Genomic DNA, 115343 nt, shown 5'->3' with positions numbered 1-115343 from the left:
GTTTGCCAGTGGTAAGTATTTTTTGTGTCGCTGATCTGTTGATCCAATAACACACCATTAGACACCGCCATCAGTGGCGCTGGTACTGTGATATAAATATCTGCAACCTCTGGCTCGCCAAATGGATGATCGATACAAGGCCAGAATAAATCACAGCCTTCGCCCTGGTCGGCAGTGGCTATCCAGTCCGCCCCTTCTGGTGTTTTGCTCCACACAAAACCGCCATCCCAGGGGGCTTTAACCGCTTCGCGTGGTATGCCCTGATATTCAACGGTGACTGTAAAGTCATCGGATACCGGCTGGTTTACCAATACCATGCCTTCGGGATTGGAATAATTTGCTTTATCGACAGGCTTGCCGTTTACCGCAACAGATTTGATTGTGAAAACACGGTCTAAATCAAATGAGAAGTTTTTGCGCTGAGTGTCACTGTGCAGTGTTAATGTACTTTTGCCGATCAGCGTTTTACTGGCAGGCACAACTTCAAAGTGCAAATCGGCATGCTTCACGCTAAGCCCTTGCTGAGAAGGAGGCACGATGCCACCACTTTTCATGGTATAAGCACTGGATTTTATGTCGGAAGAAAAGGGCATGGAAAGCGTGGTCTCAGTGGAAGCGCAACTGACAAGTGCCAGTGATATAAGACTAAGACAAACTGATTTTAGCAAGGTGGACTCCTGATACTTACGAAAACAGCGTTAAGCAACAAGCTGATTATTTTGATTTTTTAGATGAGATTATCTTAAAACAAGGATTTATCTTATCACATGCAAAACAAGTCCAGCGGTCTGAATTTACCGCTGGACGACAATTGAGCGTTAATGAACCTAATTGGGACTATTTTAACCAGTGCAGAATTTGTTGCTTAAGCTGAGTGGCGTTAATCAGCTTAAAGTTTTGTGGCTGGGTTGGCATTACATTGCGCCCATCCTGTACCACTAATAAACCATCAGGATAATGACTACCGATAGCGATGGAGGTAATATCCAGCCCATCGGTTTCTGATGTGCCATCGATACCGGCTGCAATATTGGCCTCAATGGTAAAACTGCCTATATGTTGGTTGTTTTTATCCAGTGCAAACACAGCGTAGCTGTCATTACCCTGGCTGGAGGCGATTAAATAGCGTTGGCCGTCCAGCAGATAGATCCCCAGTCCCTCTACATCCGCCACAAAGGTGTCATTGGTTTTAATGATGAGCTGTGGATCTGTTTGTACAGGTTCTGCATTGATTTGCCAGATACCCATGGCTTCCTCACCCATGTATAACAGTTGATGTTGATCATCTGCCACACAACCTTCCGGCTGACTCGGCAACGAGAACTCTCGCACCTTTTTAGCTGTGATTTTCTTATTTAAATCAAGTTGATATTGCTGATAACGGCCATTGGTATCATTAACAAAAACATATGTTTGCTGCTGACTTTGGTACATGCACAAACCATAAATATCGCTTAAATCCGTGGCAATTTCGCTAAGTAAAGCCACCTGTGCGGTTTGCGGGTTAATGCTAAAAATACTGATATGTTGATTACTACGATTGCTGGCCGTGGCGATATCCATTAGCTGGCCATTGACGCTTACGCCATAACGCACATCCACATTATTAACCCGGCCAATATCCAGCGATTGCTTAAGCTCGCCGGCAAGGTTGTAAACCATTAAACCTTGTTTTTTGTTGGTGCCTAAAATCAGACTTTGCTGGGTGTTGTGTTTGTTGATCCAGATTGCCGGATCATCTGCCGCATCGCCGAAGCGTGAAACTGGGGTTGTTTGTTTATCAGCTAAAAACACAGCATTTTTTGTTTTAGAACTATTGTTCTTAATTGGATTTAACGGGATATTTGCCTGATAACTATTGCCCGTTTCATCGTCATATACACCTGCGAGTAACTTGCCATTTAATGCAGTGGTGACTGCATTTTCGATTTTAGGCGTTGAGCCATCAGGTAAAACAAAAGAATAGGCTTTGGCAGCGTCTGGATTTGTGGGATTGATAAGCCAAAGCTGGTTATGTTCAGGCGCACTAATCAATAAGTTGCCATTAGCTAACAAATTGGCATGTTTTACTTCACCTTTTATGTTGCCAAAAGGCGAAACTGCGCTGATTAAAGTACGACTGGCATCACGTTCCGGGTTGGCTGAGTATTGCCATACTCCGATATTTTCTTCCACCAGATACAGTGTTTGTTGGTTATCGTCTGCCACGCAGCTTTGTATATTGGGGGCTCCAATAAAATGGCGTACTGCCACATCAGTAAATTGCTGCTGTTGCTGGTTAAACACCACGCGTTGTTGTACATCACCCAGCGTATCGACACTGAACAGTTGAATATTGTGTTGTTGATCCTGATACAAACATAAGGCTTCAACTTCAGCGAGTGGATTACGGATGCGTTTTACCAGGGTTAATTCGCCTTGTGGCAAGGCAAGCTCTAACAACAGGGTGTCGCCGGATTCGCGCTCAACTGTGCTAATGACATAATGTTGATTAGCCAGTACACGTATGTCGCTGTTTTCGGTGTTACCTGCAAACTGCCCGAGTAATGTGCCTGTTTGATCCCACACTTGCAGGCCACTTTGCTCGCTGGCAGTTAACCAGTACAGCTGATGATTATGTTCGATGGGGGGGGCTTGTCGCCATGTGCCCATTAGCATGGGTAACGTGTTAAGCTGAATTGTTTGCGGTGCCTGATTGGTCTGAGTGGTGTTTGCACAGCCACTTACAGATAAAACCAGCAACGCTAAAATTGATGTGATGTGTTTCATAAAAAGTCTTGCTCCCAACGGGCTAACCTTGAAACAGGGTTCACCCGTTGTCATAAAAATTACAGGCCAGCGAGGCTGGCCTTAAAGCCGTTTACTTATAATTGCCAGTTAATGCCCAGCTCAATGGTGCGACCATATTCTTCGTATTGAGCGTTAATGCTGGGGTTATCGAAATAGTGATAATAGGGTTCGTTATTCAGATTAACCGCGTTCAGGTACAGATAAACGTTGTTATTGACGAAGTATTTGCCCATAAAGTCGAGTTGCTGATGCGATTGTTCCATGCGAATTAAATCGCCGTCGATTTCCTCTAAGTTTTCACTTTTATACGACATGCTTAAACGCAGGCTTAGCAGGTTGCTCTCGTAACCTATGGTTAAATTGCCGACTTTGTCTGACTGGTTGGGTAATGACGTTTTGTATTCTTCGCCATCCAGTAACGTAGTGGCATCTGAACTGGATAGGGTGGTGTTGGCGCTCAGCAATAACCCATTTTCGAAGGTTTTTACCCATGACAATTCCACACCGATGACTTTGGCATCTTCACCATTTTGCGCCTGAATCACTTCGTCGTAGCCCTGCCAGTCGCTGCTGCCTGCAACATCTGCAAAAATGACGAAGTTCTTAATGTCTTTGTAGAAATAACCCGCCGACAATACGCCGATATCGCCAGGATAATATTCCAGTGAGATATCAATGTTGTTTGACTCGTAGGGTTTTAGCTGTGGGTTACCCACTTCGGCTTCACGTTCGGTTACAAACTCGCCATCATCTTCTTCGGTTTTTGATTCAATAATCTGGAAGGCTGCTACATCCTCGAATTTAGGACGTGAAATGGTTTCGCTGTAGGCAAAACGACCTATCAGTTTATCGCTGAATTCATAACGTGCAGAAAAACTTGGTAGCAAATAATCGTAACTGCGCTTTGCAGACCAGTCGGTATTAACGACGTCTTCGGTATCGGTTTGTTCGTTTTCAATCAACTCTACACGCATACCCTGGGTGCTGAAGTCAGTATCTTCATAACGTAAACCAGCAACGATATGCAGTTTGTCGAATTCAAATTTACCCATCAGATACAAGGCTGTAATGTCTTCCTTGTTCACATAAGACGCGCCGTTAGATTCTAACTCTGAGTCGAGTTCGGCCAGCTCTAATGCGCTGCGATGCTGATTAAAATAGTCGCGCATAACGCCTCGGTTTAAACCCTGACCAAAATCACCCAGTCCCCAGTCAGGCGTGTCTGCAGCGAAATCTCCGGCGGCAATATCGTCAAAATCACCATCGTAAATAAAGATATTGGCATCGGTTTGTTTTTCTCTTGAGCGGTATTTGCCACCAAATTTCAGTTCAACTGGAGTGCCTGCCCAGTCAAACTGACGACTAATATCGGTTTTAAAACTGGTTTCTGTATCTTTTGAATAGTTATCCTCGAAACTGATTTCATCCAGTTCGTAGTTTTGTAATTGAGTGGCAGCGGTATCCTGAGTAATTTGTGGGATCTGGCCCTGCATAGAGGAATCAATCGCCATGCCTTCACCTACAAAGGTGTAATACAAAGAATCGGGCTCATCTTCATCGGCTTTTGAGTAAGCCAGCTGGTAATCAATAGTCCAGTTACCACGCTGGTGTTCGGCACCGGCGGTTACCGATAAAATCTGCTGGCTTTCATATCTGTCTTTGCTGCCACGTTCGATTTCAGAGTCATCACCGTCAAAGGTAAAGGTATTGGCCTGACGGTATTCATCATCCGCGAATTTGCTGTACAAAGTGCGTAAATAATACTGGTTGTTAAAGTCAGGGCGATAATCGAAGTTAACCGCTGCACCAATGCGCTCACGGTTGATCGTGTAATAACGCTGTTCGATTTCGTCATCACCATTGGATTCAATATTGTCCGAGCCAAAATCGCGATCAAAGTACGAAATGGCCGCTGCCACACCAAAATCATCATTAAATACTTTGGTCATACTGGCCGACATTTTAGGGCTGATTTCACCACGCAAATCGTTATAGCTGCTTTGCAGTGTTACGCTGGCAGTGGTGTCGCTTTTATCAAACGCGCTGACACTTTTTACTTCGATGGAGCCACCAATGGCATCGGCGTCCATATCAGCACTAACCGACTTTGATACTTCCAGAGCCTGAATCAGTTCTGAGGGAATAACATCCAGCGCAACAGAACGCACGCCGGCTTCCGGCGATGGTACGTTCACACCATTAATGGTGACGTTGTTGAGGTTAGGGTCGATACCACGAATACCCACAAAACGGCCTTCGCCCTGATCACGCTCAATCGATAAACCAGGTAAACGCTGCAAGGCCTCTGCAGCATTTTGATCGGGGAACTGACCAATGGCGTCAGCCGACACAATTGATTTAATTTGTTCTGACACGCGTTGCTGGTTGATAGCGCTTGCTTGCCCGGCGCGTTGCCCAAAAACCACAATATTTTCCAGCTCGGTACTGGCAACGTCTAACAATACGTCTTTACTGATAATTTTACCGGCGCTAATGGTTACCGGGATACTCATTTCCGGCGCACCCAGATACTGTACTAACAGGGTGTAGTCGCCCTCTGGTAACTGTGAGAAGCGGAATGAACCATCGCGACGTGACACGGTGCTTTGATTCAGCTCTTTGATTTTAATCTGTGCGCCTTCGAAATAAGTTTGATGTGAAGGATCGCTTAATACACCTTGTAAACCGCCGGTTTGCTGTTGGGCTAAAGCGGGGGCGCCGTACAAGGCTGCGATACATGCCAGCGCGATAGAAGTTTTAAACGTTTTCATGTGCGTCTCTCGTTTGTGTTGTGCCAAATGAATGCTGCACGCACGCTAAAAATTTCTGATGACGCTTTTATGACGAATTAAATTTAGTTTTACTCACTTACCTTATATTTCACTGATTTTAAGCACTTTTACGCACATGATGAGCCGATTTGACCCCCGGTATAAGACCCGGTTTTCAAGCCTGTTGCGTTAACACAGGTTAATTCAATGTGGTGTTTGGTCACTTCGTTGTCATATTGCTGAGCCAAAATGACCCTGTCGCGTGGAACAGGCTGTGCGAGCATTAGCGTTAGTTAAATAATCAGAGTGTGAGTAATGAACTATTCACTTTTGTTGAGGCATCAAACCTTAATTTCAATTTTTGGCGGATTTTTGTGTCTGGCCATTAGTCTTAGTTTTGGCCTTGGTCAGTTAAAAACATGGGCGGAAATTGCCTGGCTGGACGTACTGGGTGAGGGCAGTGTGGCGCTGTTGTCCTTTGTGTGGATTTTCTTTTTGCTGGTCAGTCGTCCGCCAGGAAAAGTCACCAGTGCTTTGGTGCTGGGTTTGTGCTTTTTTATGTTTTCAGCACTACTGGATTTTTTTGATAAATTTGAGCATTACAACAATGCAGCGGCGTTTCTAAGCCTGATAGAGTCAATTCCCGCTGGTATTGGTATGTTTATCATGACTTATGCCTTGTATCAGTGGCATCAGGAACAATTAACCTTAAACCGCCAGTTACAAAGACGCGAAGCGCACCAGCGAGAACATCAGCAGGTGGATTTTATTACCTCTTTGTACCGCGCGGATTATATGCGTGATCAAATCGATTTGCAGTTGCGGACCAAACAAGACAGCGCCTTCTCGGTGGTGATCATGGATATTGATAATTTCGACCAGTTTAACCGCACCTATGGTCATCACGATGGTGACAGAGTACTACGTGAAGTAGCAGAGCTGATTTTAATTAATCTGCGTAAAACCGATTTATTGTGCCGTTATGCAGGAGATCGTTTTATTTTGTTATTGCCTGATACCGGGCTGGACAAGGCGCGAGAGCTGGCTGATGAAATCTGTCAGGCGGTGCGTCACTGGTCATTTAAAACCAGTGACAATGGTGATGCGGTTTTTCATAAGCTCACTTTTGCTGCAGATGAATCACGTAATAACGATGACGTAGAGCCGCTGATCAACCGGGTTAATCGTCAGTTGGATTTGGTCAAGCAGGCCTGATATGCAACGGGCTGCGCTAAAACAAAGTTTGTTTAGTGACGATAAGTTTTTACCGGCACATCAGTTGGTTGCCAGCTTGCTGGATATTGCAATAAGTCGCGGCGCTAACAAACAACGCTTAATGCGCGGAACCGGTATTTTTTATGAGGATATTGTTACCGGGCAGGGCAAAATCAGCCCGCTGCAGTTTTTTAAATTTGTGGCTAATGTGCAGGCACAAACCAACGGCAAGGATAATGCTTTTTTACTGGGGAGACGGTTATTTCCCGGCAACTACGGACATGTATCCAACGCTTTGATGCACAGTCGCAATTTATCCGACGCGTTGCGTTTAGCGCAGCGTTTTCAGATGATTTTGTGTCCCTTTGTGGATATTCGCCGTTATCAGGATCAACACTTTTGCCATTTTATTGTGCGGGACGCTCTGGGCTGCGGGGAACACTGGCCCTTTATTATTGAAACCTACAGTACCGCGTTAATTGCAGCCAGTAAGTTGTTAGCTGGAAAGCGTATTCCGTTTTATGTGGATTTCCCTTTTGCGCGTCCGCGCCATATTCAGGAGTATGAGGAAAATATTGGTTTGCGACTGCGCTTTTCGCAGCCATTTTGGCGAATTCGTGTGGAAAAACAGTGGTTAAACCAACCTTTCCTACAACCCAGCCACAGCTTAAAACAGCATGCCATGCAGCAAGCTTTGCAGGATTTACCGGATGGTGTGAGCTTTTTGAAACAGATACGTCAGTTAATTCAGTGCCTGCCAGCAAGTAAGCTGGATACTATTGCACACCGACTTAATATGAGTCCGGCAACGTTTAAACGCAAATTAAAAAGCCATGGTATGCGTTTTCAGCAGTTGCAGGATGAACTGGGTACAGAGCAAGCGCTTTATTTGCTGCAAGTGCAGGGGCTAAATAATGAAGATAGTGCGTTGGCGATGCAGTTTAGCGATGTAACTAACTTTCGCCGTGCAGTGAAGCGATGGACCGGCCTGACTCCCAGTGAACTGAGGCTGGGAGCCGAATAAACCAGCAAATGCAGGTTAAGCTGGTTTGTTGAGCAGGTAATTTACCAGTTCAATATATTCACCCACCGATTTTACCTTTTTGGTTTCAACCTTGTATTTACCGTTAATGACAACCGTCGGTACTGAACTATAGCCCTGTTTGCGCAGTATCTGGGTATTATCGTTGAGGTGCTGCATTTGTTTTTCTACGGCATCGCTGTTAAAGGTTTTATCAAATTTATCGGTATCTACACCTGCTAACACCAACAGATTATGGATATCTTTGGCTTCGCTGAAATCAGCATGGCTGCGATGAATGTAGTTGAAGATAACCGGGATAACCTCATCTACCATATCCAGTTTTTCCGCAGTAATGGCTGCTTTGGTTAGTAAATTTTCTATTTCGATATTGCGACGTGGCATACCGGTAACATGATTTTTGGTAAAGGTAACATCAGCAGCGAGCTTTTGTTTAAGGGCGTTCATTAAAGGTTCTTTGGCATAACAATGTGGGCAGTAGAATGAAAAATACTCGCGCACTTCTTTGTTGTTGGTCGCCGGGCCCGTAAGCACCTGGTAATAATCACCCTCAGTAAAGTCTGTGGCGAAAGCAAAAACGCTGAAAAGCAACGTTGCGAATAAAACCAGACTTCTTTTAATCATTGTTACGTCCTTTTTTACCAGTTTATTGAATAGTACCCATCTGAATTAGCGCGGCCAAACAGCGCGGCAGCCTGATGTACTTCAGCAGGTAAACTGGCATCAGGCTTAAATTTGCCGTTTATTGAGAACTGGCCGTTGGGGGTGATAAATGCGTTAGCGTCAAATGCCAGGCGGTTATTCGGATCAACGGTGATCCTTATATTTTTTTGCTGGCATGCAAGTCTGGCGCTAAAGGTTCCCATATCAATGGGGCCTTGTGTTCCGGCCACTTTGGCATTTAACCACTGACCACTACCACTTAACGTCTGGCAACCTTGTTGATAATCCAGTTCAGCAATTTGCACTTTAAAGCGCCCATCGGCATTGACCGGTAATGGAATGGGTAGCTGACCAAGCACCATATTGACTGGTACATATAGCTGCAGATTTTCAGCCTGAATGCGATCACTGGATAAGCTAAGTGCGGATTTTAGTGAGATAATGTCAGCATCTCTTATATTACCGGCCGTTAGATTTAAACTGGCTGTACCCCATAAAAGTGGCAGGGTATCTAATGTCCAGTTTATGTCATCTAATGGAATGCCCTGATAGGCGACCTGTTGAATATTCCCCTGCCATAAGGTGCCACTTACTCCATTAATCTGTAAGTTGGCTGGTAAATCAACCAGACCCAATGCCTGACGTGCAGGAAAATGGGCAACTAAAAATACACAATACACCAGCAAACAAAGCAAGCTGGTAAGCACCACACGCTTCATGATTTTCCTAATAATAATCGACGGATTTTAATCTGACCGGATTGTGTCGTTTCAGCAATATCAACATCAAGAATATCAATTCCTTTATCTTCAATCGCTTTTAACCAATCCACTGTCTGGGCGAAATCGGCCTGATCCACCCACAATTGTAAGGTACTGCCGTTAGGCTGCATGCGTGCTATTGGAATTTGATAGCGTTGAGCAAGCTGATTGACCGCTTGAGGTAATGAGCCACTAAACCGGTTGTTTTGGTTGCTACCGCGTCTTAGTTGTTGGGCTTTATTTGCATTGGCTGATACCCAGGATAAAAGCTTTTGCTGGGCGGCAACGTTTTTACGTCCTTGTTCGACACTTTGTGAAAGTGGCGACCAGATCAGGCTGTAAAACAAAAATAAAATTAAAACGATAGAACCGACCAGTACAATACGCTGTTCCCGCTCGGTCAGCTGCTGATAACGGGCTAATAGTGCTTTCATGGTTAACTCCTTATCACCAGTGAACTGACCACACTGCTACCGTTATTGTTAATTGCGCCTTGCTGCACTTCAAAACCAGCTGCTTCGGCTTTGGATTTGAATTGTTCAATGGCATTAAAATTCCTGGCTTCGGCCTGAATTCGCAGTTCGGAACGATTCTGGTTAAAGCGCATTGCCTGTGGGTGTAATTCGCTGACAGCGAAGGCATCAGATAACTGAGATAACATCGCCAGCATGGATACACCACCACCACCTTGTTGCAGGTTTTGCATTAATTCGGTGATTTTGGATTTAATGTTGCGGTAACGCCCTCCATTAGGGAAACCACGCTGATATTCTTTGGTAATTTGCGCTTGTAGTTCTGTTTGTTGTTGATTGAGCAGATGTGCCTCTACACCTTTATCCACCAAACTGGTGGTTAATGCGATAGCGCCAAGTACGGCCGCGACCCGCCATTTTTTCCATTGCTGGTTAGATTGTTTGCGTAACTTGTAGTCGCCTTGTAATAAATTAAATTTATGCTGCAGTGCGCCTTTGGCCAGAATTTGCATCGCCATATCGGCAGGTGCCTGTTCCAGTTCAATATTGGCTAAATTGCCTGGTAAGTTCAGTTCACTGTAAAGGGTTAAATGTACGGGTTGGGGTTGCTGTTTTGCCATATGTTCTATGGCCGGAAGTACCCATAAGGATTCCCCTTGCAACCCTTGCCAGTTGTCTTGTTTTACTAATAAATCATCACCTAAAGACAATAAAGACCAGCTATTCTCGTTATCAGGAAGTGCCAATACGTCGGGTAGCATTTTTTCGCATTGCATTCCCGCATCAGCGACCACTTGTTGCCATTGTTGAATTTTATCGTGGCTAACAATGGCAACGGCTTGCAGCTCACCTTGTTTGGGGCCTGCGGCAAAGAACAGGTTGTCGATATCACTGGATAATTCATCCTCCAGCATAAAAGGAATCGCCGCTAATGCTTTACGGCTGGCTTTAGACGGTAGTGTGACGTTTTTCAGTAACACATCGCTCGATGGTACCAATAACGTAATTGGACGGTTAGCCGCGCGTTGTTGCAACGTGCTGAGCGAGCCGGCGTTATCCAGGGTGCCCGAAGCGATTATTTCCTGATCGCTGTCAGACCACACCAGCCAGTGCAGTTTATCCTCTAATGTCGAACCTAAACGAACGACTAATTGTTCACTCAAAGTAAACCTCCAAATTCGCGTCGTATGACACTGACCTGCCCATTGTTCTCAATTTTGAATACTGACGTCAGGTAAAAGCTGGCGTCATTGTAACGGGTCTTAGTGTGTAAAATAAAATAACTGGTGGTGATATCGAACCATTTTTTGCGTTCGCTATTTAACTTGAGTGCAGAAATTTCTGGTTGACTAAAAAAGTCTTCAATTTTGCTCCAGCCTTTATCAGGGCGACTGGCAATCAGGTTTTGCAGGGTTTGTGGATCAATTTGTCCTAACAGCCCTCGCAGAATTGCACTGTGTTCGGTATCTACCGTATTGACATTAATTTTTAACTGGTTGTCGCCCGGTACGGCACAAACATAATCCATCAGGTTGCTGAGCCATGGCAATTCCGCACCATTTACCAATCTCAGTTCGGATTTGTTTAACATCAGGCTATTGGCCGCCAGATAAGGATGCTCACGCGATTCATATTCGGAGTCTTCTGCGCCGTAATAACCTGTTAACTGTTCATCGGCATCCAGCCAGTCAACCAGACTATCTGCCAATGTTTCGGCATTTAATTGCGGGATTAGCGGCTCTGTTTCAATCGCTTTCATCATGTTGAGAAAGGCGTCTTTTTCACTGTAAGGGACATTACCGGGTGTGGTTGAAACCTGTGCTAACGAATTAAGATTAAAGCAGCTTTGCATATCAGTTAGTTGCGCTTCTATGCCCCCGTTTTGCAGAGGATATTGTAACTTGGTGGTGGCCCAGGGCTGATTTAAATGAATAACACCATCGCTGCTTTTAAATAATTCTTCCAAGGCAATCATTGCATATTGTTCAGCGCCCATGGCATACCAATAAGCCTGATTATTATCTTTAATATTAGCTGAGCGTCTAACCTGAAGTTGTAGCCGTTGACCCATTTCCATGGCCAAAACTGTGACGATGGCAACCACTAAAAGTACAATAATTAAGGCGACGCCTTGTTGCTTGATGCGCATGTTACTGCGCTCCTGCTGTTAATAGCAGTAATCTTGTTAATTCGCCAAAGTCCTGACTTTGGATGGTGATTTCAACTGCTTTGGGCAGCTTGGTGCCGGTGTAGGTTTCCTGTGGTTGTTCTTCGGAGGTATAAAAACGTACTTGAAAGTCATCAATATTGTCCAGTAAATCGCGGACTTTAGGTTCATATCCGATCACGTTGTCTACATAGTTACTGTAAACCCGCTGTAATTTACCTTCTCTTAAACGGTAAGCCACAGGTTGCAGTGTGCTTCTGGGTAACATCAGTTGAGGGTTATGCCAGCCACTGTGCACCAGGCCTAAACCATCAGCGTCACTTTCAAACTCACCATTTCCTCCTTTAATACACCAGCCGGAGCTTTCACCCTGAATGCGGATGGATCTGGGCACAGCCTGTTCAATATCGCGCTCTAGTGTCAGCATGGCACGTTGCAGTTTTTCCAGTTTGTCGAAACGTTCACCAGAAAGCTGATTGCTGTCGAGTACCGAAGTTAATATGGCGTTGGATGCTAACCCGATAACTGCAAAAATCGCCATGGCAATTAGCACTTCCAGCAAGGTAAATCCGCGGGTTCGCATTATTTTTTCACCCGGGTAACAAAGGTTTGAACACTGGTAATGATTTGTTCGGGTTGCGCTGAATCAGAGACTTCAACTTCTACCATGCGCATATTGTCGTCGCTAGTCTTACTGACAAGTTGTTTCCATTGCCATTTGCGCGAGGCCATTTCCACTTCGCCTTTATCGTTGTTTTTGGGTGGCCATTGTTTGCTAAGTTGTACTTCGGCCAGTTTATTATTGGCAACCCAGGTTGCATAAGTGGTTTCTTCTAATACGCCGATACTGTGCAAATGTTCACTGGCTGCTTTCATTATGGCTGTGCCTGCCAGTGCAAAAATGGCCAGCGCCACCATAACTTCAAGTAAGGTCATGCCTTTGATCTTCATGGACGCTCCAGTGCCTCTGTCATAGTCAGTGGCAGGGCATCCGGCGCTTCAACCTTAAAGTAGGCAGGTATCTCGGTATTATTTAATGGATCGAAGGTAAAGGTGAGACTAAAGGGGGTAATGTCACCGCTGGAAAATAGCCATACCTGAGGCGGAGGTAATGGTTTTTCTTCTTCGTCGCCTATGCTGGTTTCATCATCACTAACAGACAATGTTTCATCAAACACACCCTGATCAAACAGGTTATCATCCTGTTGCCAGGGTAAGTCATCCAGATTCAGTTCCAGCGTGAAATCGTCAGCTAATTTGTGTTCGGCAAACAGTTTGTTGTTTTCAATCAGCTGCCATTTTTGTTCGTCATCTAACACTACAAAATAGTAGCTGTTCGGCTCCACGCGCAATCCTAACTGACGCTGATTGAGAATAGCGTATTCCGATGCCATGGTGCACAGGGCTTTAAAACGCTCGGCCTGTTGTTTTAGCTGGTCTTTGCGCTCGGGACCATTGACATTAAGCAGTACCACTGTCACCGAAATACCAATGATGAGAAGTACCACCATAATTTCCAGCAGGGTAAAACCTGCGGTGCGCCGACGCAGCATAACCGGATCAGCGTTTAGTTAAGGAACTCATCCAGATTCCAGTTACCGATATCGTCATCGGTACCTGGCTGACCATCAGGACCGTTACTGTATAAATCTATGGTGCCCATTTCGCCTGGGCTTAACAGTTGGTAATCATTGCCCCACGGATCTTTGGGCAGACTTTTAATAAAACCGTCCTGCGGATAGTTGCGTGGGATCGGTTCAATGGTTGGAAGGCTGACTAATGCTTCCAGACCCTGTTCGCTGGTTGGAAAGGTACTGTTACGTAATTTATACATTTCCAGTGCGTTTTCCAGCTGGCGGATATCTACTGCGGCTTTTTTCAGTTGCGCGGTTTCCTGATTGCCCAAAATGTTGGGTGCGACAATAGCGGTTAACAGGCCGATGATTAAAATCACCACCATAATTTCCAGTAAGCTGAATCCTGATTGTTTCATAGGGTATTGCCTCGTTAAATTAATGAATTCATTGAAATAATGGGTAACAAAATGGCAATAACGATAAAAAAGACGATCGCTGCCATCGACAGGATAAGCACCGGGCCCATAATGCTTAGCGCGATGCCCACCTGTGCTTCAAATTCTCTGTCCTGATTCTGTGCCGCTCTGGCTAACATGGATTGCAATTCACCACTGCGCTCCCCTGATGCAATCATATGCATCATCATGGGTGGGAAAATACGGGTTTGCTCCAGTGAGCCACGTAAACTGGCGCCTTCTTTTACTTTGACCGATGCATCATCCAGTAAATCCCGGATATAGACATTTTGCAGGACGCCACTGGCGATACGCATACCTTCGAGTAAAGGAACCGCGCTGGAAGTTAAAATACTTAAGGTACTGGCGTAACGCGCGGTATTTAAGCCTTTGGTTACCTTACCCAGTACGGGAACTTTTAATAATGAACGATGGAATCGTTTTTTAAATAAAGGCTGCTGCAGCAGGCGATTTAAAGTGAATAGCCCAATAACAATTAGTATTACTGCGTAGATTAAATAATCCTGCACCCATTCGCTGATGGCGATCAGGATTTTGGTAATATTGGGAAGCTCTTGTCCCAGATTATCAAACTGTCCGACAATTTGTGGCACAACGTAGGTCAATAACAAGGTTACTATGCCAATTGCTACCGTCATCATTAATGCCGGGTAAATCAAAGCTTGTGTGACTTTGCTGCGGATTTGCTGACGATTTTCGGTGTAGTCGGCCAGCTTTAATAACACAGTGTCCAGGTGACCGGATTTTTCGCCCGCAGCGACCATCGCCCGATAAAGCTGGTCAAAAACATGCGGAAATTCGGCCATGGCATCGGCTAATGAATGGCCTTCTATGACTTTGGCTCGCACCGCCATCATCATATTTTTATGTCGAGGTTTTTCACTTTGTTCTGCCACTGCCTGCAAGGCTTCTTCAATAGGTAATGACGCTTCTATCAAAGTCGACATTTGACGCGTGAGCAAGGCTAAATCGGTGGCTGAGATACCTTGCTTGAACAAAGTAATGCCACCGGTACTTTTGCTGGCCTTTTCCACAACCGCTTCGACCTCTAACGGAATAAGCTGTTTTTCACGTAGTTGCTGACGCACCTGTCGTGCGTTATCCGCTTCCACAACACCATTTTTATTACGGCCTGTTTTGTCCATGGCCTTATAGGAAAATGCAGGCATTATTCTTCCCGGGTAACGCGCAATACTTCTTCGAGAGAGGTTTTGCCTTCCAGCACTTTACGACAACCATCTTCACGAATACTTGGGGTATCCTGGCGGATATAACGCTCAATCGCTTGTTCACCATGGCCGTTGTGCACCAGATCACGAATGGTTTCATCCACGAGCAATAATTCGTGAATGCCTGTTCTTCCACGATAACCTGTTTGATTACAAGCGGCACAACCTTTGGGATGATAAATTTCAAGATTAGTTTCTGTGGCAGATACACCCAATAACTGACGCTCCTGTTCTGATGCCGGTCGCGCTTCCTTACAATCCGGACACAGGGTTCTCACCAGTCGTTGTGACAAAACCGCTAATAAACTTGAGGATAATAAAAAAGGTTCGATGCCCATATCTTCAAGTCGGGTAATGGCACCTGCTGCTGTATTGGTGTGCAGCGTGGATAAAACCAGGTGACCGGTTAAACTGGCTTGCACGCCAATTTGTGCGGTTTCGAGGTCGCGTATCTCTCCAATCATCACCACATCCGGATCCTGACGCAAAATGGCGCGTAATCCACGGGCGAATGTCATATCCACTCTTGGGTTAACCTGAGTCTGGCCTATACCTTCAAGATCAAATTCAATCGGATCTTCAACGGTCAGGATATTGCGATCTTTGGAATTGATCTCGCTTAATCCGGCATACAAGGTGGTACTTTTACCTGAGCCGGTAGGGCCGGTAACCAGAATGATACCGTGTGGTTTGCGGATTAATGATGAAAAATGCTGACGATTTTCCGCTGTCATGCCCAAATCACTTAAATTCAGGCGCGCATTGTTCTTATCCAGCAAACGTAAAACCACGCGCTCACCATGGCTGGACGGCATAGTACTTACCCGTACATCCACCGCTCGGCCCGCGATACGTAAAGTGATACGTCCATCCTGTGGCACACGCTTTTCAGCGATGTCCAGTTTGGCCATTACTTTGATACGCGATACCAGCATCGAGGCCATTTTGCGGTTGGGACGCAGTATTTCGCGTAAAACGCCGTCCACCCTGAAACGCACGGTAAGTTGCTTCTCAAAGGTTTCAACGTGAATATCAGAGGCGCCTTCCTTGATCGCTTCACCTAACATGGCGTTGATCAACTTGATAATAGGTGCATCATCTTCACTGTCCAGCAGATCTTCTGCTTCGGGCAGTTCTTCGGCCAGCGTGAATAAATCACTTTCATTACCGATATCTTCCATCAACTGCTTGGCTTGAGAAGAATCACGCTGGAATGCTTTGGTTAACAGGCTTTCAAATTCATCTGAGGGAATTTCTTTAAGCTGAAATGCGGCACCATAAAAGCGACGCACTTCGGCAAATACGTCAAATTCTGTTTCGCCGGTGTGATACAGTAAGGCTGGTTCACTACCAGTATCCAACAGTACTTTATGACGCTTGGCAAAGCTGAAACTCACTTGTTTGTGTTCAGCTTCCTGCTCCTGAGGCAGCGCTTCAGCATCAATGTGTTGCTCAAGCTCCTGCATTAGTTATCCTTTTGCTGCGTTTTTTTATCGTCGGCTTTTTGTTTAATATATTCGTTATAGCTCGGAGGAAGCGCCATTCTGTCATCCCATTCCGGCAGTACCGGCGTCTCGGTACGAGGCATCAGATTCACACCATCTGCACGCTGAATTAATTGCTCTGCACGAATATAGTTGTATTTTTTATTACTGATTTTGTCCATGGTTACACCATCACGTACGATGGTGGGTCGGATAAATACCATTAAATTACGTTTACGTTTGCTGGACGCTGACGATTTAAACAAATTACCAATTATCGGAATATCACCTAATAATGGCACTTTGGATACACTTTCCTGCACGTCTTCATCAATTAAACCACCCAAAACCACAGTGCCGCCATCATCCACAATGACTGAGGTTTTAATTTCACGTTTATTAATGGAAATATCCACAGCAGTGGCACCGCTTACGCTGGATACTTCCTGCTCAATTAATAACTGAACCGCGTTACCTTCGTTAATTTGCGGGGTGACCTTTAATTTAATACCGACTTCTTTACGGTCCACCGTCTGGAATGGGTTGGTATTATTTGAACCCGTGGTCTGGCCGGTAATTACTGGCACCTCTTCCCCCACAATAAAGAAGGCTTCTTCATTATCCATGGTGGTTATATGCGGTGTAGCCAGAATATTCGAATTAGTATCGGTACTTACTGCCTGAACCACTGCACCCCAGTCATTTTTGATAATGCCAAACAGGGTTCCATTTACACTACCTAATGCTTGCGCTAACAAAGACTTATCACCGGGTGTAGTTTTGGTGATGGGGGTCGCGTTGCCTGATTCTGACCCGACAATATAATCAGTGGTGGTTACATCGCGTGCCTGATAAGCCGCAGCAGCCATGGCGCTGATTGGTACGCCGCTATTGGTAAACTGCTGCATTGCGCCGTCTTTATGCGCCCACTGAACACCTAAACTGGTGCCGTCACCGTCAAATACTTCAACAATAATTGCTTCAACCTGAACTTGTGCCCGGCGTACGTCTAACTGGCGGATAACCTCTTCAAGGTTACGTAACATATCCGGTTGGGCAGTAATCACCAGACTATTGGAATCTTCATGCGCTTCAATGCTCACGGCATTTTGACCGGTGCGGCGCTGGGTTGTTGTTTTCTGACCGCCTTTTTCTTCAGCCTGAATACCTGCGCTTACGCCGTTTAAAACCTCTACCAGATCTTCGGCTTTGGCATATTTAAGGAAAATAACCCGGGTATTACCGCTGGTTTCCAGTTCTAAATCCAGACGTTTTACCAGATTTTCCAGACGTTGACGGGCTTTAATATCACCACTAATAATGACACTGTTTGTGCGTTCATCGGCGACTAATTTAGGGGTCAGGGGAGAGTTAGTATTTTTGCCACCCTGTTCTTTATTGATATCTTCAACAATACGCACTAATTCAGTTGCGGAAGCGTATTTTAACTTAACAATATCAACTTCCTGATCGCCAGCCTTGTCTACACGTTCGATAATTTTAACCAGTTGGTTAATCACTGAAGCACGGCCTGTCATGATCATCACATTAGATGGATCGTAGTTAACCACGTTACCGCCACCGGCCTGATCATTTAGCTGACGTAACAAAGGCGATAGTTCACGTACGTTGACGTTATAAACCGGCACGACTCGGGTGATCATTTCGTCGCCGTTGTACTGATCATCTTCAACCACAGGCAAAGCTGCGGTTTTGGCACTTTTATCACGCACAATTTTGATAATACCGTTTGGCATTTCAACCGCGGCGAATCCATATACCTGAAGCACATTCATAAAGAACTGGTAGTACTGTTCTTCATTCATTAAGTCGTAACTACGTACAGTTATTTTTCCGCGCACGTTAGGGTCGACAATAATGGTGCGTTTTAGGTTTTTGCCCACTATGTTGATAAATTCACTGATATCTGTGCCTTTAAAATTAGGCGAATATTCCGCCGCCGATACCAGGGTACTGGCCGTCAGGGTGGCTGAAAAAACAAGTGATACAAGTCCCTTCATCAGGGATTGGCTGGTTAGCCTCATAATTTGTCCTTTAATCTCTTTGACATCGCGTTATGAACTGGGCAAATCCAGATACAAAGTCAGAAGTTCACCGTCACGGTTAACGGTAATTTGCAGGGAATCTGCTTCGTTTAAACTCGATAAGGCTTCCATCGCCTGTTGTGGATCGGTCAGATCCAGTCCATTAAGTTCGGTAATAATATCGTTACTTTTTAATCCGGCTTCATTGAACAGCTCAGGAGATTTCCCCGGGTTAACACGGTAACCAATAGGACCGCCGTTATTGATCGCTGGTGTAATACTGATGTATTCACTAAACGTGGCTGGTCTCTCGGCGATTTCTTGTCTTAAATCACGCACACGTGGCGTTAATGTCCGGTGCTGAATGGAATCCTGATCCTGTTCGTTTTCGAGCATCTCAGGTTGGTCATTAGCACCAACTAATAAGGTTGGCTGTTTATTGTAATCAATGCCATCAAGCATCAGGGTCTCCATTCGACCGCCATTTTGGATAGTAATTCGATCTGCATATACTTCACTGACTGTGGCACTGGTACCATCAATCTTATCGCCAATGCCGTAGGTATTTTGCTGGCCGCGACTTTCAACAATGGCGGCGCCCGCTGTTTCTGCAGTACTGGCTACTACACCGGTTAAAGTTAATTTTAATTTCGTTTCAGGCGCATCAGTGGTTGTAACGATTGGTTTGCTTGTCGTTTGTGTTGAGGTTTTACCAAATAAATCCAGTGCTTTGATTTTGCTGATATTGACAGCCACACCTTTGCTGGATGAGTTGCTAACAGGTGTATTGAGCGCAATCGCATCATTTTGTTGCGGTGCTGGTATCAGCTTCCAGGTCATCATGGCTGCGTAATTGAGCAAATAAATAGCTAACAGCACCACCAGCACTCTGGGAGCATAGGGCTCCAGGCGTGTTAGTTGGTCGCTCAGTTGCTTAAGGTTATAATTCGTTTTTATCATGATGGATTAATGTTGTTAGTTGGCTCCATGATATAATTTCTCGACAGCTTGTCACAACCGCCAGCAAAATAATATGTGCAAATTGTTACCGTTTGAGGAGGTTTGACCGTTGAATCGGCCAAAAGTCACTGAAAATAAGTCAAAAAGTGAGCAGTCAGTACCAGTTAGACTGGATAAATGGCTTTGGGCTGCACGTTTTTATAAAAATCGTTCACTAGCGCGTGAAATGATAGAAGGCGGAAAAGTGCAGTACAACGGTCAGCGTAGTAAACCGGGAAAAACCGTCGAAATAGGTGCTTTACTGACAATTCGTCAGGGAACAGATGATAAGCAGGTGATTGTCACTAAACTGGCAGATAAACGTGGTAACGCGACTATGGCAGCCGAGTTATACACTGAAACCGAGCAAAGCATTAAAAAACGGCAATTCAACGCTGAGGCACGCAAAGTGAATGCGTTATACAGCCCGCGGCCGGATAGTAAACCCGATAAAAAACAACGGCGAGAACTTATTCGCGCCAAACACCAGTAATTTTTAATTAAGAGATTTCATATAGCGATGGATCAGTTACACCGATATTTGTTCCGTGATGCCGATGTACGCGGCGAACTTGTGCAGTTACAGCAAAGCTTTGACGAGATGATCAAAGATCATGATTATCCGCAGATAATTAAACAACTGTTAGGAGAGCTTGTTGCTGCTACCACATTAATGACGGCCACATTAAAATTTGAAGGCGATATTGCTGTGCAGTTGCAAAGTGAAGGTCAGATTAAATATGTGGTGGTAAATGGCACTGAAAAACAAAAAGTAAGGGGTATTGCGCGCTGGGATGGTGAGATTACCGAAACTGCTTTTGATAAGCTGTTTGCCAACGGTATTTTAGTGATCACCATTACTCCTAAGCAGGGAGAGCGTTATCAGGGCATAGTGGCACTGGATAAATCTACGCTGGCTGAATGTCTGGAAGCCTATTTCCAGCAATCAGAGCAGTTACCTACCAAAGTGGTACTACATACCCAAATTACCCAAAACTCTGTATTTGCCGGTGGTATGTTGTTACAGGCTTTGCCTGCCAGTGATAAAGACCAGCAGTTGCTTCAGTTTGAACATTTATCACAGTTGACTGACACCATCAGTGCGCAGGAACTGGCGGAGTTGTCTGCAGAAGATGTGCTTTATCGTTTGTACCATCAGGAAGATGTTGAACTGTATCCAGCACAGGATGTTGAATATAACTGCGGTTGTAGCAAACAGCGAAGCGCCAATGCTTTAACCAGTGTTGATAAAAGTGAACTGCTGGATATTGTTGCAACCCAGGGGGCAGTTGTGATGAATTGTCAGTATTGTAATGCACGTTATGAATTTGATGCAGTTGATATTGAAGCGATTCATAGTGGTCAGTATCAGGAGCCAGGTCAGCCTCAGTAATTTCTCTTTTTAAGAGCAGGCAGTTTTGCCTGTTCTTAACTTCCTACATTCCTCACTAATTCTGCTCTGAATTGTTGTTTATGTAATTTTTGGATCAATAAAAATGAAAGTTTTATTCATTTAGTACTTTTTTGATTTGTGTGCTTTTTATTCAGTGCTTGTCTGCTATATGATGGATGGGTAAACGATATTTGGTAAGTCGTTTTGTAAGTTTTCATAAATAAAGAGTGCGCCCTATGAACTGTGACCCGCAAATACTGTACACTGATTTAAATTCAGCTGAATTAATTGAACACGCAATACGTCGAAACGAGGGGAAGTTAGCAGCTAACGGGGCTTTGGTAACCCAAACAGGAGCCCGTACCGGCCGTTCTCCTAAAGATAGATTTATTGTTAAAGAAGCACAAACCGAAAATGATATCGACTGGGGGGAGGTAAATCGTGCTTTCAGCCCGGTCAAATTCGACGCATTATGGGAAAAAGTGGAAAGTTACTTAAACAGTAAAAGTCACTTTATGTCGCACTGCCATGTGGGACAAGATCCAAATCACTATCTGCCTATTCAGGTTTCAACTGAGCGAGCCTGGCATCAGTTGTTTGCTCAAAACTTGTTTATACAACCTGAACAGTGGAATCCTGCAGACAAACCTGTATGGCAAGTCATGAACGTGCCCAGTTTTATGTGTGTACCTGAACGTGATGGCACAAACAGTGATGGTGCGGTCATTATTAACTTTGCCCAACGCAAAGTCTTGCTAGCTGGTATGAATTACGCAGGCGAAATGAAAAAGGCAATGTTTTCGGTACAGAACTTCCTGTTACCACAATTTGATGTATTGCCTATGCACTGTTCCGCCAATGTGGGTGAAGAAGGGGACGTTACTCTGTTCTTTGGGCTATCTGGTACAGGTAAAACAACGTTATCTGCCGATCCAAGTCGTTACCTGATTGGTGACGATGAGCATGGCTGGGGCACGGGTGCCGTATTTAATATTGAAGGGGGGTGTTATGCCAAGTGCATCGACCTGTCGCAGAAAAATGAGCCGGTAATCTGGGATGCAATTAAATTTGGTACGGTACTGGAAAATGTGGTTTTAGATGCCAATGCACAACCAGATTATTTTGATGATAGCCTGACTCAAAACAGTCGTGCAGCTTATCCGCTTGATCATATCGCTAAACGCGAGGTAGCCAATCGTGCGGGCGAGCCAAGAGCGATCGTGTTTTTAACCTGTGATGTGAGTGGGGTGTTACCACCTGTTTCTGTGTTATCAGAACAAGCGGCGGCTTATCACTTTCTGTCAGGTTACACCGCCAAAGTCGGCTCTACTGAAATGGGTTCCAGTGCAGCTATTGAATCGACTTTCTCCACCTGCTTTGGGGCACCTTTTTTCCCAAGACCCGCGGCAGTGTATGCCGAATTACTGAAAAAACGCATACGTGAGTTTGGTGCAAAGGTTTATCTGGTTAATACCGGTTGGACCGGCGGCCCTTATGGTGAAGGTCGCCGTTTTGAGATCCCGGTTACCCGTGCCGTGATCGACGCCATTGTTCAGGATAAGTTAGCCGATGTGCCAACCATGCATATTGAAAAACTAAATCTGGAGGTGCCATTAAGTGTGCCGGGGATGGACAGTCAGTTACTCAATCCACGTAATACCTGGGCCGATCCGGCGCGTTATGATGAATATGCAGAGCATCTGGCGACAGAGTTTCAGCAGAACTTTGCAAAATATGATGTAAGTGAGGCGATACGCGCAGCCGGACCACGCGCAAACACTTTAAAAGAAGCGGTTTAACGCGAAGGTTTAAAAAAGGACTGGCTTACGGGTAATGAGACTTGTGCCTGTAAGCCACCTTCTTCGTGATTGCTTAACGTTATCTCACCACTGTGCATATCAACAATACGCTTAATTATTGCCAGACCTAATCCAGAACCCAGGCTACCACGGGCTTTATCACCCTGAGTAAAAGGCTGGAATAAATTGTCTATCAGGTTTTCTTCAATGCCTGGTCCAAAATCCCGCAATATAAAAAATACTTCACGTCGCTTTTTATTAAAACCGGAGTGGATTTGTACCTTGTTGCTACCGTAACGGAAGGCGTTTTCCAGTAAATTGTCGATAACCCGTTTTATCGCAACCTTGCGTACCTGCACATCGGGCACTTCTTCCAGATTCAGTTCAATATGGTGATCATCCTCACGATCGCGCGATTTGACCACATCTTCCAGTAACTTATTAATATTGGCTGTCTCAACTTTTTCCTGTTGATCCTGACGCACGTAATTAATGAACTGATCGATAATTTCGTTCATGTCTTCAATATCGCTATTAATACCGTCACGGATCCACTGCTGGTCATCGGGCAGCATTTCGGTGGATAACCTGATCCTGGTTAGTGGAGTGCGTAAATCATGGGAGATGCCGGCGGTTAATAATGCTCTGTCGTCTTCAAGCTGTTTTATCCCCTTGGACATTTGATTAAAAGCACGGGTAACAGAGCGAATTTCACTGGAGCCTTCTTCTTTTAAAGGCTGGGGGAAAGTGCCACGTCCCACATCTAATGCAGCCTGTTGCAAAGCTCTTAATGGGCGATTTAACCGCCGCACAAATATCCAGCCACCCGCTACACTGAGTATGCCGATCACCATCAAATAAATGGTTAAAGGCGAGATATCAAAATTACGTACCCCAATCATGGGCACCATAATCCAGATATAGGGATTTTGTGGGCCACGGATCCAGAACACATAAGGGTCACCAGAAGCCACCCTGACTTCAGCTTCACCGCCAAGCAGCCGACTCATTTCATTGGACAAAACCCTGTAATAAATTGAGTCTCCAATACCGTTTAATTCAGCCTGGCGTTGATCAAATACTTTGATACCGGTGGCACGAAATAGCCGGTTACGGCCATCGATACTGCGTAATTGTTGAGGGTTGAGGTAAACCAGATTCACCTGTTTAGCCAGCAAACTGTTAATTTGCTGGTAGCTGGGATGAATAAAATAATAAGTGACCGAAATATAGGAAACGACCTGATTAATTAGCAACAGCATGCCAATCAGCAAGACTGTCTGGCCAAAGGCACTTCTTGGCAGAATATGCATCAGGCGGCTGATTCACCATCTGGGACAAAAACGTAACCCAATCCCCAAACGGTTTGAATATAACGGGGATTGGCTGGATCCACTTCCAGCATGCGACGTAAACGTGATACCTGCACATCGATACTGCGTTCCAGCGCACTGTAATCGCGCCCACGCGCTAAATTCATCAATTTGTCGCGCGACAAGGGTTCACGAGGATGGGTGACCAGTGATTTAAGCACCGCAAATTCACCGCTGGTTAAAACCATGGGTTCACCATTTTTACTCATCTCGCGGGTGGCCAGATTCAGTTTGTAATGTCCAAACTCAATAATCTGCTCTTCCATCGAAGGGGCGCCGGGCGCCTCATTCACTTTACGGCGTAATACCGCTTTAATGCGTGCCAGTAATTCCCGCGGATTAAAGGGTTTGGGTAAATAATCATCTGCACCCATTTCCAGACCGATAATACGATCCACTTCGTCACCTTTGGCGGTTAGCATTACAATTGGAATGGCATGTTCTTTTTGGCGCAGACGACGGCAGATAGATAGCCCATCCTCTCCGGGTAACATTAAGTCCAGCACCATCAGGTGAAAGTTTTCACGCTCCAGCATGCGGTCCATTTGCTCTGAATTAGCGGCGGCACGCACTTGAAAGCCTTGTTCTACCAGATAACGTTCCAACAGGCTGCGCAGGCGCATATCGTCATCAACAACCAGAATTTTTGTTGTTTCCTGCCCCATAATTATTTCCTATGCCATTGTTTTATTTACGCTTAGCCAATGTTCTCACTATAAAACAAGCGATTGCAATTCAAAAGCAGCAACATTTTTTAAAGCGCTGTTGATTGTTACAAAGTTTGTCTGATGCAGAGATTTAGCACACCACGGGTGGATATATGGCAAAATATCCGGGTATTGAATAACAGCTTTATTTGAGGGAAAAACATGAAAGTAAATGTGCAGTGGCAGGGTGATCTGCTGTTTAAAGGCGTCACCGAACAAGGGCATGAGCTTAAGCTTGATGGCAACAAACAAACTGCAGCAACACCGATGGAGGCTATTTTGGTTGCGGCAGCCAGTTGTTCTTCGGTTGATGTTGTGAGCATTTTACAAAAGTCACGTCAGCAATTTAGCGATGTTCAGGTGGAGGTGACGGGAGAGCGTGCAGATGCCGTACCAGCGGTATTTACCGATATTCATTTGCATTTTAAAGTGACTGGCAGTGATGTAAGCGAAAAACAGGTTGAGCGGGCCGTGAATCTGTCAGCCGACAAATATTGCTCTGTTGCGATTATGTTGAGTAGCAGCGTCAATATTACTCATAGCTTTGAAGTGATCGCTGAATAATCTTTAATAACCAGTGCAGAGGTTGTTATGCAGGACTGCATTGACCCGACTAAAAGGAATCAATGATGAAATTAGGTGCATTTTCAGTCAGCCTTGCGGTAAAAGATATAACAATCTCTAAATTGTTTTATGAAAAGCTTGGCTTTAGTGTTTTTGGTTGATCAAAGCCAAAATTGGTTAATTATGAAAAATGGTGACACCGTGCTGGGTTTATTTCAGGGAATGTTTGAGCAAAATATCCTGACCTTTAATCCGGGCTGGGACCAAAATGCTGCTGGTTTAAGTGAATTTGATGATGTGCGCGAGATCCAGCAACAACTTAAACAAGCGGGTGTCGTACTGGATAACGAAACCGATCCTTGCGGTTCAGGACCTGCCAATATTGTACTGACTGACCCGGATGGTAATCATATTTTGATTGATCAACATTGTTAAACCTATCGCCACTTGCTAACAGTGGCGACTATTTTTCTACTACCCAATCCATTTGCATTGAAGACTTACGTTTCTTTTCCAGTAGCTCTTCTATTAACGGGGTAAGTACTAACTCCATTGCTAAACCAATTTTACCGCCGGGTACAACAATGGTGTTGATGCGCGACATAAAGGCGCCATCAATCATTTGTAATAAATAAGGGTAATTTACATTGGTCATTTCGCGGCGAAAACGTACTACAACAAAACTTTCATCATGGGATGGAATATCACGTGCACTAAATGGGTTTGATGTATCTACTGTGGGGACACGCTGAAAGTTAACATGGGTTTTGGAAAATTGCGGGGTGATATACTGAAAATAATCATCCATACCACGCACTATGCTGCTCATTACGGCTTCACGTGAGTGACCTCGTTCGGAGGTATCGCGCACGATTTTCTGGATCCATTCCAGATTCACTATTGGTACCATGCCAACCAGCAAATCCACATGTTTGGCGACGTTAGCCTCATCGGTAACCACCCCGCCGTGTAATCCTTCATAAAACAGCAAATCGGTATTTTCCGGCAGTTGCTGCCAGGGGGTAAAGGTACCGGGCATCTGGTTAAAAGGCACGGCGTCATCAAAGGTGTGCAGATAACGGCGATACTGACCATTGCCGGTTTCACCGTATTGCGCAAACAGTTTTTCCAGCAATACAAAGTCATTCGCGCGAGGACCAAAATAACTGATATGTTTACCCTGCTCCTGAGCCTTGCGGATTTCCACGTCCATTTCGGGGCGGGTAAAACGATGAAAACTGTCACCTTCAATTTCAGCTGAATTCACCCCAAGGTTACGAAAAATATGACGAATAGCGCTGGTGGTCGTGGTCGTTCCAGCGCCGGATGAACCGGTTATAGCGACAATTGGGTGTTTGATCGACATAAATTTTTCGTATAAAAGTGATGAGCGCGAACAGCCAGCATACCACTATTTTTTTTAAGATGCCTGTTGGGGTCACTAATTTAAACCAAAGCAATGTTCTTTCTTTGATTGTTTAAGCGTTTGAATATGCTGACTAAAAAACATACTGTTAGTAAAGCAATATAAAAACAAGGAGTAGTTATGATTCAGCTTGCAGCCCACAGCGGTATGAATAATGGCGGATTTTATCGGCTTGATAGTGTGTGGCTTTGTTTAAAACAACACATTGAAGCATGTTTTATTTTAGCTGTGATTACTGTTTCAGGTATCGTTTCAGCGCAACATGATTTTTTAACTGAGCGCATTGTTGCTCATCCGCGTAAAAGCGATTTTTTCTATGTAGATTACCGTGCGATTAACCCCGATTCTGATTTTTATTTTCGTTATATACCAATGAAGGTGTTACGGGTGAAACAGGATAGTGTGATTTTCAAAGTGGGAAATATCGCTCATTCGACACCGGTTACTCCACGTAAACATGCGATGTACGACTCGGCGATGCAGCGTAATTACTACCGCGATAAAACATTGGAATTAAGCCGGGCACAAATAGATGATTTGTTTAAATCCGGAGCGATATATCAGGCCCGACGTCCGGATAATATTTATATTGATGGTTGGGTGGTGATACCACGCCATGAAGCTTATATTGAATAATTTCAGATGGTTGTTACGGTAGGTTTAAAAAAACGGGGTGTTTACCCCGTTTTTATTGCAGTTAATGCAGATTATTGCTCGCGGGCAATCGCACGCCAGGCAATGTCATCACGATGGAACATGCCTTCCCAGCTAATTTTCTTACATAATTCGTAGGCTTTTTGTTGGGCTTCTGTAACCGTATTACCTAATGCCGTTGCACATAAAACACGTCCGCCATTGGTAGTGACCAAGCCATTTTGCAATTTGGTACCTGCGTGAAAGACTTTTTGCTGATTGGATTCTTCGATATCCAGACCGCTGATAACATCACCTTTGTTGTAACTGTCAGGATAACCACCCGCAGCTAAAACCACACCTACAGCAGCTTGGGGCGTGAAATCAATTTTCGTTGAGTCTAACTTGCCTTGTACCGCCAGCTGACACAATTCAACCAAGTCTGATTGCAGGCGTAACATAATGGGTTGCGTTTCCGGATCACCAAAACGGCAATTGTATTCAATTACTTTAGGTGTGCCATCGGCCATAATCATTAAACCAGCATATAAAAAGCCGGTGTATGGGTGGCCTTCAGCTGCCATACCTTCAACAGTTGGTTCAATCACTTCCTGCATAATGCGCTGATGAATGTCCGGGGTAACCACAGGCGCAGGTGAATATGCACCCATTCCACCTGTGTTTGGACCGCTATCACCATTACCTACACGTTTGTGATCCTGACTAGTGGCGAAGGGCAGAATGTTTTTACCATCAACCATCACAATAAAGCTGGCTTCTTCACCATCAAGGAATTCTTCGATTACCACGCGGCTACCAGCTTCACCAAAGGCATTGCCAGCTAACATATCGCGAATGGCATCTTCGGCTTCCTGTAACGTCATGGCAACGATTACACCTTTACCTGCCGCTAAACCGTCAGCCTTAACCACAATGGGCGCACCTTTTTCGCGCACATAATCGATAGCAGGTTCAATTTGAGTAAAGTTTTGGTATTCCGCAGTAGGAATATTGTGGCGTGCCAAAAAGTCTTTAGTGAATGCTTTAGAGCCTTCTAATTGCGCAGCACCTTTACTCGGACCAAAAATGGCTAAACCCTGTTGCTGGAACGCATCAACCACACCTAAAACCAGGGGGACTTCCGGACCCACTATGGTGAGATCAATTTGATTATTCTTGGCAAAACTCACCAATGCATGCAAATCTTCCACTGCGATAGGCACGTTTTCTAACTTGGGCTCCAGTTCGGTGCCAGCATTGCCTGGTGCTACATAAACTTTTTCAACACCCGCAGATTGCGCGGCTTTCCAGCCAAGAGCGTGCTCACGACCACCACTACCAATGATTAGAATTTTCATAACATTAATCCTTGTTGAATATTAGTGGCGGAAATGCCGCATACCGGTAAATACCATCGCCATGCCATGTTCATCTGCTGCATCAATCACTTCCTGATCGCGCATTGAACCACCTGGCTGAATTACCGCAGTAATGCCAGCGGCGGCAGCAGCATCGATACCATCACGGAACGGGAAGAAAGCATCAGATGCCATAACAGAACCCGCAACCTGCAGATTTTCGTCCGCAGCTTTGATGCCTGCGATTTTCGCTGAATACACACGGCTCATCTGGCCTGCACCCACACCAATAGTCATGCTGTCTTTGCAATAAACAATCGCATTAGATTTCACGTATTTGGCGACTTTCCAGCAGAACAATAAGTCCTGCATTTGTTCGGCGGTTGGTTTAACCTTGGTCACAACTTCCAGGTCTTCCATTTCAACCATGCCAAAGTCGCGCTCCTGAACTAACAGACCACCGTTAACCCGTTTGATGTCGTATTCGTCGGTTAACTGACCTTGCCAGTCACCGCACACTAATACACGTACGTTTTGTTTGGCCGCCAATACCTCTTGCGCATCTTTAGCAACACCAGGTGCAATAATGACTTCAACAAACTGACGGTCGATAATGGCTTGTGCAGTAGCGGCATCCAGTTCACGGTTAAAGGCGATGATGCCACCAAATGCAGATGTTGGATCGGTCTGATATGCACGGTTGTAAGCTTCCAGAATATCGGCACCTAAGGCAACACCACAAGGATTAGCATGTTTAACGATAACACAGGCAGGTTGTTCGAATTCTTTTACGCATTCTAAAGCTGCATCAGTATCGGCAATATTGTTATAGGACAGCTCTTTACCTTGCAGTTGCTCTGCCGTTGAAACAGACGCTTCCTGAATACGGTTTTCTACATAAAAGGCAGCAGATTGATGGCTGTTTTCGCCGTATCGCAAATCCTGTTTTTTGCTGAATTGCATATTGTAAGTGCGTGGGAACTGGCTATGATCATGCTCACAGTCATCTTCGCAATCGACAGAATCGATCATGGCACCAAAGTAGTTGGCGATCATGCCATCATATTCTGCGGTATGTTCGAAAGCGGCAATCGCTAAATCAAAACGGGTTTGATCGCTAACGCTGCCATTGTTTTGATTCATTTCTTCCAGCACGCGTGAGTAATCGCTGGCATTGACAATAATTGTCACATCTTTATGGTTTTTGGCCGCAGCACGTACCATAGTTGGACCACCAATATCGATATTCTCAACTGCATCTTCAAAACTGCAGTCGTCTTTGGCGACCGTTTCCGCAAAAGGATAAAGATTCACCACCACCATATCGATAGGGGCAATTTTATGTTCGTCCATTACTGCTTCATCCTGACCACGTCGACCTAAAATGCCACCATGTACTTTAGGATGCAGAGTTTTAACCCGACCCGCCATGATTTCGGGATGACCTGTGTAGTCCGATACTTCGGTAACTTTAATGCCATTTTCTGCCAGCAATTTAGCAGTACCACCAGTAGAAAGAATATCGACATCCATTGCGCTCAGAGCCTGAGCAAATTCTACAATGCCGGTTTTATCAGAAACGCTTAACAAGGCGCGACGAACAGGGTTTGCGGTTGCCATTTTATTTGCAATTCCTTATCGAGGGAGTGAATCGTTTTACCAAAGTGAAATATTATACTGTGCCAGATACGTAAAGAGCACCGTCAGGTGCTCTTTATTTGGAGTGTTGATGTTAGCTCATGCCGTACTGCTTTAATTTTTTGCGCAGCGTTCCACGGTTGATGCCCATCATGATCGAGGCACGAGTTTGGTTGCCGCGAGTGTGAGTCATTACTTCTTCTAACAACGGAGCTTCAATTTCAGCCAATACCATTTCGTACAGATTGTCGATATTGTTGTTGTCTAATTGCTTAAGATACTTGTTTACAGCTTGTTTTACTGAATCGCGCAATGGCTTCTGTGCCTGAGTTTGTGAAGGCGTAGTAACAATAGTAGTAAAAGGTGAACTAGTGTTTTGTTCAAACATATCGATATTGCTCTTTAGTTAATAAAAGTACATCAAAAGTCGCTAGCCATAATTGACTAGGCGGCTATCTCTTCAAAATATTGCTGTAACGCATCAATTTGCGCTTCAGCTTGCTCGAGCCCGTTAAAGTGACGACAAAAACTGCGATCACTGTCCTGTTCCGCTAAATACCAGCTAACGTGCTTGCGAGCGATTCGTGGCCCCAGATGACAGCCGTAAAACTGATGCACATTTTGAATGTGTTCCAGCATTACCTGCTTCACTTCTTCCATCGCCGGAGCGGCTAAAAACGTTCCTGTTTGCAAATAATGGTGAATTTCACGAAAAATCCAGGGATTACCCTGTGCACCTCGTCCCACCATTACTGCATCGGCACCGGTGTAATCCAGCACCGCCTTGGCTTTAGCAGCCGAATCGATATCTCCGTTCGCTACTACGGGAATATCCACTGCCTGCTTTATTGCTTTGATGGTGTCGTATTCGGCTTGTCCCTTATACATACAAGCGCGGGTGCGCCCGTGTACTGCAAGAGACTGAATGCCGTTTCGCTGAGCGATTTCGGCAATATCAACACCATTTTTGTTGTCGGGATCCCAACCGGTACGAATTTTTAACGTAACCGGCACATCAACTGCATTTACCACCGCCTGGATAATTTCTTCCACCAGTTTGGGGTATTGCAGCAACGCGGAACCCGCCAGCTTTTTATTCACTTTTTTTGCCGGGCAACCCATATTGATATCCACAATCTGGGCGCCATTTTTAACATTAAACTGCGCAGCTTCTGCCATTAAATCCGGATCAGCACCGGCAATTTGCACCGAACGAATGCCTGATTCACCATCGTGATTCATACGCTGCTGTGATTTTGCTGATTTCCAAACCTGAGGATTGGATGACAACATTTCTGATACCACCAGACCGGCACCCAATCTGGAACACATCTGTCTAAAAGGACGATCTGTGACTCCAGCCATCGGCGCTAACATAATGTTATTCGGCAACCGATACGGACCAATTGTTACTGGTGAGTAGTTCAAAAAACGCACAGCCTGTCAAAAAGGGGGGGCAAGTTTACGGTTTTTTGGGAAGCTTGAAAAGGCTATAAATTAAACAATTTTTAAGTTTTTTTGCAGTTTGGCTATTGACAAAATAAAACCCAATTAAAATTGCCCAACTCATGACCGTTGGCCGAATAAAATTCCGACCGCCCTGATTTAAAAAGGTTCAGCGCTGCTGGCATGTTATGCAAATTACCGGTTTTATAAACAATAAAAGTTGTTTATTTAAGCTGGCCTGAAACGCGCGCCCATTCACCCTGAATCGCAATAGGCTGCATGTTGAAATCGTTACTATATAGCTGGTCTATTTCTGCGGCCTGATGATCCAGAATACCAGACATAACCAGATATCCACCGGGCGCACAGTTGGAAGTGATCACAGCTTTGAGCTCTTTAAGTGTCGCAGCAAGAATGTTAGCCAATACTATGTCACCTTTTACATCGGGTGCTTCATGCGGCAAATACAGTTCAATTTTATCCGCCACACCATTGCGTTCTGCGTTGTCACGGCTGGCAATGATCGCCTGCTGATCGATATCCAAACCAATAACCCGTTCCGCGCCAAGCTTAAGTGCGGCAATGCCCAGAATGCCGGAACCACACCCAAAGTCGATAACGGTTTTACCGCTTAGATCCATAGCGTCCAGCCATTGTAAACATAAGGCGGTAGTCTCGTGGGTGCCGGTACCAAAGGCAAGTCCTGGATCGAGCATGACGTTTACTGCATTTGGATCAGGTACCGGACGCCAGCTTGGACATATCCATAAACGCTCACCAAATTGCATCGGATGGAAGTTTTCCATCCATTCACGTTCCCAATCCTTGTCTTCTAACGGATTTAAGGTGTAGTCAAAGTCTTCACCTAAACGTCTGCTTCGGGATAAATTTTTAACGACTCTGTCCATGTCCTGTTTAGCCTCAAATAATCCAACGACCCAGGTTTCGGGCCACAACATTATTTCGCCCGGCTTGGGTTCATATTGGGGACTGTCTTTGGCGTCAAGAAAGGTGACTGCCATGGCACCGTTGCCGGTTAACATGTCACCGATTTCTTCCGCATATTTTTCAGTTGAGAGTATTTTGAGTTGTAGCCAGGGCATGTGTAATCCAAACAGTCGAAACAATTAATTAAAAACGGCGCAATTATATATTAAGCCAGTGCCCAATTGGGCATTAAACGCAATGTATTAACTGGCAAACAGCTGTGACATATCTTTAAAGGCTTTAAACTCCAGTGCGTTGCCGCTGGGATCATAAAAAAACATGGTCGCTTGCTCACCTACTTGTCCGGCAAATCTAATGTAGGGTTCTATCACAAACCGAATGTCGGCCTGTTTCAGTTTATCTGCCAGCTGTTGCCAGTCATGCCAATCAAGTACCACACCAAAGTGCGGCACTGGTACTGCGTGCGAATCCACATCGTTATGTGCTGGCCTGGCTGGCATATCGTCGACTAAATGAGTCACCAACTGGTGACCAAAAAAATTCCAGTCGATCCAGCGGGTATCGCTACGGCCTTGTTCACATCCAATCAACTCACCGTAAAATTGCCGGGCTAGCTCTATATTGGTGACCGGAATGGCTAAATGAAATGGATTAATTTTCATATTAATTTCTAAGTTGGGGATAAGTAGAAGCCCAGTATAACGGGTTATGGCTATCGGAAATAGCTGGCTGCTTTCACCAATTGTTAATCCTGAATGATCAACTTTTTCCTTATTTTAATCAGTAGTTAACAATTCAAAAATGAATAAATTGTAACGGCTGTAAACAGGCTTTAAATCTGTCCATTTTTTGCTGGTTCAACATCTGCCTTTTAATATTATTTTGAATCTAAAAAGATAAAGTCTAGATAACAGATTTATATAAGTTGCAAATAAACTTAATAATTACAATGTCTTATGTGAGTTTTTCAAGCTGGATATATCCTGTTTACCGCCTGATAACGCCTGTGGATCAATAAAACAACAGAATAATTATGCAATTGCTTTCATAAATAAAGAGCAGGACATGATTGTTTTTTCGCCCTGCAATTACTTTATCAGGAGACATAACATGAAATATTTATTAATTGGTTTATTGGCGTTAAGTAGCGGTGCAGCAATGGCGAAAGTAAAAATGCCTGAAGCAACCAGCAATGTAAAAGCAGTTAAATTTGTGGGAGATCTTAAGTTTTCGGCTTTTTGTAAAGCTGTTATTACTGACGATTTGGCATTGTTCCGCACCAGTATTGCTCGTCAGGTTGGCACGGTGGCTTCAAACCGCAAAGATGTATTGCGAAAACTGACCTCCGAAGAACAGGGAATGACGTGTGCGGGGTCATCACTGGTTGAATTTGCCAAACAACGTGATGCCGACGAAGTACACGCCTTTATAGTGCAGCAAGTTTAGAAGGGGGGGTTATGCCTGCAACTCATCAAAAAGTGGTCTGTGGTTCAGACCACTTTTTACATTAATTTTTTCACCAGCCATAACTTGAGTTTGCTGTAGGGGGCATAACGCAACGCTACATCAAATTTAAATGAGCGATGCATTACACTCTTTAAATGACTAAAGGTATCAAAGCCATACTGGCCATGATAATTGCCCATACCACTGGTTCCCACTCCGCCAAAGGGTAAATGGTGATTTGCCATAAATACCATGCCATCGTTGATACATACACTGCCACTTGATGTGTGAGTGATTACTTTCTTTACGTCGCCTTTATTATTGGAATACATATACAAAGCTAAGGGTTTAGGTCGACGATTAATAAAGTCGATCGCCTGCTGAGTATTGCTGACAATTATGATAGGCAGGATAGGGCCAAAGATTTCCTCCTGCATAAGAGGGCTTTCTTCAGGTGGATTTAATACCAGAGTCGGACTCATATAACCTGCTTCATTAACGTCACCCCCATAAATAACGGTTTGGCCGGTCAGGTATTGCGTCAGTCTGTTGAGATGGGTCTGATTGATGATGCGGCAATAGTCTTTATTATCTATGGCGGCATCGCCATAAAACGCTTTCAGCTGGGTTTTTATGGCATCTATTAGTGGCTCTGTTGCGGCTTCTTCTACCAGTAAATAGTCTGGTGCAACACAGGTTTGTCCTGCGTTAACCCATTTATTCCATACGATGCGCTTGGCTGTGGTTGTCATGTCACAGTCGCTGGAAATAATACAAGGGCTTTTGCCTCCCAGTTCCAGTGTGACCGGGGTTAAATGTTCCGCTGCGGCTTTCATCACGATTTTACCAACGCGCTCACCACCGGTATAAAAAATATGATCAAAGGGGAGCTCAAGCAATTCGCTGGTTTGTTCTGCCGCCCCTTCTACCACTTTAATAGCGTGATTATCGAGATATTTGGGCAGTAATTCTGCTAATAATGCAGACGTATGACTTGCGAGCTCTGAAGGCTTAAGCACCACCATATTACCAGCAGCCAGCGCTGCAATAACCGGTGATAAACATAGCTGAAGCGGATAATTCCATGCGCCAATTACCAGGACGACACCTTTCGGTTCTGGCAGGATATAACTCGAACCCGGTTGTAACACCAGAGGTGTGCTCACAGCACGGGGTTTACTCCATTTTTTAAGGCTTCGCAGCGTATGTTTTATATCTGTTAACACAAAACCCGATTCGGTCAGCCAGTTTTCATGTACCGGTTTGCCAAGATCGTTAAATAGCGCCTGATTGATGGCTTTCTGGTTATCGGTTACCAGTTTTTGCAGTTGCTTTAACTGCGTTTTACGCCAGTTTAAATCGCGTGATAAACCAGATTGAAAAGCCTGCTGTAATGGCAGATAAATATCATCATTAAATGAGGATTGCATGGTATGCCTGTAGTAACTAACCCGTAGCTACTTTAAGTGAGAATGGCAGGGGATTCAATTTCGCATGTGGTAAATAATTGAGTAATATCAAAAAAGCCGCTCAGTGAGCGGCTTTGGGCAATTATGCTTCGTATGGATGTCTGACGATGATGGTTTCGTTTCGATCAGGACCTGTTGAAATGATATCAACCGGTACACCGGTTAATTCTTCAATTCGTGCAATGTAATTACGCGCAGCCTGCGGTAATTGATCAACTGCTGTTACGCCAAAGGTATTGTCAGTCCAGCCTGGCATTTCTTCATACTGAGGTTCAGCGATTTCGTAACCTTCTGCTGCCATTGGAGGCACATCTTTGATGGTGCCATCCGGGTATTTATAACCAGTACAGATCTTCAGGGTTTGCAAACCATCCATTACATCCAGCTTGGTTAAACAGAAACCCGTAATAGAGTTAATTTGCACCGCACGTTTCATCGCGACAGCATCAAACCAGCCAGTGCGGCGCTTGCGGCCTGTGGTTGCACCAAACTCGTGACCTTTCACACCTAAGTGCTGACCAACTTCACATTCAAGTTCCGTCGGGAAGGGACCAGAACCAACACGCGTGGTATAGGCTTTAACAATGCCCAGAACATAATCCAAATGCAGGGGGCCAAAACCAGCACCTGTCGCAACACCACCTACTGTAGTATTAGAAGAGGTTACATATGGATAAGTGCCATGATCGATATCCAGCAGCGTGCCTTGCGCGCCTTCGAACATGATGGCTTCGCCATTTTTACGTGCTTTATCCAGCAAATCGGTTACATCAACTACCATGGCTTTAAGGATATCCGCAATCGCAGAAACTTCTGCCAAAACCTGTTCATAGTTTACCGGCTCAACTTTGTAGTATTCAGTTAAGGCGAAATTGTGGAATTCGACGATTTCTTTTAGCTTGGCAGCAAAAGATTCCATGCAGAATAAATCGCCTACACGTAAACCGCGGCGCGCGACTTTATCTTCATAGGCAGGGCCAATACCACGACCAGTGGTACCAATTGCTTTATTACCACGTGCTTTTTCGCGCGCCACATCCAAAGCAATGTGGTAAGGCAAAATAAGTGGGCAAGCTTCGCTGATAAATAAACGTTCTTTGGCCGGTACGCCACGCTCTTCAAGCATGGATATTTCTGTCATCAGAGCTTCCGGGCTTAATACAACACCGTTACCGATCACGCACTTCACGTTATCGCGCAAAATGCCGGAAGGGATTAAATGTAAAACGGTTTTTTCACCGTTAATTACCAGAGTATGGCCGGCATTGTGACCACCTTGATAACGTACGACATAACTCGCTTTATCAGTGAGTAAATCGACAACCTTACCTTTACCTTCGTCACCCCATTGGGTACCCAGAACTACAACGTTATTAGCCATGATTAAAATATCAGCAGAAAATCAGGCCGGCGATTCTACAAAAATTAGCGTGAAAAAGCACCCGTTTTTCCGATTAATTGCTGGAATTGAGCCTATTTCATGACGTGCCATAAAATTACGCCAATAGCGACCATTACTGCACCCATGGTTCGTAAATTTTGAGGTGGTTGTTCCGCAATCTGCAAAATATAACGGCGCCATTTTTTAGGGAATAAAAGCGGGCCTATGCCTTCTAATATTAAAAACAGCGCAAAGGCTAACCAGAATATGTTGTCCATTGTGGTGTTAATCCTTTATTTGCTTAAGACAGCCTAGATCAAACTCATCTGCATTTTGATATAAAGCAAAACCAAATCGCAGTCTGTCGCCTCGATAGTCGGTGTGAATACCATGTGCTTTTAGTTTTCCGGCGATAGAGGCGACTAATTCGGCACTGGGTAATTTAAACGTCAGAAAGTGGCCATGCCAGTTTTTATCCAACAGAAGTAAATTATCCAGATTCAAATGTGGGTGATTTAGCGCTTGCAGTTGTTCTAAAAAGGCTTGTTGTAAGTCCATCACATACTGATGAATGGCAGGTACACCAAGTTGAAGTCCTGCGAATAAGTCAAATACCGCTAACATGCGATATTGCGCACTGTAGTCCATAGTTGAACCGGCAAAAGCCATACCGTTATCGGCATAGTCTACTTGTAAACCTTTGCTATTGGCTAAGGCTCCGAATTCGGCATACCAACCTGTATACAAAGGACGTAGAGCTGCTGTTCTTGGGATATGAGCAAAGCAGGCACCTTCTCCACCTTGTGCATATTTATAACCACCTGCCAGATAAAATATCTTGTCCTTAATATTTTTTAGACTGGTAGGTAGTGCCATAAATGCATGATAACCGTCTATGACTAACAGGTCGGTATGATCGGCTATGCTGGTAACCAGAGCGTCTAAGTCGCTGATGGCGTAACCGGAATTAAAAAAGACCTGACTGACAAAAATAAGATCATACTGATCAGATTGCGCTTGTTGAATAAAGCGGGATTCGAAACTTTCAAACGGCAGGCAGGGCACTTTATTAACATGCACATTACTCAGCTCGTCAAGCCGGTTTACCTGGCGATTAAAACTATGAAATTCACTGTCGGTGGTTAATATTTTAAGTGGTTTGCATAGATCCAAACAGCTGATAATACGAAACAACAACTCATGGGTATTGCTGGCAAATACCAGTTGTTCTGGTTCGCCAGTATTTAAGATAGTCGCAATATGTTGCTGTAATGCCGGGACTTTATGTTCAAAAAAGTAGCCCCATTTATCGTCGACCAGTCGTGCGGTGTCATCCCAGTAATCGAGCATGGCCTGTCGGGTTACGTCCGGCCAGTAATGATGGCTGTGACAAGCAAAGTGTTGAATGTTTTTATTGGCGTTTAAAAAGCCTTGATATAGATGTTGGTACATAAGCGGGTAGAGTACAGATTAAAAAAGGGCCCATCCGGACCCTTTAAATTATTATTTTTTACCGTCGGTGTGCTTCATGTATTTAAAGAAGTCACTTTCAGGACCTAACACTAATACGTCCTGTTTGTCGGCAAAGCTCTTTTCATACGCGTCCATACTTCTAAGGAATTCGTAGAACTCGGCGTTTTTGTTGTAGGCTTTTGCATAGATGCTGGCAGCTTCCGCATCACCTTCACCTTTTAATTTACGTGCATTACGTTCTGCATCAGCCAGCATGACAGTGACTTTTGCATCTATGTTGGCACGTAAAATTTCAGCCTGTTCCTGACCCTGTGATCTGTGCTCACGGGCAACCGCACTACGTTCAGCACGCATACGCTGGAAAATGGAATTACTAACTTCAGGTGGCAGATTAATTTGCTTTACCCGAACATCCACAATTTCAATGCCCAGCTCGTTAGCACTTTGTGATGACTGGATCATCGCACGTTTCATCAGTTCAGAGCGTTCACCAGAAACAATTTCAGTAATGGTACGCGTACCAAACTCGGTACGTAATCCGTTGTTCACTTTTTGTTTTAACAACGCTTCGGCCTGATCTTTGAAACCACCAGTAGAAAGGTAATAGGTTGAGAATTCATTGATACGCCACTTAACGTATGAATCCACAATCAGGTCTTTTTTCTCTGAGGTCACAAAACGGCCTGGGGCATCGTCCAGAGTCTGGATACGGGCATCCAGCACTTTCACTTTGTCGAACAAAGGTAATTTAAAGTGAATGCCCGGACCAAATACCTTAGTTTGGTTGGTTTCGCTGTCACGCTGTACTTTACCAAACTGGATAACAATGGCTTTATGACCTTCATCCACCACAAAAACAGAACCAAAACCTAGGGCAACAAAAGCTAAAACAATGATAATCAGTAAGTTCTTCATAGTTTAGTTTCTCCCTGTTCTTCGATCATCACGGATCGATGATGATGGGCTTTGGGTGTTGTCCTGACTAGTCTGACGCAGGTTTTCCAGCGTTATTGGTTTTTGTGATGAAGGTTTTTCATACGCATTCTGACGCTCGAGAATTTTATCCAGTGGCAGGTACATCATGTTGCTACCACCTTTTTCATCGATCAGGATCTTACTGGTGTTGCTATATACTTTTTCCATTGTTTCCAGATACAGACGCTGACGAGTTACTTCTGGCGCAGCTTCGTATTGAGGTAACAACTGATTAAAGCGGGCAACTTCACCTTCGGCACGCAAAATTGAACGTTCCTTATATGCCTGTGCTTCCTGCGTCATTCGATTTACGCTACCGCGAGCCTGAGGTTCTATAGCTCGTACATAGGCTTCTGCTTCACGGATGAACTTAACTTCATCTTCCTGTGCGGCGATAGCATCATCAAAAGCGGCTTTCACTTCTTCTGGTGGACGTGCATCTTTAAAGTTGACATCAACAATCTCAACACCCATTCCATATGGTTCAACGATTTTTTGCAATTCTTCCCATACTGCCTGACGGGTGACTTCACGTCCGCTGGTGAGTACATCGTTCATTGCTGAATGGCCCACAACATAACGGATGGCACTATCCAGTGCCTGACGCAGACTTTCGTCTGGATCTGTTACAGCAAAAGTATATTTATAGGGTTCAATGATGCGGTACTGGATTTCCATTTCGACACGTACCACGTTTTCATCCTGAGTTAACATAAAACCTGAGGAAGGCATATGTCGGATGGTTTTCACGTCGACGGTGAATACTTTGTCGATAAAAGTGGCTTTCCAGCGTAAACCCGGATCTTTAAATTCATGGAATTTACCAAAACGCAGTACCACACCGCGCTCGGCTTCCTGAATTGTATAAAATCCACTGATTACCCAGATAGCAATTGCAATACCTGCAACCAGCAGCAGACTGATGCCACCTATACCTTTACCGGAACCGCCACCAGACTTACCGCCGAACTTAGAGAAGAAATTTTTAAAAATTTCATCCAAATCAGGCGGCCCCTGATCGCGGCTACCGCGATTTTTCCACGGGTCATTATTATTTCCACCCGGCTCATTCCAAGCCATGTTATTTCTCCAACTTTGTTTATAACTGTGTTTGCTTGAGCCAAGCGGACGGACCGGCCCGCTCGGCGAATTCGGAATCAGTGTTTATTAACCACGTAATCATTTAAGTGGCCATCGTATTTTTTGACCAGTCTCTGCCAGTCATTACTCGGCATTCTGATACTAACCAGCCAGTCGCCGTCATCCGCGTAGGATTCATCCGAGATACAATCCAGATGAAACAGATCTCCGCGCAGTTTTCCTGCTTTGGGCGGAATTCGCAACTGAAATTGCACCATTGTTTGCGCCAGGCACTCGGTTAGAGCGTCAAAAAGTAAATCCAGTCCGATACCTTGTTGCGCTGAAATCCATACACGGCATGGTCTGCCTTCATCATCGCGATCAATCTTAGGCTCGATACCCTCCATACGATCTATTTTGTTACAGATCATTAGCTGGGGGATCTCGTCGGCGTCTATTTCGGCCAGTACTTCATCAACCTGACGAATGTTGTCTTCATGCTGTTCATCTGAATAATCGACCACATGTAGCAAAATATCTGCTTCCTGAGTTTCCTGCAGGGTGGCTTTAAAAGCTGCGACCAGATCATGGGGCAGATGACGAATAAATCCAACCGTATCGGCTAAAATCGCGGTGCCGACATCTTTAAGACTAATTTTGCGCAATGTAGGATCAAGTGTGGCGAACAACTGGTCTGCTGCATACACATGCGCCTGGGTTATGGTATTAAACAGGGTTGATTTACCCGCGTTGGTATAACCCACTAAAGCCAAAGTAGGAATTTCTGCCCGGTTACGTGCACGCCGACCTTGTTCACGTTGCTTCTGCACTTTACCCAAACGACGTAAAATACTCTTGATACGTTCGCGTAATAAACGACGGTCGGTTTCGAGCTGAGTTTCCCCCGGACCACGTAAACCAATACCACCTTTTTGTCGTTCCAGGTGAGTCCAGCCGCGAATAAGTCGGGTGGATATATGACGCAACTGTGCAAGCTCTACTTGCAATTTACCTTCATGGGTGCGCGCGCGCTGGGCAAAAATATCCAGGATCAGTCCGGTGCGATCTATTACTTTACATTTGCAAAGCTGTTCTAAGTTACGTTCCTGCGAGGGGGATAGTGCGTGATTAAATATCACGACTTGCGCTTCAGATGTTCTGACTGCGTTAGCTATCTCTTCTGCTTTGCCGCTACCCACAAAATATTTGGGATGCGGGGTCTGGCGTGAGCCGGTAACAACATCAACGGTAGTAACACCAGCAGAAGAGACAAGCATTTGTAACTCATGCAAATCTTCTCTGCTGTTTTCGTCAGAAAAATTGATATGAACCAATACCGCCTGTTCACCTGCTTCATAACGGTCAAACAAGCATTATCTCCTAATAAACAAGTTTAAAATTAAAATTTTAATCCTGTTCATTATCGGAGTTTGTCATGGTATTCGCAACCATGGGGATTGGTCTGGACGGTACCACTGTTGAGATCGCATGTTTGTACACCATTTGGCTTACGGTGTTTTTAAGCAAAATAACAAACTGATCAAATGACTCAACCTGACCCTGAAGTTTAATACCATTTACCAGGTAAATTGAAACTGGAATTCGTTCCTTGCGAAGCGCGTTCAAAAATGGGTCTTGTAAAGATTGCCCCTTAGCCATCGTTGTGTCCTTCATTCTATTATTATGTGTAATGTCAGCAAGTTAGAAGTATACAACATTTATGCTTGCTGTATAGCCAGAAGTCGTTGCAGATTGTCGTCTGCAAAGGTATCTAACCAGAATAACTTATGCCAACTTCGTAACCATGTTAGTTGGCGCTTCGCCAGCTGACGAGTCGCTATTATAGCACGTTCACGCATTTCGTCATGATCATACCTGCCCTCTAAGTGTTCCCACATCTGCCGATATCCCACTGCACGTATTGCTGGTAGGTCCAGATGCAAATCGGAACGCTCAAATAAGCTTTTTACTTCATTTTCAAATCCTTGTTCCAACATCAGGTCAAAACGCTGGGCGATACGCTGATGTAGCACCGCTCTGTCCTTTGGAGCAATGGCAAACTGGTGCAAATCATAAGGCAATGGCTCGGATTTTTTTTCGGTTAAGTCCGTTAAGGATTTACCGGTTAATCTGAACACTTCAATTGCCCGGGTTAAGCGTTGTGGATCATTCGGATGTATGCGTTGTGCCGATACAGGATCCACATTGGCCAGTTCATCGTGTAATGTCTGCCATCCCTGTTCCTCTGCCTGAGCTTCAATTTGCTGCCGTAATTCTGCATCAGCTTGCGGCAAAGGAGATATGCCTTCTATTAGTACTTTGAAATACATCATAGTTCCACCAACTAATAGTGGAATCCGGCCTTTTGCTGATATATCGGCCATTTCGCGCAAAGCATCATGGCGAAAATCAGCCGCTGAATAAATTTCTGCTGGGTCCTTAATATCAATCAGGCGATGTGGCGCTAACTTTAACTCGTCAGCACTGGGTTTGGCGGTGCCTATATCCATACCCTTGTATATCAGCGCTGAATCCACGCTAATTATATCGCAAGGTAGTGTCTGGCAAAGCTTGATGGCCAAATCGGTTTTGCCCGAAGCAGTGGGTCCCATCAGGGCTATGGCTTTAGGCAGAGAGTTAGTCATGGCGTACCTTTCCGCTTGGTAAATCAATTAAGAATTGTAGTTTTGAAAGTGTAGTACTGGCCTGGTCGCCAAAGTGTTCAAATAACCAATGCCATAGCTGGTTAGCCTGTTGCTGAGAAAACGTCACATCATTTTGTCTTAACCACAGCCAAAGATACTGGTTGTCATCAAACCTGGTATCAGGGGTGTTACATAGCTGTTGTAAAAACGCTGTCCAGTTGGCCTGACGCAGCAATGCAGGCACTTGTTTTAACATCAGTTTATGATTAAAAAACTGCAGAACAATGCCAAAATCCGCTAGTGAATCAACTTTAAGCGCTGCCTGTTGTGGCGTATCGCTGCATTGCAGCGAAATGGGCATTAAAAGCGGCTGACTAACAAGGGATTGCTGTTTTCTGTCCTGTTCCAGTTTTAATTTGGCAAGATCGAATAAATCAACAGCAGATAAGCCCGGATTGTTAAAGACAATAAAGCGCTGCCCGGCAAACAACCATTGGCTGGCCTGATTTTCAGCTTTAGCCGGCATTAATTGCTGAAAACCCGCCATCGCTTTGGAGGATGGTGCAGGTGACGAGTAACCAGATGTTCGACCTGGACTACCTGATGAATATCTATTATTTGTAAGGCTTGCTGAACCTGAATGTGTTTGTAACGGACGAATATAGTCATGTGATGGTTCTGCCAACGGTTTGGCCGTGCTGTAATCCGCAGCAGAAACATCACCCACGTAGTGTTGCTCAGATTTGGTGGTTTCAGGTGTCTGAGTAAAGGCATCACACATGGCGCGATAGACAAAATCGTGCACTATTCGGGACTGGTGAAAACGCACTTCATGTTTAGCCGGATGCACATTCACATCGATTTGTTCGGGGTCAATGTGCAAATACAGCACAAAATCGGGTAATTGCTCCAGGCCAGTGTGCTCGAAACAGGCTTGTTTCAGTGCGTGGAATATTAATTTGTCGCGCATTACCCGGCCATTGATATAAAAAAAGTTAACCGCTTGCGCGTTATTTTCCTGAGCACTAAGTGTTACCCAGCCATCCAGTTTTATATCCTGATAGGCACTGTTAAGCGCGATTAGATTGTCGCTAAACTGATTACCACAAATCTGTGCCAGACGTTTTTGTTGTTGGTTATCGGTACTGGCTTTGGCAAAGCGTTTAATGGTTTTGCCATTATGCTTTAAAACAAATTGCACGCCAAAATGGCTTAATGCGATGCGCTTAACCACTTCTTCAATGTGCATAAACTCGGTTTTTTCAGCGCGCAGGAATTTACGGCGCGCAGGTGTATTAAAAAACAAATCTTCCACATCGATGCTGGTGCCATCCGGATGTGCAGCGGGTTGAATTTGTACTAACTGATCACGGCCTTCGGTGTGAGCCTGCCAGGCATTGTCCTGATCTGCAGGTTTCGAGGTCAGGGTCAAACGTGATACCGAACTTATACTGGCAAGTGCTTCGCCCCGAAAACCGAGACTGGCAATATGTTCCAAATCATCCAGTGTGCTGATTTTGCTGGTGGCATGGCGGCTAAGCGCCAGCTCCAGTTCATCTTTGGCAATGCCACTGCCATTATCACGAATTAGAATGCGTTTATGGCCGCCTTTTTCTATGGCGATTTCAATCTCTGTGGCACCTGCATCCAGACTATTTTCCACCAGCTCTTTCACCACGGAAGCCGGGCGTTCTACTACCTCTCCGGCAGCAATTTGGTTTGCCAGCATCGCCGGCAACAGTTTTATGGGCATAGTTCAGGTAGCTCGTGATCAGCTGCTGGGAATGGTCAGCACCTGGCCAATTCTGACCATGTCAGAATTGAGGTTATTCGCGACTTTCAGGTTTTGTACCGACACGTTGTAGCGCTGCGCCAGAATAGATAAAGACTCACCACGGCTTACTCTGTGAGTACGGTTTTGTTGTTTCAAGCGTGCCCATAATGTGCCATCTGGCGGGGTACGCTTAAAATGACGTTTCACCGCGTTAAACATGGCCTTGGCTAATTTTTCGCGATGGGCAGACCAGTTAAGATTTTTTTCTTCAGTAGGATTGGAGATAAAGCCGGTTTCCACCAAAATTGAGGGAATATCTGGTGAGGTTAGCACAGCCAGACTAGCGGCCTGAGGTGCCTTTTTGTGCATACGGGTGACTTTTTTCATTTCACCAATAATCAAATCACTTAAGCCATAGCTGGTAGTCATGGAATGATCCATAGACATATCCAATAATGCCTGTGAAAGGTAGCGCTCACTATCGGTATTTTGTATTACCTCTGCGGCACCACCTAATAGTTCTGAATATTTCTCACGTTTTTCCAGCCAGTGACCTAACTCAGAGTTAGCGCGTTTCATGGATAATACCCATACTGAACCGCCACGTGGTTGCGGGGTGGTATAAGCATCGGCGTGAATCGATACAAATAAATCGGCTCCGGCTTTTCTGGCCAGTTCGGTACGGCGGTTTAGATCCACATAATAATCACCGCGACGCACCATAAAGGCTTCCATCCCTTGTTCGGCATCGATCATTTTTGCAAGTTGTTTGGCAATCGCGAGAGTAATGTTTTTCTCGTATGTGCCCGCACTGCCTATCGAACCGGGATCTTCACCACCGTGACCTGCATCAATCGCCACGATAATGTTTCTGTCATCACCTTCGTCAGCATGATGGCTTACCACTTGTTGAGATGATTGCCTTGAAGGTTGTGAGTCATCGTCACGCAGATCAATCACCAAACGGTCGCTATAGGGTGCAGTTGGTGGCAATGAGAAAATTTGTGGTTTTATTTTTTTTGTGAGTTCTACCACCAAACGTACTGATCGTTTGTTTTTGGGGGTGCTGTAGCGGATCTTTTTCACCAGATCGCTTTCATTAGCCAGCCCGGCGAAATTAAATTTCCCGCCGGTATCGGCTAAATCGATCACTAAACGTTCCGGTTTCGATAAGGTGAAGTAGGTGTATTGAGGGGCGCTGTCTAAATCAAATACCACCCGGGTATTATCCGGAGAAGGCCAGATACGCACGCTGTTGATTTTGTTATCGGCTGCCATTGCTGACCAGGTGCATAAACACCACATCAACAACAAGCTTTTTAATACTGGATAACGGCTCATAATCTTTATTTTAGTGTGTTGGTAATCAGCGCTTGTCCTGTATCGGATACAGCAGTTAAGGTGGCAGATCTGGCGTTATCCACATAGGCTAACTCAATGATTAAATCGGCCGGTGCCAGTAATCCTTGCCCTTTATCAGGCCACTCTATCAAATTTATACAGTCCTGTTCAAAATAATCCCGTATGCCCATAAATTCGAGCTCTTCCGGATCCGATAAGCGGTACAAATCAAAATGGAATATTCGCCATGGGCCAACTTCATAAGGTTCAACCAAGGTATAGGTAGGGCTTTTTACCCGGCCTTCAAAGCCCAGTCCATGAATAAAGCCACGACTAAAACAGGTTTTACCTGCGCCTAAATCACCGTGCAGGTAAATCGTGGTGGAGGTGTGACAGGCTTTGGCCATTTTCCCGGCGAGTGCGAGAGTGGCGGATTCATCGGCTAAAAAAACTTGCTGCTTCATCGGTTAACCAGTTGACGTATAAAGGGAATTAAATCACTGGCTAGCATACCATGTTCTCCCTCTTTGTGCGCTGCCATATCGCCTGCTTGCGCATGCAATAAACAGCCTTCGAGTGCTGCTTCGCCGGCATTTTTGCCCTGTGCCAGCATGGCGCCAACAATGCCAGTCAGGGTATCGCCCATTCCAGCGGTTGCCATGCCCGGATTGCCATCGGCGCAAATATAAAGCTGCTGATCAGCAATAATCACGCTACCGGCACCTTTTAAAATAACCTGACAATTGAATTTATTCGCCAGTTCCCGCGCGGCTTGTATGCGATTATTTTCGATATCGGCAGTGGTACAATTTAATAATCTGGCGGCTTCGCCCGGGTGGGGTGTTATTACACAATTAGCGTGAAGCGGGTGAGAATTTTTAGCCAACAGATTAAGTGCATCGGCATCAATCACTGCTGCGATTTGTTGATTAATAATGGCATGCATAGCCAACGAGTATTGCTGTTGTGCCCAGTCATTCTGCGCCAAACCCGGTCCCAGCGCGATGGCGCTACACCACTCAAATTGCTCTGGCTTAATCGGTGTTGCAGCCAGCATGGCTTCGGCTAAATTGCTGTTAATTGCTAAAAAGGAATCGCTATGTGTGGCGACTTTTAGCATGGCACAACCACTGCGCATAGCCGCTCGCGCACATAACAGCATTGCGCCCGGCATGCCGCTGTTGCCACCAATACATAACAAATGGCCAAACTGGCCTTTATGTGAGTTAGGCAAACGTTTAGCAGGTTTTGCGCAATCCTGTAACCGGCATAAACGTCCGTGAGATTTGGTGAGTTCATTTATACTGTGTTCAATGCCAAGCGTAGCCAGATGTAATTTGCCAACCTGATTTTTGCCATTACCAGTAAGCAATCCCGCTTTTAAACCGATAAAGGTGACTGTGCTATCGGCTTTTATGGCACAGCCAAGAATTTTTCCGCTATCGCAATCAAGCCCAGACGGCACATCCACACTAATAACCGCTTTATTGCTGTGATTAACTAAATTGATGGCGGATAGATAAGGTTCACGTACATCACCTTTTAAGCCGTTGCCCAGTAAAGCATCAACGATTAGATCAAAGTTATGCAATGATGTTGGCAATGCATGATCAATAAAGCCGCCAGCATCCAGCCATTTTTGCATAGCTTGTTGGCTGTCATCACTTAGTGCATGTTTATCGCCCAACAAACATAAATTAACCTCAAAACCAGCCTGCTTAGCCAGTCGCGCAATTACAAAACCATCGCCACCATTATTACCTTTGCCGCAAAGCACCAGAATCTGCTGGGCTGATTTATATTGCTGTTGCATAAGCTCAAAAACCGCAGCGCCTGCAGCTTCCATGAGTTCATATAAACTCAGGTCAATTGCTCTGGCGGCAGCCTCTTCGTGCTCGCGGATCTGCTGCGCACCATAAAGGTTCTGTGCTACTCTTGGCAGCGTTTGTGATATGGCATAGGTACTCAATGACGCAACTCCCTGAACAAGAACTCCGGCTTCTTGCTGAAAATATCAAGTCATGGGGAAAAGCGCTAGGTTTCCAGCAGGTTGGCATTGCTGATATTGATTTATCCCGTCACGAATCTCATCTGCAAAACTGGCTAGATAACGGCTATCACGGTGACATGGCGTTTATGGCCGAACATGGTATGAAACGCGCGCGCCCAGACGAATTAGTGCCCGGCACCTTGCGAGTGATAAGTGTGCGACTCGATTACCTGCCGACCGAAGCCAGCTTTGCCAAAAACCTCTCGAATAAAAATAAAGGTTATATCAGCCGCTATGCGGTGGGGCGCGATTATCACAAATTAATGCGCAACCGCTTAAAAAAACTCGGTGATAAAATTGCCAGTGAACTGCCAGTCGAATTTCGCCCATTTGTGGATTCGGCGCCGGTGCTGGAACATGCGATTGCCGAAAAAGCCGGAATTGGTTGGACAGGTAAACACTCACTTACGCTTAATAAACAAGCGGGCTCTTTCTTTTTTCTTGGTGAACTGTTTATTAATTTACCGTTGCCGGTGGACTCTCCAGTGGAAGAAGGCTGCGGTAATTGCACAGCCTGCATCACTATTTGCCCGACACAGGCGATTGTTGAGCCATATGTGGTAGATGGCAGGCGTTGCATTTCCTATCTCACTATTGAAAACAAAGGCGCCATCCCCGAAGAATTTCGTGCGCTAATGGGCAACCGCATTTATGGGTGTGACGATTGTCAGTTAATTTGCCCGTGGAATCGCTTTGCGCAGCTTAGTGCTGAAATAGATTTTCAGGCCCGCAATGCCTTGTTTAACAAAGACCTACTCGAATTATTTGGCTGGGACGAAAGTTACTTTTTAAAAGTCACCGAAGGTTCGGCCATTCGTCGCATCGGTTTTGAGCGCTGGCAACGCAATATCGCGGTGGCGTTGGGCAATGCACCATATTCTGCTCAGATAGTCGATGCACTGCAGCAAGCCAAATCAAATACCACTGAATTAGTCGCGGAGCATATTGACTGGGCACTTGAACAACAGCGTATTAAAGCTGAAACAGAAATTCCCATCTCACGACTGGATACCCGTTTAATCCGTAGTATCGAGAAGGGTTTGCCAAGAGACGCATAGTTATTGGTTAAAATTTTGTGAGAATTACTGAGGCCGTATACTTATAAATCAACTATTACAAGGAATGTAAACTTGATTCCAGGAAATGCAAAAAAGACACAGCGCGGTGCGAAACATCATTGGTGGCCAAAAAGTTTGTCTCAGTTCTGGCTCAATAAATCAGGAAAAGTGAATCGTATTAGTTCAAATGGAGAGATTATTTCCTCCAATCCAAAGGAGTTTGCGCACATATCTAATGGTCACAATTTTATTTATGATTCTCCAAATTCTTGGGAAGGAACAATTGAGCCTTTTTTCGATAACTCTGATCGAAATATGCGATCAATTGTGAAGGATCTAGAAGAGTTCAGGTCTTGGAATAGTTTCGAAAAGCGTTATATGTATGCAACCCAAAGTGAGGAACATCAAAATATTGATTTGCTTAGGGAATGCATTCTATCTTTGGTTGTTCGTTCACCATTTTACAGGAATCGGTTAAATAATTTGGTAATTGGATTTCGAGGAGAAATTCCAAAAAAAGAAAGTAAAATGCTGATTACTTCAAATATGGGAAGTGCATTCAGAGAGCTAACAAGAAATTCCGTTAGGTGTGGTCGGTTAGCTATTTTATTTTCTGACGAAGCCGAATTTATATATGGTGATGGTGTGTATAATAACATTTCATCAAGTGTATATTATTTATCTAATTTGCAAATTGTAATCCCAATAACTCCTAACATAGCTGTAGTGTGGGCTAACCCAAGGAGTTATATGTCTCAACCTTTAGTTCAATCATTACCCATCGACCGACGAACAGTATTGATGATAAATAATGCGATACAAATATACTCAAAAGATTATATTTTTTATCGGAATGAAATGCCTGAACTTATTGAGCCCTTCACAAGAAATGAACACCTTACATATTCAAACAATCAAAATCCTCTATATAAATTCGTAGATCACTTAATTAGATATGTTCCCTAGTATGTCAGTAAGATTTTCAGCGTGCATGCTCAATATCAAGTTAGGTAAGTAAAATAACCATTTCCAACTTAGTCTTTTTCACAAAAAGTTAATGGATTTCACCAAGTTTCGTATTTCAAAACTCCCCAATTAAATAAATTAACCAATAAAAACAACAGGTTAAATCTTGGTCTGGTTGTTGCTCTATAGTTTGGCAAAGGTGAAAAGTTCACTAATGGAAACCTGAGTTTGGCAATGGCGATATTTTTTGAGCCGAACAATAAAGGACGATTGATATGCAAACTAACCAAGAAGAGTATGAAATGCGCAGTACAGTGTTGAAGTCACTATTTTTAATTGTTGTGTTCCTAAGCCCATTATTTAATTTGGCTTTCGCTGATGAGCTGGACGATTTTATCGCAGCACAAATGCAGCAACGTCAGATCCCCGGCCTGCAACTGGCCGTGGTGCAGCACAATAAAATTATCAGAACTGGCAGCTATGGTTTGGCGAATATTGAAGATTCAGTGGCAGTTGATAACAACACTGTGTTCTCCATCAATTCAATGACCAAAGCCTTTGCCGGTGTGGCAATTATGCAATTGGTAGAGCAGGGTAAACTGGATTTATCTGCACCAATTGGCAGTTACTTACCAGAATTACCTAAAGCATGGCAGCAGCTTAATACCAAACAAATTATGGGGCATACCTCAGGTTTGCCTGCCATTTTGGCCAATGATTTTGGCAAGTTGATTGTGGAAGACGATCCACAAGCATCGTGGGAAAAAGTACAAACCTTGCCAATGGCATTCGACACAGGCAGCAACTTTAAATACAACCAAACCAATTACATCATTGTTGGTAAGTTGATTGAAAAATTAACTGGTCAGCCTTTTGCCGAGGTCATTACCAATCAGCAGTTAAAACAGGTTGGTATGCCGCGTACTGTCGAAGCGGGTTTTGATAACCTGAATAACGTAGTGAGCCATTCAGCAAAACGGTACACCACCTATTACACCGGTGAGCTAACCAACATTCGCAGTGAGATTTTCTCAAACATGTTGTATCCGGCTGCGGGCATGAGTTCGACCGCCACCGAACTTGCAAATTGGGTTATCGCCTTGCAAACCAATGAGTTGTTAAAACAACAGGGTAGTCTTGCCACTTTATGGACACCTGCGCGTTTAGATAATGGTCATCCGAAAGGTTTCAACCGTTTATTAAGTGGCTATGCACTGGGCTGGCCAATTGTAGCGCGTAATGAACATCCGGCAGCAGCGCCGGTTGGTGGCAATCGCAGCGGTTTGTTTGTTTACCCAGAGGACGATTTAGCCATAGTGGTGTTAACCAATTTAATGGGTGGCTCGCCAGATCGTTTCATTGACGATATCGCCGGTTTTTATGTAGAAGATATGCAAAAGCAAAATGGTTTTGGTTTACCTCAAAACATCAAAACCTTTTATTTAGTGCTGGAAAAACAAGGCTATAACAAAGCTTCTGAGATTGCGAAAACGCTAAACAATCAGTTTGCCGAGAGTGATATCAATAACTTTGGTTATTGGTTGGTTAATCAAAATAAGTTGCAACAAGCCTTAGCAGTATTTGAATTAAACACTCAGCTTTATCCCAATAGCGCGAATACATATGACAGCGTGGCGGAAACACAATGGCGATTAGGCCACATTCAGATTGCCATTGCCGGTTACCAAAAGGTACTTGAGCTGCAACCTGATAATCGTAATGCCAAAAAGCAACTGGCAAAACTGAAACAAATCCAGTCGGATAATATTTAAATTCGAGCAATAAAAAACGGTCTGAAAAGACCGTTTTTTATATTACTCATCCAACTAGAAGTTTATTGATGATAAGGCTTGCTGAACTTGTGTACCGCATCAATAAATACTTTGGCGTTTTCAGGTGGCACATCCAGATGAATGCCGTGGCCTAAATTAAATACATGGCCACTGCCGTTACCAAAGCCCTTAAGAATAGTTTGCACTTCCTGCTCAATACGTTCCGCCGGTGCGTAAAGCATTGAAGGATCCATATTGCCTTGCAGCGCCACTTTGTCACCCACGCGTGCTTTGGCATCTTCAATGTTAATGGTCCAATCCAGACCAACCGCATCACAACCGGTCGCGGCGATAGCTTCTAACCACATGCCCCCGTTTTTGGTGAACAGCGTAACAGGCACTTTGCGACCATCTGCCTCGCGGGTTAAACCATCAACAATTTTGTGCATATATTGCAGTGAAAATTCTTTGTAGGCCGCGGGAGACAACACGCCACCCCAGGTATCGAATACCATCACCGATTGTGCGCCTGCTGCAATTTGTGCATTCAGATATGTGGTAACCGAGTCGGCCAGTTTATCCAGCAACAAGTGCAAAGTTTGTGGCTCGCTAAAGGCCATTTTTTTGATTTTGGTGAAGGCTTTACTGCTGCCGCCTTCAATCATATAAGTGGCTAATGTCCACGGGCTGCCAGAAAAACCAATTAACGGCACGTCACCCTGCAAATTTTTACGAATGGTCGAAACCGCATTCATTACATATTGCAGTTCAACATTCGGATCAAAATTTGGAATTTTTTTGATATCGGCTTTCGAGCTGATAGGACGTTCAAATTTAGGACCTTCACCGGCTTCAAAATACAAACCTAAACCCATGGCATCCGGGATAGTCAGGATATCTGAGAACAAAATCGCTGCGTCCAGTTCATAACGACGTAAGGGCTGCAAGGTGACTTCACAAGCCAGTTCAGCATTTTTACACAGCGACATAAAATCACCCGCCTGACTACGAACCTCGCGATATTCAGGTAAATAACGCCCTGCCTGACGCATCATCCATACGGGAGTCATATCAACAGGTTGTTTTAAAAGGGCTTTTAAATAGCGATCATTCTTAAGGTCAGACAAAGTCACTGCTCCGGGAGGCTGAAAACGGGCGCTATTGTACACATTTTTAACCAATTCGTGCGAATACAAATCTGTGATGTGAATCAAATTATGACGAAAAGCTTGCGTTTTTTTTACAAACTCTGTTATAAAGTCCCTGCGCTAGTGAAATACTAACAAAAAGAAGCTCGTATACGAGACCTCCACGCTAAAATATTCAAGCCTTATCTTCGGATAAGGCTTTTTTATTTCCCGCTTAAAATCGTTTCTGTTGCGTCGCAACATTTGTTATCAAAACTGACTAAAACTTCTTTTGTACAATAAATAGCTTTCCTTATTTCATAAATTTCCGTATTCTTTCGAAAAGTAACTTAAGTTTCGAATGGAAAGTAATGAAGCGTAATACCAGCGAACGTCGTCAGCAAATTGTTGAATTGGTCAATCAGCAGGGCAAAGCCTCGGTTGAAAGCCTTGCCGCGCAGTTTGAAACTTCGGTTGTGACCATTCGTAAAGATATTACCCATTTAGAACAGGCGGGTTTGTTGCTGCGTAAATTTGGCGGAGCAGTACCCGTACAAAACCAAAGCAATAATGCGCCTGTAAATAATATTTCGAAACGAAAGTTATCCATTGCCAAAGCCGCGCTTGCTTTAATTAATGATCGTCAGCGCATGGTGATTGATAGTGGCAGCACTACCCTCGCCTTATTACCGTTATTAAGTGAAAAGCGGGGTTTAGTGGTTATGACCAATGCCTTGCATGTGGCTGATCAGTTAGTCAGTCAGGAAAACGAACCCACGTTATTGATGACAGGCGGCACCTGGGATGCGCAATCGCAATCCTTTCAGGGACAAATGGCTGAAAAAATGCTGCGCGAATACAACTTTGATCTGGCCTTTGTGGGTGCATCCGGCATCGATCTAAACAAGGGCACCACCACCTTTAATGAACTGACCAATTTAACCCGCGTAATGGCCGAAGTGGCCGACAAGGTGGTGGTAATGGCCGAGTCCGACAAACTCAGCCACAAAATGCCGAACGTGGAATTAACCTGGCAACAAATTTCTGTGCTTGTCACCGACAACCAACTGGATGCGGCGGCCAAAGCTTTAATCGAACAACAAGGCGTACAGGTTATTTGCGCCGAACCGCTATAAACGGAGTTATTTATGTGTGGAATAGTCGGCGCTGTCGCTGAACGTAATGTAGTTGAAATTTTATTGGAAGGTCTGCGTCGTCTGGAATACCGCGGTTACGACTCGGCCGGTGTGGCGGTTATAAATGGCGAAGGCGATATCGAACGTGTACGCCGTACCGGTAAAGTGCAGGAATTATCCTCTGCTGTCGCAGAAAATCCGGTACGTGGTTTTGTCGGTATTGCACACACTCGCTGGGCTACGCATGGTGGTGTAACCGAAGCGAACGCTCACCCACACTTTTCATCGGAGCGTGTGGCGGTAGTGCACAATGGCATTATTGAAAACTATTTAAAACTCAAAACCGAGCTGCAAGCTAAGGGTTATCAGTTCACATCGGATACCGACACTGAAACTATCGCGCACTTGGTAGATCACAAACTGCAAAGTGGCGACAGCCTGTTATCGGCGGTGCAATCGGCAGTAAAAAAATTCGATGGTGCTTACGGCACAGTGGTAATGGATAAACAGCAGCCAGAAAAAGTCGTGGTTGCGCGTTCCGGCAGTCCGCTGGTGATTGGTTTAGGGTTTGGCGAAAACTTTATTGCCTCGGATCAGCTGGCGTTATTGCCGGTGACGCGTCGTTTTATCTTTTTAGAAGAAGGTGATGTCGCCGAAATCAGCCGTACCGACATCCATATTTTTGATAAAAATGGTGAGCCGGTCGAGCGCGAAGTGATTGAATCGAATATCCAACACGATGCGGGTGATAAAGCCGGTTACCGTCACTATATGTTGAAAGAAATCCACGAGCAGCCAGTGGTTGTGCGTAATACACTGCATGGCCGTTTGCAGGATAACGGCGTAAGCAGCGAGATTTTTGGTGAAAACGCACAGGATATTTTGGCCAAAGTGCAGCACGTGCAAATTATCGCCTGTGGTACCAGCTATCACTCGGGCATGACCGCGCGTTACTGGCTGGAGCAACACGCTAACGTGAGCTGTAACGTGGAAATCGCCTCTGAATTCCGTTATCGCCACTCGTATGTGCACCCAAATAGCTTGTTGGTAACCATTTCTCAGTCGGGTGAAACCGCCGATACATTAGCAGCGCTGCGCTTGGCTAAAGAATCAGGTTATATGGCCAGCTTAACCATTTGTAACGTGCCGGGTTCGTCTTTGGTGCGTGAATCCGACTTGGCTTTTATGACCAAAGCCGGTGCTGAAATCGGTGTGGCATCTACCAAAGCCTTTACCACTCAGTTAACTGCGTTATTGATGTTAACTGCGGCCATTGGCCAGCATAAAGGCATGGCGCAGGACAAAATGCAGGCGATTTTAAAAGCGCTGCACAGCCTGCCTGCCAAACTGGAAGAAGCGCTGAATTTAAGTGATGCAATTGAAACACTGGCGGAAGAATTCTCTGATAAACACCACAGCCTGTTTTTAGGCCGTGGCGATCAGTACCCCATTGCGATGGAAGGTGCGCTAAAGCTTAAGGAAATTTCTTATATCCACGCTGAAGCTTATGCATCAGGCGAATTAAAACACGGTCCACTGGCGTTAATTGATGAAAATATGCCGGTCATCGTGGTTGCGCCAAATAACGAGCTGCTGGAAAAACTTAAATCTAACGTGGAAGAAGTGCGCGCTCGTGGCGGCATTATGTACGTATTTGCCGATAAAGATGCCCACTTTAAAAGTGATGACACCATGCGTGTCATCGATGTACCGCATGTGGACGCTATTATTGCGCCGATTATTTACACTGTACCGCTGCAACTGCTGTCTTATTACGTGGCACTGATAAAAGGTACTGATGTGGATCAGCCTCGAAATCTGGCGAAATCAGTTACAGTTGAATAAGTGTTTAAGCTGAATAAACAAATGTGCACGTTAAATAATGTTCGAAACGGTGTTTAATGTGCGCAACTAATTTAAAAGTACGCAACTTATAAATTCGCTACAGTTTTAGAGTGCGAAACAAAACGGTCACATTTAGTGACCGTTTTAAATTAAGTTTTTAGAATATTATCTTTTGCTTAGTCTAACCCATTCAGGCTCATCTAAACCTACACGAGATAAGCCAGAGCTGTAATCATCTACTATTCTTTGAGCATAGAGCTCTTTTAGCTCAAATAAATATTCAAAACTCTCTATTCCATCCTCCATTTGATGAAACTGTTTGAATATAAGAGTGTCTTGATCTCTTTCAGCTCTTACCGAGCCATCATCAGAAGCTAAAAACTTAATTGTTTTTAAGTCATAGGTTTTGCGATTTAAGTACAGCTTTTCACCGCTTGGTGTAATGAAATCAAATGGTTTGTCATTATCAACTAAATCCAAAGAGATGAATAGGAACCTTCGTATATCACCATTCGCGATTCTTACAGAATCACAACGCTGTTGGATACAAACGAAATACTTCCCATCATGGCTGCTTTTTACGACTGTACCTAGACTAAGAAAAGGAATATATCCTTCGCTGTGAATTAAGTTCTTATGTTGACACAGTTTTGCATACTCTTGGTGAGAGCCATTTCCTTGAGAGTCAGAGAAAATATCGAAAGCATAAGCTTTGTAGTTTTTCTCAACATTCCTTCTAGACAAGTTTTCTAAATCAGCTAGAGCATCAACAAACTTTTCTTGAACATCATTACATGAACTTAATAAATCGAGAGCTTTAGCTACAGGTACTGCGAAAGTTGAATCTTCAAATTGACCCGCATTAGACCTTTTACGTTGTTCTTGAGCTTGTAAGTTGTCGTCTAACCATGTGTTAATAAGCTCTGTATCAAGTAAGCTATTGGCGTCATTAGCACGTAATATTGATACAAATGTATCGCCTATGAGATCAACTAATAATTCATTTGCGTCATGGTTGTTAATTAATAGAGACTGATTTGCTAGATATGCGTAATCAAGACTTTTTGAGAAGACATTTATAATTTGAAAACTATTCTCTCTTATAGCTGTCAAAGCCTTTAAAGCAAAGTTTGATAACAAGCCGTTGGTCATTTCTGCGAATTCAGAGTTAATGAATTCAGGAAGTTCTTCGTAAGTAACTGACTTTTCTCTTAGCTCTGGGGCATGCTGTCCACGATTATGACCTCCATTTGACTTAGCTCGAACTAATATTTTACAACTATGAGAGTTAACGCAGCATTCGTCATCTTGATTAATCGAAAACCCACTAATGCCAGCGTGCATCAGGCTATCTGATATACTAGCTGCTATTTCCAGTAGTTCAGTATTTCCAGTGTAAACAACTATTAACTTTAAACTATTTTGGCTGCTCTTAGATTCTAATAATTTGTTTATTATTTGCTTGGTGTAATGACCATTCGGGTCATCAACTTCTGCGTCATCTTCATCATCGAGTTCATTAATATTGTCCAGATTAATAATAATGCGCCAATCAAGAACAACTACATCCGCTTTCTGAGCTATTTCTGTAAAGAGGCCTATATCACTTTCAACTTCTGGTTGAAAAACTGAACAAACTTTCTTGTTTCGAGCGAATGATTTAACTACTGACTTTACATCAAAGTCATGATTTATATCAGCTTGATCCGTTGTGCCATACGCTTTGTCGTCAAGAAATACTACAGTCTGTAGGAATTCATTTGCAATTTCGTTAGATTTATCCCTAAAACTCATTATTTTTAGTCCATTTTAGCTATTTTAAACGTTACTGTGGCATTCTTTCTTGGCTCAACTAATAACAACTTGTAACCCGCAGTTTCTAGAACTTCATTACTTATATGCAGGCCCATACCTCTTCCATTTTCCTTTCGACTGAATCCTAATTGAAAAATTTTGTTTTTGTCTTGTTGAGGGATTTCTAATCCATTGTTTGAAACATACACTGACCCATCATCTTCAGCATGAAGTCTAATGGTTTTATTAGAAATACCACTTTCATTTAACCAATGGATAGCATTGTCAATCAAGTTAACAAACACAGGATAAAAAGAAGAGCGGTAGCCATTTATGCTGCCTTTTGCAAAGCCATTTGTATGATTAAAAGCGATTTCATGTCGCGCAAATCTACTGCCAAATAAGTCTTTTAAGAAAGCTTTTATTTCGAGCAGTTTTATGTTCTCGGATTTGCGTGAAAGTCTTCTGTTTAGTGGCGTGAATAAATTCAGGTATCCATCAAGATGTTCAAAGTTGATTTTTATATTCTTGTAAACACCTTCTAAGTCTTGATTTACATCAGACCAGGCCTTTAAATCTTTCAGGCTAGAGCGGACAGATCTAACTGTGCTGTTAAACTCATGATGAATAATACTTACAGCCAAGCCTAATTGACTCAATTCTACATCCGCATGGATTTTTTCTTTAAGCTCTTCTAATTCTTCGCCCAAAGCACTCGTTATTTGCTCGTTTGTTATATAATTATTATCGTCATCTTTTTCCCAATAAATACCTTCTAATTGCCTAATTATGGTATCTAATATATTTGTATTTCTTTCACTTACAGAGGTTATTTCATCCGATAACTCTTTTCGTTTTGTGACTAAATCAATATCAGCTTCGTTATCAATTGATATGGTTTTAAATCTATCTTTTACTTGTCTAATTTGGTCGTCTAGATCTACCATTAGCTCAGTAGTTAGCTCTTTTACCCTTTTTGTTATCTCATTGGCTGACTCTGTGGCTGTATTCTTCTTAAGAGCATTGATTGCTTTTGCTTCCTGCGAAATAAAATCAACAGCCTTTTCTAAACGCTTTCTTTTACTGATAGATATTTGTAACTTTTTAACCGTTTCATCAACTAGTTCATCAATCTTTTTAATTGTTTTAGAGAATAAATTTTCTTCTAATAAATCAAATTCACTGAGATAAGCTTCATAGTCTGATTTTAGTTCACCCCTCACAAGGAATCCTCTTGGTGTTGGAACAATAATAGACTTTCTGTAATCATTAAGCTTTTGTCTGGTTTCTGATTCAGTATCTATTACCTTTTGACTAGCTAGATCATGGTCTTTAATAGAATATATAGTGTTAAACCCTTGAGCTGCTTCAGTAAAAATAGCTCCAACTTCTTGTTCAATAAGACCTGCTTGGTTATCAGAGAAAAATTTATTTAAGGCTTTTTCAAATCGCTCTTTTTTCGCTCTAGCCCTCTTATTCTGCTTTTCTAGGGCCTTATGAGACGCCTCTATTTCTGCTCTTTTATTGGCCCAAACTTCTGCTTTAGGGCTTGCATTTGTATCTTCTCTGAAAAAATCTGTTGCCAGCTGAGTGAGGAAATTTATAAGTATATTTCTGAATTGACGGTACGCTTTATCTTCAATGAAACCTTCTCGCCCAGCTTTTTCTTTAAGTTTAAAGTTATCTTCCTGCTTAAGATTAATGACACCGAACATTCTGCGATAAGAAAAAAATGCGGAGCCAGCATGCTTTGATCTTCTTTTTTCAACGTCTAAATAATCAACATCGGAATTACCGTACGGAAGGATACGTATATTATCCTTGTATACATATAGGCCTCCAAATTTATCCGCTTTTGCACTGATCCTCGCGAAATCCTCATTATTTAATATAGTCTGAGTCTTTTTGCCTTGAACATAAGCTAAATTAATTTCAAATGGTCCACAGCTAGTTTTGTTAAAGTTGTTACCGGTCCAATTTACTATATGTTCATATGTTTTTTCTTGGTAAACCTTAATTGTACCCTTGAACTGTCCAAACTCATCGAAATGGCCTTTAAAGTGGTGGTCTGCAACTTCGAAGTCATCTACAGTGAAGAATTGTTCTTTGTCTATAACATCGACGTAAGTGCCATCATTTACCCTGTAATCTCTAAATACGATATCTAGAATTGGCTTAGGGTGATCAGGGGTCATTGTGTTGTGGAAACCCATGAGCATTTTTTCTATTTTGGTGGCTTCTTTACCAACGGATGAACCATCCAAATCAAATTTCAGTGTTTCATCGACAGGAGACACTAAAAAATAGGTTCCACTAGACTGGTGATCAGTAAGATCATTGCTGCGGTTTAGTTTATGATGTAGGTCAGATGGAACAGCGTTAAACGCTTTTATTGTTGATTCTATATTTGTATATTCAGTATCAGTGATATCGTCTTGTGCTAGAAGCTTGTCGATGGACTCTATCAATTCCTCTTTCATTGAATCTATTGTTAATTTATTAGGCAACTCTGTAAGCGTTCTTATTGGAATAACAATATCTTCTAAATTTAGACCTGGCAGCTCAAAAATTTGCCAATTTATTAGGGCGGCTGTGATTTCTTCCTGGTCCTTAGCCTTGGTAACTATTAATACTTGTTTACCGATTGAAGCAATAGCTAATCGTCCTATGCCTTTTTCTCCCATTGCAACCCGCTTGGGTTTAGAGGGATCAATTGGTGGTGGACTTGATTTTCTGTGTATCACTTTGGATTCAGTGCCAAGTGTAAGCCAGCGAGTTTCAAAGTCCTCTTTTGACATACCTACGCCATCATCTCTCAACACAAAAAGATCATTTATTCTGAAATAATCAATATCAACATTATCTGCATATGCATCGTGAGCGTTTTTAAGTAACTCATTTATTGCTGTTGGTATACCCGCAATTTGCTGCCTGCCTAATAAATCTAGTGCTCTTGCTCGTGTTTTAAAGTTTGCCATTGCTGTTCTCTATAATCGCTAGCGCGATTCTCCTTGAATATTCTGGTGGGACCGCATTCCCTATTTGTCTGGCTATTGCTTCCATACTGGTGCCGTGAAATTCAAATGATTTAGGAAATGACTGCAATGTTGCCCCTTCCCTTAACGATAAAGCTCGATTTTCTTCTGGGTGAACAAATCTACCATTTGAAACACTGAAAAATTTGGTTGTTATAGTTGGAGATGGTTTATCCCACCACAGACGACCAAATGTATCTTTAAAAGAATTATCTTTTCCTACAAAGCAAGGTAGCTGTAGTTCTGGGTCATCAGCAAAACCCAGTCTGTCCCCACCATTCTTTTTGACCATTTTAAGTCTTTTAAGAGTTTTCGGTGTGATCTTAGCAACACTGTGCTTGAAGCTAGAGTCATCTACATGCCCAGCTTCCACTTTAGGAAATCCATTAGCTTCGCCAATAACATCTGAAACATTGAGCTTATTTGAGCATACTTTAGGTGCCACCTCTTGATTGCCAACTCTACTCGCTATAAGTGTAAATCTTCTTCTATTTTGCGGTACTCCAAAATCATTTGTGTTGTGAATCTCAAAATGAACAACATAGCCGTCTTCCTCTAGCCATTGAATGAAATTCTCTAAACCGCTTTCTTTTTTTCTTCGGAGTACACCAGGAACATTTTCTACAACCACATAACCTGGACGTAAGAACTTAACAAAACGTTCGAATTCAACTAAAAGACTTTTAGATTGTTCAGACTTGTTCTTGTCCGTATTTATTATGCTCCAGTACTGACAAGGGCTACATCCGATCAAAATTAAGTCTTTGTCATTACGTTTTAATTTTAAATCTTTAGCTAACTTTTTCTCATTTAATTCGAAAACATCACAATTAATGAATTTGGCATCTTTAATATTTGCTAAATAGGTTTTTTCACAAGCAGGTTCATAATCGATACCTGCGATTACTTTTACTCCTGCCGTCTGCATTCCATAACTCATTCCTCCACCACCACAGAAGAAATCGACAGCCTTTAAGGTTCTAGTGGCTTTACTACGTTTTTCATCCATTAAATTTTATCTACCTTTAAGCCTGCTTTTTTCAGACGAGGAATTAAATTCCTCATTTTGCTAAACTCCGTACCATAACTAGGCTTTAGTTCAACGCTCTCACAGAACTCTTTAGCTGTAATGTCCTCTAATTGATCTGCATACTTTAGAACTTGAAGATGAAGTTCGGCCATATATTGATTACGAGGAGCGTCATTTAGAGCTTTTTTGATTGATGCGAAAATTATTGATTTCATTATTGTTAAGTAACAATCTGCTAATTTAGCTAATCTAGCAAAATTAGCTAAATTAGTAAATGAAACATAACGCAAGCTGTTGGAGGAATACCTTTGAAAAATAATGAGCGATTAGACATTGATGCTTTAGTTGAGGTATGCAGGATCATACATTTAGAGCACAATCCCAGTTTCGATCATTATTTAACGTGCACAACAAAAGGGCCGCAAGGCCCTTTTGTAGAAAGTTTAAGTAAGATTGCTGTTATAGCGTCATCCCTCAATATATGCGGCAAGCTCTTGAGGTGTACCTAACGGAAAAGCCTGTTTCAAATGTTCTAAAAAAGCAGACACTCGCGCATTAAGTAAACGTCGAGATGGGTACAGTGTCCATAATCCAATTTTGTTGGTGTCTGATTCTCCCCAAAGGTTAAGCTTTCCAGATTTAATATCTTTATCGACCAGAGAAAGCGGTAACAAAGCTGCACCCGCACCAGCACAAACTGCGTCATGAATCATAATCATGGAAGAAAGACGCAGGACAGGGGTGACGGATATACGCTTAGACACACCATCAGTAATGAAATCCCAGCTATCAGTTTTTTTTGTGGAACTACGCACGATAACTGGCACCGTTTTTTGATTGGAAGGAAGTTTTATTGCTGGACTTGCTACAACAACTAATCGATCGTTTAAAAATAGGCGCCCGTACAGATTTTCATCTTCCGCAGGGTTTACCCTAATTACCAGATCATACCCTTCTTCAATCATATCTGTGATGTGATCGTTTGATGTCACTTCCAGTTGTACCTGTGGATATTTAGCCGCGAACTCTGCGGCAAGTTTTCCCATTGCGAGCTGGCAGAATAGTAACGGGGCACTTATGCGCAAACGCCCGCGTGGTTGGGATGTGCCGGACGTAAGCGTTAAAACCGTTTCATCCAGCTCTGTTAGTAGAGTTGATGTGCGTTCGTAAAGAGCCATTCCTTCTTCGGTCAGTTTAATATTGCGTGAACCACGTTCGAACAGCCTTAGTTGAAGTTGGTTTTCCAGCTCTGCAACGCGTCTGGATAAGGTTGCTTTAGGCCGCCCGCTAGCCCTTGCAGCACGTGCAAAACCGCCATGTCTGGCAACTAAATTAAAGTCGGTTATCGCGATTAAATCCATACTTCGTTCCATATTTGAGACGGTTCGTCTAAATTTACCATCTATTCGGGGGCAAATGAAACGCCTACTATCTATCCCGTCAACAGACAAAATTCTAACCCTAATTAAAAGGAAAAAATTATGACGATTCTCGTAACTGGAGCAACTGGCCGCGTTGGTCAGCAGGTGGTAAATCAGCTTGTAAAAAGGAATGCTAACGTACGTGTTCTTACTCGTGACCCAGCAAAAGTGACATTCGATAATTCAGTGGAAGTTGCTAAGGGCGATCTACTTGATATTAACTCTCTGCGTCAGGCGTTCAGTGGTATCAGAACTTTATTTTTACTTAATGCGGTAACAGGAGATGAATTCACCCAAGCGCTTATTACCTTGAACATAGCGAGAGAAGAAGGTATCGAACGTGTGGTTTATCTTTCTGTATTTGATGCAGATCAGGCAGTTAACGTTCCACATTTTGCAGTTAAGTATGGTGCAGAGCGTATGCTTGAGGCCTTGGGCTTCAGTGCAATCATATTACGCCCTGCGTACTTTATTGATAATGAAGTGATGGTAAAGGATGTGATTGTTAATTATCACGTTTATCCAATGCCCATCGGCAGTAAAGGTATTGCGATGGTGGATGTTGGTGATATTGCTGAAGTTGCAGCGATTGAATTAATTCGTCGCGACCAGGCATCTGAAAAATTACCGACAGAAACCTTAAACCTGGTTGGGCCAGACACACTGACTGGAGAAAAAATCGCATCAATTTGGTCAGATGTGTTAGGGCAACCGGTCAACTATGGGGGTGATGACCCAACTGAATTTGAGAATAACATGGCATCCTTTATGCCCAAGTGGACTGTTTATGAAATGCGTTTAATGGCCGAGCGTTATGTGAGTGACGGCATGGTGCCTAAACAAGGAGATGTTGAGCGCTTAACTACTATTCTGGGACGTCCATTAAAAAGTTATCGCGATTTTGCAGCCAATCTTGCGTCAAACTAATAAGCTTCAGATTCGATTAGTTTGGAAAGGCAGAATTTAATCCATGTTTTTATTCTTGTTGCACCGAGATGTACGCACATCTCTGTGCATTTATTACAAGGCATCATCACATGTATATTCCATCATCAGCCCCGGCCAGTTATCTGTTGCATGATAGACGGTGTTTTTTTACGCATCTCATCTACAAATAATCGCAGTTTTGCCGGATAAAAGCGGGCGTAGGGATACAAAATATACATAGGCAATGCATCCACACACCAGCTATTTAATACACGTTGTAAGCGTCCGGCTTTAATGTCTTGTTCCAGTAACCATTGTGAACCCGCGCAAAAGCCTAAACCTTTCACTGCCGCAGAGCGCAAAGCATACAGGCTGTCTGTATAAAAACGTGGGGTAATATTCAGATTAACCTGGCTTTGGTTTTTGTTGTTACGCAATTCCAATTGCTGGCGGTAATAAGTTTGAAGCGACAGCCAGGGCTGATTTTCCAGTTGACTTGGGTGGTTAAGTTTACCTGCCTTTTTAATTACCTGTGGAGCGGCGGCAATAATACGTGGCACCTCAGCAATTTTAATCGCTACCATGTTGGTATTGGTGATTTCGCCTATCTGAATCGCGCAATCAATACCGTCAGCGATAAAATCACTCATGGCGCGGTCATCATGCAGCAGCCATTCCACATTCAGGTGTGGGTAACGACACATAAATTCAGTAAGTGGCTCTACCAATACATCCTGCCCAAAAGCATGGGGTACAATCACTCTTAAGGTGCCTTCAGGTTCGCGAACCGTGCCTGTTACCTCGCTATCAAATTTATCCCAGTGTTCAAGTAGTTCGCGTGCGCCACGGTAATAACGTTCGCCAACTTCGGTTAATCGCAGCTGATGAGTGGAACGGTTAAGCAGTTTTATACCCAGGTTTTGCTCTAAGGTTTTTAAACGGCGGCTAATCGTTGGCTGGGTGGTATTGAGTTGTCTGGCAGCCGCAGATAACGAGCCCGCATCCACAATGCGCACCAAAGTACGCATTAGCTCCAGTCTGTCAGGAATGGTTATCTGAGGCATGTGCCGTCCTTTTCCAAGCTAAAAATCTGAAGTTATCTTATCTTGATATACGTATTACGTATATATGTAGTGTTTATTCGCTTACTACCAGCCTTGTTATGAGTAATTAACAATAACCGCTATCTGATGATTTATAAGGTTTTGATATGCAGTCTTCTTACTCGAAACAGGGTATACAGCTGACCACCTCTTTAATTGTGATGCTGTCCATCGCTTGCGGTATTGCAGTGGCATCGCTGTATTACAGCCATCCATTATTGCCGTTATTCGCGGATTCTTTTGCGGTGAACAGTAACCAGATTGGCGCTTTACCTACGCTCACTCAGGCGGGGTATGCACTGGGGTTATTATTGCTGGTGCCTCTGGGAGATAAATTCGACCGGCGTAATTTGATTGTTGTTAAAGGTATGGCTCTCAGCGCTGCACTGGTTTTAACGGCCTGCTCTGGCGGATTAACGCCTTTGCTAATTGCCAGTCTGGTGGTCGGAATAACCGCTTCGATGGCACAGGATATTATTCCTACAGCGGCTTATCTGGCCGATCCAAAACAACGCGGCCATACCGTAGGTTTAGTGATGACGGGTTTATTAAGCGGCATTCTGCTTTCACGTGTGATTAGTGGTTTACTGGGAGAATGGATCGGCTGGCGTGGTGTTTACTGGGTGGCCGCGGTGGCGATATTTATTGCAAGTGTGCTGATCTGGCGTTTGCTGCCGTCCATCAAACCACAAAGCCGTTTGTCGGCAATGCAGATATATCGCTCCATGTGGCAGTTATTTAAAACTCAGCCAGCGATTCAAAAAGCGGCCGTGGCACAGGGGCTTTTAAATGCCGGGTTTAGCGCCTTCTGGACCACAATGGCACTGATGTTAAGTCAGCAATTTGATTTTGGCAGCAGTATAGCCGGTTTGTTTGGATTGGCCGGTGCCGCCGGTGCGATTGCCGCGCCGTCTATCGGTAAAATGGCGGATAAACTGGGTGCTAAAAAACTGGTGTGGGCGGGTGCACTGCTTGCGACGTTGAGTTTTGGTTTAATGTTAGTGCCTGCCAGCAGTATGTCGGCTCCGCTTTATCTGACATTATTAGTGGTATTAACCATTCTGTTTGATTTGGGCGTGCAGTTAGCATTGGTATCACATCAGACCATTATTTATAACACTGTGCCGGATGCGATGGCGCGGGGTAATGCGTTATTACTGGTGGGGTTGTTTATTGGTATGACCTTAGGCAGTTCAATCGCCAGCCAGTTATTTGCTAGTTTTGGTTGGCAAGGTGTGGTGAGCTTTGCGCTACTGGTGTCGTTTGCGGCGCTGCTTATTCGTATGCTGCCAGATAAACTGACATCGACTGAGTTACAACGCGACGTGTGACTATCATAGCGATGCTGCAAGGGCGGGATAAATCCCGCCTTTTTTATTACAGCTAAAATGATTTGCTTTATTCGATTGAACAGGTTTTTAATGTGCGGCTGGCAACTTCGTCCTGCGCCAGTACCTGTTTCAAATCATCCATCCTCTGGCGGATCGCAATGCCATAACTTTGGTCATCGCCCCATAAATTCCCCAAATACTCGATAGACTGTATATCGTGTTGGCGAAACAACTGGCCGGCACGTTCTGCGGCCACAGCGTCGTTACCCAGCAATTTAAGTGTATCCACCGCCAGATGAATCGCAGAATCGAAGGTTTCGCGGTTAAAGGCGTGCACTTTGTGCTGAATAAGTTGATAAGCGTGGCGCCTGTCTTTAGCACGTACTGCCAGTTTCAGATTGGGATAATGGCGCTGCGCCAGTTCAACAATATCCAGTGTTTTGTCGGCATCATCAATCGCAATTACCAAAAGCTGTGCGTCTGCCGCGCCTGCAGCATCGAGTAAATCTTTACGCGCAGCGTCGCCGTAAAATACCTTGTTGCCAAAGCGGCGCAGCAAATCGATCTGACTCGGACTGTGATCCAGTACCGTCACCTGATAACCCTGGGTAGTGAGTAAGCGCCCCACCATTTGTCCAAAACGGCCATAACCGGCAATGATAACGTTACGACTTGGTTCAATATCCTCGGCCTTGTCAAATTCAGGCTGCACATTGCCAGGCCTTTGCATTTTTTCATACAGGGTTAGCAGGATGGGGGCGCATAACATGGAAACCGTGACCACCAGCGTGGCCAGTTTGCTTTGTTGCAGGGATAAAATTTGTAAAGAAGACGTCAGGTTGAGCAATACAAAGGCAAATTCACCTCCCTGAGCCAGCGCCAAGGCAAACAACATCTGATTGCTTTGAGTTATTTTGAACAGGCGCGCCAGACAATAAAGCACCAGCATTTTAATAACGATAAGCGCCGCAACTAAACCCAATACAGTGCCAAACTCCTGCCACAATAAAGCAAAGTCGACCGATGCTCCCACAGTGACAAAAAACAGTCCTAACAACAGCCCTTTAAAAGGCTCGATGTCGGCCTCGAGTTCATGGCGGAATTCACTTTCGGCCAGTACAACACCCGCCAGAAAAGTACCGAGCGCCGGAGATAAACCAATGGTTTGCATCAGTAACGCAATCGCAACCACCAAAAATAACGCAAACAGGGTAAATATTTCGCGTAAACGGGTGTCGGCAATGTATCTGAAAATCGGCGCCGATATATAACGTCCCGCTAATATAATGGCTGCGATAACCACACAGGAGATGCCAACCTGAGCCAGCGCAGGTAAATGGCTGATAATTGATTGGCTGTGATCCTGTGTTTCGAGCGGCGGTAAAAATGCCAGCAACGGCAACAAGGCCAGTATCGGGATAACCGCAATGTCCTGAAATAACAAAACCGCAAAGGCATTTTGGCCGGCTTCCTGTTTTAACCAGCCTTTTTCATCCAGTGTTTGAATTACAATGGCGGTGGAGGAGAGCGACAATAATAACGCCAGTGACAGTGCGGTTTGCCAATGCATATCAATCGTGCTGTAAGCGATAGCAAATATCACTGTGCTGGTAAGCACAACCTGCAAACCGCCCAGCCCAAGAATGGATTTTCTTAAGCGCCACAGGCGGCTTGGATGTAATTCCAGACCCACCAAAAACAACATCATCACCACACCAAATTCGGCAAAATGCATTACATCGGTTTGGTCACCCACCAGGCTTAGCGCAAAAGGGCCAATCAACATGCCTGCCAATAAATACCCCAACACTGAACCGAGCCCCAGCCGTTTAGCAATAGGCACTGCCGCAGTGGCTGCTCCGAGGTAGATAAGTGCGAGTTCCAACATAGTGTCGTCCTTAGTGGTAAGTGAAATCGGGTTTGTATAGATATGACAGCCATAATACAGACAAATGGGCTGTCAGTGGATGGTGCTTTTATTGCGAGAGATTTTAAACACCCTGATTCAATCAGACAGTTTGATTGATAGCACCCTGTGTAGATAAAACACAAACGTCGCTGAGTCCAATACCAAAATTCGTAAAAAAGCAGTTAAATCTTACTATCAGTGTTCACAACATTAGGCGTTATGCTTGCTGTTAGTTTTTTGAATAGGGAATGTAAAAATAATGTTTAAACTAAAGCCTGTGTTGTTTTGCTGCTTGTCGCTGTTCGCCTCATCGGTGCTGGCTAAATCGGCCAGTGTGGATATCAATATCGATGCACAGCATCCCGGTGCGGTACTCAACAAAAATATCTATGGCCAGTTTATGGAGCACCTTGGCCGCGGTATTTATGAAGGCATCTGGGTGGGTAAAAATTCCAGCATTCCCAATAAAGACGGTTTCCGTTTAGATGTTTTACAAGCTTTAAAAGAGCTAAAAGTGCCTTTATTGCGCTGGCCGGGTGGTTGTTTTGCCGATGAATACCACTGGCGCGATGGCATTGGTCCACGCGATCAACGCCCCAGAACCGTAAATAGTAACTGGGGTGGGGTGATTGAAGATAACGCCTTTGGTACTCACGAGTTTTTTGAATTTGCCGAACTACTGGGAGCCGAAACCTATGTCAACGGTAACCTGGGCACCGGTAGCCCCAAAGAGATGGTCGACTGGTTAAATTACATGACCTCTGATGCCGACACCACCCTGGTGCGCGAGCGCAAAAAGAACGGTCGCGATAAACCTTTCAAAGTCGATTATTTTGCCATTGGTAATGAAAGCTGGGGCTGCGGCGGCAATATGACACCGGATTATTATGCCGACCTCTACAAACAATATTCAGCATTCCTAAAAGCGCCTGCCGACAATATGCCTAAGTTTATCGCCAGCGGCGGTACCAACGAGCAAACTGACTGGACGCAAACCCTGTCGGATAAAATCAAACCGTCGTGGAGTTTGCGCATGGACGCCATCAGCCACCACTACTACACCATTCCCACCAATAACTGGGAAACAAAGGGCAGTGCAACCGGATTCCCGAAAGAACAATGGTTTTCAGCCTTGCAGCAAACCCTGCGTATAGAAGACTTTATTAAACAGAACGTTGCCATTCTGGATAAAAATGATCCCGATAAAAAAGTCGGTTTTTATGTGGATGAATGGGGCACATGGTACGACGTGGATAAAGGCACCAATCCGGGCTTTTTATACCAGCAAAATACTCTTCGTGACGCGATTATTGCCGGTTTGAATATTCATATTTTCAACCGTTACGCTGAGCGTGTGCAAATGACCAATATTGCGCAAATGGTTAATGTATTACAGGCGATGATCTTAACCGACAAAGAAAAGATGATTTTAACGCCGACCTATTACGCCTTTAAAATGCATATTCCGTTTCAGGATGCCACCTACTTGCCGGTGAGTTTAAGCAACATCCCACAATATAAAAGTGGTGATGCCAGCATTCCAGCACTGAGTGCCTCGGCCGCTAAAGCGCAGGACGGCAATACCTATATTTCACTGGTTAATACCCAGTTAGAAGGCGCAATTGAGGTCACCTTAGATCAGGTTAAACAAGCCAAAGGCCAGCTGTTAACCAGCGATAAAATGGATCAGCACAATACCTTTGCCCAGCCACATAATATCCAGCCAAGCGATTATTCTGCCAAAGTAAAAAATGGCAAGGCCGTAATCTCAGTGCCAGCCAAATCACTGATGGTACTTAATTTGGGTAAGATCTGATTGGTTGCTTTGGAATGTGGGAAGTTAGTTAGTGAAGATTGAGAAAAGGGCCGAAAGGCCCTTATTATTTACTTATTAATTTTTTGGCTATGAAAGATTGCATATTGGAGTTCGGCTCTTCCACTTCAAACTTACCGTAAATATTAATTAACTCATTCCATATTTTGGATAATTTCCCTCTACGTCTGTAAAAAGGGTGAATCCATGCTGTTGATAAATAAGTATCAGCATTTTCGGGTGTAACCATAGTTACTTGCCCTATTAAACATTCCCTAATTTCTTGACTGTCAATCATTAGAATGTCTTCAAGTATTGGGTATACAACTACATTTTCCCAAGCATTATTTGATGTATCCCATTTAAATCCGTCCTGACACTCCTTGCCTTGATAACGGCGTATAGCAACACAAGCCTCTTTCTGCCAATTTGGAGAATCTATAGTGATAGGGTTGTTATATTTATATCCAGTCGGGGCTGGTATCGGACGGATTATTAAACCAAGTGCTTCTTCATAAAATAAATCAGATAAAGATCCATCGATACTATCTGATATTGATTTGTGTAAATTAATCAGCCCAAAGTGTTCTTCATTTAGAGGGTTTGTATTAAAAGATTTTTTCTTAATTGTGATGCTTTCTCGGTCTTGTTGATTTACACCTCTTATAACTTTAGAGCCGTTAAAATTTATAACATGCATGGTGTTTGACGGTAAGGTCTTAAACCAACTAATGGCATCTGCCCAATAGAATAAACTTGTACGACAACGGCATATTTCAACTAATTTCAACAAAGCATCTTCTGCTGACGAGTTAGGCAGATTTAACATTTCATAGTCAAATAATTCTGACGACGTGCTTGAATAATGCTCTACGCATAACTCTTTCAATAGCTTTGCTGCGTGCTTATTTTCATCCCCATAGCTTACAAAAATAATTGGTTTATCTTCTTGAGTTGCTTCATTTTCAATGAGGCAGTCGATTGCTAAGCTAATCCCTTGAATCACTTTGTCTTTATTATATGTGTCTTGATATTTATCTCTAATTTTTAAGATAAACGTTTCTTTCTTTTTTCTTAGTGTCATTTAATTTCTTGGCTCGAAGACTAAAAATTAATCACAAGTAATTTAGTTCACGTTATAAATGAAATTGCATTGGCTTACGGTTAGGGTAACTCACTCCCTCTCAAACCTATAATTCCCGCCGCCTTGTTTTAGCTGGAAGCTGCTGTAATCCACTTTATCTGTTTCGCCATCAAACACAATCACTATACCTGCGGGATCAAAGCGGAATTCGGTGCTGGAAAAGGGCGAGAGCGGTAGTGCATTCTGGCCGGTGGCCTGAGCCGTTAGCTGCTCGCCGTTTAGTTTTAAGGTGATTTTGAGTGGCAGTTGTTTAGAGGCAAATACGCCCTGATATTTAACAAGTTGCTCTTTGGGTAATTGAATTGCGGTGCGGGTTAAGTCCGGAATATCGAAGGGCAGACCATAATAGATGCTTAACACGCCAATAGTGATGTCGTTTAGTGGGTAGTTGCTGCCGTTGGCTGTCATGGCTAGCGCAACATCGTCTGCCTCAAAATAACCCGATTGTGATACAAAACCATCGATGCCGCCGTTATGCCCGTAAGCCATTTTATTGTAGAAGGGGAATGTCATCAGCCCACGACCAACGCCCTGGTTTATCTCTTTCATTTTGGTCAGCGATTCGGCCGATATTAGTTTGCCGGTTAACAGTCCATAGAGGAATGTTGCTACCTCGGTGGGGGTAGAGATAATTGCGCCAGCGCCAGCGGGAATGCTCATATCTGTGCTGGGGCGTTCCGACCAGCCAGATGCCTGGTATGTGTATGATTTAGCCTGATTATTTTGTACATCGATTTGTTCACCATACATGGTTCTGGTCAAGTCCAGCTTAGCGCAAATGCGTTTTAGTAACTGGCTGGCGTAACTGCTTTGGGTGATATCTTCGATGATATAGCCGAGCAACAAATAACCGCTGTTTGAATATTTATACTGGCTGTCTGGTGCAAAATCACTGCCCTGACGTTTGATAATATTCAGCATCTCGGCACGGGTCTTCGGTTGGGTCATATACAACTGATAATCCGGTGCATCGGTAAAGTTTTGTATACCACTTCTGTGACTGAGCAGCATTGAAATACTGATGTCATCGGCGTTTTTAATTTGCGGGAAAAAGGTTGAAAGTTTTGTGTCTAACGTGAGCTTACCTTCATCAATCAACTGAAAAATCATAGTCGCGGTAAACACTTTAGTGATGGAGCCAATACGATACTGGGTGTTTTTATCGGCTTGTTGCTGGCTGGCCACATCGGCAAAGCCAATGGCATGTTGGTATACCGTTTTGCCGTGTTCCACTATGGAGAGGCTCAACATGGCTTTGTTGTTGGCCTCGAGCGCATTTAAATATTTATCCAGCTTGGCGCTGTCAAAACCCTGCGCGGATAGATTAAAAACAAAAACCGAAAGAAACAGGCCTAAAAATTTTTTCATGATTTGCTCCCTGCTGATATGAACCGCAATACCTGTGCGGATTCAGCCAAATTTACTTTTTGTGAGTATTGTGTTTGAAGTGCATTACAAAACCGACTCTAATTACGCGCTCCCGACACTATGCTAACCAGCTTATCATTCCTGAATTCCAGAATTTGTAACATGTGACCATCACCGAGGTCGTAATATAACTTGATAACCTTTACGTAGGCGTCATGGATTTTGATGTAACCGGCGTCTTCCTCGTGCGCGGGTTTGCCACATTTGTTGATGACTTCGAATTTGGATTCCCCTTCCACTACCAGTTTTGTACCGCAGCGTAATGAGTCTGCAAGTGCAGTTTGGGGCAACGATATGACCAGTAAAAACAATAAATATGACCGAATCAACATAAGAGAATCCCTGCAATAAATAAAGGCCGTATATTAAGCACCATAACATCAAATAAAATCGTTAGTGCCAAATTTAATTGTGTACTAAAGGAGCAAAACATTAAGTGCATATTGGTCGGGTGCAGCAGTAGCCGGTTGTTATTCCGCGGCTTCGTCATCATCCTGCACTATATTCATTTTATCCAGATTGTTTTCAATCCAGTCCACTAAGGCTCGCACTTTATCGGCTGCTTCGGCACCTAAAGGCGTTAAGTTGTATTCCACATGTGGTGGTACAACAGGCAGTGAATGACGTTCAACAAACCCATCGGCTTCCAGTGTTTGTAAGGTTTGTGCCAGCATGCGTTCGCTTACGCCATTAATTTTGCGGCGCAATTCGCTAAAGCGGTGTGTGCCTGCCAGCAATGCAACTAATACCAACACACCCCAACGGCTGGTGATGTGATTAAGAATAATGCGCGACGGGCATTGGCTGGCAAATACATTACCTGCAGCCAGTGCTGCACTTAACGGGCTATGTTGCCTGGTTGATTTATCAGTCATTTTAAAAAATTCCATACTAACATTTTTGTGCGTACTTACTAAAAGTAAGTTATGGGTTTATTATGCAATCAGCCTACAAAACAGGCAACAGTCTTTGGTTAATTTATGAGGTTTTTTATGATTGCTATTACTGGCGCAACAGGCCAACTGGGCCGTTTGGTTATTGAACAACTATTACAAGCTACTGCGGCGAATCAATTAATTGCATTGGTTCGCGACCCTGCTAAAGCAGTAGATCTACAGGAAAAAGGCGTACAGGTACGTCAGGCTGATTACAGCCAGCCACACACTCTGGATGCCGCATTAAGTGGCGTGGATAAACTGCTGCTGATCAGCGGCAGTGAGGTAGGGCAGCGTGTAAGCCAGCACCGCAATATTATTAATGCGGCGAAAAATGCAGGTGTGCAATTTATTGCTTACACCAGCTTATTGCATGCACAACAATCGATCATGGGACTGGCGGATGAACATCGCCAAACCGAAGATATGCTGCAACAATCCGGCATAGCGCATGTATTGCTGCGTAACGGCTGGTACAGCGAAAATTACACTGCGGCTATTCCTAGTGCTTTGCAATTTAATGCATTACTCGGCAGTGCCGGTGCTGGCAAAATTGCTTCTGCAGCACGGGCAGATTACGCGGCAGCGGCTGCAGCTGTCATGCTAACAGAGGGTCATGCAGGCAAGGTGTATGAACTGGCTGGTGACACAGCTTATACATTGGCAGAATTTGCTACTGAATTATCTAAACAAACGGGCAAAACCATTGCTTACAATGACTTGCCAGAAGCTGAATATAAAAAGATTTTATTAGAAGCCGGTTTGCCAGAAGGTTTAGCCGATTTACTGGCATCGTCCGATGCATCGGCGGCAAAAGGTGCCTTGTTTGATGATTCGCACCAGCTAAGTCAGTTAATTGGTCGCGAGAGCGAATCGCTGGCAACGTCTATTCAACGAGCGTTAGGAGAGGTGAATGCTGCGCATTGATATAATTGGTGACATTAATTGCCCCTGGTGTGCGCTGGGGCTGACTTCGCTCAATAAAGCGATAGAGCAAATAGCGGATGACATTGAGCTGGATATTCACAGCCAGCCGTTTGAGCTAAACGCCGCATTGCCAGCCGAAGGTGTGGGGTTAAAACAGTATTTGCAACAGCAATACGGCATGAGTGATGCGCAGTTTGAAAGTAGCCACCAAATGCTGGCCGAACGCGGGCGTGCACTTGGGTTTAATTTCGCCAAACGTGAGCGATTATGGAATACCTTTAACTGCCATCGGTTAATTTTCTGGGCCGGTGAGCAATATGGTCAGGGCCAGCAATTAGCCTTATTGCGTGAATTAACCCAGGCCTACCAGGGGGAGGCGTTAGATATCAGCCAGCCTGAGGTGTTGTTAAACGCAGTGCAAAAAGCCGGATTAGACAGCGAGCGTGCAGCGCAAATTCTGGCAAGCGATGAATACAGCGTAGAGGTTCGCAAGGCACAAAAACAGTGGCGCGATGCCGGTGTGAGCTCGGTGCCCACTGTGGTGATAAATGGTCGTCACGCATTAAGTGGTGCGCAACCTACGGAAACTTACGTGGCGGCTTTGCGCGATCTCGCCAGCCAACAGTGATGTTTTTTAAATTAAACTGGCGAGGTTTTTCGCCAGTTCCTTTTTGTTGGTACAGGGTTTATACAAAAAACAGCCAAGTGTTATTACCAATTTCAATTCACATTAATTAAAAACTTACCCAGCTCATCAAATTATTTTATTACCTACGATCATCAAAAATATAACTAATCCAGCAGTTTGTGCATTTGAGATTATTTTCTTTTAAAACAATAGGTTGGTTTTCAATCTTCGTTTTTTCTACTACTGATTATTCGTTCGTGTGTTATTTATTTTCTCAATTTTCAACCTATCTGGTTAGCTAGATATTCATTTTGTTATTTCCAAATTCTATATATTGGTTGACAAATTGGCTATATGTTAATACCGTGTAACAAGCCGATTGGTTGGATGGCTTGTCAAAGTCCGTTGTTATATCGGTAAAAGATTATTTTTTCTATTGAGTGAGCACAACGCTGGAGCTTTTAGCACTCCTGTAACACGCGGTGTCACTATATTCAGGAGCATTTCATGTCAAAACCAGTTATTGGTTTTATCGGCCTCGGCTTAATGGGCGGCAATATGGTCGAAAACCTGCAAAACAGAGGTTACGAGTTGGTCGTGATGGACCTTAATCAGGAAGCCGTAGATAAATGTATTGCGCGCGGGGCCAAATCGGTAAGTTCTGGTAAAGAATTGGCCGAATCAGTTGATATTGTGATGCTTTGCTTAACAACATCAACCATTGTCGAAAAGGTTGTTTATGCTGACGATGGCATTTTAGCTGGCATTAAATCAGGCTCTGTATTGATTGATTTTGGTACTTCTATACCGTCTTCAACACGTAAAATTGGCGCGGATCTCGCTGCTAAAGGTGTTGGTATGATAGATGCGCCGTTGGGTCGTACGCCTGCACATGCCAAAGATGGTTTGTTAAACATCATGGCCTCTGGCGATATGGATACTTTTAACAAAGTAAAACCTGTTTTGGATGAGCAAGGTGAAAACGTGTTCCATTTAGGTGATTTAGGTGCCGGGCATACCACTAAGTTAATTAATAACTTTATGGGCATGACCACTGTATGCGCAATGTCGCAAGCTTTCGCTGTGGCAGAGCGTGCCGGTGTTAACACGCAGCAGCTGTTCGATATTATGTCTGCGGGTCCATCTAATTCACCTTTCATGCAATTTTGTAAAAACTATGCAGTGGATAATGTGAGTGACTTGGGCTTTTCGATTGCTAATGCCAATAAAGACTTAGGTTATTTCTTGCAGATGGTGAGTGATTTGGGCACCGAATCTAAAATCGCCGAAGGTTCATCCGCTAACTTGCAAGCTGCATTTGATGCTGGCATGGGCAACGGCAATGTACCGGAAATTGTCGATTACTACCGTAAGTTAGGTAGCTAATTCGATGATATAGATACAGGTGTTGTTTTGTGTGATGACGCCTGTATCTATGTCGGAATTCATTTGACTGGGTCGCCACCAACGTTGTTAATTTGAGTTTGTGTATTTGTCGGTGTCTGGTCACAACAAAAAGAGTGATATATGCGTTTTTTATCCTTCTCTTCTTTTAAAGCCGTTGTTCTGTTTAGCTTTTTTATTGCGCCTTCGATTAGTGCTAAACAATATTTTATTGAGAACAAACAAGCCTATCAGGATATTGCATCTCATCTGGTTGCCGGTGATTCGGTTACACTCAAAAATGGCGTGTGGACTGATTTTGAGATTTTGCTTAAAGGTAAAGGCACCAAACAGTCACCTATTAGCTTAACGGCTGAAACTAAAGGCAAAGTGATTTTATCTGGTCAGTCTAATTTGCGTTTGGCTGGTGAATACTTGCAAGCGTCGGGGTTGGTTTTTAAAAATGGTTATACGCCAACCAGCGCAGTAATTGAGTTTAGACAAAACAAAGAGAATTTAGCTTATCACTCGCGTGTCACTGAAATGGTGATTGATAATTTCAATAATCCGGATAAAGAAGAATCGGATTACTGGATTGCCCTTTACGGCCAGCATAATCGTTTTGACCACAACCATATTGTTGGCAAACGCAATAAAGGTGTTACCTTGGCAGTTCGCTTAGACAGCGAAAACAGCCAGCAGAACTATCATCAAATTGACCACAACTATTTTGGTTATCGCCCTGTTTTTGGCTCTAACGGTGGTGAGACTATCCGCATTGGTACCAGCCATTATTCTCTCACTAACTCGAATACGCGTGTGGAGAATAATTATTTTGAGCACACCAATGGTGAAGTGGAAATTATCTCGGTTAAGTCGGGCAAAAATATTATTCGCGGCAATGTGTTTTTTGAAGCACGCGGCACGCTTACCTTGCGCCATGGTCGTGGCAATCTGATTGAAAACAATATTTTCATTGGTAATGGCAAGGATCATACCGGTGGTATTCGTGTTATCAACGAAGATCAGATTATACGAAACAACTACCTTGAAGGTTTAACCGGCTATCGTTTTGGCAGTGGCTTTACCGTGATGAATGGTGTGCCCAATTCACCGATTAATCGCTACAACCAGGTTGATAATGCCACAATCGAAAACAATACCTTTATTAATGTTAGACATATTCAATTAGCCGCCGGTAGTGATAGAGAACGCAGCGCCACACCAATTAATAGCCGCTTTCGTAAGAATTTGGTCTTCAACGTAAATGCACAGCAACCCTTTACCGTATTTGATGATGTGAGCGGCATTTTATTTGCCGATAACATCGCCAATAGCAAGGTTTTGCCTGAACTGGCTGCCGGATTTAAGCAACAACAGATTGAGCTGAAATTAGCGCCAAACGGTTTGTTGTATCCAGACAGTTCAATAAATGCTGGTGCAAGTCGTGATTTAACTACTCTGAGTAGAAATGACACGGGTGTGAGCTGGTATGCCAAGGTTCCTGCTGTTGTTGCCTTTGATTCAGGTAAAACCCACACGGTGAATGCGGAGCCTGCGGCTTTACTTACCGCTATTCAAAATGCTGAATCGGGAGACGTACTGGAAATTAAAGCCGGTGCATTTACTGTTCCTAAGCTGATTGATATCGACAAAACCCTGACAATTCGGGCGCAAAAAGCGGGAAGTGTGACGTTAAGTTACGAACGTAGCACCCTGTTTGAGATTAAAAACGGCGGTAGTTTAAAGCTAGATGGCCTGATTATTTCTGGCGAGCGTTGCCCAGACGCTGCCGGTAACAGTGTAGTGCGCACACAAAAGTGGGGCATGATCGAGAACTATCGTTTAGAAGTGCTCAATGCCAAATTGGTAGATTTAGACATTAACCATTCCTTTAGCTTCTTTGTTACTGGTAAAGGTGCATTAGCGGATAACATTTTGCTTGAGAATAACCAATTTTCTAAAGTAACGGGTGATATCCTGCGTTTGAATACCGAAATTGAAAACCTGGGTGTTTACAATGCGGAATACGTTACTTTGCAGCATAACGTTTTTAACGACATCAAAGGCGCAGTAACCAAGCTTTATCGAGGTGGTACTGATGAAAGCACCTTTGGTCCGCATTTTGTTATGACTGACAATCAATTAACTCATGTTGGCTTTGGTAAACGTAACAAACGCAATGCCAGTGTGTACTTGCAAGGTGTGCAGGTAACAAATATTTCCAATAACCAATTTAAAAACAGTGCACCGGTACGTATCGATCATACGGTAGGTGAGCCTAAAACGCTGATAGCTCGCAATACATTTGATGGCACTTCCGCGCCAGTGGTTCAGGAAATTCACTTTGGTGGTCCATCTACCGCCATTGTTAAAAACAATACCCTGATTAATCAAACTCAGGATTAATAGGGAACAATAATGTTACGTCAGTTTATGCATACAACTCTTCGCAACCTGTTAACTATTTGGGCGCTGGCAACCAGTTTTAGTAGTTTGGCTGCGCATCCTAATTTGGTTATAACCGAGGCTGACGTGGCGCAAATGCGTGCTGCTATTCAACAGCCCGGTCGTTTTTCGGATGCGTTTCATAAAATGCAGACACGAGTAGACAAAGAAATTGCTCAACCTATTCGTGTGCCTGTGCCAAAAGATGGCGGTGGTGGTTACACCCATGAACGCCATAAAAAGAACTACCAGCAAATGTATAACGCAGGCGTTATGTATCAGCTGACACAACAAGCAAAATATGCCGATTTTGTGCGCGATATGTTACTTGCCTACGCCGATTTATATCCGACCATTGGCTTGCATCCTAAGCGTAAAGTGAAGGCGCAAAATCCCGGCAAATTATTTTGGCAAAGTTTGAATGAGTCAGTTTGGCTGGTTTACACCATTCAGGCGTATGACCTGATCTACAACTCGCTCTCACAGGCGCAAATCAGCAAAATTGAAAATCAGATCTTAAAACCGGTCGCACTATTTTTATCTGAAGGACAGCCTTCAACGTTCAACAAAGTACATAACCATGGTACCTGGGCAACGGCTGGTGTGGGCATGGCCGGTTATGTAATGAACCAACCCGAATGGGTAGAAAAAGCCTTATACGATTTAGACAAATCGGGCAAAGGTGGTTTTATAAAACAACTGGATGTGTTGTTTTCCCCTCAGGGCTATTACACCGAAGGGCCTTATTATCAGCGTTATGCATTAATGCCGTTTGTCACTTTTGCTAAAGCGATCGATAACAATCAACCGCAGCGCCATATTTTTGAATACCGTAATGGCGTATTACTCAAGGCAATTAATACCACCATTGAATTGAGTTATGCCGGATTATTTTTCCCCATTAATGATGCGATAAAAAGTAAAGGCATCGATACCTCAGAACTCGTTGCTGGTGTGACCGTGGCTTATGGTTTAACTCAAGCGCCCGGTTTATTGGATATCGCTGACAAACAAAAGCAGATTATTTTAACCGGTGATGGGTTAAAAGTGGCTAACGCCCTGGATAAGCATCTTGAAAAGCCCTATCCATTTTCATCGATTGCTTTTGGCGACGGTAGTGATGGAAAACAAGGGGCATTGGTGGTGATGCGCAGTCAATTAGGCGGTGATCAAGCGTTACTGTTTAAACCTTCATCGCAAGGTATGGGACACGGTCATTTTGATAAGTTGACCTGGCAATATTATGACCATGCTGAAGAGATCGTATCCGACTACGGTGCCGCGCGCTTTTTGAATGTTGAAGCCAAATATGGCGGCCGCTATCTGCCAGAAAATACCAGTTATGCTAAACAGACCATTGCGCACAATACTATTGTGGTGGATGAAACCAGCAACTTTGGTGGCGATGTGGATTTAGCGAATCAGCATGCGCCTACATTGAATTATTTTGAAGCGGGTAGTTTTGGCTCGGTATCTAACGCAGAAATTCGTTCAGCGTACAAAGGTGTGCTGCTCCAGCGTACGCTTGCATTAGTGAAATTGCCTGAACTTGGGCAATCTGTTGCGCTGGATATCTTTGACGTTAATTCTGACGATAAACATCAACTCGATTTGCCGGTGCATTATCAAGGGCAATTAATCGATAGTAGTTTTGTGATTGATGTGAATACCCAATCACTAAAACCTTTGGGTCAAAACGCGGGTTACCAGCACTTATGGTTAAAAGGGCAGGCTACGCCCGAATCTGGCTTAGCCCGCGTCACCTGGTTAAACAAGAATGGACGTTTCTATACTCAAACCAGCTTGGTTTCGGGGGATGAGACGTTTTTATTTACTCAGCTTGGTGCTAACGACCCACACTTTAATTTACGCAATGAACAGGCGTTTATTCGTCGGGTTAAACATACATCGAACCACCGTTTCATCTCTGTTTTGGAACCGCATGGTGATTACAACCCAGGCAAAGAATACACATTAGGTGCAACTTCAAATGTGCAAACTTTAGATGTGCATCAACAAGGTGATTTAACCCTGGTAAACCTGAAAATGGCTGGGTTCTCTTACCTGATTGTGATCAATCAGGATCAAAAGCCAGATGCCAATCTGGAACGCCAATTTACTTATAACAAACAACCCTACTCAATAAATGGTCGCCTGACTGTTTATTTGTTGAATCAAGGTCAGGACAAATAACAATGCAAAAACAAAGTGAACACTTTTTATTTGGTAACGAAACCGAAATTGAAGACTTAGGTGGTGGTTTAAAGCGTCAAATGCTGGGCTATAACCACGAGTTGATGGCGGTAAAAGTTTGGTTTGATAAAGGCGCGCAAGGCTATACCCACAGTCATCGTCATTCTCAGGTAACTTATGTCGAACAAGGTGAATTTCACTTTAGCATTGGTGGTGAAACCAAGATTTTAAAAGCAGGTGACAGCTGTTTAATACCTCCCCATGTTGAGCATGGTGCTATTTGCCCAACTGGCGGCATTTTGATTGATACCTTCAGTCCTGCTCGCGAAGATTTTATTAAGGAGTCGTGATGAAAATTAAAGGATTGCGCTGGTGGGTTGTCGCTTTAATCGCACTGGCTACCATCATTAACTATATCGACCGTCAGGCACTGAGCGTGTTATGGCCGGATATTGTTGAAGACCTTTTCCCGGACGAGTCTGCGTTAGAGCGTAAACAAATTTACGCCAACATCTCGATTGTATTCGTTTTTGCCTATGCATTTGGCCAGGCTATTTTTGGCAAAATTTTTGATTGGGTTGGTACCCGTATTGGATTTGTCTTATCAATTGGCGTTTGGTCGTTAGCGACGATTGCCCATGCATTTGCGCAAGGCATGCTGAGTTTTAGTATTTTCCGTACAATTTTAGGTGTTGCTGAAGCCGGTAATTGGCCCGGTGCAGCAAAAGGTAATGCGGAATGGTTTCCAACCAAAGAGCGCGCACTCGCGCAGGGGATTTTTAATTCAGGCGCAGCAATTGGTGGCATTGTCTCTATTCCACTGATTGCGTTGCTCACGGTTTATTTTAGCTGGCAGATGATCTTTGTGGTGGTGGGCGCTGTGGGCCTGTTGTGGTTAGTGCCTTGGTTGATTTTGGTAAAAGCTCCACCGGCTATGCATGCCTGGTTAACCGAAGAAGAGCGCGACTATATTCTAACCGGTCAAAAATGTGTGGAATCCGCACAGCAGACTAAGTTTGGTGAGCAGCAGGAATATAATCCAGGTGTGTCGGAATTATTATCACGTAAACAAAGTTGGGGCGTGATTATCGCTTCAGCAGCCATTGATCCGATTTGGTGGTTGTTTGTTTTTTGGATCCCGATTTATCTGAATGAAGTTTATGGCATGAATGTTAAGTCTATCGGAACCTATGGTTGGATCCCTTACGTGGGTGCAATGTTAGGTGCATGGTTTGGTGGGCTGTTAGCGCAAAACCGCATTAAAGCCGGATGGAGCACAGACAAAACACGTAAACTGATTATCAGTTTGGGCTGCTGCATTATGTTGCCAGCGTTATTGGCTATGGCAAATCCTGGGACCGCCGAAACGGCGGTATTGATTATGGCGGTGATTTTATTTGGTTTTCAAACCGCTATCGGTAATGTGCAAACCTTGCCAAGTGATCTACTTGGTAAAAAAGCGGTGGGTACTTTGGCCGGTGTCTCCGGCATGGCTGCCAAGCTAGGCGCGGTTGGTTTAACCTCTTTGGTGCCCATATTAACCGCCGATGGAAACTATACCCCTGCCTTTGTGATTGGCGCATCGTTAGCCATTACAGCAATGGCTGCAGTATGGCTACTCATTCCTAAAGTAGAACCATTAACCAAGCGTTAGTCACATTATTTATGAAACGTATTTATTTTATTGGCGAATGTATGCTGGAGCTTAAAGCAAAAGACGAGTCTACTATGGCTCAGTCTTTTGCTGGCGATGTATACAATTCTGCGGTTTATCTTAAAAGAGCATTCCCTCAGATACTCAGCGGTATGGTGACTGTGATTGGGCAAAATACGATTAGTCATCGCATGTCACAGCGCTTTTTGCAGGAGCAGTTAAATACTGATTTTGTATTTGAGCATGAGACTAAAAGCCCCGGCGTTTATTTGATTGAAACCGATGCACAGGGTGAACGTACCTTTACTTTTTGGCGTAATGATTCTGCTGCCAGACAGTTAATGCAGTTTTTTGATGATGGCATGGTTAACCAGCTAAGTACCGCCGATATGGTGTTTTTCTCTGGTGTAGCGTTGGCCGTCATTGTGCCTGAATCACGTGAACTATTCTGGCAACGGATAACACAACTAAAACAAGCTGGTGTGACGGTTGTTTTTGATCCCAACTTTCGAGCCAGTTTGTGGCCCGATAAAAAACTTGCCAAACAACAATTTGAGCAAGCGATTTTACTGGCGGATTGGGTCTTGCCAGGTGTTGAGGATTTTACCGCCTTGTACGGCATAGAAAGTGCGCAGCAGGTGATGGACTTCTGCACTACTCGTGGTGCGCAAGAAGTGGTGGTTAAAAATGGTCCGGCATCCGTTTTAACCTATTCAAACGGTACCAAAACAGAACACAGTATTACCCCTGTCACTAAGGTGGTAGATACCACTTCTGCTGGTGATGCGTTTAATGGTGGTTATCTGGGCGCCCGTCTTTCGGGATTAACCTTAGAACAAGCGGTTAAAATTGGTGCGGTTGCTGCTGGCACCGTTATTCAGTATCCCGGTGCGATTATTCCAAAAGCTATTTTTGATCAGGCTATGGCGAGCCTGACTGTTTAAATCGAATTTTTAACCTTTTCTGGGCATTGATTGCCCAGCAATTTATTTGAGAGTACTCAATCCATGAAGCGCTTTTCTGAACTGATGTCCGGACAAACTTTGCTACCTATTATCCAAGCAAACACACCTTTTGAAGGTGTGCAAATTGCGCAAGCGATGGCAAACGCAGGGTTAAAACTTGTGGAAGTAGTGTTGCGTACCGACGCATCACTTGATGCGCTAAAAGCAATTAAACAAGATGTGCCGCAATTAACGGTGGGCGCAGGTACAATTTTGAATCCACACACTTTAGATAAAGCCATCGCGTGTGGCGCAGATTTTATAGTGACCCCTGCTATTTCGGGTATGTTGTTGCAGGAATTGAGTAAGTGCCATGTGCCAGTATTGCCCGGTGTGTCAAATACGGCCGATGTATTAATGGCATTAGAGTTTGGATTTGTAGAACAGAAGTTGTTTCCTGCGTCTTTGTGCGGCGGTCCTGCTTTTCTGTCGGCTTTGTCATCTGTTTTTCAATCGGTGTCGTTCTGTCCAACCGGTGGCGTGAATAAAGACAATAAGCAGGATTATTTATCACTTAAAAATGTGTTTGCCGTAGGTGGAACCTGGGTCGCACAAAAACAGTGGGTTGAACAGGAAAATTGGCAAGCCATAACGGATGCGTGCAAAGAGGCACTTAGCTAATGGCTAAAGTGAAACACAAGATGACATGCCGCAGTTTGTTGCTGCTAACCATGTTTAACTTAAACGTTTTTGCTGATGAAACAAATGCGCAAATAAAAACCATGCCAGCCTCACATCAGGCATTGGCCGAAGGGGTTTTGCTAGGTGATTTAAATGCGCTGGATCCAGCTAAAAAGCCTGCGGACAATTTTGATTTGGCAAGTTGGAGCCTGACATTACCAACGGATCTGAACAAAGACGGCAAAGCCGATACGGTTTATGAAAAACCATTAAGTGAAGGCTTTGAATTAAAACCATTATTTTACACGGCGGTCAATGGAGGGATGGTGTTTGCCTGTCCCAACCATGGTGCCAGAACCTCCAGTCACACAAAATATACCAGGACCGAATTGCGCGAGATGTTAAGGCGTGGAAATCGTCATATTAAGACGCAAGGGATCACTCAAAATAACTGGGTGTTTCATTCAGCACACGGGACTGTGCGACGAGATGCCGGTGCGGTAGAGGGGAGTTTAGAAGCCACGTTGGCAGTTGATCGTGTGTCTACCACAGGTGAGCGTAAAAAAGTGGGGCGGGTAATCGTAGGACAAATTCATGCTACCGATGATGAACCATTAAGGTTGTATTACCGAAAGTTGCCTGAGAATGAAAATGGCTCCTTGTATTTTGCTCACGAAATCAATGGTGGTGAAGACAAGTGGGTATCCTTGGTGGGCTCACGTTCAGACAACCTAGTTGACCCGCCAGACGGTATTAAGTTGGGAGAAAAATTTAGCTATAAAATTACGGTTGAGCAGGATGTACTTTATGTCACTTTAATTCGGCCGGGGAAAAAGAACATCACCCAAATGGTCGATATGCGTGAAAGTGGTTACGATAAAAACGATCAATATATGTATTTCAAAGCCGGTGTTTATAACCAAAACAACAGCGGTGACCAGCGAGACTTCGTGCAGGCAACGTTTTATTACTTAAAAAACAGTCATTAACATTAGGGAGGTTCCCTCCCTAATTTTCTCTTATTGTGCTCTTTTATTTCGGTTTTCACCGCTTACTACTCTGTTGTATCCAATTTTTATTATGTTATTACCAATATTGACTTCATTGGTTGGTATTGTGATGGCGCTTGTTATTAATGATTTACGCAATCTTGTAAAAATATTGTTATTTATTTAGCGTTTTTTAGTGGAAATGGTCACATTATTGTGTTTATTTTCGACCAAATGCTGGTTGTTTTGTCATGTCTATTAGGTTTTATTGGTTAACCAATTTGATGGTGAGACGGTTGGTGATAATAAAAAACAACAAATCGGAGAGTAGAGCTACTATGAAGCTGAAATTATTCGTACTTTGTGCCGTTGCTGCAGCCATTACTGGGTGTAACACCGATGCAAGCTCTGACAAAAACAGCAATACATTAGGTTCCATTACCCTTACCGGCACCGCAACCTCGGGCCAAACGCTAACGGCATCAGCAAACGATGCAGATGGTATTTCTGGTCAAATTACATATCTTTGGTATGCAGATGGAGATCTGATTGAAGGTGCCAGCGGTGCATCGTTCACATTAACAGAAGACCAAGTGGGTAGTGTTATTACCGCACAGGCTATGTATACAGATGATGGTGGGGTAAACGAATCTCATATTTCTGATGCTACCTCTGAGGTAAAGGCGATTGCTTACCCTGCAACTGTTAGCTTAAACGGAGATGTCACAATTGGCAGTACTTTAAGTGCAACTGTGGCTGATCAAAATGGTCTTGACGGCGCGACTATCATTTACAGCTGGTTTGCTGACGAAACACCCATTGATGGTGAAGTAACCAGTGAACTCACGTTGACTGAAGCTCAGTTTGGGTCGGTTATTACCGTTAATGTCAGTTTTGATGACGATAAAGGTTTCGCGGAATCTGTTACCTCTGAAGGTGTTGGTCCTGTTACTCGAGCCAATACGGTTGGTGAAGTTGTTATTCAAGGTACACCTGCTGTTGGTAAAACATTGATTGCTGACATTACAGACCAAGATGGTGTCCATGGGGATGTAGCCTACCAATGGTTCGCTGATTCTCAAGAAATTGCAGGGGCAAATTCAAAATCACTGGTTGTAGACGCTTCACTTGTTGGTAGTAAGATTAGCGTGGAGGTGACTTATGTTGATGATAATGGCTTCTCTGAAAATAACTTATCTAATCCCACCGATGAAGTAACCTTAGTTGCCGCTGATCAAGCAGGCTCCATTACAATTTCAGGCACCGTTCCTTACATGGTTGATGCAGTATTAACAGCTGATATTGCTGATAATAATGGTGTTGAAGAAGCCAATGTTGTTTATTCCTGGTTTGCAGACGGGGTGGTTATTGCTGATGCCACTGAAAAAACTTTCACTCCTGCCAATTATGCCGGTGCGATTATCTCGGTATCTGCTACCTATACCGATAATGACAACTTTTCTGCCACGGTAACTGATTCTCTGAGCAGTGTGGTTTATTCACAGGTTGTGACTGATGCATCCGAGTTGTCAGCGGCTGTTAGTGGCGGCCTGACTGATGGCAGCGTTGTGGGGCTAAATACCAATGTTTACGCCGATATCGACGCGATTTTACTTGATAGCTCGGTGACCTTGCGTGCTGTTGAACAACAACAACCGGTGATCAGCGGTGAGACCTGTATTCACATCGCCGCTAATGTTGATGGCGCCAAAATTATTGGTCTGACGTTTAAAGATATCGATACAAAAGCTGGCTCTGATTGTGATACGTCAGAACAAGCTGTTATCTATTCAGAAGGTGACAATTTCGTTTTTGCACAGAACTTAATTGATGGTGAGCAAGAAGACTTAAATCAATCCACTTATCACTGGCTGGTCATCAAAGGTCATGGTGCAATGATTGAGCGAAATACCTTTACCCACCGAACACATTCGCAAAAAGGCTCTGTGATCAAACTCGCTTCGTCTGGTTCAGACCATGTGGTGCAATATAACTTGTTCAGTGATAGTGCCAATGAAAACTACGATGATTCGAGCCTGTTATTACTTAACGTAGGTAGCACAACGGGAAGCGATGCAGCGTTAAATTCAAATATCAAAATTTTAAATAATCGTGTGGAAAACGTGGTGACAGGTCGCCGTTTGATGCGAGTTCAAACCTCGGGTGCAACCATTGATGGTAATACGATTGTTGATGCCAATGGTGGTATTTCACTGGAAGACGGTGGATTTAACAAAGTCACCAATAACATCATTATTCGCAACACTGATGTTGCCAGCTCGGATGACAGACCAAGTGGTATTTTAGTCACCCCTCTGGGCCATACCATCAGTAATAACTATATCGCGGGTATTCGTTCTGAAAACAAAGAAGCCGGTGGCATTGTGTTTACCGCCAACCCCTTTTCGCAAAATACCGGTGGTGTTCCATACGATGGTAACCAGGCCATTCTTGATGGCACTGACGATCTCACGCTAACAGTGAATAACAATACCGTATTGAATTCGATTCAACCGATTGTATTTAGTACCGAAATTGGTTCAAAAGCACCTGTGGGTGATTGTGATGAACTGACATCGGATAATAGTCCTGTGCTGTATGGCTTAACCAAAAACTTCTTCGTTATTAATTTTGACGCAAACCTAATTGCCAATGGTTTAAATGAAGAGGGTGCCATTCAAGGGTTATTCTTGCCCTATGACGCCAGCAGCAGTGACCACTCATTTGAATATGATTGCGATTTGATTAATCACGATAATTCTTATTTTTCTAATAACTTTGGTTTTAGCGATAGCTATGCGTCGGGTGATGTAGAAGACGATTTTTGGGTAGACATCCGCAACGAAAATGGCAACGGAAAATTTGATTCTGATGGCGCGATTGACCAGAACCCTGCAGCCAATGGTAAGGAAGCACCTGAATTTGTCGTGGCAGACAATCATTTAACTGAAACCGACCCCAATGGTGCTCAAGCTGCAGCGGGCGCAAAAGGGCTGCACGTTATTCAGGCCTCTGAAGTCGGTGTTGGCTCAACCTGGGTTGCCAATTAATTAAAAAGACGCAAAAAAATAATTACGACAGGCTGCCTTAGGTGCCCTGATAGAAAAATCGGAGATCGAGTAATGTCGTTGCTAAAACAACAATTAAATAACGCTCAAACTGACACAAAAAGTCATGCCTTTACATTGAATCCTGTGGCGCGTTGGGTAAAACGTGCGGTATTTACCGGGATGGCATCTACTGTTGCATTGGGTGTAAATGCACAAGAGGCACCGCAAGCGACAGAGCAAGCGGTATCGGATGTAGAAGTGATTGATGTAGTGGGAACACGTAAAACGGTTCAGGATCAGATTGCCATTAAACGCGAAGCCACAATGGTTGTTGATGGTTTGTCTGCTGAAGATATCGGTGACTTACCAGCCTTGTCTATTGGTGAGGCACTTGAATCGATTACTGGTGCTGCCTCTCACCGTGAAAATGGTGGTGCAACTGAAATCACCATCCGTGGTTTGGGACCATTTTTGAGCGCCACCCACATTAACGGTCGCGAGGCGACCAATGGTAGTGGTGATCGCTCGGTTAATTTTTCTCAATTCCCATCAGAATTAGTCAAGAAAGTCGCCATCTATAAAACCCAAGATGCGTCAATGATTGAAGGTGGAGTAGCGGGTGTTATTGCATTAGAAACGGTTAAGCCTCTTGATTTTGGTAAGCGCCGTATTCAAGGCGAAGTGAAAACCAACTACAACCCGGATGAGAGCAATGTAAATAACTCATTGCAGGGTGATATTGGTTATCGCGGCACCTTTAGTTACGTTGACCAGTTTGAATTACAAGGTGGTAAATCTGTCGGCGTATCATTTGGGGTACAACGCCAGGATATTTCGCAACCAGAAGCAGAATATCGAAGCTCGAGTCCATCGGGTTCATCGTTGTGGGCGTGTTTAAATGATCCTGCTAACACAAATGAAGGCTTCTATCGCAGTAAAGCTGGTGATTGTGAAGATCAGGTGAGTGGCAGTAAAAATCAGGGGTACAACAATCAGATTGACCCTGATACAGGCAAAGCCGTCAGTGACGGTACACCATACGCCTGGACCGGCAGTAGCCGTAGCTATCGTCAAAACGAAACCACCGATGAACGCGATGCAGTGTTTGTTGCTTTGCAATTCCAGCCCTCAGATAAATGGGATATTAATCTGGATGCGCAAATTTCTAATCGTACACAGGCTGAAGCACGCCACGATTTGTTGTTCTTACAAAAACGCGCAACTCCCGGCGTAAGTGGCCCAACGCTGGTTACCAACAGTGTGGGTGGTATTTTACATTGGGAAGGTGAGGACAGACTTGAATCTGCCGGTGAACAATATTCGCGTGAAGAAAAATACAAAGGTTACGGCATCAATGTAGAACATGTTGCGACTGACAACCTTACGTTGAATTTGGATTTATCTTACTCGCAAACTACACGTGAAGAATTGCAAATATCCAACCGCGGTAGAACCGATACTTATCAAGCTTTTAGTTGGGATTTAGGTAGCCGCATTCCGCATTTTTCTTTAACTGATTTTGACGTAACGGATATAGATAATTTTACCGATAGCCTACGTTCGCGCATTGATCGTGAAAACGTGCGCGAAAATGAGGTTGTTGGCGCCCGTTTTGATATCGACTACAAGTTGGATAAAGGTGCCTTTACCAGCATTCAGGCCGGTACCCGAGTTTCAAAACTAACCTTTGTGCAATATGGTGGCAATCAGGGCAATGGGTCACGCAGTGAGTACACCCTGAATGATTCAACCACAGCCGACGTGATGCATAATTGCCAGATTGAATTCCCTGAAAGTCACTTTTTATCCAGTGTGTCCGATGGCGACATTCTGACTCAGGTAGATTCCGACGGTAACTATGTGAGCAGTGGCAACGCGTGGGCCACCTATGACAATGTGTGTTTTGCACAGGCTCTGGCTGGTAGCGAGTTTGCGTATCCGGACGTGGAATATGCAAACCCGGGCACCATTGATGTGACAGAGAAAACCAAATCTGCTTACGTTATGGCGAATTACGATACTGAAATGTTTGGTAAATTTATTCGCGGTAACTTAGGCGTGCGTGTTGTCAAAACCGATGTGAGCTCTGTAGGTTTCCGTTCTTCTTATTCTGTTGTAGACAATGAATTAGGGGAACTGAGCCTGGTTGAAGGTGATGAGTTAGAGCGAACCGAAGGTGGCGGTAGTTACACCGAAGTATTGCCTAGTTTTAACCTGGTGGTTGATTACAGCGAAGATGTTTTGCTGCGTGCTGGCATTTACCGCGGTATGTCACGCGTTGACCCGGCCGACTTAGGTTATAGCCGTGAGTTTGCAACTGACGAAGAATCTCCGATGACAATTGATGATTTGATTGTTGGCGCTAATGGCTCGGGTAATCCTAACACTCAGCCATTAATGTCGTGGAACTTTGATGTGGCAGCAGAATGGTATCCGAATGAAGATTCTATTTTTGCTTTAAGTCTTTATTACAAGCAGTTTCAGGGTGGTTTCCAGCAGCGTACCGAATTGGAAGATTTTGTGATTGCCGGTGAAACATTAACCCTTCCGATTACCAACTCAGTTACTACTGATGATAAGAGTGATCTTTATGGGGTTGAAGCCTCAATAGCTTACCGCTGGGACAATGGGCTAGGTGTAAAATTCGGTTATAACTATGCAGATAGTAACTATGAATTTGAAGATAGCCTGTATGGTAATACCTACACCACCGATCTGGATGGTAATTCCACGCAATTAACCACGGCGATTGTACCTGCTGGTTCAGTGCCCGGTTTTTCTAAAAATGTATTTAGTGGCCAGCTGTATTATCAGATTGGTGATTTAGATACTGCTATCATTTACAAATATCGTAGTAATTATTTCCAACCATACACCAGCAATGGAACACGCTTGCGTTATGTAGACGGGGTTGGGGTATGGGAAATGCGCGCTTCTTATAAATTCAATAGTAATGTCAGATTTAAGGTTGAAGCTATTAACCTGTTTAGTGCACCAAAATCTCAAGACTTCTTTGTGGAAGGTAACTTGGGTGAGGTCAATGACTACGGTCCTCGCATTTTTGCAGGTGCAAGCGTTAAATTCTAACTACCCTGTTTAACAGCCCACTGTCTGCATCAACATCCAGCCGTGCGTATTTGGTGTTGATGCAGCTTCGGGCGTGTTAATTCCTGTTTTATTTCTTAGGAATTCCGTTGTGAAAGTGAACGGTCTATCAAAAAGACGTCCCACTATGTATTTTCTTATGTGGATTTTATTGGCGTTATCTGGGTGCGGCGGCGGTGGTGCAACGTCTTCTACTAAACCTAATTCTCCATCTTTACCAACAGAGCCACAACCCAATGAACCTGCGCAATGTGTTAATCAGCTGTACTCGATTAGTGCTATCTCCGATAACGGCAATGCATCCGAGGGTTTTGATGCACAAAAGGCGATTGATGGTGATACGTCTTCAATTTCGCGCTGGTCATCCACCGGGCTGAATAGTCAGTTAATTATCGATGTAGGTAGTATCAAGACTATTGGTTCTTTAACTATAAAGTGGTTCCAAGGTGCTGAAAAAGTTGCCTACTTTTCTGTTGATGGTTCAAGTGATAGTGAGAGTTGGACATCATTGGTTGCAAACACGCAGTCCAGTGGACGGCATAGTGGATTTGAATTAATTGAAATGCCCGATGACACACGCGCTCGTTATATTCGTCTCAATGCAATGGGCAATAACAAAGATCAACAAAATGACATTGTTGAAGTGCAGGTGCATCAGTGTAAAGAGGCAACGGGGCAATTTAATGCGGTTTTTCCTAATGAGGTTGGTATTGAGCTAGACGATTGGTATTTGAGTGTGCCAACCGATGAAGATAACAGTGGTACTGCTGATTCTATTTTAGAAACGCAACTGGCGGACGGTTATACCAACTCTGAATATTTCTATGCGTCTAACGATAACGGTATTGTGATGCGTAGCTCAAGTTACGGGTTTAAAACGTCTGCGAATACCAGCTATGTCCGAGTGGAGCTGCGTGAAATGTTAAGGCGAGGAAATCGCGCTATAAAAACGCAGGGGGTAAATTTAAATAACTGGGTCTTTGGTAGTGCACCAGAAAGTAGCCGCAATAGTGCCGGTGGTGTAGATGGCGATTTAACCGTTAAGTTAGCAATCAACCATGTCACAACCTCAGGAGAGGATTATCAGGTAGGTCGTGTCGTCATTGGGCAGATCCATGCAAATGATGACGAGCCGGTGCGGCTTTACTACAGAAAGCTACCTGGCAATGACAAAGGCTCGGTTTATTTTGCCCATGAAAGTCGTGAAAAAGACGCAAATGGCAAAAATATTGAATCGTATATCGAGTTAATCGGGTCACGCAGCAATAGTGTAGCTAACCCACAAGATGGTATCGCACTCAATGAGGTCTTTAGTTATCACATTAATGTAACCATGAATTTGCTTAGTGTGACGGTCAGCCGTGAAGGCAAGCCCGATGTGGTAGCCCAATTTGATATGAGTGAAAGTCTTTATAATCAGGCAGACCAATATCACTATTTTAAAGTTGGTTTATATCACCTGAATAACTCCAGCGATCCCGATGATTATGTTCAAGGTACCTTTTATCAAATTAAAAATAGCCACAATGGTTACGTTGCCAGTGAATAAACAGTCAGTGTAATAGCTTCTTCAAGCAGCGCTTTATTGGTGATATAGGCGCTGTTTCGCTTTGTATAGCCTATTAACAAGTCTCAACCACATTACATATCTAGCTATCAGTATTGGTAAACCAATATTCACTTTTGAGTAAATTTGTCCCTCAGTTTTTTAATTCTATTTTGATGGTTTTGAAATTTAGCCTCTTTGGTTTTGCCTAAAAATAAAACATTTTATCTAACGGTAAAGATTTAGATATTCAAATAAAACACTTTTAAAACAATGCCTTAATTGCATGGTTTGTTCTGGTTTTTAAATTGGTAATAACAGGATTGCTATTTTATTTGGGTTTGGTATTACCAAAAGTGTTGACCTTTGATTTTTAATCTGTAAACATGATGTTAAGTTTTTGTAAGCTTTCATAGTGCTCTCCGTATGCACGAGAGGTCATTGATTTGGTAATCAAACACACACTCAGGGAACAACAATGGAATTTAAACTTTCACAAGTTAGCTTAGCGCTTATGACTTTAACCGCGCTCAATGTAGCAACGTCAGTTAGTGCGCAGCAGGTTGCAGATAACGAGAAAATGGCAAAAGATGTTGAAGTTATTGAGGTGTCTGGGATCAGACAATCATTAGCCAGCGCATTGGCAGAGAAACGTTCGTCAGATAATTTGGTCGAAGTCATTCAAGCGGTAGATATTGGTAAATTGCCTGACCAGAACCTTGCCGAAGTTTTAGAAAACGTGACAGGTGTGCAAATTACACGTGAGGCAGGAGTCGGTACCGGCGTACAAATTCGCGGTACTAATGCCAACCGTACTGAAATTAATGGTGTTTCGACGGTGGGGTCGGGCTCAGGCCGCAGTGGTATCAATTTTGAAGACGTGTCGGCAGCAATTATCGCAGCGGTTGAAGTTACCAAAGCCCCGGAAGCTAAAACCATTGAGGGGTCTGTTGGTGGTACCATTAACTTACGTACCATTCGTCCATTGCAATTGAGCGACCCTTTAATTTCACTGCGCGCCCAAGGAGAAGACAGCAGTTTAACGACCGATGGCATAATGCCGAGGTTATCTGGTGCGTTTGGTAATAATTGGCAAACCAATTCTGGTAAGTTTGGTGTAGTTGTAAGTGGTAGCTATAGCAAACAGGATGTAACGGCATTTCGCCCTCGCGTTGACCGAGACAACAGTGTGGCTGCTGATAGTGGTGTTGCAAGTGCGCAAACGTTTGACTATCTGCCAATCCAATTTCTAAATCAGGATTATGATAATTACGAATATGAGACAGTAAATATCGCTGGAACTCTTGAGTGGGCGCCTAACGAAAATACCAAGCTGTATTTTGATGCAGTGTTAAATGATCAAAAGCGTCGTCAGGAAAGTTCACGTGTGCAGGCTTCCGGGGTAAGTGATCTGCGTAATGTGGCTGCGCCAGACGATTTCGAAACGGTCAACTTTGGCACCTTGGATGGCCAGAATCTTGGTAGCATACAAGCTGCATTGCGTGGCGTTATTCCAGTAGAAGATGGTGGGGCCGATCCGAATTTACGCTTCTCTGGCGATACCAACTCCCGTATTACCAAAAGTGAAATTTTTCGTTTAGGTGGAGATTGGACAGGGGAGAAAGTTTCTATTTCCATTGAAGCGTCCTCATCCAGTTCGGACTCAACAACGCCAAGTTTTAATACAACGCTTAATTTTATTAATCCTAATGCAGAAATAAATTCATCCAATGAGAATGGAACGCCATTTGAATACGATTTAACCAATGGCGCACTGGCATTTGGCATTGCCACGGGTGAAGCAAATGCGCCTACAACCGCGCAGCTATTGGATCCTGCTAATGTTGTTTTACGTGATGTAAACATAGGTCAGGACACAACAAAAAATAGCGAAGATGCCTTTAGAACAGATGTAACTTATTATCTTGATGACATTATTACATCGGTAGATTTGGGTTATCGTTTTAATAAAACCTCAAGCGTATCTGATGAAATTCGTTCAAATGTTGGACTACGCAGTATGGCGGAAAGTCCTTCAGGTGATTTGTTTGCCAGTATCTTAACGCCAGGTCCGGACAACTTTAATGCTGCAGACGGCCGTGAGTTGTTTGTTGGTGACTTTTTACTGGTTAACCCTGAGATGGTGGCATCTGATCCTGATGGTGTACTTGCGGTAATTAACTCAGCGATTGAGGCTAATAATGCGCAAACGGGTTCTACAAGAGGACCAATCAGTTCTCCAACGTCTCAAGTCAGTGCGTTTTTTGATATTGCGGAAAAAACACATGCTTTATATGCACAAGCAAATTTTGAATACGACATGTTTCGCGGAAATGCAGGGGTTCGTTATTTAAAAACTAACGTAAGTTCGTTGGGCAATTCAGTGACTAAAGATGCAAATGGCAACGACATAGTCTCCAAAGTAACAACCAAGGGCGACTATGACTTTATTTTGCCTCGCCTTAATCTAGTGGCCAATGTAAGTGACGATGTGATTTTACGTGGTGGTTGGTCAAAAGATATTAGACGCCCTAATTTTGATGAACTTTCAACCTCGGTTACTTACAGCACCAGTCCAAATGCTTCGGTTTCTATTGGTAATCCTGGTTTAGTACCAGAGGAAGTGGATTCGTTTGATATCTCTGCAGAATGGTATTTTGCCCCATCTGCATTAGTTAGCGTGGGTTATTTCCACAAAAAACGCAGTGATTTGCATGTTACAAAACAGGTTGATCCCTATGAAGATCCACAAACTGGCTACCGTGATACGACTGGGCCAGTGTGTGAGCAGGGGGGCATTTTTAACCCTATTGCCGACATAAACGTATTCGGTCCTAATGTGGGGGTGGGGGTGTGTGTGCCAACACAAACCAGAATTAACGATAGTGGTACAACAACTCAACAAGGTATGGAAGTTGCCTTTCAGTATGAGTTATCTGCCTTTGAAGATGAGTTAGGTTGGGCGTCTGGGTTTGGCGTATTAGCCAACTATACCAACCAAAAATTCTCTGGTGGTGAATCAGTCGATAACGCCATAAGCCGTGCAAACGCAGTATTTGAATTAACGACAGGAATCGAGGATATTGAAGTTAGTGCCAGACAGTCATTAATAGATTTATCCGAAAACTCATACAATTTTACCTTGTATTACGAGAAGTATGGTTTATCTGCTCGTGCACGTTATACCTGGCGTGAAGCATATCGCTCAACGGATTTTGGTAGTACATCAAGTTTCCCATGGGGTTTTCCTGTTGTGCAAGAAGACCGTGGACAGCTTAATGCCAGTGTTAGTTATGATGTAAATGATCAGCTAAATGTTGGTGTTGAAGCCGTTAATTTAACTGAGTCAGACGTGACACAATCTTGTGTGAATGAAGGTGCCTTGCTTTGTTATCAAGGTTTAACTGACCGTAGAATTACTTTTGGTGTTAGTTATAAGTATTAAAGCGCTAAAAGTGGTTATGCAAAAGCAAGCGTTTAGCTTGCTTTTCTATTTTTTGCCCTAAGCCACCTACTTCAGTAGGTGGCTTATTTAAATAAAAAAGGGCTCCAAGTGTACCCTTTTTAGCTGTCACGAAAACGTTATGATTGGGTTAAATGTGAAATTGAATATAAGCCCCGAGTTTCGTCTGTCTTACGTTTAATTTCTTCGAGTGCTTTTGCTTCACTGGCTTCAAACAGTGCGTTAATAAGACGATTGAAATGATTATGCATGGCTTTTCTGGCAGCCGCTGAATCATGATTAGCTATCGCATCATAAATAGCAGTATGTTCTTTTAAACGTTGCTCAACACTTTGGGAGCATACGTCTTGGTAAGCTGCGACTATTTGAGGTTCTGAGCGGCGTAAATGCCATAAGTTCTGGATGGATAACACGATCGCATTGTTACGGGTCGCCTTGGAAATGATCTCATGAAAACGCTGGTCCGCTTCGTCAGCTGTATTAGATGATTGCATGCCGTTAAGTGCGAGTTTGAGCGATTCTAGTTCTTCATCTTTAATCGTTGCTGCAGCGAGTGCAGCTGCTTCCGCTTCAACTAACGCACGCGCTTGGGTCAATTCAAATGCACTAATAGGATCAAGTTTTTTACTGCTTACTTTGTTTTCTGTTATGTAAACACCTGAGCCGGTTTTGACTTCTACTCGTCCTCTTACCTCAAGAGCAATTATGGCTTCTCGAATTGTTGGACGACTGACCTCATAGGTTTCGGCCAATTCACGTTCAGCGGGCAAACGACTACCGGCTGAATATACACCTTGCTCAATCAGGGCTTCTAGTTTTTCAACGACTGTCCAAAAACGTCTGCGTTTTTTCATGTTGATTCCTTAGGTTTCGCTGGGTCTGCTGCGAGTATGCAACCCATCAGTTCCATTTATATATTGCATTTCGAATTACACTTTAGTGAAAATTGGTAATTGTTGACATGATAATTGGTAATATATCTTCAGTGCAATATTATAATTATGTTGTGGTAAGTATTTACTATAAACAATACTTACGATGACTAAACTATCACTTGTTTTAATTTAAACTTAGCTGTTCCAGAACTTGTGTATTTGAACCTATTAATGCATTGCGTTGTGCTACGCATTTGGCTGAGGTTAAAGGATCTTGCGGTGTGTGGGTAACATAATCAACAAGCTGCTCAACCGTGGTGGTTGCCACGTGCATACGCGTATCTGACGATGCGTAGTAGATATTTATCTGGCTATCGTTTTGCGTCCAGCCATTACAAAAAGTAACGTTAGATACATCGCCAACACGTTCGTTACCTTCAGGCGCAATGAAATGTCCGCCGGGTGCATGGGTAATCTGCCAGGGTTTATCCAGCGCAGTCATAAACATATACAACACATAACGCAAACCTGCGGCAGTATTTCTAACCCCATGGGCTAAATGCAACCAGCCTGCATCGGTTTTAATTGGCGCAGGACCCTGACCGTTTTTGATTTCTTTAATGGTGTGGTAGGCCTTGTTGTCGATAATCAGTTCCTGTTTGATTTCGGCTTGTTCCATTGAATCAGTTAAACCCCAGCCGATGCCTCCGCCAGATCCCACACTGATAAAGCCATCCTGAGGGCGTGTATATAATGCATATTTACCCTCGACAAATTCAGGATGTAACACCACGTTACGTTGTTGGCCGGAATAGGTGATGAGATCCGGCAGGCGTTGCCAGTTCACTAAATCTTTAGTGCGGGCTATACCACATTGTGCTTCGGCAGCAGATAAATCATCGGGCTGGTTTAGATCTTTACGCTCAGTGCAAAACAGACCATAGATATAACCATCCTGATGTTGTGTCAGGCGCATGTCATACACATTGGTATCGGGATTATCGGTTTCTGGCATGCTGATGGGATGTGACCAGAACCGGAAGTTATCCACGCCACTGTCACTTTCGGCAACCGCAAAAAAGGATTTACGATCATTGCCCTCTACCCGCACCACCAACAGGTGTTTGCCGTTTAAATAGATTGCACCTGAATTGAATGTGGCATTAATGCCAAGGCGTTCCATTAACAATGGGTTGCTGGCTTCGTTTAAATCATAGCGCCATGACACTGGTACATGAGCACGGGTAATAACCGGATTTTGCCAACGCTGAAATATGCCATTTGAGTGAGAAGTTGGTTTATTTGGCGTGTTAATCAATTGCTGCTGTTGTTCCAGCAGCATTTTGACTTTATCAAAGTATGTCAGCATAGGCGTTCAGAATTTTGGTTGGAGTTGAGGTTAATATAGCTGTCAACTTTCTACCGTTTTCAATTCCTGTAAATTGTATTTATCAATTAATGAATAAAGCGTTGGCCGCGTAACGCCCAGTAATTCAGCCGTTTTGGATAAGTTACGTTCACTTAGCTGGTATGCGCTACGTATTGCATTACTTTCCGCTTCTTCTCTTACTTCGCGCAAATTTAGCTTGGCCATTTTGGTGTTATTGCTATCGGCAATTAAACCTAAATCGTCGGCGGTAATAAAACTGCCTTCGGCCATAATAATGGAAGATTTGAGTTTGTTTTGTAGCTCGCGGATATTGCCCGGCCATTTGTGTTGTAACATTGCTGCGATTGCATCATCAGCAAAACCTTTGATGCTTTGATTGTATTCCTGGTTGTAATTGGTCAAAAACGATTTGGCCAGTAACATGATGTCATTACCACGGTCGCGTAATGGTGGGATATTGATGGTGATTTCACTGATACGGAAAAACAAATCTTCGCGGAAGGTTTCCTGTTCTGCCATGTCCGACAAGTTACGGTGTGTTGCACAAATAACACGAATATCTACCGGAATTTCCTGGCGCCCACCAATACGTTCTATGACTCGCTCCTGCAGAAACCGCAGCATTTTGGCCTGCAGGCCAATAGGCATGTCACCTATTTCATCCAGAAACAGGGTGCCTTTGTGAGCACATTCAATTTTACCTTTAGTGGTTTTGTTGGCTCCGGTAAAGGCGCCGCGTTCGTATCCAAATAATTCGCTTTCCAGCAAGTTTTCGGGAATAGAGGCACAGTTGATGGCAATAAAAGGGCCACCATTACGTTCACTGGTTTCGTGAATATGGCGGGCAAACACCTCTTTACCTGTGCCACTTTCACCAAGAATCAATGTGGATATATTGGTTTTGGCGACTTTTTCCGCCATTTTGGTGGCTTTGACTATGGCATCGCTGGCGCCAACAATGCTGCCCACGTTGCTTGCCTGCTGGCTCAGACGTCGATTTTCATCTTCAATTTGAAACAGGTTGAACGCACGATTGACGATGACTTTAATCGTATCTGAATCAATGGGCTTTTGATAAAAGTCATAAGCACCCAGATTTATAGCTTTTAGGGCATTTTCTTTATCGTTGTTACCGGTTACTACAATCACTTTGGTTTGTGGGGCTAACGACAGAATTTCTGCCAGTGTTTGAATACCTTCGGTGGCGTTGGCCGGATCGGGAGGGAGACCCAAGTCAAGGGTCACGACTTTAGGTTCGTGCCGGCGCAATTGTGCGATTGCACTGCTGCGGTCTTCGGCAAACACCACTTCATAGTCGCTGAAACTCCATTTTAATTGTTTCTGGATGCCTAAATCGTCATCTACTACCAGAATTTTTTCCATGTTATTGCCAGTCTCCATTTACCGGATTGGGAGCGAAATACTGAATTGTGTTCCTACTCCCGGCGTACTGCTAACCTCTAGCGTACCACCAATTTTTTCAATATGACTTTTTGCATCATATGCGCCGATGCCCATTCCGGCATTGCCTTTGGTTGTATCAAAGGGCTTGAATAAACGATTTTTAATAAAATCACTATCCATACCGCAACCGTTATCTTCAATTTCTATGATAGCGGTATCGGTAGTTGAATCAATACGCAGACGAACATCTATTTTACCATTATCTTCAGTGGCTTGTTGCGCATTATTTAATATATGAAACAAGACGTTGCCGAGTTTTTCTGCATCCAGTTCCAGTGTGCAATCCTGCCCCGAACTTAATATGGGTAACGGCGCTAGTGTTTGACATCGTTGATCAATAATCTGTTTGATGAGTTCGTTTAAATTGCAGCGGCTAACATGTTCATCACTGCTTTCATTTTTTTCTGTTAACTGTCGCAGCATTTTTTCCATGCGTACTTTGGTGTACTGCAAGGTTTCAAAGGTATCTTCGATAAATTCAGGATTGCCTTTATGTTGTTCGGCATTGCATAAAATCAGATCCACCTGTGCCATGACGTTTTTTAAATCGTGTAATACAAATGCAGACATGCGGTTAAATGCTGCAAATTGGGCGTTTTCGGCCAATTCCTTTGAAGCTTCATGTTGAAACAGGTAACTGGATACCTGTGCAGTGACCACTTTTAAATAATCACGGGTTTCCCAGTTGAGATTAGGACGATTGTTTTCATTATCCCTGACTAAAAAAGCGCCCCATAACTGGTCGTTTTTAATCACGGGAATAAGTAAATCAAAACTGCAGCTGTTCAATAACGCATGGTTTACTTTTAACCCTTCGTAATCAAAGGGTTTTGAGCGTAGCTGGGGGATATCTACTATCCATTGTGATTGCGCTAAAAAAGGCATTAGCTGCTGAATGAGTTCTGTTTCTATCTCAGAAACATCATTATGTTCAACTAAACACCGGGTTTCCAAATGCTGATTTTTAAACTGAATTAACACACCGGAATGGCAGTTTATGGCGTTGAGTAAAGCGTGTGTCGCATTGGTGTAAAAGTCGTTGTTTTTTGTCTCGTTGTCTTCTAACTGCTGCGTTAATTTCAACCACTGTTCACGATAGTCATACTGGTTGGCAAAAAAGTGCTTAGTTATAAAAACTTTTATTCTTGTACGAAACTGGTTGGATAAAAATAACGCTGCTAACAGGGTTAGCGATAAAAAGATAAAGATAATCTGGATGACATTACTCCAGCTGCCTCCAATAAACTTAATAGTGTATCCGACCAGCGCCATCAGAAAGAGATAGCCGCCCGCGACCAGTAAAAGAGAGCTGTGTAATACCACGTCTCGGGAGACAAAAATCTCCATATTCCATTGTTTAATGCGGCGTATGGCCACAATGAAAAACGGGGTTAATGCAAATAATATAAATCCACGCGCCGACCATAACATTGGATCAATGTTATTAATCATTGACGCTTCAGAAAACAACACAAAATCAAATAACGCCGCTCCCCCCAGTGCAATAATTAATGGTTTGTAAGCCCAGCGCTCCTGAGCTGCCTGGCGATAAAAAGTTTCGAGTAATACTAAAATTTCCAGACTGATTATAGTGTGAAGCAAAAATTGCCAGGTAGCGGGTATTGATACAGAGGGAAGCCAGGCCATGACCAGACTGGCAACTGGCGCAGCCAGCATTGCACTATTTAACGGTTGCTTCAGGGAGTGGGAGAGTGTTTTGTTGCCAGTGAGGCAGCACATGATAAACAAAAGCCAGCAGATTGATTTGAAGCTTTCCAGGCTCATCACCATGGCAAATGAAACTGGGTACCAAAGGTTGCTGAGATAAATGACGCTCGTAATCAGACTTGCGGAAATGCTCAATAGAATAAGTGTTCTCGGCAATCCGGATTTTTTTGTTGTTAAGAGCAAAAACAGAAAAAACAGATAACCCAGTGAACTCAGTAAATAACCTGCTTCGGCTAGCATAAATATCCCTGTCTTAATTATTCTTATCAGGAGGTTGGGGTTGTAAGTTGGACGATGTATCGGAATAACGCCCCAATATTCCTCGTTCAAATGCTTTTATCAGTTTATGCCCCGTATGATACAACAAAATGCGTATTGGCATTTTTTTTATGTGACCCCTTAACATTGCCAGCAAACGTGCTAGCCGATAAGAGGTGGACTCATAATTAGGGTGAGACGGTTGTAACACCCTTAGAAAAATCCAGTTGAGGCATTTGAGCTGCATAGGGGAAGGACTAAAAGCAACCAATTCATGTTTAAAGGTAAATGGAATTGCAGTCTGCAAAATAGCTTCACAGTAATGACATGCTAAAAATAACTCTAGAGTGAAGCCTGTCTCATAGGCAAGAAACCTGAGTTGCTGCCAGTATTTTTCATCCTGATAATGGGTGCTAAATAATATGTGTAAATCGCTTAAATCTCTGAAGCCTTTGCTGAAATCTTCTTCAAAAAACAGGTGAACAAGACTGTGTAAAGTGAGCGCCGCCGGACTTAAAACATAACATTGATATTCTGTTTTAATTTTATACTGAGTGAATAAATCTATGTTAGGGGCCCGCCCGCTTATGGGAGGCAATATATTGTGGTGCACATCAGCGATTGTTCGTCTGGATGCATGTTTTAATGGTGGAATTTCATGTACCCACTGCCGGTAATAATGTTGATCGTATTCATCAATGGGCTCGGGAAACCAGGTGTAAAGCAGCATTTGCTTTTCAGTTTTTTCTATCAGCGGTTTAGGTACAAGAACATCTATATCATTAAATATTCGACCATAAGCAACAGGATGATCCAGTAACGTATAGGCCGTGCCTTTGAGGAATACCGGCGAGATTTCGATGGCTGATAATGAATTATTTATTTCGTTTGCTTCGAAAATGGCTTGTTGGCGTTGGGCATCTGCAAACACTTTGGCGCTATGGAGGTGCTTGAAGGCATATTGCGGTAAATCCTCAAGCCTTTGATGACGCTCTAATTGGTAGTACAACCGTGCGAGAAAGCCATTTTGCCGACCTGTCAAAATTAGTGCTTCCCAGTCAATGTTTGAGAATTCTACTTCGTCAGGATGACGAAATAACTGTATTAACTGACGTTGTTGCTGGCTAATTTGCATCACCATTCCTCATTTTGTAAGAAAGTGGCAACTTCGTTCACATCGCTGTATTGCAATTCTACACAGGGAACATTTTCTACCAGTTTAACCAACGTTTTAAACCCTTCTTCACCCAGGACATTATGATTGAAGCTGTTTGAAGCAATAGCCTCGCTCGCTTCGATTATATCGAGTTTAAATACAGTAACAGGTACATTAGGCATATAACGCGGGAAAATAATCGCTTTTATTTGAGCAGGTGTGTTGATTTGTTTAACGCTGTTTGCCGGAGGTTTAAAATGAGCAACGTCCCCTTTGGTGGTATCCGTGGCGGTATCGGTAAATTTAACCTGTGGAAACCAGTCTTTTACCAGCTTGATTGAATTGTTTTTAAGGCAGACCGGCCTGACAAATGGCGATATTGTTAATGAGTCCGGGGTGACAATGGCTAGTTCATCACTTAACAAACGCCAGCCTGAATAGGCTAAAAATGCCGTAAGTGTGCTTTTCCCCGAGCCGGGAGGTGCCGGGAAAACAAACGCTTCATTTTGTTGATTGGCGATGACACCAGCATGCAGAATGAAATGATTAAAATCGTAAGCGCTCAGACACCAGTTCATGCCCCATTCCAATAATGGAAATGCCTGCGATTTTGGTAGTGGTAAAAAAGGTGTCACAACATCAGATTCAAAATGCACCTGTGGGTTAATATAGTGCCGTGGGCCTTTGGCTAATTTTACACATGCATGAAAGTCTGCAGGTTTATCTTCTGTAATATTATAATCCGCATACATCTCGTAAACATTCTGCTGTACTGAGGTTATGTGTGATTTAAAGCGAAATACGCCAACTCCAAGGTCAAGACACAAACCATCATTTGTCATCTTATGAATATAATCGTCAAATTTGAGCTGGTGTAACTGCATTGTGACTGCAACGTCCTTGAATTATAAGCAGCAAATTCAGTCAGATAAATTACTCTGCCGGGCTTTTAGTTAAGATATAGTGATTAATTAAACTATGCCAAACTTCCTCGCGTTGAGCATTATTTAATTCACTCGGTAAATTGCAGTATAGAGAATATGAGATCGACGGTAGGGCTTCCAGTGCTGTTATCAGACTGATAATCGCAGCAGAAAACTGACAAATTTGCCCTTTGAAACCGCTAAAAATTAAAACGCCAGACTTATCGCTGGCGTAATGAATTTTTACTTGGGGATGTAATTTATAGAGCACAGTAAGAGCTGACTACTGGTAAGTGTCCTGAATTGCCTGAGCAACAGTGTATGTGCCACTTCTCTTGGCTTCATCATAAAGCATTTGAACATATTGTTCAGGATAAGTACCTGGCTGCAACGGATAAAATCCATTCACGGCGTTGTAGTATGCTGCTACAAGATGGCGGTTTATATTGTCTGGTCCGCCATAATTATTGTAGCTACCTTCCTGAGGCAGAAATTCATGTAATCCTTTTCTGCTACTGGTTCCTCCAAAAGGAGAACGTCCCCACCCAAAGACATCTTTCCATGGGTAGTTTTCTGCGCTGTATCCCCAACTGCCTGAGGTGCCATAGCCCTGAACACTGTATGTACGGTTTCTTGAGTCACAATAATTGTGCCAGTATCCAGGAGAGCGCCCCTGAATGGTACAGGTTTGTTGCTGCGAGTGATTGCCAGACATAGCGCCTGAAATGGTACATGCATCGTAAGATGCCCACACGTTTCTGACCGGTAACGCAGCAATAATTGAAGCCGTCCCAGCTTTTTTCAGGAACGATCTTCTATTGTCGACTGATTTATCAGACTGATTTGATTTGTTTAAATCTGTCATGTTGCTGCAATTCCTCACCTCAAAAACACCTCAGCAATGTTACTAAGCAATTTTTGATCCAATTGGTAACTGTTTGATATTTAGCTGAAAAAGTATCAAATTCCTTGTGATGCTGTAAAAAAAACTGACAGCTACAGTTCTATATTAATGCTTTTGGCAAGTTCCCTCAAATATTTAACTGGAATGGCATAACTGATACCGCTTGGATCCGTTATCGCGGCCTCTTTTGTCCTTTGTACAAATACTTTGTTGATTATCGCTACAACCTGACCGTTATTTAGTTCATAAACCGGACTTCCACTGTTACCCGGAAAGGCAGTGGCGTCCATTTGATAGACAAAATAAGGTTCTCTCAAGCGCTTCATCATTTCTATACTTAATTGTTTGGCATTTGCACTTGGGATGACTACTGGTGTTAAGGCTGAAATTACGCCCCTGTGTGTGGCAGGATATAAACCTAAAATGGCTCCGATTGGAAAACCAGTAAACGCGACATCTGTTCCATCATCAATATAATTATCTGATGCAATTATAAAGGGTTTGGCTTTCTCACTCATTTTTAAAATCGCAATATCATGTGCTGCATCAAAAGCCACAATTTCCGCCTTGGCTAATTTGGGATGTTCACCCTGGCCAATAAAAACAACATGAGACTGATTTCGATTTGGGTCGAGTTGTTGATCAACAACATGATAATTAGTGGCGACATAATGTCCGTCAGCAATGACAAATCCTGAACCATTAAGCTGGCTTCTCGGTGAGCCTAACGGTTCATACATTCCAATCCCGACTACTGATGGTTTAATCTGTTTTACCAATTCTGGTAATGCCGTCTCAGCGTTTGCTGAAATGTATGTTAATAAACCTGTTATCAGCAGTAGTATTCTTGAAAACATTGTGTTTTTTTGTCTCAAATTCATGATAATAATAAGTATTAAATATAGAGTCTTTAGAATCTAATTTTTTATAACGACTAAGATATCGCAGATTAGAGCGTGTATACACATAATTGACAGGGAAATGGAATGGATAAATCAGTAAGATTGGCGATTGTGGGACTTGGGTACGTTGGATTACCATTGGCGGTTGCTTTTGGGAAAAAATATTCAACCACCGGATTTGATATAAGCCAGCAACGGATAGAAGAATTAAATACAGGTACTGACAGTACTCTGGAAGTCAGTGCTGAAGAACTTAAAGCTGCTTCACAACTTTCTTTTACGTCAGATTTAAATCAAATAGCGTCCGCGAATATCTATATTGTCACTGTTCCAACACCAATCGATAAAAACCGCCAACCAGATTTAACGCCATTACAAAAAGCCAGTGCGTCATTGGCGAAAGTAATTAAAAAAGGTGACATCGTCATTTATGAGTCCACTGTTTTTCCTGGGGCGACGGAAGAAGTTTGCATTCCTTTACTGGAACAAGGCTCAGGTCTTATTTTCAATCAGGATTTTTATGCGGGTTACAGTCCTGAGCGGATTAACCCTGGGGATAAGGAGCATCGGGTTGAAAATATTACCAAAGTAACATCTGGCTCAACCAAAGAAATTGCAGACAAGGTGGATCAGCTGTATGCAAGCATTATTACAGCTGGCACGCACAAAGCTTCTTCAATTAAAGTGGCTGAAGCTGCAAAAGTGATCGAAAACACACAGCGCGATTTGAATATTGCCTTAATTAATGAACTGGCGATTATTTTTAATCGAGCTGGAATTGACACTGAAGAGGTATTACTGGCAGCGGGCAGTAAATGGAACTTTTTACCGTTTCGTCCAGGGTTAGTCGGAGGGCATTGCATCGGTGTTGACCCTTATTATCTAACGCACAAAGCAGAGGAATTGGGATACCACCCTGAAGTGATACTCGCGGGACGGCGCCTTAATGACCATATGGGGGAATATGTTGTTAGTCAGCTCATTAAGGCAATGCTGAATAAACGAATTATGGTGAATAATGCCAACGTCTTGTTGATGGGGTTAACTTTCAAAGAAAATTGTCCAGATATTCGAAATACTAAAGTTGTTGATATTGTAAAAGAACTTAAACACTACCACATAAATGTAGACATTTATGACCCGTGGGCTGACCCAGACGAAGTGGAGCATGAGTACGGACTCTCTTTAATATCCATTCCTGATAAAAACAAATATGATGCGGTGATAGCAGCCGTTTCCCATCAGCAGTTTAAATCAATGTCGAATGATGATTTGTCTGCGTTATGCAAGGAAAACAGAGTTATCTACGACCTCAAATATATATTGGACAAGTCTCTTGTCGATATTCGTTTATAAGGTTTTAGAATGAAAATATTAATTACAGGGGTAGCGGGTTTTATTGGGTTTCACACTTGTCTTCAGTTGCTATCCCGTGGTGATCAAGTTGTTGGAATCGACAACATAAATGATTATTACGATGTTAATCTTAAGCAAGCCCGTTTAGATAAAATTACTCAAAGTGGCAATGCTAATAATTTCTCCTTTATAAAAATGGATGTAGCGGACCGCCAAAAGTTAGAGGCTCTGTTCTCAACGGAGAAATTCGATAAGGTCATTCACCTTGCTGCACAGGCTGGGGTTAGGTACTCAATTGAAAATCCCCACGCTTACATTGAAAGCAATATTGTAGGCTTTATGAATATTCTGGAGGGGTGTCGTCATAATGAAGTTAAACATTTGGTTTATGCCTCTTCCAGTTCAGTTTATGGCGCAAACGAATCAACACCGTTTTCTATCCACGACAATGTTGATCATCCTGTTTCATTGTATGCTGCGAGCAAAAAAAGCAATGAGTTGATGGCTCATACCTACAGTCATTTATATGGATTGCCTACCACTGGCCTGCGTTTTTTCACTGTTTACGGGCCGTGGGGCAGGCCTGATATGGCGTTATTTTCGTTTACCAAAGCAATATTAAATGATGAACCTATTAAGGTATTTAATTTTGGTGAGCATAAACGAGACTTCACATATATTGATGATATTGTGCAAGGTATTGTACGTACATTGGATCATACTGCTCAGCCCAATCCTGCCTGGTCAGGAAAATCTCCCGATCCGGCGAGTAGTAAGGCTCCTTACAGGGTCTATAATATAGGCGCGAGTCAACCGATTAAGTTGCTGGATTTTATTGCGGCTATTGAGACAAAGCTCGGAAAAACTGCAGAAAAAGAACTGCTTCCCCTACAACCGGGTGATGTTCCGGACACCTATGCAGATGTGACCGAACTAACTGAACAATTGAATTATTCACCTAAAACCAATATTGAGAACGGTGTTGGGCAATTTATTGATTGGTACACTGATTTTTACAATGTATAACCGCGATTTTTTTGTAGATGGTTGGTGTTAATCATTTCTGTCACTTTCAGTGAAAATATGAGCCATACTTAACGCTCAAAAAATAACAAAGGTTTGAGTTGTGTGAGTGACGTGGTCTATCGCGGGCAGTGTGGGAAGATTGTTCCTATATTTTCTGGTGGAGGAACAAGGCTACCCGCCCACATTGGCATTTTGGATGCTTTGTGTAACCTCAATATAGAGTTTGACCATATTGTGGGTGTATCAGGAGGATCAATCGTTGCTGCTTTGTATTCGTCCGGAATGACCACGAAAGAAATAAAAAAACTGGCTATGAATACTGATTTTCGTCAGTTTAATGGTTATTCCATATGGACTCTGATAAAAAGCGGTGGTTTGTGCAATGGTGAGAAATTTGAGGAATGGATAGACGAGCAATTGGAAGGAGTCACCTTCTCAGAGTTGCATATGCATCTTCATATACTTGCTACTGATGTTAATGGTGGAGGACCGGTTGTTTTTGACAAGAAAAATACACCTAATTTAAAAGTGTCGAAAGCCGTTCGGTTTTCTATGTCTATCCCGTTAGTATTTAGCTTTCAGCCATACAAAAATCATATTTTAGTTGATGGAGCCATCTTAGCTGAGGATGCTTTATTTGAAGATTGGGCGGGAGACGGTACTCCAGTAGTTTGTTTCAGACTGAGAAGTGAGTCAGAGGTAAAAAACTTACAACCTTTGCACTGGTTACCCATAGTTACTTATATCGAGTTGTTAATCAGAACATTTATGAGTGCCATTTCGCGCGAATATATTCAAAATGGTTATTGGCACAATACTATTGTTATTAATACAGGAGCACTTTCTTCAGTTAATTTTTCATTATCAGCAGAGCAAAAAGAAGCGTTATATTTGGTGGGCCTGAATACAGTGCAAGAATATTTACCGATCAAAATGGGGTTAAGTAGTAATAAAGATTAAACGGTGAAGAGTTATCTTTTAAGAAAATTGCTGTGGTAAAGTTGACTCGCAATTGAATGCAAATAAAAAAACTATAGAGACTTAAAATGGCAAGTTTATCGTTAGCGGAAAATTTCAACTCATATTTTGAAATAGTGTACGCAGATGATGTATCAAAAAGAACTGAAGGTTACAAAATCAGACATCAGGTATATGCGGAAGAGCTAGGTTGGGAGCCCACAACTCAGGCTGGCACTGAAACTGATTTATTCGATAAATACGCACATTCATTATTATTGCGGCACAAGCGAACGGGTTTGTATGCCGGTACCGTTAGGCTTGTGATCCCACCACCTGAAAAGTCTCATCTCGCATTGCCATTCGAAGGTCATTTTTCAGATTGTATGTATGAATCAGCAACTAGGCCTGAGTCTTTGCCTAGAGGGGCATTCGGTGAAGTGTCACGTCTGGCGGTGCCACAAACATTTAGACGCAGGGCTGGTGAGAAAAAACAACCCTTTATCTTAAATGAAGAAAGTTCAGAAGATGTATTTTCAGGGGAAGAAAGAAGCAATTTTCCCAATATCGCCATTGGATTGTATTTGAGCATCATTTCTTTTGCCAAGATTTGCAATCATGAAATGATGTACGTGGTTGTGGAACCTCGTCTTAAAAAAAGACTAGAACGAGTTGGATTGATGTTTGAGCAAATATCTGAAGCCAAAGATTATCGTGGAACAAGGGCTCTGTTTTGTTTAACCAGAAGTAATTTTGAATCTCAATTTAATGACGATATGTTGGAACTTTATTCATTGCTTGAACAGCAGTTAGTCAGGCAAATAAAACTGTACCCATACATTATTAAACAACCTCAATAGTAGGGAACACAATGTTTAAATACGAAGACGCCTTTTCCAGAAATATCGGCTGGTATACAGAAGAAGAACAGCAGCAATTGAGAGGTAAGAAGGTCGCAATAGCTGGTTGTGGTGGTGTTGGTGGAATTCACACACTAACTATGGCCAGAACGGGGATTGGAAAATTTAGTCTTGCCGATTTTGATGAATATGGAATAGAAAACTTCAATCGTCAGATCGGAGCGACTATGTCGAGTGTTGATCGCCCTAAGTTGAATGTTATTAATGACATGGTGCTTGATGTAAATCCTGAAGCTGAGATCCATCAGTTTGCGCAAGGCATTAATGATCGCAATCTCGATGAGTTTCTATATGGTGTTGATTTATATATCGATAGTTTGGATTTTTTTGCAATTGATGCCCGTAGATCTGTTTTCGCTGCATGTGCAGAAAGAGGGATACCGGCAATTACTGCGGCTCCGTTAGGCATGGGAACCGCTTTTTTATGTTTTATGCCAGGCCAAATGACGTTTGAGGAATATTTTGGTATGGGTGGCGTATCAGAAACCGAGCAGTATTTAAGGTTTTATCTAGGTTTAGCCCCTGCTAATTTGCAGTCCACATATCTAGTTGATCCTACCCGTCTTGATCTAAATGCTAAAAAAGGCCCTTCCACTATTATTGGCTGTACCATGTCCGCCGGTGTGGCGGCTGCTTATGCAGTCAAAATTTTATTAAATAGAGGTGAATTGGTGTGTGCTCCGGAAGGCATGCATTGGGATCCTTATTTGAATCAAATGGAAAAAACTTCTATCCCTAATGGCCATAAAAATGATGAGTTTCAAGCCAAATTGATTGCTGCAAAAAAAGCTTGGGGTATTTAAACTTTTAATTATTTTGAAGTGAGTTTAGCGCAATATGGATGATATTCATCAGAAACAAATATTAGATGCGGCGATACAGGCGCCTTCCGCTGATAACTCTCAACCCTTTTTATATAAATGGGATAATGATAACTGTTTATCATTGTTTTTGGATGAGAGGCTTTGTGGACATGCAACAGATAAAACGTTTGTATTGTCTGACCTGGCAATCGGCGCAGTGATAGAATCCGTTACTATTCAAGCACAAAGTTTAGGATATGAGACGACTGTCAATTATTTCCCTGAAGGTGCAAATTCTGTCTTCTATGTTGCCGCAGTTGTTTTTTCCAAACCTTCGAGTGAGCAGGCTCGAGCAAATGCTGAAAGGTTGGCGGAACAAATATCAGAGCGACGTACTGACCGAAGATTTCCATTTGGTGGTCATGTAAATGATGAAACAATTGCAAGAATCAGTAGTGCTATTTCTGATAAACGATGCCAACTTAAAGTGTTTAATGAACCAGATCAAATAAGCAGCATAGTCCCTGTTATTTATCGAGCAGAAAAAATTAGATTTGAATCTGAAGTATTACATCAGGAATTATTTAAGACAGTTGTATTCAACTACGATCCCACTCCAGTGGGGATGAACTTGGACGTACTAGGAATTGCAAAGTTCGAAAAAGCTGGTTTTAAGATAATGAGTAACTGGAAAATCATGCGATTACTTAATTTTATTGGCGCAAGTAAGGAAATTGCCAAAAAGTCAGTTGTAAAGCCAATTAACTCTTCACCAGGGCTGTTAATGCTATCGAGTTCTGATATTTCGCGGGATGGTATAATTAATGCCGGTAGACAGCTTATGCGTATATGGCTTGAGTGCACATCTCAAGGGTTATCTGTGCAATTATATGCTGCCCCTGGTGTTTTGACTCTGGCAAAGCCAGATATAGAGCCAAATTTGATGAAAGAGCTTGGACTGATTGAAAAACAACTCGATGATATTTCGGGAAATATATTTAAAACGATTATGTTTTTGCGTGTTGGATATATGAAGGATACGGTAGCTAAGACACAACGCAGACAAGCTTCATCTTTCTTAAAAGAATAGTGTCGAAATTTTTTACATACAGGTTATGACTGTTGAATTGATTTTTAATAAAATATAATAAAAACAATGTGTTATATATTATTGTTGAGTTGGCATCTATATTGCTTTTACCTTGTCGGGACAGTTAATTTAGCCAATCGCTGAGTTTAACTGGCGATTGTTGAAAAGTAATAGGAAGGAATTTGTTATGAACTTTAAAAAAGCTTGCGCTGCTGGTTTATCTGCACTGATTCTATCAGTTGGTGCGATGGCTAGCCCAATCAATGTTGGTGGTGTTATTTGGGATCCGGATGAAGAACTTAATAACCCGTTCCCTATGTTACAGGATTTCAACATGCGTGGCGCTATCCTGGAAGATGTTGCATCAGGTACTCCTGGTGAAATATTGACCGGTTATGGCCGGGTGCTGAACATTAACTCTCAGGATCCAAATTCAGCTCTGTTTTGTCCAGGTTGTGAGTTAACTTTCACCTTCTCTATGGAGTTGGTAAGTTTTGATATCACTTCAGGTACTTTAGGCGTTGTAGGTAACGAAGGTGATTTCGAATTCACTAATCTGGAAATCAATTTCTTTGTTGATTATGCACAAAATTACAATGGTACTTCGGGTACTGCTGGTGATGGTGACTTATGGTTGCAGTTAACTTCTGATTCACTTAGTGGTTCAGGTGCGGATAACTTGGGTACAGGTTCTGATACTGGTAACGGTTCTGCATTATTGAATGTTGAGCAAGTTGGGTTAGCATGGAACAATTTCGATACTAATGGTGAAGCTGGTGGCTATGATATGGTACTGGATTCTTCATTCCAAGGTATTGGTAGTGACACTCAGTTAGGCGGAAGTTTCCAGATTACTGGTAACTCAATTCCTGAACCTTCTTCATTGGCGTTATTAGGTTTAGGTATGCTTGGTTTTGCAGGTTTTGCGCGCCGTAAGAAAGCATAAATTCTTGAACTTTCTAGATGCAAAGAGCCAGCGTTAAGCTGGCTTTTTTTGTCTGGTTATTGTAATAAATTTACGATTTCATCTAAATTGCGAAGTTCATTCTTTAATTACAAATTAGTCAGAAAGGGGGAGATACAAACTGATTTTTCTGCTTCACTTAAGTTGATATGACGTAGCTTATGTTTGGATGCTGAATTGTTCATTACATAAAATATCCACATTACTAATTAAGTCTTTTGTAATTATTTTGATAACCATGCCTTGGAATATAATTCAATTTAAAGATACCAATGCATAAGGTCATAAGATACTACTGAAATACTTAATCTGTTGCTTGCAAAGAATATATTTCAGGTAAGGTTTTAAACCTAAGTTCTGGAATAACCAGAATGATCTCTACCTATACTGATGGCCTAGTTATAATTTTAAACAGTATTTACAGAAGCATCCTCAATTCTCATGAGGATGCTTATTGTGTTATCAACTCACTGTAATTTGTTTAGTAGCTCTTCTTTCCTGCTAATTATTTTTGCGCTTTCTGATGTTAAGTTTTCAAGTAGTTTTCGGGCTTGAGAATGTTTATCAGTTAATATCAGAAGTTCTGCATAATGTAACTTGGCGTCATTATCGTTTGGTAACAGTTTTGTTGCATTTGTAAGGTGTGTGTTGGCTTGCTCTAATTGCTCATTACGCAAATAAGCAAAACCTAGTGTGTCTTCAATTTGAGGAATTGATGGTGACAGGCTATAAGCTTGTTTAGCAAGCTCTAATCCTTTCAATGAGTTGCCTCTGCTAATTTCAACTATTGCCAGATTGTTTATTGCAGCGATGTCTTGAGGATTAAGTTTAAGCGCATTTTGATAATACAATGCCGCTTTTTCGTAAGCACCATTAAAACTAAAAAACTCGGCCATAGTATGATTATGCTTGTTAGGATCATCTAATTTTGCGTATTCATCTTCAAGTAGCTTGGATGCCTTTTCAAATTGGTTATTTGATTGCATTGCTCTTGCAAGAGGGACGGCAGAAATAAAAGACGGATAACGTTCATAAAATTTCTCGAGAAGATTTTGAGCTTGCTTAAAATTTTTATTTGCAAGAGCTAGTTCACCTTCATATTTTAGCAGGGTGTCGTTTTCTGCATTTTGAGTGTTTTTCAAAAGGGTCAGGGAATGGTTGGCTTTTTCCAGTTGACCTGTTTGTGTTTGATAGTTTATTTGCAATAGTTTTAGAGATTGTGAATTTGGAA

97 protein-coding genes (2 of these 97 cut by a window edge) are annotated in these 115343 nt (G+C 43.3%); 38 read left to right on the top strand and 59 right to left on the bottom strand.

The window, feature by feature from the left end:
* The 3 genes from H8B19_RS08320 to H8B19_RS08310 all read right to left on the bottom strand — a co-directional run.
* Positions 1-668: the beginning of a M1 family metallopeptidase gene (locus tag H8B19_RS08320; RefSeq protein ID WP_241737538.1), read on the bottom strand. It extends 1057 nt beyond the left edge of the window; the window shows 668 of its 1725 coding nt (coding positions 1-668); its start codon is at positions 666-668; its stop codon lies beyond the left edge, outside the window.
* A 169-nt stretch (positions 669-837) separates the two neighbouring features.
* Positions 838-2769, bottom strand: a complete 1932-nt coding sequence (locus H8B19_RS08315; protein ID WP_186506337.1) for a phytase — start codon at positions 2767-2769, stop codon at positions 838-840.
* A 95-nt stretch (positions 2770-2864) separates the two neighbouring features.
* Complete coding sequence (locus H8B19_RS08310) at positions 2865-5561, bottom strand: TonB-dependent receptor (RefSeq protein WP_186506336.1); 2697 nt, start codon at positions 5559-5561, stop codon at positions 2865-2867.
* Positions 5562-5876: 315 nt separating this feature from the next.
* Here H8B19_RS08310 and H8B19_RS08305 point away from each other — a divergent pair, with 315 nt between their 5' ends.
* Together H8B19_RS08305 and H8B19_RS08300 are read left to right on the top strand one after the other, a co-directional pair.
* Positions 5877-6776, top strand: coding sequence for a GGDEF domain-containing protein (locus tag H8B19_RS08305; RefSeq protein ID WP_186506335.1), 900 nt, complete (start codon positions 5877-5879; stop codon positions 6774-6776).
* 1 nt (position 6777) lies between these two features.
* On the top strand, positions 6778-7800 hold the full coding sequence (locus tag H8B19_RS08300; RefSeq protein WP_186506334.1) for an AraC family transcriptional regulator: 1023 nt from the start codon (positions 6778-6780) through the stop codon (positions 7798-7800).
* A 15-nt stretch (positions 7801-7815) separates the two neighbouring features.
* On the opposite strand, the gene H8B19_RS08295 is transcribed toward H8B19_RS08300, so the two are convergent.
* The 13 genes from H8B19_RS08295 to gspC are packed head-to-tail and all read right to left on the bottom strand — an operon-like array spanning position 7816 to position 19653.
* The gene (locus H8B19_RS08295) at positions 7816-8442 is read right to left on the bottom strand and encodes a thiol:disulfide interchange protein DsbA/DsbL (RefSeq protein WP_186506333.1); all 627 of its coding nucleotides are present in this window, start codon (positions 8440-8442) and stop codon (positions 7816-7818) included.
* Positions 8443-8456: 14 nt separating this feature from the next.
* Positions 8457-9200: a type II secretion system protein N gene (locus H8B19_RS08290; RefSeq protein WP_186506332.1), complete on the bottom strand. Its 744-nt coding sequence runs from the start codon at positions 9198-9200 to the stop codon at positions 8457-8459.
* On the bottom strand, positions 9197-9676 hold the full coding sequence (gene gspM / locus H8B19_RS08285; RefSeq protein WP_186506331.1) for a type II secretion system protein GspM: 480 nt from the start codon (positions 9674-9676) through the stop codon (positions 9197-9199). The genes H8B19_RS08290 and gspM overlap by 4 nt, the downstream gene beginning before the upstream one ends.
* A gap of 2 nt (positions 9677-9678) precedes the next feature.
* Positions 9679-10878 (bottom strand): type II secretion system protein GspL, encoded by a 1200-nt coding sequence (gene gspL / locus H8B19_RS08280; protein ID WP_186506330.1) that lies wholly within the window; start codon positions 10876-10878, stop codon positions 9679-9681.
* A complete protein-coding gene (gene gspK / locus H8B19_RS08275; RefSeq protein ID WP_186506329.1) occupies positions 10875-11864 on the bottom strand; it encodes a type II secretion system minor pseudopilin GspK in 990 nt (329 codons plus the stop codon). The genes gspL and gspK overlap by 4 nt, the downstream gene beginning before the upstream one ends.
* A gap of 1 nt (position 11865) precedes the next feature.
* Positions 11866-12465, bottom strand: a complete 600-nt coding sequence (gene gspJ / locus H8B19_RS08270) for a type II secretion system minor pseudopilin GspJ (protein ID WP_186506328.1) — start codon at positions 12463-12465, stop codon at positions 11866-11868.
* Positions 12465-12833, bottom strand: a complete 369-nt coding sequence (gene gspI / locus H8B19_RS08265; RefSeq protein WP_241737537.1) for a type II secretion system minor pseudopilin GspI — start codon at positions 12831-12833, stop codon at positions 12465-12467. Before gspI ends, gspJ begins: the two co-directional genes overlap by 1 nt.
* Positions 12830-13435: a type II secretion system minor pseudopilin GspH gene (gene gspH / locus H8B19_RS08260; RefSeq protein ID WP_186506327.1), complete on the bottom strand. Its 606-nt coding sequence runs from the start codon at positions 13433-13435 to the stop codon at positions 12830-12832. Before gspH ends, gspI begins: the two co-directional genes overlap by 4 nt.
* A 14-nt stretch (positions 13436-13449) precedes the next feature.
* Positions 13450-13875 carry a type II secretion system major pseudopilin GspG gene (gspG, locus tag H8B19_RS08255; protein ID WP_186506326.1) on the bottom strand — a complete coding sequence of 142 codons (426 nt, stop codon included), beginning with the start codon at positions 13873-13875 and terminating at the stop codon, positions 13450-13452.
* Positions 13876-13889: 14 nt separating this feature from the next.
* Positions 13890-15104 (bottom strand): type II secretion system inner membrane protein GspF, encoded by a 1215-nt coding sequence (gspF, locus tag H8B19_RS08250; protein ID WP_186506325.1) that lies wholly within the window; start codon positions 15102-15104, stop codon positions 13890-13892.
* Positions 15104-16630 carry a type II secretion system ATPase GspE gene (gene gspE / locus H8B19_RS08245; protein WP_186506324.1) on the bottom strand — a complete coding sequence of 509 codons (1527 nt, stop codon included), beginning with the start codon at positions 16628-16630 and terminating at the stop codon, positions 15104-15106. The genes gspF and gspE overlap by 1 nt, the downstream gene beginning before the upstream one ends.
* Entirely contained in the window at positions 16630-18693 is a 2064-nt protein-coding gene (gene gspD / locus H8B19_RS08240) for a type II secretion system secretin GspD (protein ID WP_186506323.1), read from the bottom strand. Before gspD ends, gspE begins: the two co-directional genes overlap by 1 nt.
* A gap of 30 nt (positions 18694-18723) precedes the next feature.
* On the bottom strand, positions 18724-19653 hold the full coding sequence (gene gspC, locus H8B19_RS08235) for a type II secretion system protein GspC (RefSeq protein WP_186506322.1): 930 nt from the start codon (positions 19651-19653) through the stop codon (positions 18724-18726).
* 109 nt (positions 19654-19762) lie between these two features.
* On the opposite strand from gspC, the gene hslR reads away from it, so the two are divergent.
* From hslR to H8B19_RS08220, 3 genes are all read left to right on the top strand, one after another.
* On the top strand, positions 19763-20185 hold the full coding sequence (gene hslR / locus H8B19_RS08230) for a ribosome-associated heat shock protein Hsp15 (protein ID WP_186506321.1): 423 nt from the start codon (positions 19763-19765) through the stop codon (positions 20183-20185).
* A 21-nt stretch (positions 20186-20206) separates the two neighbouring features.
* The gene (gene hslO, locus H8B19_RS08225; protein ID WP_186506422.1) at positions 20207-21085 is read left to right on the top strand and encodes an Hsp33 family molecular chaperone HslO; all 879 of its coding nucleotides are present in this window, start codon (positions 20207-20209) and stop codon (positions 21083-21085) included.
* A 236-nt stretch (positions 21086-21321) separates the two neighbouring features.
* A complete protein-coding gene (locus H8B19_RS08220; protein WP_186506320.1) occupies positions 21322-22884 on the top strand; it encodes a phosphoenolpyruvate carboxykinase in 1563 nt (520 codons plus the stop codon).
* On the opposite strand, the gene envZ is transcribed toward H8B19_RS08220, so the two are convergent.
* Positions 22881-24197 carry a two-component system sensor histidine kinase EnvZ gene (envZ, locus tag H8B19_RS08215; RefSeq protein WP_186506319.1) on the bottom strand — a complete coding sequence of 439 codons (1317 nt, stop codon included), beginning with the start codon at positions 24195-24197 and terminating at the stop codon, positions 22881-22883. The two genes, H8B19_RS08220 and envZ, sit on opposite strands and share 4 nt — an antisense overlap.
* The gene (gene ompR, locus H8B19_RS08210; RefSeq protein ID WP_186506318.1) at positions 24197-24922 is read right to left on the bottom strand and encodes an osmolarity response regulator transcription factor OmpR; all 726 of its coding nucleotides are present in this window, start codon (positions 24920-24922) and stop codon (positions 24197-24199) included. Before ompR ends, envZ begins: the two co-directional genes overlap by 1 nt.
* Before the next feature lie 204 nt (positions 24923-25126).
* On the opposite strand from ompR, the gene H8B19_RS08205 reads away from it, so the two are divergent.
* The gene (locus tag H8B19_RS08205; protein WP_186506317.1) at positions 25127-25528 is read left to right on the top strand and encodes an OsmC family protein; all 402 of its coding nucleotides are present in this window, start codon (positions 25127-25129) and stop codon (positions 25526-25528) included.
* 183 nt (positions 25529-25711) lie between these two features.
* Positions 25712-25963 carry a VOC family protein gene (locus tag H8B19_RS08200; protein WP_338401513.1) on the top strand — a complete coding sequence of 84 codons (252 nt, stop codon included), beginning with the start codon at positions 25712-25714 and terminating at the stop codon, positions 25961-25963.
* Positions 25964-25991: 28 nt separating this feature from the next.
* On the opposite strand, the gene H8B19_RS08195 is transcribed toward H8B19_RS08200, so the two are convergent.
* Complete coding sequence (locus H8B19_RS08195) at positions 25992-26894, bottom strand: phosphoribulokinase (protein WP_186506316.1); 903 nt, start codon at positions 26892-26894, stop codon at positions 25992-25994.
* A 180-nt stretch (positions 26895-27074) separates the two neighbouring features.
* On the opposite strand from H8B19_RS08195, the gene H8B19_RS08190 reads away from it, so the two are divergent.
* Complete coding sequence (locus H8B19_RS08190; protein WP_186506315.1) at positions 27075-27590, top strand: hypothetical protein; 516 nt, start codon at positions 27075-27077, stop codon at positions 27588-27590.
* Between the two features lie 71 nt (positions 27591-27661).
* Here the strand turns inward: H8B19_RS08190 and purD are convergent, their stop codons facing one another.
* The 6 genes from purD to H8B19_RS08160 all read right to left on the bottom strand — a co-directional run bounded on the left by purD (position 27662) and on the right by H8B19_RS08160 (position 33639).
* On the bottom strand, positions 27662-28945 hold the full coding sequence (purD, locus tag H8B19_RS08185; protein ID WP_186506314.1) for a phosphoribosylamine--glycine ligase: 1284 nt from the start codon (positions 28943-28945) through the stop codon (positions 27662-27664).
* A gap of 21 nt (positions 28946-28966) precedes the next feature.
* Positions 28967-30565, bottom strand: a complete 1599-nt coding sequence (gene purH / locus H8B19_RS08180) for a bifunctional phosphoribosylaminoimidazolecarboxamide formyltransferase/IMP cyclohydrolase (protein ID WP_186506313.1) — start codon at positions 30563-30565, stop codon at positions 28967-28969.
* 112 nt (positions 30566-30677) lie between these two features.
* Complete coding sequence (gene fis / locus H8B19_RS08175) at positions 30678-30971, bottom strand: DNA-binding transcriptional regulator Fis (protein WP_186506312.1); 294 nt, start codon at positions 30969-30971, stop codon at positions 30678-30680.
* A gap of 56 nt (positions 30972-31027) precedes the next feature.
* A complete protein-coding gene (gene dusB / locus H8B19_RS08170) occupies positions 31028-31990 on the bottom strand; it encodes a tRNA dihydrouridine synthase DusB (RefSeq protein ID WP_422121151.1) in 963 nt (320 codons plus the stop codon).
* A gap of 263 nt (positions 31991-32253) precedes the next feature.
* The gene (gene prmA, locus H8B19_RS08165) at positions 32254-33132 is read right to left on the bottom strand and encodes a 50S ribosomal protein L11 methyltransferase (protein WP_186506311.1); all 879 of its coding nucleotides are present in this window, start codon (positions 33130-33132) and stop codon (positions 32254-32256) included.
* 87 nt (positions 33133-33219) lie between these two features.
* Positions 33220-33639, bottom strand: coding sequence for a VOC family protein (locus H8B19_RS08160; protein WP_186506310.1), 420 nt, complete (start codon positions 33637-33639; stop codon positions 33220-33222).
* A gap of 448 nt (positions 33640-34087) precedes the next feature.
* Between H8B19_RS08160 and H8B19_RS08155 the strand changes: the two genes are divergently transcribed.
* Positions 34088-34423 (top strand): hypothetical protein, encoded by a 336-nt coding sequence (locus H8B19_RS08155; RefSeq protein WP_186506309.1) that lies wholly within the window; start codon positions 34088-34090, stop codon positions 34421-34423.
* 56 nt (positions 34424-34479) lie between these two features.
* On the opposite strand, the gene H8B19_RS08150 is transcribed toward H8B19_RS08155, so the two are convergent.
* The 13 genes from H8B19_RS08150 to H8B19_RS08090 all read right to left on the bottom strand — a co-directional run bounded on the left by H8B19_RS08150 (position 34480) and on the right by H8B19_RS08090 (position 48530).
* Positions 34480-35853, bottom strand: coding sequence for an aldehyde dehydrogenase family protein (locus tag H8B19_RS08150; RefSeq protein WP_186506308.1), 1374 nt, complete (start codon positions 35851-35853; stop codon positions 34480-34482).
* A 121-nt stretch (positions 35854-35974) separates the two neighbouring features.
* Positions 35975-37273, bottom strand: coding sequence for an adenylosuccinate synthase (locus H8B19_RS08145; protein WP_186506307.1), 1299 nt, complete (start codon positions 37271-37273; stop codon positions 35975-35977).
* A gap of 92 nt (positions 37274-37365) precedes the next feature.
* Positions 37366-37551 (bottom strand): DUF2065 domain-containing protein, encoded by a 186-nt coding sequence (locus H8B19_RS08140; protein ID WP_194362671.1) that lies wholly within the window; start codon positions 37549-37551, stop codon positions 37366-37368.
* 7 nt (positions 37552-37558) lie between these two features.
* Positions 37559-38725 carry an aminotransferase class V-fold PLP-dependent enzyme gene (locus H8B19_RS08135; RefSeq protein WP_186506306.1) on the bottom strand — a complete coding sequence of 389 codons (1167 nt, stop codon included), beginning with the start codon at positions 38723-38725 and terminating at the stop codon, positions 37559-37561.
* 51 nt (positions 38726-38776) lie between these two features.
* On the bottom strand, positions 38777-39661 hold the full coding sequence (hflC, locus tag H8B19_RS08130) for a protease modulator HflC (protein ID WP_186506305.1): 885 nt from the start codon (positions 39659-39661) through the stop codon (positions 38777-38779).
* Between the two features lie 3 nt (positions 39662-39664).
* Positions 39665-40801, bottom strand: a complete 1137-nt coding sequence (gene hflK, locus H8B19_RS08125) for an FtsH protease activity modulator HflK (protein WP_186506304.1) — start codon at positions 40799-40801, stop codon at positions 39665-39667.
* A gap of 77 nt (positions 40802-40878) precedes the next feature.
* Entirely contained in the window at positions 40879-42171 is a 1293-nt protein-coding gene (gene hflX / locus H8B19_RS08120; RefSeq protein WP_186506303.1) for a ribosome rescue GTPase HflX, read from the bottom strand.
* A 37-nt stretch (positions 42172-42208) separates the two neighbouring features.
* On the bottom strand, positions 42209-42460 hold the full coding sequence (gene hfq, locus H8B19_RS08115; protein ID WP_186506302.1) for an RNA chaperone Hfq: 252 nt from the start codon (positions 42458-42460) through the stop codon (positions 42209-42211).
* A gap of 59 nt (positions 42461-42519) precedes the next feature.
* Positions 42520-43446, bottom strand: a complete 927-nt coding sequence (miaA, locus tag H8B19_RS08110; RefSeq protein WP_186506301.1) for a tRNA (adenosine(37)-N6)-dimethylallyltransferase MiaA — start codon at positions 43444-43446, stop codon at positions 42520-42522.
* Complete coding sequence (gene mutL, locus H8B19_RS08105; protein ID WP_186506300.1) at positions 43439-45199, bottom strand: DNA mismatch repair endonuclease MutL; 1761 nt, start codon at positions 45197-45199, stop codon at positions 43439-43441. Before mutL ends, miaA begins: the two co-directional genes overlap by 8 nt.
* A gap of 18 nt (positions 45200-45217) precedes the next feature.
* Positions 45218-46561, bottom strand: coding sequence for an N-acetylmuramoyl-L-alanine amidase (locus H8B19_RS08100; protein WP_186506299.1), 1344 nt, complete (start codon positions 46559-46561; stop codon positions 45218-45220).
* Between the two features lie 5 nt (positions 46562-46566).
* Entirely contained in the window at positions 46567-47025 is a 459-nt protein-coding gene (tsaE, locus tag H8B19_RS08095) for a tRNA (adenosine(37)-N6)-threonylcarbamoyltransferase complex ATPase subunit type 1 TsaE (RefSeq protein ID WP_186506298.1), read from the bottom strand.
* Positions 47022-48530: an NAD(P)H-hydrate dehydratase gene (locus H8B19_RS08090; protein ID WP_186506297.1), complete on the bottom strand. Its 1509-nt coding sequence runs from the start codon at positions 48528-48530 to the stop codon at positions 47022-47024. Before H8B19_RS08090 ends, tsaE begins: the two co-directional genes overlap by 4 nt.
* On the opposite strand from H8B19_RS08090, the gene queG reads away from it, so the two are divergent.
* The 3 genes from queG to H8B19_RS08075 all read left to right on the top strand — a co-directional run bounded on the left by queG (position 48530) and on the right by H8B19_RS08075 (position 52407).
* Positions 48530-49669 carry a tRNA epoxyqueuosine(34) reductase QueG gene (gene queG, locus H8B19_RS08085; RefSeq protein ID WP_186506296.1) on the top strand — a complete coding sequence of 380 codons (1140 nt, stop codon included), beginning with the start codon at positions 48530-48532 and terminating at the stop codon, positions 49667-49669. The genes H8B19_RS08090 and queG overlap by 1 nt on opposite strands.
* A 72-nt stretch (positions 49670-49741) precedes the next feature.
* The gene (locus tag H8B19_RS08080) at positions 49742-50635 is read left to right on the top strand and encodes a DUF4238 domain-containing protein (RefSeq protein ID WP_186506295.1); all 894 of its coding nucleotides are present in this window, start codon (positions 49742-49744) and stop codon (positions 50633-50635) included.
* 275 nt (positions 50636-50910) lie between these two features.
* The gene (locus H8B19_RS08075; RefSeq protein ID WP_241737535.1) at positions 50911-52407 is read left to right on the top strand and encodes a serine hydrolase domain-containing protein; all 1497 of its coding nucleotides are present in this window, start codon (positions 50911-50913) and stop codon (positions 52405-52407) included.
* 62 nt (positions 52408-52469) lie between these two features.
* On the opposite strand, the gene hemE is transcribed toward H8B19_RS08075, so the two are convergent.
* Entirely contained in the window at positions 52470-53534 is a 1065-nt protein-coding gene (hemE, locus tag H8B19_RS08070; protein WP_186506418.1) for a uroporphyrinogen decarboxylase, read from the bottom strand.
* Between the two features lie 332 nt (positions 53535-53866).
* Between hemE and H8B19_RS08065 the strand changes: the two genes are divergently transcribed.
* Positions 53867-54670, top strand: coding sequence for a DeoR/GlpR family DNA-binding transcription regulator (locus H8B19_RS08065; RefSeq protein ID WP_479682835.1), 804 nt, complete (start codon positions 53867-53869; stop codon positions 54668-54670).
* Positions 54671-54682: 12 nt separating this feature from the next.
* The gene (gene glmS, locus H8B19_RS08060) at positions 54683-56515 is read left to right on the top strand and encodes a glutamine--fructose-6-phosphate transaminase (isomerizing) (protein ID WP_186506293.1); all 1833 of its coding nucleotides are present in this window, start codon (positions 54683-54685) and stop codon (positions 56513-56515) included.
* Between the two features lie 165 nt (positions 56516-56680).
* On the opposite strand, the gene H8B19_RS08055 is transcribed toward glmS, so the two are convergent.
* From H8B19_RS08055 to H8B19_RS08035, 5 genes are all read right to left on the bottom strand, one after another.
* On the bottom strand, positions 56681-58309 hold the full coding sequence (locus H8B19_RS08055; RefSeq protein ID WP_186506292.1) for a response regulator receiver domain: 1629 nt from the start codon (positions 58307-58309) through the stop codon (positions 56681-56683).
* A 5-nt stretch (positions 58310-58314) separates the two neighbouring features.
* Positions 58315-61287: an ATP-binding protein gene (locus H8B19_RS08050; protein WP_186506291.1), complete on the bottom strand. Its 2973-nt coding sequence runs from the start codon at positions 61285-61287 to the stop codon at positions 58315-58317.
* Positions 61274-62353, bottom strand: coding sequence for a DNA cytosine methyltransferase (locus H8B19_RS08045; RefSeq protein WP_186506290.1), 1080 nt, complete (start codon positions 62351-62353; stop codon positions 61274-61276). The genes H8B19_RS08050 and H8B19_RS08045 overlap by 14 nt, the downstream gene beginning before the upstream one ends.
* On the bottom strand, positions 62353-62664 hold the full coding sequence (locus tag H8B19_RS08040; RefSeq protein WP_235403904.1) for an HTH-like domain-containing protein: 312 nt from the start codon (positions 62662-62664) through the stop codon (positions 62353-62355). Before H8B19_RS08040 ends, H8B19_RS08045 begins: the two co-directional genes overlap by 1 nt.
* Before the next feature lie 177 nt (positions 62665-62841).
* Positions 62842-63735, bottom strand: a complete 894-nt coding sequence (locus tag H8B19_RS08035) for a LysR family transcriptional regulator (protein WP_186506289.1) — start codon at positions 63733-63735, stop codon at positions 62842-62844.
* Between the two features lie 120 nt (positions 63736-63855).
* On the opposite strand from H8B19_RS08035, the gene H8B19_RS08030 reads away from it, so the two are divergent.
* Complete coding sequence (locus H8B19_RS08030) at positions 63856-64722, top strand: SDR family oxidoreductase (protein WP_186506288.1); 867 nt, start codon at positions 63856-63858, stop codon at positions 64720-64722.
* Positions 64723-64847: 125 nt separating this feature from the next.
* Here H8B19_RS08030 and H8B19_RS08025 read toward each other — a convergent pair whose 3' ends face one another.
* Entirely contained in the window at positions 64848-65786 is a 939-nt protein-coding gene (locus H8B19_RS08025; protein ID WP_206683171.1) for a LysR family transcriptional regulator, read from the bottom strand.
* A 146-nt stretch (positions 65787-65932) separates the two neighbouring features.
* Here H8B19_RS08025 and H8B19_RS08020 point away from each other — a divergent pair, with 146 nt between their 5' ends.
* On the top strand, positions 65933-67156 hold the full coding sequence (locus H8B19_RS08020; RefSeq protein WP_186506287.1) for an MFS transporter: 1224 nt from the start codon (positions 65933-65935) through the stop codon (positions 67154-67156).
* Positions 67157-67223: 67 nt separating this feature from the next.
* On the opposite strand, the gene H8B19_RS08015 is transcribed toward H8B19_RS08020, so the two are convergent.
* Positions 67224-69044, bottom strand: a complete 1821-nt coding sequence (locus tag H8B19_RS08015; protein ID WP_186506286.1) for a monovalent cation:proton antiporter-2 (CPA2) family protein — start codon at positions 69042-69044, stop codon at positions 67224-67226.
* Positions 69045-69324: 280 nt separating this feature from the next.
* On the opposite strand from H8B19_RS08015, the gene H8B19_RS08010 reads away from it, so the two are divergent.
* A complete protein-coding gene (locus H8B19_RS08010) occupies positions 69325-70881 on the top strand; it encodes an alpha-N-arabinofuranosidase (RefSeq protein ID WP_186506285.1) in 1557 nt (518 codons plus the stop codon).
* 64 nt (positions 70882-70945) lie between these two features.
* Here H8B19_RS08010 and H8B19_RS08005 read toward each other — a convergent pair whose 3' ends face one another.
* The 4 genes from H8B19_RS08005 to H8B19_RS07990 form a co-directional block, all read right to left on the bottom strand.
* The gene (locus H8B19_RS08005) at positions 70946-71962 is read right to left on the bottom strand and encodes a hypothetical protein (RefSeq protein WP_186506284.1); all 1017 of its coding nucleotides are present in this window, start codon (positions 71960-71962) and stop codon (positions 70946-70948) included.
* Between the two features lie 90 nt (positions 71963-72052).
* On the bottom strand, positions 72053-73390 hold the full coding sequence (locus H8B19_RS08000) for a serine hydrolase domain-containing protein (protein ID WP_186506283.1): 1338 nt from the start codon (positions 73388-73390) through the stop codon (positions 72053-72055).
* Positions 73391-73488: 98 nt separating this feature from the next.
* Positions 73489-73782: a DUF2845 domain-containing protein gene (locus H8B19_RS07995; RefSeq protein WP_186506282.1), complete on the bottom strand. Its 294-nt coding sequence runs from the start codon at positions 73780-73782 to the stop codon at positions 73489-73491.
* Positions 73783-73920: 138 nt separating this feature from the next.
* Entirely contained in the window at positions 73921-74325 is a 405-nt protein-coding gene (locus tag H8B19_RS07990; RefSeq protein ID WP_186506281.1) for a winged helix-turn-helix transcriptional regulator, read from the bottom strand.
* Between the two features lie 117 nt (positions 74326-74442).
* On the opposite strand from H8B19_RS07990, the gene H8B19_RS07985 reads away from it, so the two are divergent.
* From H8B19_RS07985 to H8B19_RS07920, 14 genes are all read left to right on the top strand, one after another.
* Positions 74443-75312: an SDR family oxidoreductase gene (locus tag H8B19_RS07985; RefSeq protein ID WP_186506280.1), complete on the top strand. Its 870-nt coding sequence runs from the start codon at positions 74443-74445 to the stop codon at positions 75310-75312.
* Positions 75299-75940, top strand: a complete 642-nt coding sequence (locus tag H8B19_RS07980) for a DsbA family oxidoreductase (protein ID WP_186506279.1) — start codon at positions 75299-75301, stop codon at positions 75938-75940. The genes H8B19_RS07985 and H8B19_RS07980 overlap by 14 nt, the downstream gene beginning before the upstream one ends.
* A 507-nt stretch (positions 75941-76447) precedes the next feature.
* Positions 76448-77326, top strand: coding sequence for an NAD(P)-dependent oxidoreductase (locus H8B19_RS07975; RefSeq protein WP_186506278.1), 879 nt, complete (start codon positions 76448-76450; stop codon positions 77324-77326).
* Between the two features lie 141 nt (positions 77327-77467).
* Entirely contained in the window at positions 77468-79732 is a 2265-nt protein-coding gene (locus H8B19_RS07970) for a polysaccharide lyase 6 family protein (RefSeq protein ID WP_186506277.1), read from the top strand.
* A 12-nt stretch (positions 79733-79744) separates the two neighbouring features.
* On the top strand, positions 79745-81964 hold the full coding sequence (locus H8B19_RS07965) for a heparinase II/III domain-containing protein (protein WP_186506276.1): 2220 nt from the start codon (positions 79745-79747) through the stop codon (positions 81962-81964).
* A 2-nt stretch (positions 81965-81966) separates the two neighbouring features.
* Positions 81967-82314 carry a cupin domain-containing protein gene (locus H8B19_RS07960; protein WP_186506275.1) on the top strand — a complete coding sequence of 116 codons (348 nt, stop codon included), beginning with the start codon at positions 81967-81969 and terminating at the stop codon, positions 82312-82314.
* Positions 82314-83618 carry an MFS transporter gene (locus H8B19_RS07955; RefSeq protein WP_186506274.1) on the top strand — a complete coding sequence of 435 codons (1305 nt, stop codon included), beginning with the start codon at positions 82314-82316 and terminating at the stop codon, positions 83616-83618. Before H8B19_RS07960 ends, H8B19_RS07955 begins: the two co-directional genes overlap by 1 nt.
* Positions 83619-83629: 11 nt before the next feature.
* Positions 83630-84562: a sugar kinase gene (locus H8B19_RS07950; protein WP_186506273.1), complete on the top strand. Its 933-nt coding sequence runs from the start codon at positions 83630-83632 to the stop codon at positions 84560-84562.
* Between the two features lie 63 nt (positions 84563-84625).
* On the top strand, positions 84626-85243 hold the full coding sequence (gene eda, locus H8B19_RS07945) for a bifunctional 4-hydroxy-2-oxoglutarate aldolase/2-dehydro-3-deoxy-phosphogluconate aldolase (protein WP_186506272.1): 618 nt from the start codon (positions 84626-84628) through the stop codon (positions 85241-85243).
* On the top strand, positions 85243-86232 hold the full coding sequence (locus tag H8B19_RS07940) for a polysaccharide lyase family 7 protein (protein WP_241737534.1): 990 nt from the start codon (positions 85243-85245) through the stop codon (positions 86230-86232). Before eda ends, H8B19_RS07940 begins: the two co-directional genes overlap by 1 nt.
* Before the next feature lie 338 nt (positions 86233-86570).
* The gene (locus tag H8B19_RS07935; protein WP_186506271.1) at positions 86571-89282 is read left to right on the top strand and encodes a NosD domain-containing protein; all 2712 of its coding nucleotides are present in this window, start codon (positions 86571-86573) and stop codon (positions 89280-89282) included.
* 72 nt (positions 89283-89354) lie between these two features.
* Positions 89355-92369, top strand: coding sequence for a TonB-dependent receptor (locus H8B19_RS07930; RefSeq protein WP_186506270.1), 3015 nt, complete (start codon positions 89355-89357; stop codon positions 92367-92369).
* A gap of 109 nt (positions 92370-92478) precedes the next feature.
* Positions 92479-93936, top strand: coding sequence for a polysaccharide lyase family 7 protein (locus H8B19_RS07925; protein ID WP_338401512.1), 1458 nt, complete (start codon positions 92479-92481; stop codon positions 93934-93936).
* A 475-nt stretch (positions 93937-94411) separates the two neighbouring features.
* Positions 94412-97378 (top strand): TonB-dependent receptor, encoded by a 2967-nt coding sequence (locus tag H8B19_RS07920; protein ID WP_186506269.1) that lies wholly within the window; start codon positions 94412-94414, stop codon positions 97376-97378.
* Positions 97379-97515: 137 nt separating this feature from the next.
* Here H8B19_RS07920 and H8B19_RS07915 read toward each other — a convergent pair whose 3' ends face one another.
* The 8 genes from H8B19_RS07915 to H8B19_RS07880 form a co-directional block, all read right to left on the bottom strand.
* Positions 97516-98250, bottom strand: a complete 735-nt coding sequence (locus tag H8B19_RS07915) for a FadR/GntR family transcriptional regulator (protein WP_186506268.1) — start codon at positions 98248-98250, stop codon at positions 97516-97518.
* A 205-nt stretch (positions 98251-98455) separates the two neighbouring features.
* Positions 98456-99640, bottom strand: a complete 1185-nt coding sequence (locus H8B19_RS07910) for a glycoside hydrolase family 130 protein (RefSeq protein ID WP_186506267.1) — start codon at positions 99638-99640, stop codon at positions 98456-98458.
* A 42-nt stretch (positions 99641-99682) separates the two neighbouring features.
* A complete protein-coding gene (gene prsR / locus H8B19_RS07905; RefSeq protein ID WP_186506266.1) occupies positions 99683-101044 on the bottom strand; it encodes a PEP-CTERM-box response regulator transcription factor in 1362 nt (453 codons plus the stop codon).
* Positions 101045-101062: 18 nt separating this feature from the next.
* A complete protein-coding gene (gene prsK, locus H8B19_RS07900; protein ID WP_186506265.1) occupies positions 101063-103093 on the bottom strand; it encodes an XrtA/PEP-CTERM system histidine kinase PrsK in 2031 nt (676 codons plus the stop codon).
* Between the two features lie 13 nt (positions 103094-103106).
* A complete protein-coding gene (locus tag H8B19_RS07895) occupies positions 103107-104246 on the bottom strand; it encodes a nucleotidyltransferase domain-containing protein (RefSeq protein ID WP_186506264.1) in 1140 nt (379 codons plus the stop codon).
* Complete coding sequence (locus H8B19_RS07890) at positions 104246-105151, bottom strand: HprK-related kinase A (RefSeq protein WP_186506263.1); 906 nt, start codon at positions 105149-105151, stop codon at positions 104246-104248. The genes H8B19_RS07895 and H8B19_RS07890 overlap by 1 nt, the downstream gene beginning before the upstream one ends.
* Before the next feature lie 322 nt (positions 105152-105473).
* Positions 105474-106055 carry a hypothetical protein gene (locus H8B19_RS07885; RefSeq protein WP_186506262.1) on the bottom strand — a complete coding sequence of 194 codons (582 nt, stop codon included), beginning with the start codon at positions 106053-106055 and terminating at the stop codon, positions 105474-105476.
* 131 nt (positions 106056-106186) lie between these two features.
* Positions 106187-106951 (bottom strand): S1 family peptidase, encoded by a 765-nt coding sequence (locus H8B19_RS07880; protein WP_186506261.1) that lies wholly within the window; start codon positions 106949-106951, stop codon positions 106187-106189.
* A 129-nt stretch (positions 106952-107080) separates the two neighbouring features.
* Between H8B19_RS07880 and tviB the strand changes: the two genes are divergently transcribed.
* From tviB to H8B19_RS07845, 7 genes are all read left to right on the top strand, one after another.
* Positions 107081-108352 carry a Vi polysaccharide biosynthesis UDP-N-acetylglucosamine C-6 dehydrogenase TviB gene (tviB, locus tag H8B19_RS07875; RefSeq protein WP_186506260.1) on the top strand — a complete coding sequence of 424 codons (1272 nt, stop codon included), beginning with the start codon at positions 107081-107083 and terminating at the stop codon, positions 108350-108352.
* Positions 108353-108361: 9 nt separating this feature from the next.
* Positions 108362-109378, top strand: coding sequence for an NAD-dependent epimerase (locus H8B19_RS07870; RefSeq protein ID WP_186506259.1), 1017 nt, complete (start codon positions 108362-108364; stop codon positions 109376-109378).
* Positions 109379-109489: 111 nt separating this feature from the next.
* Positions 109490-110338 (top strand): patatin-like phospholipase family protein, encoded by an 849-nt coding sequence (locus H8B19_RS07865; RefSeq protein WP_186506413.1) that lies wholly within the window; start codon positions 109490-109492, stop codon positions 110336-110338.
* An 86-nt stretch (positions 110339-110424) separates the two neighbouring features.
* Complete coding sequence (locus H8B19_RS07860) at positions 110425-111195, top strand: PEP-CTERM/exosortase system-associated acyltransferase (protein ID WP_186506258.1); 771 nt, start codon at positions 110425-110427, stop codon at positions 111193-111195.
* Between the two features lie 11 nt (positions 111196-111206).
* Positions 111207-112058: a ThiF family adenylyltransferase gene (locus H8B19_RS07855; protein ID WP_186506257.1), complete on the top strand. Its 852-nt coding sequence runs from the start codon at positions 111207-111209 to the stop codon at positions 112056-112058.
* A gap of 34 nt (positions 112059-112092) precedes the next feature.
* Positions 112093-113148 carry a nitroreductase family protein gene (locus H8B19_RS07850; protein WP_186506256.1) on the top strand — a complete coding sequence of 352 codons (1056 nt, stop codon included), beginning with the start codon at positions 112093-112095 and terminating at the stop codon, positions 113146-113148.
* Positions 113149-113335: 187 nt separating this feature from the next.
* Positions 113336-114094, top strand: coding sequence for a PEP-CTERM sorting domain-containing protein (locus H8B19_RS07845; protein ID WP_206683170.1), 759 nt, complete (start codon positions 113336-113338; stop codon positions 114092-114094).
* Between the two features lie 485 nt (positions 114095-114579).
* On the opposite strand, the gene prsT is transcribed toward H8B19_RS07845, so the two are convergent.
* Positions 114580-115343: the final stretch of an XrtA/PEP-CTERM system TPR-repeat protein PrsT gene (gene prsT, locus H8B19_RS07840; protein ID WP_186506255.1), read on the bottom strand. 1972 nt of this gene lie beyond the right edge of the window; the window shows 764 of its 2736 coding nt (coding positions 1973-2736); the start codon falls outside the window, past its right edge; it ends in the stop codon at positions 114580-114582.

Source organism: Neptunicella marina (genome assembly GCF_014270035.1).
Lineage (GTDB): Bacteria > Pseudomonadota > Gammaproteobacteria > Enterobacterales > Alteromonadaceae > Neptunicella > Neptunicella marina.
This window is presented reverse-complemented; position numbering and strand designations above follow the sequence as displayed.

Coding starts and splice junctions, on each gene's coding strand:
- H8B19_RS08315 (WP_186506337.1), bottom strand. CDS start 2,769: ATGAAACACATCACATCAATTTTAGCGTTGCTGGTTTTATCTGTAAGT.
- H8B19_RS08310 (WP_186506336.1), bottom strand. CDS start 5,561: ATGAAAACGTTTAAAACTTCTATCGCGCTGGCATGTATCGCAGCCTTG.
- H8B19_RS08305 (WP_186506335.1), top strand. CDS start 5,877: ATGAACTATTCACTTTTGTTGAGGCATCAAACCTTAATTTCAATTTTT.
- H8B19_RS08300 (WP_186506334.1), top strand. CDS start 6,778: ATGCAACGGGCTGCGCTAAAACAAAGTTTGTTTAGTGACGATAAGTTT.
- H8B19_RS08295 (WP_186506333.1), bottom strand. CDS start 8,442: ATGATTAAAAGAAGTCTGGTTTTATTCGCAACGTTGCTTTTCAGCGTT.
- H8B19_RS08290 (WP_186506332.1), bottom strand. CDS start 9,200: ATGAAGCGTGTGGTGCTTACCAGCTTGCTTTGTTTGCTGGTGTATTGT.
- gspM (WP_186506331.1), bottom strand. CDS start 9,676: ATGAAAGCACTATTAGCCCGTTATCAGCAGCTGACCGAGCGGGAACAG.
- gspK (WP_186506329.1), bottom strand. CDS start 11,864: ATGCGCATCAAGCAACAAGGCGTCGCCTTAATTATTGTACTTTTAGTG.
- gspJ (WP_186506328.1), bottom strand. CDS start 12,465: ATGCGAACCCGCGGATTTACCTTGCTGGAAGTGCTAATTGCCATGGCG.
- gspI (WP_241737537.1), bottom strand. CDS start 12,833: ATGAAGATCAAAGGCATGACCTTACTTGAAGTTATGGTGGCGCTGGCC.
- gspH (WP_186506327.1), bottom strand. CDS start 13,435: ATGCTGCGTCGGCGCACCGCAGGTTTTACCCTGCTGGAAATTATGGTG.
- gspG (WP_186506326.1), bottom strand. CDS start 13,875: ATGAAACAATCAGGATTCAGCTTACTGGAAATTATGGTGGTGATTTTA.
- gspF (WP_186506325.1), bottom strand. CDS start 15,104: ATGCCTGCATTTTCCTATAAGGCCATGGACAAAACAGGCCGTAATAAA.
- gspE (WP_186506324.1), bottom strand. CDS start 16,630: ATGCAGGAGCTTGAGCAACACATTGATGCTGAAGCGCTGCCTCAGGAG.
- gspD (WP_186506323.1), bottom strand. CDS start 18,693: ATGAGGCTAACCAGCCAATCCCTGATGAAGGGACTTGTATCACTTGTT.
- gspC (WP_186506322.1), bottom strand. CDS start 19,653: ATGATAAAAACGAATTATAACCTTAAGCAACTGAGCGACCAACTAACA.
- H8B19_RS08220 (WP_186506320.1), top strand. CDS start 21,322: ATGAACTGTGACCCGCAAATACTGTACACTGATTTAAATTCAGCTGAA.
- envZ (WP_186506319.1), bottom strand. CDS start 24,197: ATGCATATTCTGCCAAGAAGTGCCTTTGGCCAGACAGTCTTGCTGATT.
- ompR (WP_186506318.1), bottom strand. CDS start 24,922: ATGGGGCAGGAAACAACAAAAATTCTGGTTGTTGATGACGATATGCGC.
- H8B19_RS08205 (WP_186506317.1), top strand. CDS start 25,127: ATGAAAGTAAATGTGCAGTGGCAGGGTGATCTGCTGTTTAAAGGCGTC.
- H8B19_RS08200 (WP_338401513.1), top strand. CDS start 25,712: ATGAAAAATGGTGACACCGTGCTGGGTTTATTTCAGGGAATGTTTGAG.
- H8B19_RS08195 (WP_186506316.1), bottom strand. CDS start 26,894: ATGTCGATCAAACACCCAATTGTCGCTATAACCGGTTCATCCGGCGCT.
- H8B19_RS08190 (WP_186506315.1), top strand. CDS start 27,075: ATGATTCAGCTTGCAGCCCACAGCGGTATGAATAATGGCGGATTTTAT.
- purD (WP_186506314.1), bottom strand. CDS start 28,945: ATGAAAATTCTAATCATTGGTAGTGGTGGTCGTGAGCACGCTCTTGGC.
- purH (WP_186506313.1), bottom strand. CDS start 30,565: ATGGCAACCGCAAACCCTGTTCGTCGCGCCTTGTTAAGCGTTTCTGAT.
- fis (WP_186506312.1), bottom strand. CDS start 30,971: ATGTTTGAACAAAACACTAGTTCACCTTTTACTACTATTGTTACTACG.
- prmA (WP_186506311.1), bottom strand. CDS start 33,132: ATGCCCTGGCTACAACTCAAAATACTCTCAACTGAAAAATATGCGGAA.
- H8B19_RS08160 (WP_186506310.1), bottom strand. CDS start 33,639: ATGAAAATTAATCCATTTCATTTAGCCATTCCGGTCACCAATATAGAG.
- H8B19_RS08155 (WP_186506309.1), top strand. CDS start 34,088: ATGAAATATTTATTAATTGGTTTATTGGCGTTAAGTAGCGGTGCAGCA.
- H8B19_RS08150 (WP_186506308.1), bottom strand. CDS start 35,853: ATGCAATCCTCATTTAATGATGATATTTATCTGCCATTACAGCAGGCT.
- H8B19_RS08145 (WP_186506307.1), bottom strand. CDS start 37,273: ATGGCTAATAACGTTGTAGTTCTGGGTACCCAATGGGGTGACGAAGGT.
- H8B19_RS08140 (WP_194362671.1), bottom strand. CDS start 37,551: ATGGACAACATATTCTGGTTAGCCTTTGCGCTGTTTTTAATATTAGAA.
- H8B19_RS08135 (WP_186506306.1), bottom strand. CDS start 38,725: ATGTACCAACATCTATATCAAGGCTTTTTAAACGCCAATAAAAACATT.
- hflC (WP_186506305.1), bottom strand. CDS start 39,661: ATGAAGAACTTACTGATTATCATTGTTTTAGCTTTTGTTGCCCTAGGT.
- hflK (WP_186506304.1), bottom strand. CDS start 40,801: ATGGCTTGGAATGAGCCGGGTGGAAATAATAATGACCCGTGGAAAAAT.
- hfq (WP_186506302.1), bottom strand. CDS start 42,460: ATGGCTAAGGGGCAATCTTTACAAGACCCATTTTTGAACGCGCTTCGC.
- miaA (WP_186506301.1), bottom strand. CDS start 43,446: ATGACTAACTCTCTGCCTAAAGCCATAGCCCTGATGGGACCCACTGCT.
- mutL (WP_186506300.1), bottom strand. CDS start 45,199: ATGCCCATAAAACTGTTGCCGGCGATGCTGGCAAACCAAATTGCTGCC.
- H8B19_RS08100 (WP_186506299.1), bottom strand. CDS start 46,561: ATGAGCCGTTATCCAGTATTAAAAAGCTTGTTGTTGATGTGGTGTTTA.
- tsaE (WP_186506298.1), bottom strand. CDS start 47,025: ATGAAGCAGCAAGTTTTTTTAGCCGATGAATCCGCCACTCTCGCACTC.
- queG (WP_186506296.1), top strand. CDS start 48,530: ATGACGCAACTCCCTGAACAAGAACTCCGGCTTCTTGCTGAAAATATC.
- H8B19_RS08075 (WP_241737535.1), top strand. CDS start 50,911: ATGCAAACTAACCAAGAAGAGTATGAAATGCGCAGTACAGTGTTGAAG.
- glmS (WP_186506293.1), top strand. CDS start 54,683: ATGTGTGGAATAGTCGGCGCTGTCGCTGAACGTAATGTAGTTGAAATT.
- H8B19_RS08055 (WP_186506292.1), bottom strand. CDS start 58,309: ATGAGTTTTAGGGATAAATCTAACGAAATTGCAAATGAATTCCTACAG.
- H8B19_RS08050 (WP_186506291.1), bottom strand. CDS start 61,287: ATGGCAAACTTTAAAACACGAGCAAGAGCACTAGATTTATTAGGCAGG.
- H8B19_RS08045 (WP_186506290.1), bottom strand. CDS start 62,353: ATGGATGAAAAACGTAGTAAAGCCACTAGAACCTTAAAGGCTGTCGAT.
- H8B19_RS08035 (WP_186506289.1), bottom strand. CDS start 63,735: ATGGATTTAATCGCGATAACCGACTTTAATTTAGTTGCCAGACATGGC.
- H8B19_RS08030 (WP_186506288.1), top strand. CDS start 63,856: ATGACGATTCTCGTAACTGGAGCAACTGGCCGCGTTGGTCAGCAGGTG.
- H8B19_RS08025 (WP_206683171.1), bottom strand. CDS start 65,786: ATGCCTCAGATAACCATTCCTGACAGACTGGAGCTAATGCGTACTTTG.
- H8B19_RS08020 (WP_186506287.1), top strand. CDS start 65,933: ATGCAGTCTTCTTACTCGAAACAGGGTATACAGCTGACCACCTCTTTA.
- H8B19_RS08015 (WP_186506286.1), bottom strand. CDS start 69,044: ATGTTGGAACTCGCACTTATCTACCTCGGAGCAGCCACTGCGGCAGTG.
- H8B19_RS08010 (WP_186506285.1), top strand. CDS start 69,325: ATGTTTAAACTAAAGCCTGTGTTGTTTTGCTGCTTGTCGCTGTTCGCC.
- H8B19_RS08005 (WP_186506284.1), bottom strand. CDS start 71,962: ATGACACTAAGAAAAAAGAAAGAAACGTTTATCTTAAAAATTAGAGAT.
- H8B19_RS08000 (WP_186506283.1), bottom strand. CDS start 73,390: ATGAAAAAATTTTTAGGCCTGTTTCTTTCGGTTTTTGTTTTTAATCTA.
- H8B19_RS07995 (WP_186506282.1), bottom strand. CDS start 73,782: ATGTTGATTCGGTCATATTTATTGTTTTTACTGGTCATATCGTTGCCC.
- H8B19_RS07990 (WP_186506281.1), bottom strand. CDS start 74,325: ATGACTGATAAATCAACCAGGCAACATAGCCCGTTAAGTGCAGCACTG.
- H8B19_RS07985 (WP_186506280.1), top strand. CDS start 74,443: ATGATTGCTATTACTGGCGCAACAGGCCAACTGGGCCGTTTGGTTATT.
- H8B19_RS07980 (WP_186506279.1), top strand. CDS start 75,299: ATGCTGCGCATTGATATAATTGGTGACATTAATTGCCCCTGGTGTGCG.
- H8B19_RS07975 (WP_186506278.1), top strand. CDS start 76,448: ATGTCAAAACCAGTTATTGGTTTTATCGGCCTCGGCTTAATGGGCGGC.
- H8B19_RS07970 (WP_186506277.1), top strand. CDS start 77,468: ATGCGTTTTTTATCCTTCTCTTCTTTTAAAGCCGTTGTTCTGTTTAGC.
- H8B19_RS07965 (WP_186506276.1), top strand. CDS start 79,745: ATGTTACGTCAGTTTATGCATACAACTCTTCGCAACCTGTTAACTATT.
- H8B19_RS07960 (WP_186506275.1), top strand. CDS start 81,967: ATGCAAAAACAAAGTGAACACTTTTTATTTGGTAACGAAACCGAAATT.
- H8B19_RS07955 (WP_186506274.1), top strand. CDS start 82,314: ATGAAAATTAAAGGATTGCGCTGGTGGGTTGTCGCTTTAATCGCACTG.
- H8B19_RS07950 (WP_186506273.1), top strand. CDS start 83,630: ATGAAACGTATTTATTTTATTGGCGAATGTATGCTGGAGCTTAAAGCA.
- eda (WP_186506272.1), top strand. CDS start 84,626: ATGAAGCGCTTTTCTGAACTGATGTCCGGACAAACTTTGCTACCTATT.
- H8B19_RS07940 (WP_241737534.1), top strand. CDS start 85,243: ATGGCTAAAGTGAAACACAAGATGACATGCCGCAGTTTGTTGCTGCTA.
- H8B19_RS07935 (WP_186506271.1), top strand. CDS start 86,571: ATGAAGCTGAAATTATTCGTACTTTGTGCCGTTGCTGCAGCCATTACT.
- H8B19_RS07930 (WP_186506270.1), top strand. CDS start 89,355: ATGTCGTTGCTAAAACAACAATTAAATAACGCTCAAACTGACACAAAA.
- H8B19_RS07920 (WP_186506269.1), top strand. CDS start 94,412: ATGGAATTTAAACTTTCACAAGTTAGCTTAGCGCTTATGACTTTAACC.
- H8B19_RS07915 (WP_186506268.1), bottom strand. CDS start 98,250: ATGAAAAAACGCAGACGTTTTTGGACAGTCGTTGAAAAACTAGAAGCC.
- H8B19_RS07910 (WP_186506267.1), bottom strand. CDS start 99,640: ATGCTGACATACTTTGATAAAGTCAAAATGCTGCTGGAACAACAGCAG.
- prsR (WP_186506266.1), bottom strand. CDS start 101,044: ATGGAAAAAATTCTGGTAGTAGATGACGATTTAGGCATCCAGAAACAA.
- prsK (WP_186506265.1), bottom strand. CDS start 103,093: ATGCTAGCCGAAGCAGGTTATTTACTGAGTTCACTGGGTTATCTGTTT.
- H8B19_RS07895 (WP_186506264.1), bottom strand. CDS start 104,246: ATGCAAATTAGCCAGCAACAACGTCAGTTAATACAGTTATTTCGTCAT.
- H8B19_RS07890 (WP_186506263.1), bottom strand. CDS start 105,151: ATGCAGTTACACCAGCTCAAATTTGACGATTATATTCATAAGATGACA.
- H8B19_RS07885 (WP_186506262.1), bottom strand. CDS start 106,055: ATGACAGATTTAAACAAATCAAATCAGTCTGATAAATCAGTCGACAAT.
- H8B19_RS07880 (WP_186506261.1), bottom strand. CDS start 106,951: ATGTTTTCAAGAATACTACTGCTGATAACAGGTTTATTAACATACATT.
- tviB (WP_186506260.1), top strand. CDS start 107,081: ATGGATAAATCAGTAAGATTGGCGATTGTGGGACTTGGGTACGTTGGA.
- H8B19_RS07870 (WP_186506259.1), top strand. CDS start 108,362: ATGAAAATATTAATTACAGGGGTAGCGGGTTTTATTGGGTTTCACACT.
- H8B19_RS07860 (WP_186506258.1), top strand. CDS start 110,425: ATGGCAAGTTTATCGTTAGCGGAAAATTTCAACTCATATTTTGAAATA.
- H8B19_RS07855 (WP_186506257.1), top strand. CDS start 111,207: ATGTTTAAATACGAAGACGCCTTTTCCAGAAATATCGGCTGGTATACA.
- H8B19_RS07850 (WP_186506256.1), top strand. CDS start 112,093: ATGGATGATATTCATCAGAAACAAATATTAGATGCGGCGATACAGGCG.
- H8B19_RS07845 (WP_206683170.1), top strand. CDS start 113,336: ATGAACTTTAAAAAAGCTTGCGCTGCTGGTTTATCTGCACTGATTCTA.